The sequence below is a fragment of the Pseudomonas sp. JAI120 genome, assembly GCF_014207255.1.
In the GTDB taxonomy this organism is placed as follows: Bacteria; Pseudomonadota; Gammaproteobacteria; order Pseudomonadales; family Pseudomonadaceae; genus Aquipseudomonas.
This window is the reverse complement of record NZ_JACHCZ010000001.1, coordinates 1462893-1574849: the sequence shown is the minus strand read 5'-3', so window position 1 is coordinate 1574849 and position 111957 is coordinate 1462893. Positions and strand designations below refer to the sequence as shown.

Annotated in this window: 110 protein-coding genes, 4 tRNA genes, 6 pseudogenes and 1 riboswitch (2 of these 121 running past the window's edge); of the genes and pseudogenes, 69 read left to right on the top strand and 51 right to left on the bottom strand. The window is 59.7% G+C overall.

Annotated elements, in window-relative coordinates:
• On the top strand, positions 1 to 225 hold the end of the coding sequence (locus HDC32_RS07340; protein WP_184743234.1) for a DUF4435 domain-containing protein. It extends 735 nt beyond the left edge of the window; only the last 225 of its 960 coding nucleotides appear in the window; the start codon falls outside the window, past its left edge; the stop codon is at positions 223 to 225.
• 471 nt (positions 226 to 696) lie between these two features.
• On the opposite strand, the gene HDC32_RS07335 is transcribed toward HDC32_RS07340, so the two are convergent.
• The 4 genes and pseudogenes from HDC32_RS07335 to HDC32_RS07325 form a co-directional block, all read right to left on the bottom strand.
• A complete protein-coding gene (locus HDC32_RS07335; RefSeq protein ID WP_184743231.1) occupies positions 697 to 1710 on the bottom strand; it encodes a hypothetical protein in 1014 nt (337 codons plus the stop codon).
• Between the two features lie 15 nt (positions 1711 to 1725).
• On the bottom strand, positions 1726 to 3309 hold the full coding sequence (locus tag HDC32_RS07330; RefSeq protein ID WP_184743227.1) for an SIR2 family protein: 1584 nt from the start codon (positions 3307 to 3309) through the stop codon (positions 1726 to 1728).
• 48 nt (positions 3310 to 3357) lie between these two features.
• Positions 3358 to 3707: pseudogene (locus tag HDC32_RS32030) on the bottom strand (hypothetical protein).
• Positions 3708 to 3713: 6 nt separating this feature from the next.
• Complete coding sequence (locus HDC32_RS07325) at positions 3714 to 3902, bottom strand: hypothetical protein (protein WP_184743224.1); 189 nt, start codon at positions 3900 to 3902, stop codon at positions 3714 to 3716.
• A 236-nt stretch (positions 3903 to 4138) separates the two neighbouring features.
• On the opposite strand from HDC32_RS07325, the pseudogene HDC32_RS32025 reads away from it, so the two are divergent.
• The 4 genes and pseudogenes from HDC32_RS32025 to HDC32_RS07310 all read left to right on the top strand — a co-directional run.
• Positions 4139 to 4383: pseudogene (locus HDC32_RS32025) on the top strand (GNAT family N-acetyltransferase); the annotation flags it as partial.
• A gap of 55 nt (positions 4384 to 4438) precedes the next feature.
• Positions 4439 to 4918, top strand: coding sequence for a hypothetical protein (locus HDC32_RS07320; protein ID WP_131699819.1), 480 nt, complete (start codon positions 4439 to 4441; stop codon positions 4916 to 4918).
• 12 nt (positions 4919 to 4930) lie between these two features.
• Positions 4931 to 5173 carry a hypothetical protein gene (locus HDC32_RS07315; RefSeq protein ID WP_184743221.1) on the top strand — a complete coding sequence of 81 codons (243 nt, stop codon included), beginning with the start codon at positions 4931 to 4933 and terminating at the stop codon, positions 5171 to 5173.
• Positions 5174 to 5210: 37 nt separating this feature from the next.
• Positions 5211 to 5723, top strand: a complete 513-nt coding sequence (locus HDC32_RS07310; RefSeq protein ID WP_260403580.1) for a hypothetical protein — start codon at positions 5211 to 5213, stop codon at positions 5721 to 5723.
• A gap of 10 nt (positions 5724 to 5733) precedes the next feature.
• Here HDC32_RS07310 and HDC32_RS07305 read toward each other — a convergent pair whose 3' ends face one another.
• Positions 5734 to 7230: a PLP-dependent aminotransferase family protein gene (locus tag HDC32_RS07305; protein ID WP_131699818.1), complete on the bottom strand. Its 1497-nt coding sequence runs from the start codon at positions 7228 to 7230 to the stop codon at positions 5734 to 5736.
• A gap of 437 nt (positions 7231 to 7667) precedes the next feature.
• Between HDC32_RS07305 and HDC32_RS07300 the strand changes: the two genes are divergently transcribed.
• The 5 genes and pseudogenes from HDC32_RS07300 to HDC32_RS07280 all read left to right on the top strand — a co-directional run bounded on the left by HDC32_RS07300 (position 7668) and on the right by HDC32_RS07280 (position 13069).
• Positions 7668 to 8900: a benzoate/H(+) symporter BenE family transporter gene (locus HDC32_RS07300; RefSeq protein WP_184743218.1), complete on the top strand. Its 1233-nt coding sequence runs from the start codon at positions 7668 to 7670 to the stop codon at positions 8898 to 8900.
• Entirely contained in the window at positions 8900 to 9289 is a 390-nt protein-coding gene (locus HDC32_RS07295) for a hypothetical protein (RefSeq protein ID WP_184743215.1), read from the top strand. Before HDC32_RS07300 ends, HDC32_RS07295 begins: the two co-directional genes overlap by 1 nt.
• Before the next feature lie 29 nt (positions 9290 to 9318).
• Positions 9319 to 9627 carry an aminotransferase class III-fold pyridoxal phosphate-dependent enzyme gene (locus tag HDC32_RS07290; protein WP_237683208.1) on the top strand — a complete coding sequence of 103 codons (309 nt, stop codon included), beginning with the start codon at positions 9319 to 9321 and terminating at the stop codon, positions 9625 to 9627.
• Positions 9628 to 9783: 156 nt separating this feature from the next.
• Positions 9784 to 11050: pseudogene (gene glyA, locus HDC32_RS07285) on the top strand (serine hydroxymethyltransferase).
• Between the two features lie 690 nt (positions 11051 to 11740).
• Positions 11741 to 13069, top strand: coding sequence for an OprD family porin (locus HDC32_RS07280; protein WP_131699814.1), 1329 nt, complete (start codon positions 11741 to 11743; stop codon positions 13067 to 13069).
• Between the two features lie 227 nt (positions 13070 to 13296).
• Here HDC32_RS07280 and HDC32_RS07275 read toward each other — a convergent pair whose 3' ends face one another.
• From HDC32_RS07275 to HDC32_RS07265, 3 genes are read right to left on the bottom strand one after another with little or no spacing between them, the layout of a single operon-like run.
• Positions 13297 to 14298 (bottom strand): NAD(P)H-quinone oxidoreductase, encoded by a 1002-nt coding sequence (locus tag HDC32_RS07275; RefSeq protein WP_184743212.1) that lies wholly within the window; start codon positions 14296 to 14298, stop codon positions 13297 to 13299.
• On the bottom strand, positions 14299 to 14436 hold the full coding sequence (locus HDC32_RS07270; RefSeq protein WP_260403579.1) for a hypothetical protein: 138 nt from the start codon (positions 14434 to 14436) through the stop codon (positions 14299 to 14301).
• A gap of 10 nt (positions 14437 to 14446) precedes the next feature.
• Positions 14447 to 15883 (bottom strand): NAD-dependent succinate-semialdehyde dehydrogenase, encoded by a 1437-nt coding sequence (locus HDC32_RS07265; RefSeq protein WP_131699812.1) that lies wholly within the window; start codon positions 15881 to 15883, stop codon positions 14447 to 14449.
• A 221-nt stretch (positions 15884 to 16104) separates the two neighbouring features.
• Between HDC32_RS07265 and HDC32_RS07260 the strand changes: the two genes are divergently transcribed.
• A complete protein-coding gene (locus HDC32_RS07260; RefSeq protein WP_131699811.1) occupies positions 16105 to 17031 on the top strand; it encodes a LysR family transcriptional regulator in 927 nt (308 codons plus the stop codon).
• 74 nt (positions 17032 to 17105) lie between these two features.
• On the opposite strand, the gene HDC32_RS07255 is transcribed toward HDC32_RS07260, so the two are convergent.
• From HDC32_RS07255 to HDC32_RS07240, 4 genes are all read right to left on the bottom strand, one after another.
• Positions 17106 to 17357 (bottom strand): DUF2790 domain-containing protein, encoded by a 252-nt coding sequence (locus HDC32_RS07255; protein WP_167657003.1) that lies wholly within the window; start codon positions 17355 to 17357, stop codon positions 17106 to 17108.
• Positions 17358 to 17641: 284 nt separating this feature from the next.
• Positions 17642 to 18121: a YbaK/prolyl-tRNA synthetase associated domain-containing protein gene (locus HDC32_RS07250; RefSeq protein ID WP_131699809.1), complete on the bottom strand. Its 480-nt coding sequence runs from the start codon at positions 18119 to 18121 to the stop codon at positions 17642 to 17644.
• A gap of 16 nt (positions 18122 to 18137) precedes the next feature.
• Positions 18138 to 18896 carry a sulfite exporter TauE/SafE family protein gene (locus HDC32_RS07245; RefSeq protein WP_027603982.1) on the bottom strand — a complete coding sequence of 253 codons (759 nt, stop codon included), beginning with the start codon at positions 18894 to 18896 and terminating at the stop codon, positions 18138 to 18140.
• A 4-nt stretch (positions 18897 to 18900) separates the two neighbouring features.
• Positions 18901 to 19986 carry a TauD/TfdA family dioxygenase gene (locus HDC32_RS07240; RefSeq protein ID WP_131699808.1) on the bottom strand — a complete coding sequence of 362 codons (1086 nt, stop codon included), beginning with the start codon at positions 19984 to 19986 and terminating at the stop codon, positions 18901 to 18903.
• Positions 19987 to 20095: 109 nt separating this feature from the next.
• Here HDC32_RS07240 and HDC32_RS07235 point away from each other — a divergent pair, with 109 nt between their 5' ends.
• The gene (locus HDC32_RS07235) at positions 20096 to 21028 is read left to right on the top strand and encodes a LysR family transcriptional regulator (RefSeq protein WP_131699807.1); all 933 of its coding nucleotides are present in this window, start codon (positions 20096 to 20098) and stop codon (positions 21026 to 21028) included.
• Between the two features lie 401 nt (positions 21029 to 21429).
• Here HDC32_RS07235 and HDC32_RS07230 read toward each other — a convergent pair whose 3' ends face one another.
• Complete coding sequence (locus HDC32_RS07230) at positions 21430 to 22143, bottom strand: bifunctional 2-polyprenyl-6-hydroxyphenol methylase/3-demethylubiquinol 3-O-methyltransferase UbiG (protein WP_184743209.1); 714 nt, start codon at positions 22141 to 22143, stop codon at positions 21430 to 21432.
• Positions 22144 to 22428: 285 nt separating this feature from the next.
• On the opposite strand from HDC32_RS07230, the pseudogene HDC32_RS32020 reads away from it, so the two are divergent.
• Positions 22429 to 22599 (top strand): annotated as a pseudogene (locus HDC32_RS32020) (serine hydrolase); the annotation flags it as partial.
• A 172-nt stretch (positions 22600 to 22771) separates the two neighbouring features.
• Positions 22772 to 23383 (top strand): TetR/AcrR family transcriptional regulator, encoded by a 612-nt coding sequence (locus tag HDC32_RS07225; RefSeq protein ID WP_131699802.1) that lies wholly within the window; start codon positions 22772 to 22774, stop codon positions 23381 to 23383.
• A gap of 19 nt (positions 23384 to 23402) precedes the next feature.
• Here HDC32_RS07225 and HDC32_RS07220 read toward each other — a convergent pair whose 3' ends face one another.
• The 4 genes from HDC32_RS07220 to HDC32_RS07205 all read right to left on the bottom strand — a co-directional run bounded on the left by HDC32_RS07220 (position 23403) and on the right by HDC32_RS07205 (position 27786).
• Complete coding sequence (locus HDC32_RS07220) at positions 23403 to 23882, bottom strand: DUF3237 domain-containing protein (protein WP_131699801.1); 480 nt, start codon at positions 23880 to 23882, stop codon at positions 23403 to 23405.
• A gap of 42 nt (positions 23883 to 23924) precedes the next feature.
• Complete coding sequence (locus tag HDC32_RS07215) at positions 23925 to 25028, bottom strand: polyamine ABC transporter substrate-binding protein (protein ID WP_184743206.1); 1104 nt, start codon at positions 25026 to 25028, stop codon at positions 23925 to 23927.
• A 40-nt stretch (positions 25029 to 25068) separates the two neighbouring features.
• Positions 25069 to 26406 (bottom strand): alginate export family protein, encoded by a 1338-nt coding sequence (locus HDC32_RS07210; RefSeq protein WP_184743203.1) that lies wholly within the window; start codon positions 26404 to 26406, stop codon positions 25069 to 25071.
• 117 nt (positions 26407 to 26523) lie between these two features.
• A complete protein-coding gene (locus HDC32_RS07205) occupies positions 26524 to 27786 on the bottom strand; it encodes a serine hydrolase (protein WP_184743200.1) in 1263 nt (420 codons plus the stop codon).
• Positions 27787 to 27924: 138 nt separating this feature from the next.
• Between HDC32_RS07205 and HDC32_RS07200 the strand changes: the two are divergent.
• Positions 27925 to 28173, top strand: a pseudogene (locus tag HDC32_RS07200) (pectate lyase); the annotation flags it as partial.
• 122 nt (positions 28174 to 28295) lie between these two features.
• On the opposite strand, the gene HDC32_RS07195 reads toward HDC32_RS07200, so the two are convergent.
• Both HDC32_RS07195 and HDC32_RS07190 read right to left on the bottom strand, forming a co-directional pair.
• Positions 28296 to 29843 carry a GMC family oxidoreductase gene (locus HDC32_RS07195; protein WP_184743197.1) on the bottom strand — a complete coding sequence of 516 codons (1548 nt, stop codon included), beginning with the start codon at positions 29841 to 29843 and terminating at the stop codon, positions 28296 to 28298.
• A gap of 64 nt (positions 29844 to 29907) precedes the next feature.
• Positions 29908 to 30681 carry an alpha/beta hydrolase gene (locus HDC32_RS07190; protein ID WP_131699796.1) on the bottom strand — a complete coding sequence of 258 codons (774 nt, stop codon included), beginning with the start codon at positions 30679 to 30681 and terminating at the stop codon, positions 29908 to 29910.
• A gap of 88 nt (positions 30682 to 30769) precedes the next feature.
• Between HDC32_RS07190 and HDC32_RS07185 the strand changes: the two genes are divergently transcribed.
• The gene (locus HDC32_RS07185; RefSeq protein ID WP_184743194.1) at positions 30770 to 32209 is read left to right on the top strand and encodes an HD domain-containing phosphohydrolase; all 1440 of its coding nucleotides are present in this window, start codon (positions 30770 to 30772) and stop codon (positions 32207 to 32209) included.
• Between the two features lie 23 nt (positions 32210 to 32232).
• On the opposite strand, the gene HDC32_RS07180 is transcribed toward HDC32_RS07185, so the two are convergent.
• On the bottom strand, positions 32233 to 33150 hold the full coding sequence (locus HDC32_RS07180; RefSeq protein WP_131699795.1) for a LysR substrate-binding domain-containing protein: 918 nt from the start codon (positions 33148 to 33150) through the stop codon (positions 32233 to 32235).
• Positions 33151 to 33257: 107 nt separating this feature from the next.
• Between HDC32_RS07180 and HDC32_RS07175 the strand changes: the two genes are divergently transcribed.
• Both HDC32_RS07175 and HDC32_RS07170 read left to right on the top strand, forming a co-directional pair.
• Positions 33258 to 33590: a nuclear transport factor 2 family protein gene (locus HDC32_RS07175; protein ID WP_131699794.1), complete on the top strand. Its 333-nt coding sequence runs from the start codon at positions 33258 to 33260 to the stop codon at positions 33588 to 33590.
• Positions 33584 to 34360 (top strand): SDR family oxidoreductase, encoded by a 777-nt coding sequence (locus HDC32_RS07170; RefSeq protein WP_184743191.1) that lies wholly within the window; start codon positions 33584 to 33586, stop codon positions 34358 to 34360. Before HDC32_RS07175 ends, HDC32_RS07170 begins: the two co-directional genes overlap by 7 nt.
• A 281-nt stretch (positions 34361 to 34641) precedes the next feature.
• Here the strand turns inward: HDC32_RS07170 and HDC32_RS07165 are convergent, their stop codons facing one another.
• On the bottom strand, positions 34642 to 36297 hold the full coding sequence (locus tag HDC32_RS07165) for a methyl-accepting chemotaxis protein (protein WP_184743188.1): 1656 nt from the start codon (positions 36295 to 36297) through the stop codon (positions 34642 to 34644).
• A 301-nt stretch (positions 36298 to 36598) separates the two neighbouring features.
• Here HDC32_RS07165 and HDC32_RS32015 point away from each other — a divergent pair, with 301 nt between their 5' ends.
• Both HDC32_RS32015 and HDC32_RS07155 read left to right on the top strand, forming a co-directional pair.
• On the top strand, positions 36599 to 37132 hold the full coding sequence (locus HDC32_RS32015) for an AAA family ATPase (protein ID WP_145336375.1): 534 nt from the start codon (positions 36599 to 36601) through the stop codon (positions 37130 to 37132).
• Between the two features lie 211 nt (positions 37133 to 37343).
• Positions 37344 to 37757, top strand: a complete 414-nt coding sequence (locus tag HDC32_RS07155; protein ID WP_145336373.1) for a hypothetical protein — start codon at positions 37344 to 37346, stop codon at positions 37755 to 37757.
• A 119-nt stretch (positions 37758 to 37876) separates the two neighbouring features.
• Here the strand turns inward: HDC32_RS07155 and HDC32_RS07150 are convergent, their stop codons facing one another.
• Positions 37877 to 38923, bottom strand: coding sequence for a hypothetical protein (locus tag HDC32_RS07150; protein ID WP_145336371.1), 1047 nt, complete (start codon positions 38921 to 38923; stop codon positions 37877 to 37879).
• Between the two features lie 383 nt (positions 38924 to 39306).
• Between HDC32_RS07150 and HDC32_RS07145 the strand changes: the two genes are divergently transcribed.
• Positions 39307 to 39867 carry a hypothetical protein gene (locus tag HDC32_RS07145; RefSeq protein WP_145336369.1) on the top strand — a complete coding sequence of 187 codons (561 nt, stop codon included), beginning with the start codon at positions 39307 to 39309 and terminating at the stop codon, positions 39865 to 39867.
• A gap of 92 nt (positions 39868 to 39959) precedes the next feature.
• Here HDC32_RS07145 and HDC32_RS07140 read toward each other — a convergent pair whose 3' ends face one another.
• The 3 genes from HDC32_RS07140 to HDC32_RS07130 form a co-directional block, all read right to left on the bottom strand.
• Complete coding sequence (locus HDC32_RS07140; RefSeq protein WP_145336367.1) at positions 39960 to 40298, bottom strand: hypothetical protein; 339 nt, start codon at positions 40296 to 40298, stop codon at positions 39960 to 39962.
• 129 nt (positions 40299 to 40427) lie between these two features.
• Positions 40428 to 40766, bottom strand: a complete 339-nt coding sequence (locus HDC32_RS07135; protein ID WP_184743185.1) for a DUF6124 family protein — start codon at positions 40764 to 40766, stop codon at positions 40428 to 40430.
• 442 nt (positions 40767 to 41208) lie between these two features.
• Positions 41209 to 42144 carry an alpha/beta fold hydrolase gene (locus HDC32_RS07130; RefSeq protein ID WP_131699789.1) on the bottom strand — a complete coding sequence of 312 codons (936 nt, stop codon included), beginning with the start codon at positions 42142 to 42144 and terminating at the stop codon, positions 41209 to 41211.
• Positions 42145 to 42240: 96 nt separating this feature from the next.
• Here HDC32_RS07130 and HDC32_RS07125 point away from each other — a divergent pair, with 96 nt between their 5' ends.
• On the top strand, positions 42241 to 42822 hold the full coding sequence (locus HDC32_RS07125) for an ABATE domain-containing protein (protein WP_131699788.1): 582 nt from the start codon (positions 42241 to 42243) through the stop codon (positions 42820 to 42822).
• Between the two features lie 94 nt (positions 42823 to 42916).
• Complete coding sequence (gene msrA, locus HDC32_RS07120) at positions 42917 to 43423, top strand: peptide-methionine (S)-S-oxide reductase MsrA (protein WP_131699787.1); 507 nt, start codon at positions 42917 to 42919, stop codon at positions 43421 to 43423.
• 288 nt (positions 43424 to 43711) lie between these two features.
• Here the strand turns inward: msrA and HDC32_RS07115 are convergent, their stop codons facing one another.
• Positions 43712 to 44218: a hypothetical protein gene (locus tag HDC32_RS07115; protein ID WP_184743182.1), complete on the bottom strand. Its 507-nt coding sequence runs from the start codon at positions 44216 to 44218 to the stop codon at positions 43712 to 43714.
• A gap of 289 nt (positions 44219 to 44507) precedes the next feature.
• Here HDC32_RS07115 and HDC32_RS07110 point away from each other — a divergent pair, with 289 nt between their 5' ends.
• Positions 44508 to 44867 (top strand): addiction module antidote protein, encoded by a 360-nt coding sequence (locus HDC32_RS07110; RefSeq protein ID WP_184743179.1) that lies wholly within the window; start codon positions 44508 to 44510, stop codon positions 44865 to 44867.
• A gap of 188 nt (positions 44868 to 45055) precedes the next feature.
• Here HDC32_RS07110 and gudD read toward each other — a convergent pair whose 3' ends face one another.
• Positions 45056 to 46381, bottom strand: coding sequence for a glucarate dehydratase (gene gudD / locus HDC32_RS07105; RefSeq protein WP_131699784.1), 1326 nt, complete (start codon positions 46379 to 46381; stop codon positions 45056 to 45058).
• Positions 46382 to 46400: 19 nt separating this feature from the next.
• Positions 46401 to 47762 carry an MFS transporter gene (locus tag HDC32_RS07100; RefSeq protein WP_184743176.1) on the bottom strand — a complete coding sequence of 454 codons (1362 nt, stop codon included), beginning with the start codon at positions 47760 to 47762 and terminating at the stop codon, positions 46401 to 46403.
• A 427-nt stretch (positions 47763 to 48189) separates the two neighbouring features.
• On the opposite strand from HDC32_RS07100, the gene HDC32_RS07095 reads away from it, so the two are divergent.
• The 3 genes from HDC32_RS07095 to HDC32_RS07085 all read left to right on the top strand — a co-directional run bounded on the left by HDC32_RS07095 (position 48190) and on the right by HDC32_RS07085 (position 51991).
• Positions 48190 to 48900: a FadR/GntR family transcriptional regulator gene (locus HDC32_RS07095; RefSeq protein ID WP_131699781.1), complete on the top strand. Its 711-nt coding sequence runs from the start codon at positions 48190 to 48192 to the stop codon at positions 48898 to 48900.
• Between the two features lie 13 nt (positions 48901 to 48913).
• A complete protein-coding gene (locus HDC32_RS07090; protein WP_184743173.1) occupies positions 48914 to 49612 on the top strand; it encodes a tRNA (adenine(22)-N(1))-methyltransferase TrmK in 699 nt (232 codons plus the stop codon).
• 321 nt (positions 49613 to 49933) lie between these two features.
• The gene (locus HDC32_RS07085) at positions 49934 to 51991 is read left to right on the top strand and encodes a methyl-accepting chemotaxis protein (RefSeq protein ID WP_184743170.1); all 2058 of its coding nucleotides are present in this window, start codon (positions 49934 to 49936) and stop codon (positions 51989 to 51991) included.
• A 51-nt stretch (positions 51992 to 52042) separates the two neighbouring features.
• Here HDC32_RS07085 and HDC32_RS32010 read toward each other — a convergent pair.
• Positions 52043 to 52180, bottom strand: a pseudogene (locus HDC32_RS32010) (beta-propeller fold lactonase family protein); the annotation flags it as partial.
• A 274-nt stretch (positions 52181 to 52454) separates the two neighbouring features.
• Here HDC32_RS32010 and HDC32_RS07075 point away from each other — a divergent pair.
• The gene (locus HDC32_RS07075) at positions 52455 to 54197 is read left to right on the top strand and encodes an OPT family oligopeptide transporter (protein ID WP_131699778.1); all 1743 of its coding nucleotides are present in this window, start codon (positions 52455 to 52457) and stop codon (positions 54195 to 54197) included.
• Between the two features lie 71 nt (positions 54198 to 54268).
• On the opposite strand, the gene HDC32_RS07070 is transcribed toward HDC32_RS07075, so the two are convergent.
• The 3 genes from HDC32_RS07070 to HDC32_RS07060 form a co-directional block, all read right to left on the bottom strand.
• Entirely contained in the window at positions 54269 to 54895 is a 627-nt protein-coding gene (locus tag HDC32_RS07070) for a glutathione S-transferase family protein (RefSeq protein WP_131699777.1), read from the bottom strand.
• Positions 54896 to 54994: 99 nt separating this feature from the next.
• On the bottom strand, positions 54995 to 56251 hold the full coding sequence (locus HDC32_RS07065) for a hypothetical protein (RefSeq protein WP_184743167.1): 1257 nt from the start codon (positions 56249 to 56251) through the stop codon (positions 54995 to 54997).
• Positions 56252 to 56353: 102 nt separating this feature from the next.
• Complete coding sequence (locus HDC32_RS07060) at positions 56354 to 56734, bottom strand: cupin domain-containing protein (protein WP_131699775.1); 381 nt, start codon at positions 56732 to 56734, stop codon at positions 56354 to 56356.
• A 142-nt stretch (positions 56735 to 56876) separates the two neighbouring features.
• Between HDC32_RS07060 and HDC32_RS07055 the strand changes: the two genes are divergently transcribed.
• Complete coding sequence (locus HDC32_RS07055; protein ID WP_184743164.1) at positions 56877 to 57599, top strand: hypothetical protein; 723 nt, start codon at positions 56877 to 56879, stop codon at positions 57597 to 57599.
• A 38-nt stretch (positions 57600 to 57637) separates the two neighbouring features.
• Here the strand turns inward: HDC32_RS07055 and HDC32_RS07050 are convergent, their stop codons facing one another.
• From HDC32_RS07050 to HDC32_RS07035, 4 genes are all read right to left on the bottom strand, one after another.
• A complete protein-coding gene (locus tag HDC32_RS07050) occupies positions 57638 to 58057 on the bottom strand; it encodes a DUF6691 family protein (RefSeq protein ID WP_184743161.1) in 420 nt (139 codons plus the stop codon).
• 2 nt (positions 58058 to 58059) lie between these two features.
• Complete coding sequence (locus HDC32_RS07045; protein WP_131699772.1) at positions 58060 to 58491, bottom strand: YeeE/YedE family protein; 432 nt, start codon at positions 58489 to 58491, stop codon at positions 58060 to 58062.
• Between the two features lie 79 nt (positions 58492 to 58570).
• Complete coding sequence (locus tag HDC32_RS07040; RefSeq protein ID WP_184743158.1) at positions 58571 to 58942, bottom strand: hypothetical protein; 372 nt, start codon at positions 58940 to 58942, stop codon at positions 58571 to 58573.
• Between the two features lie 42 nt (positions 58943 to 58984).
• Positions 58985 to 59848, bottom strand: a complete 864-nt coding sequence (locus HDC32_RS07035) for a LysR family transcriptional regulator (protein ID WP_184743155.1) — start codon at positions 59846 to 59848, stop codon at positions 58985 to 58987.
• 112 nt (positions 59849 to 59960) lie between these two features.
• On the opposite strand from HDC32_RS07035, the gene HDC32_RS07030 reads away from it, so the two are divergent.
• The 3 genes from HDC32_RS07030 to HDC32_RS07020 all read left to right on the top strand — a co-directional run bounded on the left by HDC32_RS07030 (position 59961) and on the right by HDC32_RS07020 (position 61907).
• On the top strand, positions 59961 to 60569 hold the full coding sequence (locus tag HDC32_RS07030; protein WP_131699769.1) for a LysE family translocator: 609 nt from the start codon (positions 59961 to 59963) through the stop codon (positions 60567 to 60569).
• A 280-nt stretch (positions 60570 to 60849) separates the two neighbouring features.
• Positions 60850 to 61332, top strand: a complete 483-nt coding sequence (locus HDC32_RS07025) for a GNAT family N-acetyltransferase (protein WP_145336341.1) — start codon at positions 60850 to 60852, stop codon at positions 61330 to 61332.
• A 92-nt stretch (positions 61333 to 61424) separates the two neighbouring features.
• Positions 61425 to 61907: a GNAT family N-acetyltransferase gene (locus HDC32_RS07020; RefSeq protein ID WP_131699767.1), complete on the top strand. Its 483-nt coding sequence runs from the start codon at positions 61425 to 61427 to the stop codon at positions 61905 to 61907.
• A gap of 43 nt (positions 61908 to 61950) precedes the next feature.
• Here the strand turns inward: HDC32_RS07020 and HDC32_RS07015 are convergent, their stop codons facing one another.
• Entirely contained in the window at positions 61951 to 62574 is a 624-nt protein-coding gene (locus HDC32_RS07015) for an SMI1/KNR4 family protein (RefSeq protein ID WP_184743152.1), read from the bottom strand.
• A 17-nt stretch (positions 62575 to 62591) separates the two neighbouring features.
• A complete protein-coding gene (locus HDC32_RS07010; protein ID WP_184743149.1) occupies positions 62592 to 63287 on the bottom strand; it encodes a DUF1963 domain-containing protein in 696 nt (231 codons plus the stop codon).
• Between the two features lie 182 nt (positions 63288 to 63469).
• On the opposite strand from HDC32_RS07010, the gene HDC32_RS07005 reads away from it, so the two are divergent.
• From HDC32_RS07005 to HDC32_RS06985, 5 genes are all read left to right on the top strand, one after another.
• Positions 63470 to 64135, top strand: coding sequence for a hypothetical protein (locus HDC32_RS07005; protein ID WP_131699764.1), 666 nt, complete (start codon positions 63470 to 63472; stop codon positions 64133 to 64135).
• 14 nt (positions 64136 to 64149) lie between these two features.
• Entirely contained in the window at positions 64150 to 64836 is a 687-nt protein-coding gene (locus tag HDC32_RS07000; protein ID WP_184743146.1) for a tetratricopeptide repeat protein, read from the top strand.
• Positions 64837 to 65968: 1132 nt separating this feature from the next.
• Positions 65969 to 66379, top strand: a complete 411-nt coding sequence (locus HDC32_RS06995; RefSeq protein WP_184743143.1) for an ASCH domain-containing protein — start codon at positions 65969 to 65971, stop codon at positions 66377 to 66379.
• Positions 66380 to 66598: 219 nt separating this feature from the next.
• Positions 66599 to 66991, top strand: coding sequence for a VOC family protein (locus HDC32_RS06990; protein ID WP_184743141.1), 393 nt, complete (start codon positions 66599 to 66601; stop codon positions 66989 to 66991).
• A 187-nt stretch (positions 66992 to 67178) separates the two neighbouring features.
• Positions 67179 to 67412, top strand: coding sequence for a hypothetical protein (locus HDC32_RS06985; RefSeq protein ID WP_131699760.1), 234 nt, complete (start codon positions 67179 to 67181; stop codon positions 67410 to 67412).
• 3 nt (positions 67413 to 67415) lie between these two features.
• On the opposite strand, the gene HDC32_RS06980 is transcribed toward HDC32_RS06985, so the two are convergent.
• On the bottom strand, positions 67416 to 67646 hold the full coding sequence (locus HDC32_RS06980) for a DUF6124 family protein (protein ID WP_131699759.1): 231 nt from the start codon (positions 67644 to 67646) through the stop codon (positions 67416 to 67418).
• A gap of 318 nt (positions 67647 to 67964) precedes the next feature.
• Entirely contained in the window at positions 67965 to 69179 is a 1215-nt protein-coding gene (chrA, locus tag HDC32_RS06975) for a chromate efflux transporter (protein ID WP_184743139.1), read from the bottom strand.
• A gap of 135 nt (positions 69180 to 69314) precedes the next feature.
• On the opposite strand from chrA, the gene HDC32_RS06970 reads away from it, so the two are divergent.
• The 6 genes from HDC32_RS06970 to HDC32_RS06945 all read left to right on the top strand — a co-directional run bounded on the left by HDC32_RS06970 (position 69315) and on the right by HDC32_RS06945 (position 72369).
• Complete coding sequence (locus HDC32_RS06970; RefSeq protein WP_184743136.1) at positions 69315 to 69884, top strand: nucleotidyltransferase family protein; 570 nt, start codon at positions 69315 to 69317, stop codon at positions 69882 to 69884.
• Between the two features lie 134 nt (positions 69885 to 70018).
• Positions 70019 to 70459, top strand: a complete 441-nt coding sequence (gene tspO, locus HDC32_RS06965; protein ID WP_184743133.1) for a tryptophan-rich sensory protein TspO — start codon at positions 70019 to 70021, stop codon at positions 70457 to 70459.
• Entirely contained in the window at positions 70459 to 71382 is a 924-nt protein-coding gene (locus HDC32_RS06960; protein ID WP_184743130.1) for an alpha/beta hydrolase fold domain-containing protein, read from the top strand. The genes tspO and HDC32_RS06960 overlap by 1 nt, the downstream gene beginning before the upstream one ends.
• A 91-nt stretch (positions 71383 to 71473) precedes the next feature.
• Complete coding sequence (locus HDC32_RS06955) at positions 71474 to 71638, top strand: hypothetical protein (RefSeq protein ID WP_167656374.1); 165 nt, start codon at positions 71474 to 71476, stop codon at positions 71636 to 71638.
• On the top strand, positions 71635 to 72087 hold the full coding sequence (locus HDC32_RS06950) for a GNAT family N-acetyltransferase (RefSeq protein WP_131699754.1): 453 nt from the start codon (positions 71635 to 71637) through the stop codon (positions 72085 to 72087). The genes HDC32_RS06955 and HDC32_RS06950 overlap by 4 nt, the downstream gene beginning before the upstream one ends.
• A 75-nt stretch (positions 72088 to 72162) precedes the next feature.
• The gene (locus HDC32_RS06945) at positions 72163 to 72369 is read left to right on the top strand and encodes a hypothetical protein (RefSeq protein ID WP_237683162.1); all 207 of its coding nucleotides are present in this window, start codon (positions 72163 to 72165) and stop codon (positions 72367 to 72369) included.
• 306 nt (positions 72370 to 72675) lie between these two features.
• Here HDC32_RS06945 and HDC32_RS06940 read toward each other — a convergent pair whose 3' ends face one another.
• The 4 genes from HDC32_RS06940 to HDC32_RS06925 form a co-directional block, all read right to left on the bottom strand.
• Complete coding sequence (locus HDC32_RS06940) at positions 72676 to 73440, bottom strand: ABC transporter ATP-binding protein (RefSeq protein WP_184743127.1); 765 nt, start codon at positions 73438 to 73440, stop codon at positions 72676 to 72678.
• Positions 73437 to 74441: an iron ABC transporter permease gene (locus HDC32_RS06935; RefSeq protein ID WP_131699752.1), complete on the bottom strand. Its 1005-nt coding sequence runs from the start codon at positions 74439 to 74441 to the stop codon at positions 73437 to 73439. Before HDC32_RS06935 ends, HDC32_RS06940 begins: the two co-directional genes overlap by 4 nt.
• A complete protein-coding gene (locus tag HDC32_RS06930) occupies positions 74438 to 75448 on the bottom strand; it encodes an ABC transporter substrate-binding protein (protein WP_184743124.1) in 1011 nt (336 codons plus the stop codon). The genes HDC32_RS06935 and HDC32_RS06930 overlap by 4 nt, the downstream gene beginning before the upstream one ends.
• Before the next feature lie 113 nt (positions 75449 to 75561).
• A riboswitch (cobalamin riboswitch) is annotated at positions 75562 to 75756 on the bottom strand.
• A gap of 36 nt (positions 75757 to 75792) precedes the next feature.
• Positions 75793 to 76722 (bottom strand): DNA/RNA non-specific endonuclease, encoded by a 930-nt coding sequence (locus HDC32_RS06925; protein ID WP_184743121.1) that lies wholly within the window; start codon positions 76720 to 76722, stop codon positions 75793 to 75795.
• 129 nt (positions 76723 to 76851) lie between these two features.
• Here HDC32_RS06925 and HDC32_RS06920 point away from each other — a divergent pair, with 129 nt between their 5' ends.
• Positions 76852 to 77913 (top strand): M4 family metallopeptidase, encoded by a 1062-nt coding sequence (locus HDC32_RS06920; RefSeq protein ID WP_131699749.1) that lies wholly within the window; start codon positions 76852 to 76854, stop codon positions 77911 to 77913.
• A gap of 14 nt (positions 77914 to 77927) precedes the next feature.
• Positions 77928 to 78233, top strand: coding sequence for a protealysin inhibitor emfourin (locus tag HDC32_RS06915; RefSeq protein ID WP_131699748.1), 306 nt, complete (start codon positions 77928 to 77930; stop codon positions 78231 to 78233).
• Positions 78234 to 78235: 2 nt separating this feature from the next.
• Here HDC32_RS06915 and HDC32_RS06910 read toward each other — a convergent pair whose 3' ends face one another.
• The 3 genes from HDC32_RS06910 to HDC32_RS06900 all read right to left on the bottom strand — a co-directional run bounded on the left by HDC32_RS06910 (position 78236) and on the right by HDC32_RS06900 (position 81523).
• Positions 78236 to 78592: a response regulator gene (locus HDC32_RS06910; RefSeq protein WP_184743118.1), complete on the bottom strand. Its 357-nt coding sequence runs from the start codon at positions 78590 to 78592 to the stop codon at positions 78236 to 78238.
• Between the two features lie 23 nt (positions 78593 to 78615).
• On the bottom strand, positions 78616 to 80058 hold the full coding sequence (locus tag HDC32_RS06905) for an ATPase domain-containing protein (protein WP_184743115.1): 1443 nt from the start codon (positions 80056 to 80058) through the stop codon (positions 78616 to 78618).
• A gap of 73 nt (positions 80059 to 80131) precedes the next feature.
• Positions 80132 to 81523, bottom strand: a complete 1392-nt coding sequence (locus tag HDC32_RS06900; RefSeq protein WP_184743112.1) for an aldehyde dehydrogenase family protein — start codon at positions 81521 to 81523, stop codon at positions 80132 to 80134.
• Positions 81524 to 81626: 103 nt separating this feature from the next.
• Here HDC32_RS06900 and ptrR point away from each other — a divergent pair, with 103 nt between their 5' ends.
• A complete protein-coding gene (gene ptrR, locus HDC32_RS06895; protein ID WP_184743109.1) occupies positions 81627 to 82514 on the top strand; it encodes a putrescine utilization regulator PtrR in 888 nt (295 codons plus the stop codon).
• Positions 82515 to 82520: 6 nt separating this feature from the next.
• On the opposite strand, the gene HDC32_RS06890 is transcribed toward ptrR, so the two are convergent.
• Together HDC32_RS06890 and HDC32_RS06885 are read right to left on the bottom strand one after the other, a co-directional pair.
• Complete coding sequence (locus tag HDC32_RS06890; protein WP_074847327.1) at positions 82521 to 82730, bottom strand: hypothetical protein; 210 nt, start codon at positions 82728 to 82730, stop codon at positions 82521 to 82523.
• Positions 82731 to 82841: 111 nt separating this feature from the next.
• A complete protein-coding gene (locus HDC32_RS06885; protein WP_167656367.1) occupies positions 82842 to 84038 on the bottom strand; it encodes an amino acid aminotransferase in 1197 nt (398 codons plus the stop codon).
• Between the two features lie 342 nt (positions 84039 to 84380).
• Here HDC32_RS06885 and uvrB point away from each other — a divergent pair, with 342 nt between their 5' ends.
• The 13 genes from uvrB to HDC32_RS06820 all read left to right on the top strand — a co-directional run bounded on the left by uvrB (position 84381) and on the right by HDC32_RS06820 (position 96036).
• Positions 84381 to 86396: an excinuclease ABC subunit UvrB gene (gene uvrB, locus HDC32_RS06880; protein ID WP_131699742.1), complete on the top strand. Its 2016-nt coding sequence runs from the start codon at positions 84381 to 84383 to the stop codon at positions 86394 to 86396.
• 200 nt (positions 86397 to 86596) lie between these two features.
• Complete coding sequence (gene gltX, locus HDC32_RS06875; protein WP_046068947.1) at positions 86597 to 88078, top strand: glutamate--tRNA ligase; 1482 nt, start codon at positions 86597 to 86599, stop codon at positions 88076 to 88078.
• A gap of 147 nt (positions 88079 to 88225) precedes the next feature.
• Positions 88226 to 88301 (top strand) — tRNA-Ala (locus tag HDC32_RS06870).
• A gap of 78 nt (positions 88302 to 88379) precedes the next feature.
• Positions 88380 to 88455, top strand: a tRNA-Glu gene (locus tag HDC32_RS06865).
• A gap of 50 nt (positions 88456 to 88505) precedes the next feature.
• Positions 88506 to 88581 (top strand) — tRNA-Ala (locus tag HDC32_RS06860).
• An 80-nt stretch (positions 88582 to 88661) separates the two neighbouring features.
• Positions 88662 to 88737, top strand: a tRNA-Glu gene (locus HDC32_RS06855).
• A gap of 181 nt (positions 88738 to 88918) precedes the next feature.
• Positions 88919 to 89458, top strand: a complete 540-nt coding sequence (locus HDC32_RS06850) for a TetR/AcrR family transcriptional regulator (RefSeq protein ID WP_184743106.1) — start codon at positions 88919 to 88921, stop codon at positions 89456 to 89458.
• 14 nt (positions 89459 to 89472) lie between these two features.
• Positions 89473 to 90306, top strand: coding sequence for an alpha/beta hydrolase (locus tag HDC32_RS06845; RefSeq protein WP_131699740.1), 834 nt, complete (start codon positions 89473 to 89475; stop codon positions 90304 to 90306).
• A 40-nt stretch (positions 90307 to 90346) separates the two neighbouring features.
• Positions 90347 to 90781, top strand: a complete 435-nt coding sequence (locus HDC32_RS06840; RefSeq protein ID WP_042571801.1) for a thioesterase family protein — start codon at positions 90347 to 90349, stop codon at positions 90779 to 90781.
• A 55-nt stretch (positions 90782 to 90836) separates the two neighbouring features.
• Positions 90837 to 91796 carry a tRNA-dihydrouridine synthase gene (locus HDC32_RS06835; protein WP_131699739.1) on the top strand — a complete coding sequence of 320 codons (960 nt, stop codon included), beginning with the start codon at positions 90837 to 90839 and terminating at the stop codon, positions 91794 to 91796.
• A 481-nt stretch (positions 91797 to 92277) separates the two neighbouring features.
• On the top strand, positions 92278 to 93639 hold the full coding sequence (locus HDC32_RS06830; protein ID WP_184743103.1) for a hypothetical protein: 1362 nt from the start codon (positions 92278 to 92280) through the stop codon (positions 93637 to 93639).
• A gap of 294 nt (positions 93640 to 93933) precedes the next feature.
• Positions 93934 to 94692, top strand: coding sequence for a hypothetical protein (locus HDC32_RS06825; RefSeq protein ID WP_311771952.1), 759 nt, complete (start codon positions 93934 to 93936; stop codon positions 94690 to 94692).
• A gap of 87 nt (positions 94693 to 94779) precedes the next feature.
• Entirely contained in the window at positions 94780 to 96036 is a 1257-nt protein-coding gene (locus HDC32_RS06820) for a hypothetical protein (RefSeq protein WP_184743097.1), read from the top strand.
• Between the two features lie 3 nt (positions 96037 to 96039).
• On the opposite strand, the gene HDC32_RS06815 is transcribed toward HDC32_RS06820, so the two are convergent.
• Entirely contained in the window at positions 96040 to 99318 is a 3279-nt protein-coding gene (locus HDC32_RS06815) for an EAL domain-containing protein (RefSeq protein ID WP_184743095.1), read from the bottom strand.
• Positions 99319 to 99384: 66 nt separating this feature from the next.
• Positions 99385 to 100275 carry a LysR family transcriptional regulator gene (locus HDC32_RS06810; protein ID WP_131700512.1) on the bottom strand — a complete coding sequence of 297 codons (891 nt, stop codon included), beginning with the start codon at positions 100273 to 100275 and terminating at the stop codon, positions 99385 to 99387.
• A gap of 140 nt (positions 100276 to 100415) precedes the next feature.
• On the opposite strand from HDC32_RS06810, the gene leuC reads away from it, so the two are divergent.
• The 10 genes from leuC to accD all read left to right on the top strand — a co-directional run.
• Entirely contained in the window at positions 100416 to 101834 is a 1419-nt protein-coding gene (gene leuC / locus HDC32_RS06805) for a 3-isopropylmalate dehydratase large subunit (RefSeq protein WP_090406677.1), read from the top strand.
• Between the two features lie 10 nt (positions 101835 to 101844).
• On the top strand, positions 101845 to 102489 hold the full coding sequence (leuD, locus tag HDC32_RS06800) for a 3-isopropylmalate dehydratase small subunit (RefSeq protein WP_090406674.1): 645 nt from the start codon (positions 101845 to 101847) through the stop codon (positions 102487 to 102489).
• Positions 102490 to 102617: 128 nt separating this feature from the next.
• Positions 102618 to 103382: a class I SAM-dependent methyltransferase gene (locus tag HDC32_RS06795; protein ID WP_131700513.1), complete on the top strand. Its 765-nt coding sequence runs from the start codon at positions 102618 to 102620 to the stop codon at positions 103380 to 103382.
• A gap of 53 nt (positions 103383 to 103435) precedes the next feature.
• Positions 103436 to 104518, top strand: a complete 1083-nt coding sequence (gene leuB / locus HDC32_RS06790) for a 3-isopropylmalate dehydrogenase (protein ID WP_017530190.1) — start codon at positions 103436 to 103438, stop codon at positions 104516 to 104518.
• Between the two features lie 64 nt (positions 104519 to 104582).
• On the top strand, positions 104583 to 105695 hold the full coding sequence (gene asd, locus HDC32_RS06785; protein ID WP_027604071.1) for an aspartate-semialdehyde dehydrogenase: 1113 nt from the start codon (positions 104583 to 104585) through the stop codon (positions 105693 to 105695).
• 152 nt (positions 105696 to 105847) lie between these two features.
• The gene (locus HDC32_RS06780) at positions 105848 to 106858 is read left to right on the top strand and encodes an aspartate-semialdehyde dehydrogenase (protein WP_184743092.1); all 1011 of its coding nucleotides are present in this window, start codon (positions 105848 to 105850) and stop codon (positions 106856 to 106858) included.
• A gap of 163 nt (positions 106859 to 107021) precedes the next feature.
• Positions 107022 to 109583 carry a FimV/HubP family polar landmark protein gene (locus tag HDC32_RS06775; RefSeq protein WP_184743089.1) on the top strand — a complete coding sequence of 854 codons (2562 nt, stop codon included), beginning with the start codon at positions 107022 to 107024 and terminating at the stop codon, positions 109581 to 109583.
• Between the two features lie 141 nt (positions 109584 to 109724).
• Complete coding sequence (gene truA, locus HDC32_RS06770; RefSeq protein ID WP_131700548.1) at positions 109725 to 110549, top strand: tRNA pseudouridine(38-40) synthase TruA; 825 nt, start codon at positions 109725 to 109727, stop codon at positions 110547 to 110549.
• Positions 110550 to 110613: 64 nt separating this feature from the next.
• Complete coding sequence (locus HDC32_RS06765; protein WP_184743086.1) at positions 110614 to 111246, top strand: phosphoribosylanthranilate isomerase; 633 nt, start codon at positions 110614 to 110616, stop codon at positions 111244 to 111246.
• A gap of 243 nt (positions 111247 to 111489) precedes the next feature.
• A protein-coding gene (gene accD / locus HDC32_RS06760) for an acetyl-CoA carboxylase, carboxyltransferase subunit beta (RefSeq protein WP_027604076.1) crosses the window boundary here: on the top strand, positions 111490 to 111957 show its 5' portion. 453 nt of this gene lie beyond the right edge of the window; the window shows 468 of its 921 coding nt (coding positions 1–468); it begins with the start codon at positions 111490 to 111492; its stop codon lies off the right edge, out of view.

Below are 111957 nucleotides of genomic sequence, written 5' to 3'. Positions count from 1 at the left end.
GGTAAGAACTGCGCAGACTTTATGCGACTATATCTTCTTGCAATAAAATCTGAAATCCAAACTCTTGAATTCAAAGAAAATGAGAAACCAACAATTAGGATTAATTTCTCCAAAGACAACTTCCTTTCAGAGGTTTCTCAATATGCGGATACGCCCGCGTGCCTAATACGGTTTCTATCTCAACATTCTGCAACCACTACAACAACTCAACCTGTCCGCGCTTAACTACTAAAGCTTGGGAAGCTTCAAGCTTCCCAAGCTTCCCTGCGGCCTATAGCGGCTTCGAACCTGGCCTGAATTTGCCATAGACCGTTGTCATCTACCATGCCCAAACCTTGTCCCTGCCAGGTCTGCTATCGGCCCAGAGTGTGTAAAAACGCTTCGCCAAAATTGAAATGTGCGCGTCTACGTTAAATCTGGAATTTATCGGCACGTCTGCAGATGTGGATTTCGCGTAGAACCGCGATTTCCAGTCCGGTTTGGAATACCTGACGCGCTCAAAAACGTTTTTACACAGCCTAGGCCAAGAGCGGTCATTCAGCCCGCCTAACAAACGGGGGGCGATTCATTTCTTCAGTCGGCGCTTCCCTCTGTGACCGTGCTGACAATTTAGTTTGGAATCGAGTGATAGGAAAAGAGGCAGATTTATTATCAGAATAATAAATCTGTCCCCTTTTTCATCAAGCACTGGATAAATCAAAAATCATCATCCTTGATGTATTTGAAATAAGTACAATAGCTTTTTGCGTTTTTCAATTTAGTCAGTTCATCAAGCTTTTTGGGAGAGTATTTCATTCCGGAGTGAGTTCTATAAAAGATAAGTACAATGACAGTGAATGCTGTGCTAATGACGCTCAGTAGTGCCCCTTTGAAAGATAAAATGTGAAATAGCACTGTTTCAAGAGTAAAGCTGATTTCTGGGGCGTGTGTAGCAGGCATGAAGCTCAGTGGATAAATTACTCCAATAAAAAAGATGCATAGCACCAATGCTAAAGCTGTAGAGATTTGACGAGGAGATTCAGGGTTTCCCTCTGTCGATTGGAGCAAGTCAGCAACCAATCTTGCATGGTGCTTTGCTACAAGATAGCTTCTTTCGAGTCCTTCTCGCTCTTTGGTGATTTCATCCCAGTTGGTTTTATAAATAGGGTCGTATGTTGAGTAAAGTGATCTGCTGTTTCCGTTTGCAAAGGCGTTGTAGTTACGCATTGCCGATAGAGTTTCCGACCCCCCGAGAAGTTTGAAGATAGGGGTGTCTTTGAGTATCTCGTCTGCACGGTCAGACGCTTCTTGCTCCTCCCTTGCTGTCACGTTAGCCTCACATACTTTTGAAGCGATATATATCAACTCTTTTTTGATTTCCTCTTTTTCAGAATATCGAGAGAAATCGCTTTTATCAATAAAGTCTTCCAGTATTTGATTGGTGATTTTTTCCATTGATTCGTTTGCAGGAAAGTGTTTATCTAAGAAGTCGTGAAATTTCCGGTATTCGTCATCGTTATAATGTTTGTTGTGCCATTCCATGTTGTAACTTTTGGCGTCGTCAACAATTTTTTTTGCTTCAATCAGATAGTTGTTTAGCTTTGCAGTTTTTTCGGAGAAGGCTGTTTGATTAGAGAATATCTTAGTGATTATAAATGCGCCGAAGATACCCACTATAGCTGCGGCAGATTGAGATAGAGAGCTAAAGAACCAGTTCCAGTCTGCGCTCATTGTGTTATCTCTATTTTAAGATTGTGTAGGTTTGCTAAATCCAAATTCCAACCTATCTACCAGGCAAGCAAGCTTGCGGAAGTATGTGGAGTAGGAGGAGTGCTCGGTTTTGAGATTGTTTTTATTGTTTTCTAATAGCTCTTTTACGGCTGCAATGTCGATATCACCATCATCTTGAAAAGGAATTATTAAAGTCGCCTTTTCTGCAGTGGTCTCTGCAATGATTTCTCGAGTGGATAGATTCTTATAGTTTGACTCATAGTGTTTTCTGTATTGATTTATTCGATAATCTTTTCTGTTGGCTTTGAAGATTATTCCCTCTATCTCCGAGAACTCAGATTTCATAAGTTCGTCATGCGAAGTAATACCAAGTGCATGAAGATACCGAAAGCCCGGAATGTATTTGTTTGGTCTTTTTAATAGAGGTGGATAAACCTCTCTGAGCAGTTCTGCGGAGTCGTATTGGCTTTTTACTGAGATGATATCTGAAAATATATCGTCAATCGTTATGCCTTTGTAGCCTTGTTTTGAAATGCCTTCATAGCTTTTGGCTACGCCAACTCCTACGACAAACTCAACATCATCTTTATTGTCTATTTGATCTATATCGAGAACAGCGAGCTTTGTTTCCGGATCGTTGGATTTTACCAAGTCGTACATTTGTTCTTTGCAGTATCTTAAAATTCGAGCAGGAATTTTTCTCTTGGTGCTTTCAATAGCTTCGTATACATCAAGGTAGTTTGAAGTTCGTATTACTGTTATGTTGAGTCGAGTTTCGCCGATTGACATTAATGCAGATTGAAAGCTTGGCTCCTCATCTTGTTTTGTTCTTTGGAGGAAGATTAGATTTCTGCCGAATAAGTCAAGTTTGTCTTGGCCAAGACAATTTACAATTGACTCAATGATTTTTTGGATGTTTCTATCGCTTATCGAATACCCGATAAATATTACCGGGTGCTCAATAAATATAGTGATGAGCTTTGCTGCTAGGTATGGGTTCTTTTCCTCAAAAATTTCGTAGTCTTCATTCGTTAGCACTAGGCTGTTAGGCTGACTCGCGCAACCATGAATTTTGTAAACTTCACCTATTGATTGCGGGTTGGAGAATAAAAGCTCCTCCTGTCCTATGAAGACTTTATAATCCGGGAATAGCTCTTCTATAAATAGATCCCAATTTGTTGTTATTATCCCATCTACGTTGAGGCGAGAAAGTGCTTCTAGCTCGTCACTAAGTCCGTCTGCTGATATTTTGTTGTGGCTTATGTTGGCGAGGTAACTTGCCATTTCATGCTTTAAGGCTGAAGAAACACTTGTGATGCTGTCAGAGTTGTTTTTTCTGGATTCTGAGTATTTTTCAGACTTCCACCATATTTCATTAAAGTCTTTCGCTATTGCACTTGCAGCTTTTGCGAGATCTTGATTGTTTTGAGAAGAGTAATACCCGAACTCCTGAATTCCATCACAGAATCGTTTAAGAAGTTCATCCCACTGTTCAAGTCCTATATATCGTCGTGAAAAGCCTGATCCCACGAATAAGAACGGAGCACCACCGTTTTGCGCCAATAGACGGGTTAAGCTTAGAGTAATATGTGACGCCATGACCAACTCCCTTGTGGCTGCGGAAAATCTTATTTTTCGAGTCTAGCACTAGAAGCTATTGGCTATCATTGTCCTAACAGGAATCCGATGGTTGTGTAACGTTTCACCTTGGCGACACCACCAAGATTGCGCATATGCACAGCCGTCGATGTATTCGATTCCGCTCAATACAAAGCCGGTGAAGGCCATCCCGGCGAGCGTGGCATCCGGTAGAGGCGGTAGTGAATCGGGTCGAGGGGCATGCCTACCTCAACGCGAGCAATGTTTGCAGCTCGACCCAGCTGCGGACACACGGTTGAGTTGACCATTACATTGCCCCGTATAGCTGGATACCGACGTCGCTCTTTGGGATCGAGCGCGACACCGCGTTTGCGCATTGGTGTGACCAGTACGTGCATGGCGTGTTACTCACCAATTTTAATATCAGGCAACGCTTCGACTGCGAAAGCCAGCGCGGCATCTGCCAATTCCAACAGATCGCTTAGGTCGTCTGCATCAATAATGTGGCTTTCGTATAGCGCATAAGCCTGCTGGAGTAACGCTTTGTGATGCGCACCAGGCATTGCAAGAAGCGCAACGTCATCGCGCAGCATCAATTCCCACAGCGCGATAGCTGACGACTTTGTGGAAACGGCTTCCGTAGTTCGAAAAGGGGACAGATTTATTTAATGCGCTCGCAACGTCCCCTTCTGGCCGATTGCAGCCCTTCATGAAAGGCGGTAATCGGCCAAGAGCCGCCAGTCGACGTCCCTTAAATAAGCGCTAAGCAGGGTTTCGCGATGAAAAGCGGGATAGCTAATACGAAAATTAATGCGCTGTTAGGGGCTAGCACCTATACGTGAGGCCGAGCGCGCAGGGTTTGGGGATCGGCGCGGTTGTACTCGCACAGGTTTTCGAAGCAGCGGATGCAGCTGCACTGCCGATCACAGTAGGTGCCCTCAAAGAAAGTGCCTCGAACCGTTTTACACCCGCCATGGCTTCGTGTTCGTCGAAAGCAGTGAATTCGACAATTATTATGACCGTCAGCACCTTACGCCGCGGTGTGCACCTTGCCAGCCAGGTGAAATGATTTGAATCCAGCGCCCGCCTTCTAGACAATCCCCGCCTTTGGCTCGAAAGGATGCGTGCGATGAAGTTCGAAGGGACTTTCCAATACATGGGCAATCACGGGATCGTGTTCAACGTCTCGCAGATCACCCTCACCGACAGCGAACGCGGGCGGCTGCGCGAGCTGCATTTTGGTGAGGCGAAGAGCGCGCACTACGAGGTCAACCGCAAGGTCGTCGAGGTGTACGACAAGATGCTGGCCAAGAACCTGCCGTGCCTGATGATGATCGGCATCTCCAAGCCGCTGACTCGGCAGCAGGGCGATGTGCTCAACGCCCAGCGCACCAGAATCGCCAACTTGGCGGCCTCGGCCTTCGCGGGCGTCACCTCTTACGTTGCCTCCCCCTACGTGGGGGCCCCCGTCGGCGCCGGTGTGCGCATGTACGTGAATGAAACCCTGCCCACCTATCATGCAGGCGACATACTGGTGAGCATCGAGGCGCAGGTGAACGGCGGTATCGGCCCGCAACGTACCGCCTCGACACTGATCATCAAGACCTGACGGGAGAAACCCATGTCTGACATTACCCAACTGGTCGCTGCTCTGGTGCTGTTCTTTCTGCTCGATCGGTTTCTTAAGTCGTACCCGCTTCGCAAGTGGTTAGGGGTACTGCTGGCGGCGATGGGGGCGGTCGGCTGCGTTGCGGCGAGCCACATCCGCTTGCTTGGATTTGACCTGGGGTTGCTGTCGATCTTTGCCGTTGCACTGGGGGTGGGGTTGTTCCTAAAGCGGCGGCGGTTCGAGCAGATGGGTTGAAGGTGGCAGGGCTCTTCAAGCTGCTTGGCGGTAGCAGATGGCCCGCCAGGAACGTCCGCAATTGATCATCGTCGGCGCTTCGGCCTATTCACGGGCGCTGGACTTCGCGCGCTTTCGCGCAATTGCCGACGAAGTCGGGGCCTTCCTGATGGCCGACATTGCGAACGCCCAGGCCTTGTGCGGGCGTTTGGCCGAAGGCGGGTTGTCGGTGGTCTCGGGCGGCACCGACTGTCACCTTGGCGTGATTGACCTGCGGCCGTGGGGCCTGGTCGGCAATGTCGCCGAACAGGCGCTGGAAGCGATCGGAATTACCGTGAACAAAAATATCGTGCCGGGCGACGAGGTCAAACCCAGTGTCACCTCCGGCATTCGCATCGGCAGCGCGGCCTGCACGTCGCGGGGCATGGGCGTGGATGAATTTCGCGAGATCGGCGACATGATCCTCGCCATGCTCGGCGGCGTGCGCAGCGGCGCCCTCGACAGTCGCACCGAGCGCTCGATTCGCGAAGGCATCGGCGAACTGACCAAGCGTTTCAAGCTGCCTTACTGAGCGGTTGCCTCTAGATTTTCAGCGCATTGGCCAGGCGCAGCATGGCGGCTTCGATTTCATACGCGGTCAACGACGAGTAGCCCAGCAGCCAGCCGTATTGCTGCGGTTCGCCTGCGTACAGCTTGCTGAGTCCGGACAATTGCACGCCGGCGGTGGCCGCCTGGCGGATGGTTTTTTCTTCGCTCCAGCCCGCTTTCAGCAGACAGGGAATCTGCAACCCGCCCGGCGGCAACTGGGCGGTGACGACCTCGCCCAGGTACTTGCCAATGGCGTCATGCATGATCGAGCGGCGCCCGGCATAGAGCTTGCGCATGGCCCGCACGTGGGCGTTGTAATGGCCGTCTTCCATAAACCGCGCCAGGGTCAGTTGCAGCACTTGCGGCGTATGCCCGTCCATCATGCTGCGCGCGTAGGCAAAGGGCTTGACCAGTTCGTGGGGCAGCACCATGTAGCCCATGCGCAAGCCGGGGTAGAGCGTCTTGCTGAACGTGCCGATGTAGAGCGTGCGCTGATACTTGTCCAGACCCTGCACGCAGGCGGTGGGTTGTCCGTCGTAATGGAACTCGCTGTCGTAGTCGTCCTCGATCAGCCACTTGCCTTTTTCCGCCGCCCAGTTGATCAACTCAAGGCGCCGTTCCAGCGGCAGCGTCACGCCGGTGGGGTATTGGTGCGACGGTGTGACGTACACGCAGTTGGCGCCGCTGCGGTCGGCGTACAGCAGGTCGGTGCGGATGCCGCGTTCATCGACATCGATGGGCAGCACCTTGGCTTCAGCGATCTCGAAGGCTTTGCGTGCGCCGTAATAGCCAGGGTTTTCCAGCAGGATCGGCTTGCCGGCATCCACCAGCAACTGCGCGCAGAGGTACAAGGCCTGGCGCGTGCTGCTCAGCACCAGCACCTGATCGGGCGAACACTTGGCCCCGCGCTCTAGGTTCAGGTAGGTGGCAATCGCCTTGCGCAGCGGCTCGGCGCCTTGCGGGTCGCCGTGCAAGAGCACGTTGGCGCGATAGTCCTTCATCACCTGGCGTTGCAGGCGTTCCCAGACATCCGTGGGGAAACTGCGGGTTTCCGGCAAACCGGTGGCGAAGGCCTTGATGACTTGCTGGTCGCTGACGCCGCCCGTTTCGAAGATCATCCGCCCTCGCTGGCTCAGCGCGGCGCCGGGTGCGGCGGCGTTGCTGCGCACTTCCTGGGCCTTGATGCGCCGGCGTGTGGCGCCGCGCAATTCGACGCCGACCGTGTCGCAGACGTAACTGCCGGCACCCTCGCGGCGTACGATAAACCCGTCCCGATGCAACTGCACGTAGGCGTTCTCGACGGTGTCGCGGGCGCACCCCAGTGACTTTGCCAATACCCGTGTGGCAGGCAGTTTCAGGCCGGGGCCGAGGGCGCCGTCGAGGATCAGTGCGCGCAACGCCCGCTGGATGCGCTGGTGCAAGTCCAGCAGCTGAAACTCCACGTCGTTGAGGCGCATTTTCAGGGTTTCGAGCTCGAAGGTTTTTGCCATGCGGTCTGCTCAGTCCTTTGGAATTGGCCTGTAATGGCAGGCCAGTCTATCCGTAGAATCCAGCCCTCGCCAGCCCGGCCCCACGGCGGTTCCGCTGGAAGTGCTCGCCCAGGCACACGAAGAATTTTTTTTGCCGGCACCGGTATGTCGGTGATGGAGATCAGCCATCGCTCCCGCGTGTTCATGGACGTGGCCCGCCCGACAGCGCCGCTGGTGTGTGATGCGCGCCAGCCTCTACAACGCCGTCTCGTTAACCGCAGTCGAGGCGCTGACTGACTTTATGGCTGACTTCGCACGCGCACATGGGTAACCGCCCCTGCGCGAAAAAGTGGTCTGGTCTGCTGCGCACAAGCGTAGGGGCAACCCCCACCATTCAACGGCTATAAATGACCGCCTGGCCACGGCCTGATCCATTGTCCAGCAAGGAGCCAAGACTTATGCCCTCTACTCAATCCCAGTCGTCCCTGCGTCTGCGGGATGTGCTGCACCCGGTGGTTGCCGGGCTGATTTCGGTGATCGTCAATTACGGCGGCACCTTCATTCTAGTGTTCCAGGCCGCCAAGGTTGCCGGCCTCAGCCCTGAGCTGACGGCGTCGTGGGTCTGGTCGGTGTCGATTGGCGTCGGTGTGACCGGGTTGTTCCTCAGTTGGGCGAGCCGCGAGCCGATCATCACCGCCTGGTCGACCCCGGCGGCGGCGTTCTTGATCGTTGCCCTGGCGACCACGCCCTACGCCGAGGCGATTGGTGCGTATTTGATTTCAGCGGCAGCGTTCGTGCTGCTGGGGGTATCCGGCTATTTTGAAAGGGCTGTGCGCCTGATCCCGCCTGGCGTTGCGGCGGGCCTGCTGGGCGGCATTCTCTTGCAGTTCGGCATCGGTGCATTCGCGAGCATGACGGTCGACCCGCTGTTGGTGGGGCTGCTGATCGGCGCCTACATCGTGTTCAAACGCTTGAGCGCACGCTACGCGGTGGTCGGCATTCTGGTGCTGGGGCTGGGCTTTTTGCTGATGCAGGGGCGAGTGGATTTTTCCGGACTGGCGCTGGAGTTCGCCACACCGGTATTCACGCGGCCCGAGTTCTCGCTCAATGCGTTGCTGAGCGTGGCGTTGCCGCTCTTTTTGATTACCCTCACGGGGCAGTACATGCCGGGCATGCTGGTGCTGCGCAATGACGGCTTCAAGACCAGCGCCAACCCGATTCTCAGCGTGACCGGGCTGGGTTCGCTGCTGATGGCGCCGTTCGGCTCCCATGCGTTCAATATCGCGGCAATCACGGCGGCGATCTGCACCGGCAAGGAAGCGTCCGAAGACCCTTCCAAACGCTGGATCGCCGGGGTAGCGGCAGGGGTGTTCTACATCCTGGTGGGGATTTTTGGCGTAACCCTGGCGGCGGTGTTCATGGCCTTTCCGGCGACGTTCATTACCACCCTGGCCGGGCTGGCGCTGCTCGGCACCATCGGCGGCAGCCTGGCCAATGCCATGGCGGACGTCAAATCCCGTGAAGCCTCTCTGATCACCTTTCTGGCGTGCGCCGCCAACATCACCTTGCTTGGCATTGGCGGCGCGTTCTGGGGCTTGCTCATCGGCCTCGCGGCTTATGCGGTACTCAATGGGCAACTGCCACGTCGTGAAAAAACCACTGCGGTGACCACCAACGGAGCGACCCGCTGATGACTGGGCAAGCCCAACACCTCACCACGCTCCATGCCGATCATGGTCGCTATCCGCAGGCGGTAAGCGTCGAGGACTTTCGTCGCAACCTCGCCGCTGTGCAGCAACGCATCATCGATGCTTGCCACCGCGTCGGGCGTGACCCGGCCACCGTGCGGTTGCGTGAATTGCGCGACCGCTTGCTCGCACAGGTGCCCGAGGGCGCGTCGCTGCAGGAGTTGTCGATGGGCATGTCGGGCGACTTTGAAATTGCCATTGAAGAGGGTGCAACCGTGGTACGCGTCGGCCAAGCCATCTTCGGTGCCCGCGCCATGCCCGATGCCTATTACTGGCCCACGGCCGACGCTAGACCGCGAAACGACGACGAGTTGCCGGCGCTCGCCCCTTAACGTTGATTGATCTCTATAGGAGGCCTGCAATGTCCGCTGCACCCGCTTACCTGATGCACACCTCGTCCCGTCAGCCGGTCTCGTTCAGCCGAGGCCTGGGCGCCCGCCTGTGGGACACCGATGGCGTTGAATACCTGGATGCCATCGCCGGCGTGGCCGTGACGAGCCTGGGGCACGCCAACCCGGAAATTGCCGCCGCCAGCGGCCGACGCCTGCTGGCCGCGCTCAAGCTGGCGCTGGGCAACCATCCCGAGGTGGTGGCCATTCGTGGTATCGGCTTGATGGTCGGCGTCGAACTCAACCGTCCGTGCGGCGAGCTGGTCGACGCGCGCGCGTGAAGAACAACGCCTGCTGATCACCGTCACCCGTGGCACCACCGTGCGCCTGTTGCCCGCACTGATCTGCGATGACACACAGATCGACGAGATCGCCGCACGTGTCATTCGCCTGCTGTCGCCCGCTGTTTGAATTTGTTAACCGAGGACGCCCCCACCATGTACGACTCAACGCTCACCCTGGATGCTTTCGACCCTGAACTGCGTGAGGCGATTCATAACGAAGCGCATCGCCAGAAAGACCACATTGAGCTGATCGCGTCGGAGAACTACGCCAGCCCGCTGGTCATGCAGACCCAGAGCACGCTACTCACCAACAAGTACGCCGAGGGCTATCCCGGCAAGCGCTACTACAGTGGTTGTGAATACGTCGATGTGGCCGAGCGGCTGGCGATTGAGCGGGTCAAGACCCTGTTCAACTGCGACTACGCCAACGTGCAGCCTCACGCGGGTGCGCAGGCCAACGCGGCGGTGTTCCTCGCGTTGATCAACCCCGGTGACACGGTGATGGGCATGAACCTGGCCCAGGGCGGCCACCTGACCCACGGTAACCCGGCGAACTTTTTCGGGCCGGCATTACAAGATCGTGCCCTACGGGCTGGACCCGAAAACCGGTTTTCTCGACTACGACGAGATGGAACGAATTGCCCTGCAGACGCGCCCGAAAATGTTGATCGGCGGCTTCTCGGCGTACTCGCGTTACAAGGACTGGGCACGCATGCGCACCATCGCCGACAAGGTCGGCGCCATATTCTGGGTCGACATGGCCCACGTCGCCGGGTTGGTCGCCGCCGGCGAATACCCGGACCCGCTGCCCCATGCGCATGTAGTCACCAGCACCACGCACAAAACCCTGCGCGGCCCACGGGGCGGTTTGATTCTGTCGAAGGGCCAGGACGAAGCCTTCTACAAGAAACTCGATTCGGCAGTGTTTCCCGGCGTGCAGGGCGGCCCGCTTATGCACCAGATTGCAGCCAAGGCCGTGGCGTTCAAGGAGGCGCTGACGCCCGAGTTCCGCGTCTACCAGACCCAAGTGGTGATCAACGCCCGCGCCATGGCGGCGGTGCTGCAAAAGCGCGGCTACAAGATCGTCTCGGGCGGAACCGACAACCACATGATGCTGATCGATCTGTCCGACAAGCCCTACACCGGCAAGGACGCCGATGCGGCATTGAACAGCGCCTACATCACCGCGAATAAAAACTCGGTGCCGAATGACCCACGCTCACCCTTCGTGACCTCCGGCTTGCGCATCGGCAGCCCGGCGGTGACGACGCGGGGCTTCGATGTCGAGGCCTGCGAGCAAGTGGCAGGGTGGTTGTGCGACGTACTCGACGCCCTGGAATATGGCGACAGTGACAAGGTCGGCCACCACGTGCGCGAACAGGTTGTCGCACTGTGCCGGCGTTATCCGGTTTATCGCTGAATGGGTTTGGGGGGGGCGTGTGGACGGCCCCTGATTCACTTCTTTGCCGATAAGGACGCTCATGCAGCCTGCTTCCAGCTTTATCAGGCGTTCGATCTGGGGGAGTGGGTGCGTCGTGATGATCTGCCGGAGACTGATCCCGGTGAGCCCGAAAGTCACAGCCCAGGGTACGTCCCAAAAAAATGATCTCGATTTGCTGGCTCACCGGGTCCTGCCGCTTCAACTGCGTGTTGGAAGTGGAATCAACTTTTCATGTGATCGTAATGGCGGGTGGTCAGGGTTACATCGTGCACGTTCGTAACGGACTGCTCTTAAAGCACTTCGGTGGTGATATTGAGAATTTGATCCGCATCCCAGAGCTGGGTAGCACACTCGTTTCACATGGGCTGTAGCTTAGGCTTTTCAAAGGAGAGGCTGAGGCCTGGTGCACTGAGCGTTTGTCTTTAGATGGGATTAGGAATATCCAAGTCTCGCTCGCGGATGGGTTAATTACGGGGGAGGGATGGTACTCACCCAAAAAAGTAGTCAGGAATGACGGGCAGTAAGCGGCTAAAAGCAGCCGCTTTCGAGTGACACTACGGCCTGTCTGGGAGCCAGGTCTGATATCAAAATATTCATTCAGTTTCATTTGTTGATGGCCTGGGCTGTTGCCCTAATGCTCCAACACGAACTCGTGCATTGGAGCTAATAATGAAAAAACGCCAACCGCTACTTCAACTCAACACCTTGGCCGTGGCACTGGCATTTGCCTTGCCGGCCATCAGCTACGCAAGCGATCAGTCCGACTCCAAGGGTTTTGTCGCGGACAGCAGTTTAAGCATTCTCAACCGCAACGTGTTCTGGAACCAGAACGGCAGCGGCAACCATACCCGTGACTGGAGCCAGGCGCTGATGGCGACCTACAGTTCGGGCTTCACCCAAGGCACTGTTGGCATCGGCATCGACGCGTTCGCCGACCTGGCGTTGCGTATCGACGGGAACACCGACCGTGCCGGTGGCCCAACCATTCCATCCGACGCCAATGGCAATCCGGATCGAGGCTATGCGAAGGCCGGTGGTGACATCAAGTTCCGTGTTTCCAACACCACGCTCAAGATCGGCGACTTGCAGCCCACGGCGCCAGTGCTAGCCACTGCCGATAACTACCTGATGCCGCAGACTGCATCGGGCTTCCAGGTCGACAGCCATGAGATCACCGGCCTGAACCTGGAGGCCGGCCATTTCACCTCAGGTACCGGAAACACCACCACCTCGCGCAGCGGCGACATTCTTGCCAGCTATGCCGGTGTGGCGGCACCGTCGGCCAGCTTCGCGGGGGGCAAGTACCAGTTCAGCAAGGAGTTCACCGCGTCGCTGTACGGAGCGCACCTGGAAGACGTCTGGAATCAGTACTACGTCAACTTGAACCTTGTTCACCCACTGACGACTGACCAATCCGTCGCACTGGACTTCAACCTCTACCGCACACTGGACGACGGCAGCGCCAAGGCCGGGACCATCGACACCACTGCAGCCTCGCTGGCGGCGGCCTACACCGTGGGTGCGCAAACCTTCACCCTGGCCGGACAGAAGGTTAATGGTGACGAACCATTCGACTATGTCGGTTTTGGAGGGACCAACGCCGGCGTCGGTGCCGGCCGCTACGGAAACTCAATCAACCTCGCTGACTCGGTGCAGTACTCCGACTTCAACGGCCCCGGCGAGAGGTCCTGGCAGATGCGCTATGACTTGGACATGAGCACCTTTGGCGTCCCTGGCCTGAGCTTCATGGCCCGTCATATCCGCGGTTCCGGCATCGACGGAACGCACACTCCCGGCAATTCGGCCTACACCGGGTTCTATGGTGCCAACGACCAGGAACACGAAACCGACGCCGAAGTGAAATACGTAGTACAGAGCGGCCCGGCCAAAAAACTGTCCTTCCGGCTGCGCGAGGCTTTGCACGATGGCGATGCATCCACCGGGGGGCACCTGGTGCAGACGCGCCTGATTACCGAATATCCGTTGAATATCCTCTAAACAAACAGGCCAGCCCGGTTGCTGGACCAACCGGGCGGGCTACCTTCTAAAAACGCTGCGGTTTTGGTTGGTAAGCGGTGTCCTGCCAATTGAGCGTAAACCGTAAGCGGGCGACGAACACAACGCGCCGAGGCCGCTCGCCAAATGCTAACCGACAGCTGCTGTTGAATTGCCGTCATACATTCGCTCGCTGAAGCGGCGGCGTTGCCGGTCCTGAGAATTCATACTTAAAGCAAGTCTTCAGGTCGCATCGTCAAAATGATTTTCCCGACGTTCTGGGAAGATTCCATCCGGCGGTGAGCATCGGCAGCCCTTGAGAGCGCAAACGTGCTGTCGACAACCGGCTCAAGGTTTCCGGCACCCTCAAAGCGATCAAGCCAGTGCTCGCGGAAACGCTTGATCATCGCGTGCTTCTCCGGCTGCGTGCGCGACTTCATGACCGTACCGATGATTTGCAAGTGGCGGTAAAGAATGTCCTCCAGCGCCACCGTGACGTTTCCGCCACCGGCGAGAATCCCCACCTGAACCAAGCGACCGCCCCGTGCAAGGGACGCAATATTGCGGGCGAAGTAGGGCTGTCCGATAAAGTCGATGATCACATCGACGCCGCGACCCTGGGTTTTGTCGGCGATCACTTTAGCGAAATCCTGGGTCTTGTAGTCGATCGCCACGTCAGCCCCCAGATGCTCGACACGCGCCAACTTGCTTCCTTCGGTTGTCGCATACACCGTGGCGCCGGTGGCGTAAGCCAACTGCACAGCGGCAGAGCCGACGCCGCCAGCGGCCGCGTGAATCAACACTGAATCGCCAGCCTTGAGCCGAGCCAGATGCATCATTGCTTCATGGGCCGTGACGAAGACCTCGGGAATGGCTGCCGCGTGTACATAGTCAAGCTGCGCGGGGATGTGCATGGCCATGCGGTAGTCGATGCGGGCCAACTCGGCGTAGGCACCGCCGCCGACCACGCCCATGACTCGATCTCCCACCTCGAACCCTGTCACCGCGCTCCCTTTGCCGATCACTTCGCCGGCGATTTCCAGGCCGATGATCAGCGAGTCACCGAAGTTCGGATGGCCGTACCCACCGGTCCGGTGAGTCAGGTCCGCACGGTTCACCCCGGCGGCATAGACACGCACCAGCAGGTCGTCAGGACGGACTTCAGGATTGGCGACCTCTACTAGTTCCAGGACGTCTGGCAGACCAAACTCTTTGATGTTGATGGCTTTCATTCAGTTGTCCTCCGTTTCGCTAAACGTGGCATTGGCCATAGCCGATGCGGTGATGGCGCCAGGGAAGCCCACGTAAAAAGACAGGTGCGTGAACGCGCGCGCGGCTTCCCGAGGACTTTTGAAATTGAGCTTGGACATGGCGAGTTCCTTAAACCTGGCTGATGAATTTGTGGGTGAGATAGTGCTCGATGCCTTCAATGCCGCCTTCGGAGCCGTGACCGCTTTCTTTCATGCCGCCGAACGGGAGCTCGGTTGCGACGATGCGGTATTGGTTGATCCCAATCATCCCGGCCTCTAATCCATCAGCGACATCAATGGCCGTGCGCGCGCTGGAGGTGAACGCGTAGGCCGAGAGTCCGTAGGGCAGGCGGTTGGCTTCTTGCAGTCCATCGGCTAGCTCATCGAACGGCATCAGTACGGCGATGGGACCGAAGGGTTCTTCGTGCATGACGCGGGCGTTCATCGGCACATCCGCGAGAACGGTGGGCTGGAAGAAGTAGCCTTCGCCTGACAAGGCTTCGCCACCGACCAATACCCGTGCACCTTTCTCGACGGCATCGGCGACCAGTTCTTCCATTTTTGCCAGCTGCCTTGGGTTGGCCAACGGTCCGACCTGTGTGTCCGGATGCAGGCCGTCGCCGATTCTCAGCGCTTGGGTCGCAGCGACAAAGTGATCGACAAAGGCTTGATAGGCGCGACGCTGGATCAGAAACCGAGTGGATGAAATGCACACCTGCCCGGTGCCGCGAAACCGGTTCGCGACACCTTCGACGGCGGCTTTTTCAATGTCGGCATCTTCGAATACCAGCACCGGTCCGTGCCCACCCAGTTCAAGGGTGATGGGCTTCACGCCTTCAGCAGCTCGTGCAGACAGCAGACGACCGATGGGCACCGAACCGGTGAAGGTCACTTTGCGAATGATCGGTGAGGCGATCAGATGGCTGGACACTTGGTCCGGTACGCCGAAGACCACTTGCAGCACACCCTTGGGCAATCCTGCATTGTCGAGTGCACGCGCCAGGGCCAGCGCTGTGGAAGGGCTTTCTTCACCGGGTTTGAGAATGACGCTGCAACCCGCGGCAAGTGCTGCCGAGAGCTTGCGTGCCGGGGTGATGGCCGGGAAATTCCATGGTGTGAATGCGGCCACTGGGCCGATGGCCTGGCGTTTGACCAGTTGCAATACGCCTAGCCGGTTGGACGGGACCACACGGCCATCGATACGCCGTGCGCTTTCGGCGAACCATTCGAAATACTCCGCCGCACGGGTCACTTCATCCAGGCTTTCTTTCAGCGGTTTGCCTTCCTCCAGGGTCATCTGCGCGGCAATCTGCGGTGCACGTTCGAGGATCAGGTCGGCGGCACGCTTGAGGATCTTGGCGCGTTGGTCAGGCACGGTCTGGCGCCACTGCTCGAAGCTCAGGCGAGTCACTTCAAGGGCATGATCAAGGTCGCCCGCGGTGGCGAGTGGGACGCGTCCGATTTCCCGGCCGGTTGCCGGGTTAACGACGGCGGCAGTATCGCGCCCTTCGGCACTGATCCATTCACCACCGATGAAAAGATAAAGCGGGTCGTAAGAAGTCTTCATGATGTGCCCTTCAGTTGGTTGTCGGAGATTCAGATGAAACCCGGCGCCTGTTCAGGCGGCCTGTGCAACCCAGTCTATGGAAGGAGGGGCCATTGATTTAGACGGGCCAAAGGGAATCATTGTTGTCGCCAGAGGTAATATCGAGCCGCGGGCCGAACGTGTAGCATCCGGAAAAAATGCGCGTTATCACGGGTGAGCATCAGATCTACAGGAAGGTCGCGATGGATAAGCTTTCGAACATGTCGGTGTACATAAAGGTTGTCGAGATGGGCAGTTTCACGGCCGTGGCCAATCATCTGGACTCAACGGTCGGTAACGTATCGCGTGCTGTCTCCGCGCTTGAAAACGTGCTCGATGCGCGCCTGTTGCAACGCTCGACCCGACGCCTCTCGGTCACCGATGCGGGGCGACGGTTCTATGAGCGCTGCACGAAAATTCTGGCTGATCTGGAGAGTGCCGAAGCCGAAGCCAGCAATGCCGCGCTGGAGCCTCGGGGAACACTGAGGGTGCATTGCGTCCCCGGACTGGCCCGGCATCTGGTCACCGGGGCCGTGCTGGAATACCGCCAGCAATTCCCGGAAGTGACCGTGGATTTATTGCTCTCGCAACGCATGCCTAACCTGTTGGAAGACCAACTGGACGTCTCGATTCTGATCGCCCGAGCGTTACCCGATTCGGCGTATGTCAGCCAAAAGATCGGTGTCAGCCATTGTGTGCTGGTGGCGTCGCCAGACTACCTGGCTCGGAATGCGGCCCCCGAGACGCCTGAAGATCTGCGCGATCACCAGTGTCTGCTATTGGGTACCGTTGACTATGTGCGGGATGAGTGGCAGCTGAAGAGCAAGGCAGGGGACGCGACATTTGTCCCGACAGGGCCAAGTTTCAGCGTCAACGATATGGATGCGATGGCACATGCCATTCGAGAGGGGGCGGGGATTGGCTTGCTGGCCGGGTTCACGGCCGTCGACGATTTGCGTTCCGGCAAGCTCGTGCGGATTTTGCCTGACTACCATACCTATGAGCGCAACGTGTACGCCGTCTATACCTCCCGGCAGTTTGTCGATGCAAAAATCACCCGGTTTATTGAAGCGCTGAAAGATCGGGTTGGCAGTCAACTGGCGGCCACGGCCAAAGAACTTATCGATTGAAATGCCGCAGGGCAAAAAGGTATTTGTGCCTCGATGAACACGCTTCGAGGCGCAATGATTGGCGAACAGGTTGCTTATCCCTGGCTGCAACGGCCCATGACGCTATAGGCCAGTACGTGCTGTTTGCCTTGTGAATCCTGGTAGGTCATGTGCGTCGGCACGACTGCGCAAACATCCGGCACCGGGTCTTCAGAGATGACCTTCGCGACATCAAGGTGGGTGCCGTATCCATATTGCTCAACAGGTTTAGTCTTTGCAGTACCGTCCTGTGCCGCTACCACAGAGCTGAAGCCCAAGAGTGCGACGATGATCATTGCCGTTTTCATAATGAGATTTCCTAAAGTAAGTGTGATGTTGCTGGCAGGACGAACTTTAGGCTTGAGGGTTTTGCGCAAACAGGCGCGGATCAGGGAAAGACTTTTCTTAAGTCCGAACACAATCGTGAGGTGTCTGACGATAGCGCTTTTTTTATTTGTGGCCGTCCACTTTTGGGCGATTGCGGCCCTTCGCGACAGGCAGAAATCGGCCAAAAGCGGACTCTCGAGGTCTATCGCTTTCTACCCGTAGTAACCGGTCAGCCCGGTAGACATTGTCTAGTGAAAACGTCTGCTCAGGCCTGGCTGATATCCAGCAATCGAGGCATGGCAATCGCCAGATAATCCTGCGTATCGAGCACCATCGACGCATCCAGCCGCCCCGCGTTGAAGGCTATTTCGGCGTAGCCTGTGGTCAAGGCTGGATCGACGATCAATTGAATCCGCTCATCGAAAACAAAAGGAGGGATGGCGCCGATCCGGCACCCGGTCAGTTCCATGGCGGTTTCGGCCTTCACCAGCTCGGCCTTTTTCCCGCCCAGGGCCGCTCCGACTTTCTTCATGTCCAGCTTCTGGTCGCCCGGCAGTATCACCAGTGCATAGGGTCCGGCCTGACCCTTGAGGGCGCAAAGCATGGCCTTCGCGCCTTGGCCGGGCTCGGTGCCACGGATTTCGGCAACGCGCGCAGACTGGCCCTCGGCGTCGTGCATCAACACCCGGTAGGAGGCTGAGTGGGCATCGAGTAGGGCCACGAGGCGATCGAACATGGGATGCATGTAGTTTTCCTCTGGTTTACAGGAACAGGTCGTAGGACAGTTTGCTGATCAGAATCACCAGTAACACCAGGAATAGAGCCCGGACAAAGGGCACGCCTTTATGAACCGCCAGCCAGGTGCCCGTGAGCGCGCCCAGGATGTTGAATGCCGCCATGGGGATTGCGATCAGGTAGAGCACGTTACCCGTGGGAATGAAGAATATCAGTGCCGCTACGTTGGTCGCGATGTTCACTAGCTTGGCCGATGCCGAGGCATGAAGAAAGTCGAAGGCGAAGCAGCGGATAAACAGGAAGATCAGGAAGCTGCCAGTGCCGGGACCGAACAAACCATCGTAGAAACCGATGGCGCCGCCGATGACGATCGCCAGCAGTTTTTCCTTGGTGCCGATGCGCATGGGTTTGTGCAGGGCGCCGAAATCTTTTTTCCAGAAGGTGTAGATCGCCATCAGTACAATCAACACCAGCACCGCCGGCCGGATCATCGACTGGGGTACGAACGACACCGTGGCGGCTCCGAAGAAGGCCATGACAAAGGCCGCGCAGGCGGCGGGGATCACAAGACCCCAGTCGATCACCACCTTGCGCACGAAGGACCGGGCCGCGAATGCGGTGCCGCAGGCGGCCGCGACCTTATTGGTACCTAGCAGCGCCGCCGGTTGAGCGGTGGGTAGCACGTTGAACAGCGCGGGAATCTGGATCAGTCCGCCGCCGCCCACCGCCGCATCGATCAGGCCGGCGGCGAAGGCGAACACGCAAAGGATGACAATGTCGACCATGAAATCAGGCTCTGACTATGTAGGGTTGATGAGGGTCCAGCGGTAACACGCGTGCCGGATCATTGACCCCGAAGACACGCAACATCCAGCGATCACGGCCGTCGTAGCGGGGTGTAAAACCATCCCGGGCATGCAGGGTTTGCTGGTTCTTGAAGATCAGCATGTCCCCTGGTTGCAGCATTACGGGGTGCACGACATCGGGATGATTGGCGGCGGCGGCGAACAGTTGGAGGGCAAACTGCGCATTGGCGCAGGTCGCTTCGACACTCGCTTTGTTGTAGCGGCAATAAAGGCCATCGGTTGCGCTTCTGTACAGCAAGGGGACATTTTCCAGCACATTCCCCTGTTTGCCGAAGGAGGCCGGTCGGCGAACGGTGAAGTTCGGTCGTGACAATTCTTCTTCGACGTAGGCCGGCAGGATGGCCAGCACCTCGTCAATGGCGACGATGCGCGTCGGCACGTCGAGCTCGCAGCGCAGGCCGGTCAGGGACAGGTACTCCGGACAGGCCGACAACTGCGAGACCGGTTCGCAGGTCAAAGGCAGGTGAGGGTTGTCGACATGCATGTCCAAATCCGCGCGCGAGCCATAGGAGCTCTTTTCGGTCTCTCGCTTGTGCTTGGGCGATACGTGACGGAACACTGTGTCGTTGCTTTCACCCTCGTACGCCAGCGGACGGGTTTGCAGAGTTTGCAGCACGGACAAAATAGCCCCGGCCAGAATCGACAAGTTCTCGATACCCGGCTCCAGGTCATAGGGCGTGGCGGGCAGTTGCGGGTCCAGCGGCAGCCCCCTGACGATCATCGCCACTTCACGGGCCTGTGGAAAATTGCGTAGCTGCTGGATTTTCTCGGTGCACAGGACACTTTCCAGCAAACGCCCCAGGATCGGCATGTGGCGGATACCCGAGGCGCTATCGGTCACGTCCAGCGATGCCAGACCAGCCTGAAGTGTGCGTTGTTCTTCGAGCGACAGATGAATTTGCGGTATCTCCCGTCGGGTCGAAGTCACTGATTTTTTTTCCAGCCATTCATGCATTACTTCATCAGCACAAGCTGCGGCTTTCCCGATTACTTCATCCAGCTTCGACACGTCCTTGCGCTCCTGTTTGCCCCATCCTTCTGGGTTGAGCGGGAAGGTTAACGGAAGAGCCTTTTTTGTGTTGCAATGCCGCGTTGTGAAAAATGCAATGAGGTGGAGAGTGGCATTGAATATGTTGGGGGAACTTGAAGCCTTCGCGACCGTGGCTCGCAAGCGCAGCTTCGTCGCCGCGGCACGGACGCTGGGACGCTCCCCCAGCGCACTGACCCGCGCCGTTCAAGCCCTGGAGGAAAGTGTGGGGCTTAAGTTGTTCAATCGCTCGTCCAATGCCGTGAGCTTGACCGAAGCGGGTGAATGCTTATTGCCCCACGCGTACAAAATGCTCGACCTGCAACGTGAGGTGGATGAAGACCTGGCCGGTCTCAGCGGCCTGGCCTCCGGCTGGATCCGTTTTTCCGCCCCCGAGCTTCTCGGACACGGGGTATTGCCCCGGTTGATCGCGCAATACTGCGAGCGCTATCCAGACGTTAACATCGACGTGATTTTCACCGATGAGATCATCGACCCGGCCAAGAGCAAGCTGGACTTCTCGATTCGCGGCGCGTTTCCACAATCCAGCGACTTGATCGGCTTTGCGCTCTGGAGTTACTCACGTTACCTGTATGCCAGCCCCGGCTACCTGGAGCGCAACGGCATGCCCGATTCCATCGAGGCACTGGAGTCGCATTCGCTGATCCTGCATACGGCGCCGCGGATTCTCAAGGAATGGAATTTTCGCAGTGAGGAGCAGGCCATCAGCTTTCGGGTTCATCCAAAATTTCGTTTCAGCTCCGGTCTGGCGGTATTCCAGGCAGCCTTGGCGGGCGTCGGGATCGCCCGCTTGGCGGATTGGATGGCGGAGCCCGAAGTGGAAGCGGGGCGCTTGCTCCGGGTTTGTCCTGAGTACAAGCTCACCTCCAGCAGCGGTGAGAGCCCACAGATGCACGCGGTGTACCCGGCCGGAAATTTGCCGCTGCGGGTGAAGGCATTGATGGAGATGATCCGTGGCTTAGGTGAAAACCTCGAATGTACACGCGGCTCAGCACTCATATGAGGTTACGGGGCGTTCAGGCAGTTGATCAGACGCTAACACGCTGAAACCCACCCTCGGCTACCGCAGACGAGCATCGACAAGATGCTACGCCGAGGATTTTGTATTAGAACTTCATTGGCGCGATGGTGATTATCGACGCCGGCAATGGGTGAAAAGCAGGAAAATGCCGCGCCCATATCGGCGCGGTCCCTGACGGGGCGCAATTCCCCAAACACCAATTCCCCTGTGGGAGCGAGCCTGCTCGCGATGGCATAGCGTCAGCCAACATCAATGGAAGCGCTGGCCTCCTCGCGATCACACTGGTTTTTTGATGTTTACCGGACGATATCTTGAGCGCTTGGCTGATTGTTGCCTGTCATGAACGGCAGCAATCGACCCAGAGCTGCCACTCAGCTCGCCGTTCAGACCGTTTTACACGTTAACCAGGCACCCCAGAACAGACTGCTGAAAAAACGGGTAGCGTCCCCAAACCCCGCATCATGCAAAAGCTTCTGAACAGCCGCCTCAGAATGTGGAGGGTCAGCGCCTTGAAGAATTTTCCCAAGTTTGACTTTCACTTCATCCGGACTGGCTCCGTGCTGCCGCCAACGTTGCCCCCAGGCGGCGAGGAGCAACGGCTGGCTGGCATAGGCATATTGGTTGCCGGCGACAATCAGCGGAGCCCCCGGTTTCAGACGAGCCTGAATGGATCGCAGAATCTCTCCCTTGGCATCATCCCCATCGAGATGATGGAGTACACCGATCAAAGTGGCTGCGTCGTAGGACTCATCTGCGGCCAAGTCTTCAACGTGCCCAAGGTGCACGTCCGTTCTTTCAAGCATATTGTTGACGACTAACTGCTGTTTCGCGGTTTCCAGCATCGATTCAGATGGATCAACGGCGGTGAAGCGCCAGCCCGGCTCAAGCCTGGCCATCGCGATGATCTCCTGCGCCGTACCGCCAGCGCCGACTACCAGTATTTTTGCCGTGCGAATATTTCCAAGACTTGCCGCGAGCATGCACGCCACCAAGTCCTGACAAGCGTCATAACCTGCCAGTGCGATACGGCTCTGTCGTCCATATTCACTAGCCCGAGCATTATCAAACTTTTCAGCAGAGTTAATTGGTGAGTTCAAGGTGGTTCTCCATGTCCTTGAATCAACTTAGGCCATAAAGAGCAATAACAAAAATTAATTAATTTTATTAGTTGCATTCCTGCTGGGAATACAAAGGCGCTCAGGTATCGTCCAAGCGACAGTTAGCTTAGGGTCGATTTCAACCGGTCGTGGCAGGCAGCAATCGGCCCAGGCCAATAGCAGTCGTTCAGTGCAGTACAAACAGCTGACTTTTCACTCTGATGAAGAAGAGTGAATGAGAGCTCCTGTCGAGTTGTAGATCCGCTCGACATTCCAAGGGAGCCAATGCTCAGTTCACTCGTACCAAATGGTCAGCCACAAACGCCTGACCGATTAGAACTGATGGCCTCCTGGTGGGGTTTTACGAAAACAGTCTTGGCTGCGACAGCCTTATCGTTGGTACGTGGCAGGCTGATCAGATTGGACGCCCCAATTCTTGATCAGCCTTTCACGTTAACCCCGATACAGGCACTCACCGTTATAGTGTGCCCGCCACGCTTTCATGCAAACGGCAGTGGCACACGGAATGGTTGGCAATTAGTGCTTTAAAAAATTTACTCAATTAAGTATTTTGCAGCGATACCGGGGCGATAAGCGCCCCTCTTTTTACTCGTGACAAGGATCTCCTGTGAGCGGACTGCGTGAACGTCAGAAAGCCGAACGCCGGCAAGCTATCAGCAAGGCCGCGATCGAGCTGTTTGAGCGCCAGGGTTTCCAGAACACCACCATCGAACAGATCGCCAGCCAGGCCGGGGTGTCGCCGCCGACGGTGTTCAAGTACTTCGGCAACAAGCAGGAAATCATCCTGGAAATCCTGCACCACGCCGATCAACGCGCAATCACCGACACCCGCAGCAGGATCCACGAAATAGACGATCCGGTCGAGGCGCTATGCCACCTGGAACGCCTTCTTACCGGCTATGCGTTGGAAGTCATGCACCCCAGCCTGTGGCGTGAACTGCTGCCACTGATCCTGTTCGGTGGCAGCAATGAACTGCCCGCAGGCTATCGGGCCATGAATGATGCGCTCAGGGCCGAGATCAGCGAGCTGCTGCGGGAATTGCAACGGGCCGGCAAGCTGCGCCCGCAACTCGATGTGGAATTGGCCGCGTTCCTGTTGAACGACTATTCGCACCTGCAACTGTTCAGGCTGGTGAACCAGGAACACCCGGATATCGACGCGCACTCTACCCAGGTCAGGCGTATCACCGAGCTGCTGTTCTACGGCATGCAGGCCTGACAGCTTCCAGGGTCGGGCCTCAGTAAAAGCGATAGCAGCGAATCACCACCTGGTCAGCGCCCGGGTAATGCACCAGGCCGATAAAACTTGAACGGGTGAGCCAGTCCAGCCGCCCCTTGGGCACCTGGAACACCGGCGTGCAGGTGCAGCGGTACTCCGTTTCAGGAATCGGCCATTGGCCGTCGCGCTCCAGCTGGCGTCCGTACTCAGTCATGGTCAGCACGCCGCGGTTACGGATGTTGATCACCTCGCCTTCGTCGGTCCTCACGCTGTAGCGGGCATCCAGTTGACCAATGCCATCCGGGCGCAAAAGAAAGCAATCTTCTCCGCCCGCCAGGACCTGGCCGCTGATGCCGACCCCATCGAAATCCCCGCCCACTATCGGGTAATTGCAGCGCAGGCCTTCAACGCTGGCGCCCAGCATCACACCTGGCCCTATCGCGACGCGAAGGGTCAGCACTCGCTGCAAGTTGGGGGCAATGTCCGCCCGTTCAGTCATGGCAAGCTCCAAGCCCGGCGCGCACGCACCGGGCCACACTGATCAGCGGTTGCTCTTGATGGCGGTCCAGGTGCGGGTACGGATGCGCTCCGCGGCAGCCGGGATCGGCTCCAGGGCGAACAGGGTCTTGCGCGCTTCGTCCGGCACATACATGTTCGGGTCGTTGCGGATGCTGGCGTCCACCAGCGCAGTGGCGTCCTTGTTCGGGTTGGGGTAGCCGATCTTGTTGCTGATGCGCGCAATCACGTCCGGGCGCAGGATGTAATTGATGAACGCATGGGCCTCCGCCAGATCGGGGGCCTTGGCCGGGATCGTCATCACGTCCGACCACATCGGCGCGCCTTCCTTGGGCAGTGCCATCTCGACCTTGACGCCCTTGCCGGCGGCATCTGCCAGTCGTGCGGCCAGTGCGACACCGCCGGACCAGCCCACGCCCACACAGATATCACCGTTGGCCAAGTCCATGCCGTAGCGCGACGAGTTGAAGTAACTGACGTAAGGGCGAATCTTCATCATCAGGGCCTGGGCTTGTACATAGTCCTCGCGCTTCTGGCTATTGGGGTCGAGGCCCTTGTAGTGCAAGGCAATCGGCAGGATCTCGTTGGCGGCGTCGAGAAAACCCACGCCACAACTGGCGAGCTTGGCGAGGTTTTCTTCCTTGAAGATGATGTCCCAACTGTTCATCTGCACGTCAGGGCCGAGGGCTTTGCGCACCTTGTCGACGTTGTAGCCGATCAGCGTGGTGCCCCACAGGTAAGGCACGGCGTAGCGATTGCCGGGGTCGCCTGCGGTTTCCAGGGTTTGCATGAATTGCGGGTCCAGGTGCTGCCAGTTTGGCAACTGCTTGCGATCCAGCGGCTGCACGGCCCCGGCCGTGATCAAGCGTCCCAGGTTGGCGGAGCCGGGAAACACCACGTCATACCCGGAGTTGCCCGTCAGCAGCTTGGACTCCATGGTTTCGACGGTGTCGAACACATCGTAAACCGGGCGAATGCCGGTTTCCTCCTGGAAGCTCTTGAGCACCTCGGGTGGCAGGTATTCGATCCAGTTGTAGATCCGTACGGTGCGTTCTTCAGCCAGGCAAAAACCACTGATGAGCAACGAGGCGACAGTGCCCAGCACGGTGTTACGCAAAAATCTGTTCATGATCAAAACACTCCAGCGCGGCCGCGATGGCTCGCAGCACTTAATAGCGGTAGGTGAAATACAGTTCCAGCGCACTGAACATCTGGTCGTTGCCGAACACCTGTTTGGCGGCGGCCAGTGGCTTGACCCAGTTGTAGGACAGCGACGTATAGAACGACGGCGTGGGTGTCCAGTCGAGGAAAACCACACTTTCGTCAGCAAAGCGCCGATCGCTGACCGGTGCGCCCATGTAGTTTTTCTCGTCCAGCCAGAACTGGTAGTGAATCGCGCCGAGGGTCAGGGTGTCGTTGAGGTGGGTCTTGAGGGAGAACTGCTGAACGTTTTCGTTGCTGTTGAACAGCAGGTAGTTGCCGACCACGTCCCCGACCAGCCAGGTGCTCCAGTCGACGAAGCCTTTGCTCAGTGAATCCCAGGCTTTCTGGCGGTTGTCGGTGAGGTTGTCGTCGCCGGAAAAGCTCGCGTAGCGGTAGCCGAGGATCGGCGTCAGCGGCAAGGTGCTGAAGGCATAGTCGGCCTGGGCATACCAGGCGTTGGCATCGTAGTCGACACCCTCGCCGCTGCCACGCTCCAGCGCGTACTCGGCATTCAGCGTCAGCGCCTGTACGCCGGGCACCTTGGCGTTGAGCGCCCGCAGGTTGTACACCTGCATCCCGTCCCGACGGCGCGGGAGCGTGCTGCCTCTGGGGCCAAGGGCGTTGACCTTCATGGCCATGGCGCCGAGCGTCACCTGGTCATCGAGGTTGTAATCGAGGTTGACGCCGGTCATGCGGAAATCGCCCAAGTCGTCATCGGTACGCAAGGTGAAGGCCTGAGACTTCAGCGCGCCATGATCCCAGGCCAGGATCGCCGAATCCTTGAACGCGGTTCGCGGGCCGAGCCAGTAGGCGCCATCCTTGTACTGGTCGAGGTTACCGTCCATGACGATGAACCCCGTACCGATCATGTAGTTCTGGCGGCCGGCGGTGAGCTTCCACTCGCCGGCGCGAAAACCGCCGTAGAGTTCTTCGGCTGCGGCCTTGCCATCGGAGCTGCGGCTGAAGCCACCCGCATCGCCATCGCCGAAGGTGCTCGCCGCCACCAGGGAACCGCCCGCCAGCAGGCTGAAATCCGGTTGCAACGCATACTCAAGCTTGACCCCCGGCTTTACGTAGACCTCTTGCCAGTTGATCCTGGCGCCGCCGTTTTTACCGTTGCGTGCATCGACCTGGCCGCTGCCGAAGTTGACGCCACGGGTAAACAGCGTCGCCCCACCCGCCGTGAGATTGACTTCACCCTTGAGGTTGCCGTCCTCAAAGCTGTAGCCCGCCAACGCGACGTGGGTGGTCAAGGGTAAGCCGAACGCTAACAGCGCTCGGGAAAAACGCTTGGTGAAAACCATAAGAAGCTCCTGTGGAATTATTGTTGTTACAGGGCAGTCAATGGCGACGCAGGGCGCCGCCAACACATGGGCAAGCCAGGTGAATAGAACGCAAGACTCTTATTGTTTGGGCGTGGATCAGTGACTCAGGTGCGCGGTGATCGCGCGCAGCATGCGCACGCTGTCGTTATCGAACGGGCTGACCGCATCGGTGAGCGACGATTGCTTGACGATCACCACGCCGGACGGCTTGTCGATGAACAGGTATTGGCCGTGGATCCCTCCGGCCATCAGGGCCTGGCTGTGGTCGTTGAACACGTACCACTGGCTGCGATAGGACGCACCTGGCGTCCAGCTGGAGAACTCGGCATTTTGCGCGTAGATCGCCGGATCAGAACCGGCGGCGATACGGGCCACGGTCTCGGGCGACAGCAGCTCAACACCGTCCTGGCGACCGTCGTTGGCGAGCAGGCGGCCGAAGCGTGCCATGTCTCTCAAGGTGGCACTGAAGCCCGCCCCGGCAACGTTACGGCCCCAGGGATCAGCCATGAAATAACCGTCGCGCTCGCACCCCAAGCGCCCCCAGATCTGTTCCAGCATCTGACTGCACGCCTGGCCCGAGGCACGTTCCATGACCCATGCCAAGACTTCGGTGGTGGCGGTCACGTAATGGAAAAAGCCGCCGTGTGCGCCACGTTTTTTCAGTGACGGCAGGTATTGGTACAGCGATTCAAACTGGGCGTATTGCGCCGGTGCCGGCTGGAAACCGCAGGCATAACCGTACTGCGAACTCTCGGAGGCGGGATCGTCATACACCTCGCTGTAGTCGATGCCCACCGCCATGTCGAACAACTGACGCACCGTGGCATCACCAAACGCACTGCCCACCAGCTCAGGCACGTAGTACGCGGCGGGCAGCTCGGGCTTGAGCATGCCGTTGGAAACCAGTTGTTCGCCGAGGGTGCCGATCAGCGACTTGGTCACCGAGAACATGATGTGCCGGTCATCCGCGCGCTGGCCGTTGAAGTAGCGCTCGAACAACACCGTATCGCCCTGCATCACCAAAAAGGCGTCGGTCTGGCTGGCCACAAGGTGTTCGATAACGCTGATGCTCAGCCCACACTCGCTGTCGAAATACAGGCGGTCCAGCGCCTTGGGCGTTTCCTTGAGCTGACCGGCAGGCATTGAACCCGCCGCCACATCAATCGTGGGACGCAGCCGCGCCAGATGACGGAACCCCCACTGGCTGAAGGGCGCACGCATCCAGTTGTGCCACGTTACTCGGTGATTCGGCTCGGCCGGGAAGCCCTGCATCAGCGCAGGTGCCACGCGGGTTGCAAAGGACGACTCGTTGGCCTCGACGTAAAGAGTCGCCAGTACAGAGGGGATTTTAAGACTCATCGGGATAACCCTGAAAATGACTCTGCGTGGGAGCAGATGCACAGGAATAATTATCCGATATTTTATTTTAGTCAATAAAACATTTTACTCGATATCTATACGATCAATTGTACGACAGCAAACCAGTGGCAAGGAGGTCCCTCGAGAAACGCCCATCGCGTGGGCAAGAACGCGAAGATCTTTTCCGAGGTCAATGCCTTCGCAATCAGCGGTATCAGCCGTTGCGACACGATCAGCGTCCACCTTGACACCGGCTCAATCCTCAACGGCAGCGCATTAAGCTGCTTGTGGAGTTCAAGCATCGGCTGGAGCCTGCCGTACAGCTGCACCCCGCTGGCCGCCGATAAGGTCGCCGCCGACGTCAAGGCCAAGGCCGGCGCGAACTGAGAACACCAAGCTTGAGCGATGACGAGCAGCCCGACGGCCTCTCGGCAATCAGCGTTCGCAGCTCCGACAAGCATGATTTTCAGCTGAATGTCATTCATAACGCAGCGCTGTGGCCGCGGCTGTCACACCTGCGCAGCGAGGATAAGATCTGCTGCTCGTTCGGCGATGACGACGCACGGCGCCATCGTGTTGCCGACGGTAATTCGCGGCATGATCGAAGCATCAGCGACGCGCAGTTTATCGATGCCATACACGCGCAGTTGATGGTCGACCACCGACATCGTATCTCGGCCCATTTTTGCGGTGCAGGACTGGTGCCAGTAAGTCACGGCAGAGTTGCGGATGAACTGCTCCATAGCGCGATGTTCTTTCGGACCGGGCACGACTTCGCGTTTGACCAGCCCGTTGAAGGCTTCGCTGTTACCGAGCGCCCTGCACAGGTCGATCGACGCATACGCCGCGATCATATCTTCGGGCGCGCTCAACGAGTTCGGCTCAATGAGTGGGACATCCAGTGGCCCGGCACCCGACAGGCGCACGCGCCCTCGACTGGCAGGCCTGGCCAGCCCAGCGAACATTGTCCAGCCCTGGTGTGGCGGCTCAATCGCGACCTCAGGCGGAGAGGGGACTGCAAATGCCAGTTGACACTGCAACAGGTCCGGGACATCCAGGCGACTGTCGCTTTTCCAGTACAAAGTGGTTTCGCACCCGCCGCTACCGACTGCCTGGGGGCGTAGATACTCCCACGTACAGCCAAAGGCGAGATGGTCCTGAAGATTCTGGCCCACGCCGGGAAGGTGATGGGGGGGTGCGATGCCGTGGTTTCGCAGTTCATCTTCCGGGCCGATTCCCGATTGCATGAGCACCTTGGGTGTCTGCACCGCGCCCATGGACAGGATGACCTCGGCTGCGGCATAGAAGCACTGCCGTTCGCCGGCGATCAGCACTTCGACACCGATAGCCCGTGTACCGATAAGCAATAGGCGGGTCACCAATGCCCCTGTCAGCACCGTCAAGTTCGGATAGTGCAACCGTGGCCGGATGTAGGAGTCGTAAACAGATTCGCGCTTGCCCTGGTTAATGCGCAGGTCGGTAATAGCGATCCCGCCCGGGCCTTCCATCATCTCGCCATTGGGACTGTCGAACCGGGGGATACCCAGACGGCTGGCCGCCTCCAACGTTGCCCACGCGAGGGGTTGAGGCGTGGCCGGCTGTTCGACATGCACGGGGCCACCTGAACCACGCCGAGTGGCATCAGGGCTGCCTTGCCAGTTCTCGATCCTGCGGTAGTAATTGAGTACCGAATCGTAGCCCCAGGCCGGGTCGCCGGACTCGGCTGCGAAATAGTCCCAATCGGAGCGGTGCCCGCGCGACCAGACCATCACATTGATGCTGGAGCCACCGCCGAGTCCCTTACCCATGCTCAGGGATAGCCGTCGACCATTGAGGTGCCGATTGGGTTGCCCCTCGAATGCCCAGTCGCGCGTTGAACCCAGGTTCATCGGCCATTGCGCCGGTTCGACAACCTCAGGGCCCGAATACCCCTCGCCAGCTTCAATCAGCAAGACGCGTGCGCTTTGCTGATCGGCGAGACGGGCTGCGACCACGCAGCCCGACGTACCTGCACCGCACACAATGAAGTCATAGTGTTGATCACGCAGATGATTCATGCGCACGCTCCGTATCGATGCAGCGATTGAGTTTGCGGTTATCAGTGGCGTCATTTCCCTGCGATCATTTCTCGCCAACGCTGTGCACTGCCTTAAGAATCACTGCGGCGACCTCGGCCGGCTGTGACTGCTGGGGAACATGGCTGGTGTGCACCTCTGCCAGGGTGGCACCGATACGCTTGGCGGCAGAGCGCTGGACGTCGGGGTGGATCATCCGGTCTTCGGTGGCTAGCAGATACCAGGACGGTTTGGCCTTCCAGGACGCGACGGTCGTTTTATCGTCGAAGGCAGATGCCTTGATGGGACCTTGCGTGGCGGTCATGACGGCGGTCTGGGCTGCCGGGAGATCCTGGGCGAAGTCCTTGGCCATGCCTTCCGGCGTCAAATAGAGAAAACCGTTGGCGTCTGCCTTGATCTGACTGATGCCAGGGGGCGTGGGCGCGCCTTTACCTTGTTCGCCGCTGGTTTGCCCGGCCTCCGGCGCGAAGGCGGCGACATACACCAGCGCGCTGACCTTCGGATCGCCACCGGCCTCGGTAATCACGGTGCCGCCCCAAGAGTGCCCGACTAGAACCACCTTACCCTGCTGGTTACTCAAGACGCGGCGCGTAGCGGCAACATCGTCGGTAAGTGAGGTGAGCGGGTTTTGCACAACCGTAACGGCCACCCCTTGGGCTTGGAGCAGTGGCACCACTTTGGCCCAATCGGAGCCGTCGGCGAACGCGCCGTGTACGATCACCACGGAGGGCGTTGTATCCTGCGCATGACTGGCGCTTGCGATGAAGGTGCCGGCTAGGGCAAAGGCGACGGTAGCGATTTTCGATTTGAATGTTTTCATTGGATGAGCTCCTGTTCGGGAGTTCAAATTCTGCTGACTAGCCTGCAGTGTGGGCATCGGTCAATTATCCGACCCGGGGACATTTTTCATGGATAGTGTGTTGCAACTGGACATCTCCCTGGACGGGGCGCTGGCGACGATCGCCCAGATCGGTGACCTCAGCATGGGACAACCACTCGGTCATTCCCGGCGTGTTGCCGCACTGGCGCGGATGCTGGCGCGGGCTCGGCACGGCGACGGTGAGCACCTGAGGGTAGCGGAACAGGTTGCCTTGCTGCGCTGGTCCGGTTGCACCGCCAATGCCGAAGGCTTTGCGGATTTGCTGGGCGACGACGTCGATGGCCGCCGCGCGATGCTCGATTTGACGCTGGGCAATGAGCAAATGAACGCGGTGCATCAGGCAACCCCGCTTGCCGTCGTGCACTGTGAGGTGTCTGGAGCAATCGCCAAAACCCTCCAGCTCGGTGCCGCCGTCGAGGCAGGCGTGTGTCGCGTGTTCGAAACCTACGACGGCACTGGCCGGCCACTGGGCCTGACCCATGAGCACATTCCAGAGGTCGCCTATCAGGTAGTACTTGCAGGTGATCTGGACATTCTCCGTCGTGCGCACGGCCTGGACGCGGCGCTACGCTGGATCAGAGAGCAGTCGGATCGGCGCTACCCGGCGTCGCTAGTCTCGTTGCTTCTGGGGAACGCAAAGGACTGGCTGGCGGATTTGGAAACGCTTTCGAAAACGGTTGACCACGCGCATGAGCAGCGTTGTGTCTCATTGACGTTGGTGGGCGACATCATCGACTTGAAGCTCCCGTGGTTGGCAGGGCATTCGCGGCAGGTAGCGCATGTCGCCGTGGAAGCTGCACGCCTGTGGGGGCTGCGGGAGTCCACTTTGACAGAAATTGGCAAGTCCGCGCTCATCTACGGTCTCGGCCGGGCGGCCGTTTCGAACCACCTTTGGAATACCGCAGGGACGCTGCCATACGGCGCAGCAGAGCGGGTGCGCCTTGTCCCTTACTGGACGCAACAGGCGCTTAGGCCTATCACTGAACTGGCCGTACCCGCAGAGATTGCATCCCATGCCTATGAACGGCTCAACGGCAGTGGCTATTTTCGAGGCGTGGCGGGTGATGCGCTGTGTGCCGAGCATCGCCTGTTCGCCACATCGGTAGCCTGGGTCGCGCTAACGGAAGCCAGGCCATGGCGATCGGCCCACGGCGAAGCGGATGCAGCCAGGTTACTCAAACAGGATGCTGGCAGTGGCTTGTTCGACAACGATATTTGCGAAGCAGTAATTGCCGCCGCAGGGGGTGAGCGTCGCATGCGTCAACCGAAGGCTTCGGTACTCACGACTCGCGAGTGCCGCATCCTGCTGGAGATCAGCCGTGGCGCCAGCAACAAGCAGGTGGCGCGGCTGCTGGACATCAGTCCGAGTACGGTTCGCACGCACGTGGAAAGCATCTTTCGCAAACTGGAATGCTCGACCCGGGCAGCCGCTACCTTGAAGGGACTGACACTGGGGTTGATTGCCTGAGCCTGGTCCCGGTCATGCCTGGATCATGCGAGCCCGTCCTCGACGGCCTGACTGGCGCGTGCCAGGTCGATGAACGCCTTGGCTGCCGCGCAGGGGTTGCGGCGGTTCGGGTAGTACAGGCACAGCTTGTCTCTGGGCGGTGTCCAGTCTTCCAGAGTCCGCGCGAACAGTCCCGCGCGGATTTCGTCGCGAACGTCCTGCTCCATGAAAAAGCCGAGCCCCATGCCTTCCTGCACCGCAAGCTTGACCACGCTGGATTCATCCAGCGTAAGCGGCCCGCTCACGTCGAGACGAATCACTTCTGCGTCCCGCTCGAAATACCACGGGAAAATCGCCCCATTCGGTAGTCGAACGCGGATGCATTGATGCTGGAGCAGCTCGGATGGCGTTCGCGGTTTGCCGTGTTTTTCGAAGTACGCCGGCGAACCGACCACAGCGTACCGTTGCGGCTGGCCGAGAGGGATCACAATCATGTCATTGGGAACGAGGCTTGTTGAGCGCACGCCGAAATCGAAGCCGTCAGCAACGATATCCACCAGACGGCCTTCGGTCACGAGATCGATGTGTACTTTCGGATGATGCTTCAGGAATTCCATCACCAGTGGCAGGAGCGCCGATCGGGCAGCGCTGGCGAACGCATTGATACGCAGCGTGCCCGAGGGCCCGGCGTTATGTGATCGCACTGCATCGAGTGCAGTGCGCAAATCCTGCAAGGCTGGTCCCACCTGCTCCAGAAATATCCTGCCCGCTTCGGTAATGGCCACGCTACGGGTAGTGCGATTGAACAGCCGCGATTCGAGACGGGCTTCCAGTTGGGCAATGGTGTTGCTCAACGCGGTGGTGGAGACGCCGAGATCGATAGCGGCTTGCCGAAACGACCCCCTGCGTGCGACCGCGATAACAGCGTCCAGCTCACTGAGGCCTATACGATCTTGTGACATTTATTGTCCTGAATTTCGGGATAGGTCATAAAGTTAGTCCCAGTTGAGCAAACTATCCGTCAGGTAGCAAGATCGCTTCATACAACCGCATTCTGGAGAACGAACACATGACACCTCAGCTTCCCGACGTCGTGCAGACGTACTTTGCAGTCAGTAATGGTGGCGATGCAGCACAACTTGCGAGCTGCTTCTGCGCTGACGCCACGGTTTGCGATGAGAGAAAAACATACGAAGGAACAGCTGCCATCGAAGCCTGGCAACGGGAGGCACGCAGTGCGTTCATCTATCAGGTCCAACCACTGCAGGTCCTGCAAGGGCAGGGCAGACTGACGGTCATTGCGCACCTTGTTGGGAATTTCCCCGGTAGCCCGGTACAACTGAGTTACGTCTTCACGCTGGAGGGCGGTCGAATCCGTTCCCTGGAGATCACGCCATGCTGAATCTAGGTTTGACTGGCAAGCGGGTCTTGGTCACCGGTGGCACCAAGGGCATCGGCAAGGCTGTCGTCGAGTTGTTACTGGCCGAGGGCTCGAAGGTCATTACCTCGGCCAGGCAGGTGGACGTTGAAATACCGGGCGCTCTTCTGATTGCGGCTGATCTTTCGACCCGGGAAGGTTGTGACGTGCTGATCGCCGCGATCCAACAGCGGCTGGGGGGCGTGGACATAATGATCCATGTCCTGGGTGGTTCGTCGGCACCCGGCGGCGGTTTTGCTGCGCTGGACGAGGAACAGTGGCAACGAGAGCTCAGCCTGAATCTGTTGCCTGCGGTGCGCCTCGACCGCGCCTTGCTCCCGGGTATGCTGGAGCGCAAGGAGGGGGTCGTTATCCACGTCACCTCCATCCAGAGTCGGCTGCCACTGCCGGAAGCTACAACAGCGTACGCGGCGGCCAAGGCCGCACTTTCGACGTACAGCAAAAGTTTATCGAAAGAGGTTTCGCCCAAAGGCATCCGCGTGGTTCGGGTTTCGCCGGGCTGGGTTGAAACCGAAGCGTCGGTCGCATTAGCCGAGCGACTCGCGCAGGAGGCAGGTACTGACTATCAAGGTGGTAAAGAGATCATCATGAAAGCACTTGGAGGTCTCCCACTCGGCCGCCCGTCCACGCCTTCCGAAGTTGCTGACCTGATCGGTTTCCTGGCTTCGTCGCGAGCAACATCTATCACGGGAAGTGAGTTTGTGATCGACGGCGGAACGGTACCAACGGTTTAGCCGTCTGTTTGCAGGAAGGCGCAAAATACTGCCATAGCGGCCATCGTTTGGCAGCACGCATACCGGCGGCTACTACAAAGCACGCCAGCGCTTGCCGGTTGAAATAGTCTCCAGCTTGGTTCGACGCAGCAGCCATCTGATCAGCGCGCACTGCGCTGATACGCAACTGTGGATGGAAAGACCGGTTCGCCTGGCCGATGACACGACGATACCTGCGTCCTGCGCCTAACCGGGGGCCATTTCTCGCAGCAACGCGGCTCGCGATGAAACGGCAACAGACCCTAGAGCTGAAAGCGCGAGATGTTCTCTCGCAATGTCACGCTGGTGCGTGCCAATCCTTCGCTTTCCTGCTGAGCGCTGCGGAAGGCTGCAGCGGATTGCTCGGCGCTTTCGCTGACGGTCACGATGCCCCGGCTGATCTGCTCGGCAACGGTACTCTGCTGCTCGGCGGCAGCGGCGATTTGGTGGTTCATGCCGTTGATCCGCTCGATCATGGTGACGATCGTGCTCACCGCTTCACCGGCCTCGGAAACACCGGACACCGACTGCGCGCTGGAGCGCTTGCAGCGTTGCATATGCTGCGAGGTCTCGTCGGCAATTTTCTGCAGACTGGCGATCAGCCCCTCAATCTCTGAGGTGGCCTTCTGGGTACGCTGTGCCAGGCTGCGCACCTCGTCGGCTACCACCGCGAAGCCGCGTCCGGCCTCGCCAGCACGGGCAGCTTCGATGGCTGCATTGAGGGCCAGCAGGTTGGTCTGGTCGGCCACCGACTTGATCACTTCAAGCATGCTGCCGATATTGCCGGTTTCATTCTTCAGCCGGCCCATGGCCATGTTGGACTGTTCGATTGTCTCGGCCAGCTCGCCGATCATGTTGACGGCATCTTTGGCCTTCTGCTGGCTGTACAGGGCCGCGCTATCGGCCTCGCTGGCGGCACTGGCGGCGGATTCGGCATTGCGCGCGACATCCTGCACGGTGGCGGCCATTTGGTGAACGGCGGTGACAATCTGCTCGACCTCGCACTGTGCCATGGCCACGCTTTCGGCGTTTCTCAGGCTCGACTGGCTAAGCTCCTGGCTGGATTGGGCCACGGTCTGTGAGGACAGGTTTACGCCCCTGGTCATGTCCCGCAGGCTCTCCTGCATGCTCAGCAGGGCGGCCATGATGCTGGCTTGTGGTGGCTCAAGCGTGCGCCCGCTGGCGCGCAAATCGCCCTGGGCAACCCGTTGGGCGAGCTGGTTGAGTTCACTCGGTTCGGCACCCAGCGCGCGCAGCAGGTTGCGGCTGATGACGTAGCCCAGTACCGCTGCGAGTAAGACGGCCAGCGCAGTAATGGCGAGCAGCAGGTTGCGTTGTGACAGATAGTTTGCGTCATTTTCGCTGACCTGCCGGTCTGCTTTCTGGTTGGTGTAGCGCAGGTATTCGCCAATTGCCTGGGTCAGCTCGGCCAGTAAGGGGGTGCACTGCTCGCTGACCATGCGCAGGGCCTCGTCGTTTTCACCCTTGAACAGGTGTTCGGCAATGGTGTGCGCTACCGGTTTGTAGCGGCTCTCGACCTGCTCGATGGTTGAGAACAGTTCACGTGCCTTGGGCGACACATCACCATGGCTATCAATTGCCTGGCGTAGCGCGGCGAGGCTGCTGGTCACCATTTGTTCGTTGACGGCAATCGCGCCCCGCTGCTGTCCTCTCTCGGTGACATTGCTGTTCAAGGCGATGTTACGCAGGGCAATCGCGCGCTGGGCGGCGGCGTCGTTCAGTGTGTTGGCCAGGCGGGTGCGTGCATCAACGCCATTAACGTAGAGGAAAAATTCCTTATTGCTGTTAGCCAGGGCGTACAGCGAGATAGCGGCAATCAGCAACATAAACGCGAGCAGGCTGGCATAGCCGGCATAGAGACTGGTCCGTGTCGAGAGCCGGGGAGTGTGCGATGGCATATGATGTACCTGCGTAATGGGAGGAGCAATTAGAGGCACCTGCAAGGGTATGTATTCGCCCTTGGTCCGCATCCTGCGCAGGTATTCTTTTGTTCGACGGCCACGGGTAGCCGCGTTATTTCCTGGTCAGTTGAAACTTGTACAGGTTTTTATGTTTGTACAAGTCTTGTACAACTATATTGGGATGATGTCGTCATGACATCATGCAATCCCGATGAACGGTCAGTAACCTCCGGTTTCCGGCATTGACGTAAAATCGCCACCCCAAAAAATTCAGCTTGAATAGCGAGAAGGTGCTTCGATGCAACGGGTGATGATTGTTGGTCAACCTGGGTCTGGCAAAAGCACGTTGGCGCGTAAGCTTGGTCAGCTCACGGGCTTGCCGGTCGTTCATATCGACACTATCCACTGGCAGCCAGGTTGGAGAGAACGAAGCCGGGACGAGAAGACGCAGCTTTGTCTTGAGGTCGAGGCCCGTGATTGCTGGATATTCGAAGGTGGTCATTCAGCCACTTGGGACAACCGGATGGCCCGTGCAGATGTCTTGATATGGATTGATCGTTCGGCGACGCTTCGATTCTTGCGCGTACTGCGCAGAACGCTGCTCCAACGCGGTCAGTCGCGGCCTGACTTGCCGCATAACTGCCCCGAACTGCTGGCGAACCTGCCGGAGTTTTTTAGATTCATGTGGCGGACGAAAAAATCAGCGCGCGCAAAAATGCAGCAACTCGTCGCAACTGCGCCCTCGGCTTGCCGTGTGGTTTATCTGCGGTCTAATCGGGATACTAGGATTTTTCTCGCGAGCATTGGACATTCTACTGGCCAGACTCCCTGAGCAGTGCGTACCGATCCTGGTGACGGATGCCGGATTTCGTCGTCCCTGGTTCCAGGCCGTCGAAGCCAAAGGCTGGTAATACCGCTTCTGGCCGGAAACTGCACCTCGTGAACAACGGCGTCTGCCAGAAAATGGGAATTAGAGTAGGCGACATAAATCCGCACCACTGCCATGTTCCAGATATCTGTTTATAGCCAGCAGCAACGTTCCCATGAGCGGGCTGTATGAGAAAACCGAGTCCGCTTTGCGGGCCAAAGACGGTGCGGCCTTCTGGGCTGCGCTCGTCGGCGTCGACGCACAAATTACCGCGCCACTTTTGGCGAAGCTGCTGCTGGAAGACTGGCATGAAGAGCATGAAGACATCGTTTTCGAGTTGGGGTTAATCGGGGAAAACTGCGCGACGTCTGCGATTACGGAAGCCGCGCAGAAAAATTTCGATCACCTGATCAGTTGGGGCAACCTGGAAGAGTTCCAGCGCAAGTGCGCTTATGCATTAGCGCGTATTGGCCCTAGCGATTCAAAGGTAGCTTTGGAACTCATGACACAGCAGCTCGACCCTGGCCTAAGCAAGTACGCTGAGGAAGGTCTAAAGCATTGGCCGATGCGGGTCAAAAAGCGGGGTTAGCGAGCCGGTTTGTTTTATGCCTCTCGCCAAGGACCGCAATCGGCCAAACATTACTGGTCGTCACGCTGAGGTGTGGCAATGCTCTTCAAAATAGGCGTCGCCTTGAGGGTAAAGGCCGCTCAATACCCTTCCATAAACAGCACAGCCTCCAATTGGCGGGCGTTGTAGGCCACGTCAGATCGTGCGTTAAGCGCCTGCACAATGGACGCGACTAGACGATTTGCCTCGAGCTGCGCTGGCCATGACATATATGCATTGCGCCACACGGTACGAGTCGCTCGTGGCCGACTACCGCCACGTCCAGCAATCAGGCCTAGGTTGGGATACTGCGTCTTGAAGGAATCGAGCTCGACGTCATCGAACACTGCCTCAGCAATAGCCACCAATGCGGTGGCTACACGCGAGTCATAGATCACAAAGTCGTCTGGGTAAAACATGGCGTACAGCTTCGTCCATGCACTGTTCATCGCCGCTGGGTTCTGAGCGTTGTGATTAGCCGCACGTTGCAGGTTGGCGACCACGGAATCGGCATCCTGTGTGGGCAGGCGCACCCCGCCCCACTGGCAGATAGACGCGAATAACGCCAACACCGCGTCGGCATTACCGGCAAGGTCAAGACTTAGCCCCTGAGCCTGCGCAATAAACCCCTGCAGTACTTGCTCAGTAGCTACAAAATTCACTCCCGGGGAGGGCCAGAAGTAGCTGCTCAATCGAGCATCCAGTCCCTGGGCTGCCTGGGCTGGGTATACCTTCCGGCGGCGGCGATCGTAGATTTGAAAGGGTTCATGTTCAAGGTAGAAAGCAAAGCGCGCTTCCCAGGGGCTCAAGTTATCGCAACGCAGGGGCGTCTCGGCAGCCGGCTCGACTTCAGCGGTCAGCTCCTGCGTTTCGTCCAGGCCAAGCAATTCATACAACCCGTCGGCGACACGCCGGTAACGCGCCACTTGGCCGTTGCGCGCCCAGTAACCGGTGTGCTCACACAGGTTTGCCAGCTGCGTATTGATTGTGTTGGCGGCAAAAAAGTCTAATCCCACGCGATAGCGTTCGTTGGCATCGGTGGGGCTTAAATAGACCCTGCGGCCGCTGGTTTTAAGGTCTACCGCGCGGAAGTGTAGCGGTAGCGCGCCGGCGTGGATTTCAAGGGCGATTGCGTCGTGCAGGGCCATTAGGTATTCCAAATGCTGGGGATTAGAGGTTTTCCGTTATAGCGATAGGCTACTCGGCGTAGGGGGCGTAATCCAGTGTGGTAAACGTGCGGCTAAGACTTCAAGCAGGGCTGCGCTTAAGCTCAAGCGCCTTGCGTTCGCCCCCATTTAATAAGTCAGTAATCCGACCAATAAGCCTGGAGGCCTAGTGGCTATTCACTAACATCGTTCAGCCGGTAGGGCGTGGCAACAACAGAGCGTGAAGATAAAGTTCAGCGGCGTCGTGCCGATACATTGACGACTATCGCTACGCACTCAGGGATCTCTAACGAGAACCTTGAGGACGTTGGGAGTCATGGCTGGAAAGTTAATTACACCTAATCATTAGACATATGGACGCCATAATGAAACGGATTGAGCGGGACTTCGTTACGCTGTTTAACTACCTCTGGTACAAGGATTTTCCCGTTACTGAAACAGCCGGCCTGGCGAATCGGGCCAACTGGACGATTCATATGGGCCTCGTAATTCGGCAATGTGCCAACCTGCTGGGCGCACGGGCGCTTTTCGAATCGGGCGGGCGTACCGATGCGGTGGTGCAGTACTCCGAAAAGGATATTTTGACCTTCGTGGAATGGGAGTGGAAGCGTGCCCACACGGACATCAACGAAATCGAAAAACTGTATAGCAAGGCCGGTCAGGCAGCCTTTCAGACGTTCATTGGCTACAGCCGTGTAGAGGACATTCAAAAGGCTTTGGACCAAACGTTGAACAAATGGATCGATGCTAAAAGCCCCTTGATTTATTTTCTTATTACCTACGATGTGGTTAAAGGCAACCGTCACTTCGTTGATCTTGTGACCTACCAATTTACAAAAAACCGCTGCAAGAAAATACGCAGTCAGCCGGCGCTACCCTGGATGGTGAATCGCAAGAAGTTCATCGCCGCTGAGGAAAATACATAAAACCTAAAAAACTTCGGAACTGTTGCCGATCAGCATTTCCCTGCTGGCCTCATCGGCAATTCCGAGCAACGTGGTGGAGGCCGAATGGGGGCTCACCACAGCAGCGCTTCAACTTCGTCGTACTTATCCGCCAACTTGAGGAAGGTGTTCGCCCAGCCACTGCTGAGGCTGAGTTCTTGCAGGGGGCCGGTGACGGCGAACACAACCGCCACATCCAGCCTGTTGGGCGAACCACCTGATTTGAGCACGCTGATCAAGCCCAGCAATTCCCCCTTCGCTTGTGCCTCGTCTTCCCAGCTTGACCAGCAGAAGTCGTTGTCTGGAAGGCCGATCAGTTCTATCGCGGCTTCGAGGACGTGGATGAGGCTTTCAATCGGGGTCTCACGATTGATTCCTTCTTGAAGCAATTGCCGTGCACGGCCCAAATTCATTGGGGCTGCCCTTCATTGTGGAGGAAGTTGAACAGCATAGAGAAGATCGGGCGCCGGCCATAGATGCAAGAGGTCGCCGAGTCTTTGCATGGGCTGAGACGACTCGGCGACCCTTTGTGAGTGACGCGTCTAGTTAACGGCCGCCTCCGGCTCCATCAACTTATCCACCAACAAAACCCCCAACTCACTCAGTTGATGAATCGCCAACGCCACATCCCGCTGCTTCCCCGTCAGCTCATCCGATAGGTCCAGCAACAACGCAGTCACCGAAGAAAAAGTCTCATAGCTATTGGCAATCAGCACTTCACTGCTGACATCGTCCGCAACGCTGAACAACGTCGTCGAAGGTGGAGGAGGCGGCCCTGGCGGTTCGGCGCCCGCGTTGAGGTAGTGATCAATCGCACGATGCGCCGCCTGATTCAGTTTCAGGTCGGGGCCGTTCGGAGGGTTAGGCGTGACTTTGTACATAACGGAATTTCCCTGTCAGAGCCGACACCGTTTCGCTACTAAACGAAAGGGTGGCAGCTGTACGCAGGTTAGTAGACCGGGGAATTCCGCAAAGCCGGCGCACCCGAAGGTGCCCTGCGCACAGCCGCCATCAAGCACAGACGGGAAGTCTGGTGGATGAAGCTTGTGCACTAAGCGAAATTCGACCACGGGCTACTAAACCCGATCACTGAGTTGTCAGCGACCGGGCCACCTTAGAGACGCCCACTCAAGCGCACAAGCCGGCGGATTCTGACGCAACTGTAGGCAACGGAGCAAGGCGCTGCAGCTTGCTGTAGGACATGTCCACAAGGTAGGCGCGAGCTTGTTTGCGAAGAAGCTTGGAGCGCCGCGTGAAACCAGAGTCGGCGTTATCGTTGACGTTTTTCGCGAGCAAGCTCGCTCCTACATAGGGTTGCGCTGATTACTGGAGGTTCTTGTCCAGGAACGCCCGTATAACCGGAATGATCTCCTTGCCATGGGTTTCAAGCGCAAAGTGCCCGGTGTCATAAAAACGAACATCCGCCTTGGGAATATCGCGCTTCCATGCCTCGGCGCCGGCCGGCAGGAAGAACGGGTCGTTCTTGCCCCACACCGCGAGCAGCGGTGGCTGGTACTGGCGGAAGTACGACTGGAAGGCCGGGTACATCGCTACGTTGGAGGCGTAGTCCAGCACCAGGTCGAGCTGGATGTCGGCATTGCCTGGCCGGGATATTTGCAGCCCTTCCAGCGTGTAGCCATCGGGTGAAACCGAGCTTTTGTCGGCCACGCCTTCCAGGTACTGCCACTTGATCGAGGCAGGGGTTGGGAAGTCGTGCAGGGCGTCACGGTTTTGTTGGGTCGGGGCGTGCCAGTAGCGTTGGATGGGGGCCCAGCCGTCGCCCAAGCCTTCTTCGTAGGCGTTGCCGTTTTGGGAAATGATCGCGGTCACTCGCTCCGGATGGGCGACGGCCATGCGCCAGCCTACGGGGGCGCCGTAGTCGTGGACCATCAGCGCGTATTTATCGAGTTTGAGCTGTTCGGTGAACTGGCCGATGGTCTTCGCCAGCTGGCTGAAGGTGTAGGCGTATTCGCCGCGCGGCGGGGCTTCGGTGAAGCCAAATGCCGGCAGGTCCGGCGCGATGACGTGGTAGCGGTCGGCAAGCTCGGGCATGAGTTCGCGGAACATGAAGGATGAGCCGGCGAAGCCGTGCAGCAGCAACACGGTCGGCGCGCTGGGGTCGCCCGCCTCGCGGTAGAACACCTTTACGTCACCGACCTGCTCGTAGCGGTAATGCACTGTGTTGTCTGCATGGGCCGTGCCGCTGATCAGCAAGGAGGCGGTGAGCCCGGCAGCGGCAATGGCGTTGGACGTGGTCATGGTGTGGCTTCCTTTGTAACCGTTAAAGTTGGTGTTTGAAGGTTATGCCTGGATTTGGTAACCTGTCAAACATATTTTATTGGTTACAGGCTGCCCATGAATCCGAACAGCACTGCTTCAGGCGCACTTTTTCTGGCTGACAACCTTGCCCTCGATTTCATCAACTCCGAGTACGGGGTGGGTGATCAGCGCCATGACTGCTTCGTCGATGATCACAGCGTTATGAGCTGGCTGACCCAAGCGGGGCTGTTGCCCGAGCAGGTTGACCCGAAGGCGCCGAATGGGCTGCTGGCCCTCGCTCGCACGCTTCGCGCGAGTTCAAGGGCGGTGGTGAATGCGGCAATGACAGGCGTTCCCGTCGATCTTGCGGTGATCAACCAGGTGCTTGAAGCGGGTCGCCCGGTGAGCAGGCTGGAATGGGCGCAGGAGCAGAAGGCATTTCGGCTTGCCACGCATCCTCGGGACAGCAGCCCGGCCAGCCTGCTTGGGCCGGTGGCCGAGTCGCTGGTGGGCTTGGTCACGAACGATAAGTTTGAATTCGTCCGCCAGTGCGAGGCCCATGATTGCGTGCTGCTGTTCCATGACCTGAGCAAATCACACCGCCGCCGCTGGTGCAGCATGGCGACCTGCGGCAACCGGATGAAGGTGGCGGCGTTTCGTTCCAGGAATAAACCTTGAGTCGCTAGGGGGGCAGTTTTTCTTTGATTGAACTTGGTATTGCTCAGCATTGCCCCATAACTATCCCTGTCTCCATTAACCGCAAGGACAGACCATGACCAACCCAACCGAAACCGCCATCCTCGCCGGCGGCTGCTTCTGGGGCATGCAGGACCTGTTGCGACGCTACCCCGGCGTGCTGCACACGCGCGTCGGCTACACCGGTGGCGATGTGCCGAATGCTACCTACCGCAACCATGGCAACCATGCTGAAGCGATTGAGATCGTGTTTGACCCGGCGGTGATTTCCTACCGGCAGATCCTTGAGTTCTTTTTCCAGATCCATGACCCGAGCACGCCGAATCGTCAGGGCAATGATCTTGGGCCAAGCTATCGTTCGGCGATTTACTACCTGAGCGAGCAGCAAAGGGATATTGCCGAAGATACCGCGGCTGACGTGGATGCCTCCAAGCTGTGGCCTGGGCCTGTGGCCACGGAAATTGAGCCCGCCAGGGAGTTTTGGGAGGCGGAGCCGGAGCATCAGGATTATCTGGAGCGGATACCGAACGGGTATACCTGCCACTTCGTCCGGCCGAATTGGAAGTTGCCCACGCGGGCTTGAACGTGAGTAGCGTCGGGTAGGGAAGGTCAACGGCGGCAATCCAGATCCGCCTATAGCCCCCAGGTTATGGCCATTTAGGCACAGCGCTGGTTGCCGCTGCGTCTTCTGCTTGTGCAGCGATCATGTCATCTGCACTGGAGCGCGCCTGAGTAGATGAAATACACCATATGCGTACGCCATAGAAGGCTGAAGGCCCGGGAACATCGCTGTTTTATCATCACTGCCTACGTCCTTGTCGTTAGGCAAATGCCATGGCCTTTCAGGTATGAATGGCCACGTCCGGTTGACTCAAATCCCTTCCTGCTCCATCAGCCTGGCCGACAGCGCTTTCAGCTTCAAATAGGGACCTGTGAAGCGCGTGCCCCCATCCAGTGGGGTGAGCGTGATCCGCTCTGAATCGCACCGATGAAATGGGGTGAACATGCGTTTGTTCGGGTAGTAAACGCCTTCCGGCGTCTTGGAATACTTCAAGGCGAGCATCGCGTTTTGCAGTGCAGTGGGGCTGATATGCCTGGCAATGCTCGACTCGGAAAGTGCTGCGTCGTGGTACATCCTGTACATCGCCCCTATGCATCCACCCAGGGTGCCGCCATAGAGGACGTTGCTCTTGAATGTGTCGGTTATGCCGACGCTTTGTGCAACAAACAGCATAAGAGCCGTCGTTACAAAACAGAGGAGGGCGCTTTCCAGCAGTGCCAATGCCTTGTAAGGGTCTACGGCCAGTTGGTCTTTGAGCTTAAGTCGTGTGATGGCCGTGTCGGCGTGTTTTGGCGCGTGGGTGTCAAGCGGTTTCAAGCGTTACCCCTCCTGGGTTGAGTCTTCCTGATCGAGAACGGCTCGCATTTTACGCAAAGTGAAGCGGCTGTGCAGGACGTTTTCTTTGGGCTTCATCTCTATCGTTTGCCGCCTCAGCTTGCCCCCGATGGCGGAGTGTCAGCCACCGTGATAGCGGGCGAATGCGCAGGTGCTGAGGAATGGTGAAGGTTAGACACAGGCGCTATTAGACACAGGCGCTAATAGTATCGATCGGCTGCTTATGCGAGCGGTGGACTAGGATTTTTCTTCCGGAGTGTTCCGGACTCACATGCCGATCCTCGATCTTGATACCTCCGGTACCAGCATCTATGAAGCGTCGCGCTTCCTCGATAGCCCGGAAACCATCAGCGCTTATCTGGCGCAGAGCATGAAATCTCAAGACCCGCAGGTGCTCATGAAAGCGCTTGCCGAGGTCGCCAAGGCCCAGGGCGTGAACAAGGTGGCGGAGTCTGCGGGGGGTAATCGCGAGAGCCTATATAAGACGCTGAAAGGCGGTTCTAAAACGCGTTATGAGACGATTCAGAAGTTGATGCTGGCGTTAGGCGTGGAAATGACTGTGCAGCCGATTGCGGCGGTGGCAGTCAAGAAAACGGCAAGTGCAAGGCGGGCTGGGGCCGGGAAGTCCTGACGCGCGGTTTAGCGAGCGACCACAACCCTTGAAAAATACCGAGGCCCCCCTGTGGGAGGGGGCTTGCTCCCGATAGCGGAGTGCCAGTCGATATATGTCTGGCTGACACACCGCAATCGGGAGCAAGTCCCCTCCCACATTGGATTGATTGTGCTCTGGAGACCGAGCCGCCCCCAGAACCCAGCGCTTCAGCGCACCAGGCAAGGCTGTTTGTTGTTATAACGCCAGCCCGGAATCAAGAACTGCATCGCCACGCTGTCATCCCGTGCGCCGAGGCCCATGCCTTTGTACAGTTCGTGGGCCTTGGCCACGGCGTCCATGTCGATGTCCACGCCCAGGCCCGGTTTGGCTGGTACCTTCACATAACCGCCTTCGATTTTCAGCGGTTCGCGGGTCAGGCGCTGGCCGTCCTGCCAGATCCAGTGGGTGTCGATGGCGGTGATGTCGCCTGGGGCGGCGGCGGCCACTTGGGTGAACATGGCCAGAGAAATATCGAAGTGGTTGTTGGAGTGCGAGCCCCAGGTCAGGCCCCACTCATTGCACATCTGCGCCACGCGCACCGAGCCTTGCATCGTCCAGAAGTGCGGGTCGGCCAGGGGGATGTCCACCGATTGCAGTTGGATCGCGTGGCCCATTTCGCGCCAGTCGGTGGCGATCATGTTAGTGGCGGTTTTCAGGCCCGTGGCGCGGCGGAATTCGGCCATGACTTCGCGCCCCGAGTAACCGTTTTCGGCGCCGCACGGGTCTTCGGCGTAGGCGAGCACGTGGTGCTGATCGCGGCACAGGCGGATGGCTTCTTTCAATGACCAGGCGCCGTTGGGGTCGAGGGTGATGCGCGCATCGGGGAAGCGTTCGGCCAGGGCGGTGACGGCTTCGATCTCTGCGTCGCCGCTCAATACGCCGCCCTTGAGCTTGAAGTCGTTGAAGCCGTATTTGGCTTTGGCGGCTTCGGCCAGGCGCACCACGGCCTCGCTGGTCAGGGCTGTTTCATGGCGCAGGCGAAACCACTCGTCCTCGTTGTCGGCTTCGTTGCGGTAGGCCAGGTCGGTGGCGCTGCGGTCGCCGACGTAGAACAGGTAGCCGAGCATTTTCACCGCATCACGCTGCTGGCCTTCGCCGAGCAGGGCGGCCACCGGCACTTCGAGGAACTGGCCCAGCAGGTCGAGCAGGGCGGCTTCCATGGCGGTGACGGCATGGATGGTGATGCGCAGGTCAAAGGTTTGCAGGCCGCGGCCAGCCGAATCCCGTGAGGCGAAGGTGCTGCGCATCTGGTTGAGGATGCGCTGGTACTGGCCGATGGGTTGGCCGATCACCAGGCTGCGGGCGTCTTCCAGGGTTTCGCGGATGCGTTCGCCACCGGGCACTTCACCGACGCCGGTGTTGCCGCTGCTGTCCTTGAGAATCACGATGTTGCGGGTAAAAAATGGCCCGTGGGCGCCGCTCAGGTTGAGCAGCATGCTGTCGTGGCCGGCGACGGGGATGACCTGGAAATGGGTGACGACGGGAGTATTCATGGCAAGTTCCTGGATAGGCTCAAAGAGGTTTGCTGACGGCGGCGCTCGTTGGCGTCACGCTTGGCGAAGTCAAAGCGGCGGAGGGGGCGGTCTTGGCAAAGAACACCAGAATCGCGGCGAGCACCGACGTGCCGGCCAAACCGTAGAGACCACCCTGGATCGAACCGGTGGTCTGCTCCAGAAAGCCAAAGGTGGTCGGCGCGACGAAGCCACCCAGGTTGCCGATGGAGTTGATCAAGGCGATCACGGCAGCGGCGATGCGCACATCCAGGTAACCCTGTGGGATCGGCCAGAACAGCGAGGACGCCGACTTGAACCCAATGGCCGCAAAACAGATTGCCACGAACGCGAAGATCGGCCCGCCGGTGGTGGACATGAACATGCCCGCCGCCGCAATCAACAGCGCCGCCGCGACCCAGGCCTGCTGGAACTTGAATTTGCCCGACAGCGTCGCGAAGGCATACATGGCGATGATCGAGATCAGCCACGGGATCGAGTTGAAGAAGCCGACCTGCACATCGCTCAGGTCGCCCATCTTCTTGATGATGCTCGGCAGCCAGAACGTCGCCGCGTAGATCGTCAGTTGAATGCAGAAGTACAGGGCGCAGAACAGCAGGATCTGGCGGTCCTTGAGCAGCTTGCCGATGGTCGGCTTGATGCTGGTCAGGGCTTCCCGCTCGCGCTGTTCCTGGTCGATGGCGTTGACCAGAGCGTCCTGTTCTTCGCGGGTCATCCACTTGGCGTCGTGGGGCTTGGAATCGAGCCAGAACCACACGAAGAAACCGATCACCACCGAGGCCAGGCCTTCGATGGCGAACATCCATTGCCAGCCGTGGAAGCCAAATCCTTCGATCTGCAGCAGTGCGCCTGACAGCGGGCCGGAGATCAGCGAGGCCACCGCCGAGCCACTGAGGAAAATCGCGATGGCTTTGCCGCGCTCAACCCCCGGTAGCCAGCGCGTGAAGTAGTAGATCACCCCAGGGAAGAAGCCGGCTTCGGCCACGCCCAGTAGAAAGCGCAGGATGTAGAAGTGGGTTTCGTTCTGGATGAACGCCATCAGCGTGGCGACGACGCCCCAGGTGAACATGATGCGGGTCAGCCAGATGCGCGCGCCGACCTTTTGCAGCAGCATGTTCGAGGGCACTTCAAAGAGCGCGTAGCCAATGAAGAACAGCCCGGCGCCAAACCCATAGGCGGCAGCGCCGATGCCCAGGTCAGTTTCCATGTGCGTGCGCACAAAGCCGATATTGACCCGGTCGATGTAGTTGAGGATGAACATGATCACGAACAGTGGGAGCACATGGCTCTTCACTTTTCTCACGGCTTGCGCGAGGACCGAATCACTGTCTGGTGTGGCAGATGCATGGCTTGAATTGTTCACAATTCAAAACTCCCCCTGATTATTTTTATGCGGGTTTGCGTGTCTTGTTGATAGACATCATACAAGTTGATTTCTGGAGTTCGCAATGCGGTGATGATGTTTTTGTGTTTATAAGAGCCAGTATTTAGTGCTTTTTTGGTTATTTTGCAGGTTGGGGTGGGGTTTTAAAGATGGTTGAGAGGGCTTTTGAAAGGGTGGCGCTGGCGGCCATTAATGTTGGTTGTCATACAAGTAGGGCGCTTTTTTTCACTCGCACCCCAACCTGTAGGAGCGAGCTTGCTCGCGAAAAACGTCAACGATAATGCGGGCAGCCTGGATAAACGCGGCGCCCTCAGGTTCTTCGCGAGCAAGCTCGCTCCTACAGTGGGGTTACGCCGTGGGGCGGGATGTTAAGCTCCCTCCTGCCCAACCCCGTGGATTCGTAACTATGCCCATTGAAAACGGCCCCCCCGTTCGTAGACGCTCCAACAACCTGGCCCAAGGCGTGCTTGACGCCCTGACCCAGCGCATCCTGCTTGGGCAGTTGAAGCCGGGTGAAAAGCTGCCGTCCGAATCCACCATCGTGCTTGAGCATGGGGTGAGCCGTACCGTGGTGCGCGAGGCGCTGTCCAAGCTGCAAGCCTCGGGGCTGGTGGAGACGCGCCATGGCATCGGCACCTTCGTGCTGGCGCAACAGGCCCAGCAAGGTTTGCGCCTGCATGTGGACACCGTCGCCAGCGTGCGCAACATGCTCGAGCTGCGCCTGGGCCTGGAGGTGCAGGCAGTGGCACTGGCCGCCGTGCGCAGGACCGACGAGCAGCTTGCCCACATGCGCGCCGCGCTGGACGACTACCAGGCCTCGCTGGCCAACAACGACAGCTGTGTGGAAGAGGACAAGCGTTTCCACCAGTTGATCGCCGAAGCCACCGGCAATACCTTCTTCACCGAGATCATGCTGCACCTGGGCAATGCGATGATTCCGCGTACCCAAGTGAAAGGCGCCGAACGTGGCGGGGCGGACTTCGCCAAGCTCGGGCAATTGGCGAACCTGGAACATGAGGCGATCTTCAACGCAATCAGGCGCCAGGACCCGGACGCGGCGCGGGCGGCGATGGTGTTGCATCTGACCAACAGCCGGGATCGATTTTCCGGCGAATAAAAAGGAACACAGGTTGAACGAACACACCTTGTCCATGCGCCTGGAGCGCGTGGCGGCGCATGTGCCGATGGGCGCGCGGCTGGCCGATATCGGCTCGGACCACGCCTACCTGCCGGTGGCCTTGATGCGCCGTGGCGTGATCGAGGCCGCGGTGGCGGGCGAGGTGGCGATCACGCCGTTCCAGGCGGCCGAGCGCACCGTGCGGGAGAACGGCCTGGAGCAGCACGTTACGGTGCGCCTGGCCGATGGTCTGGCGGCGATAAAGCCGGCAGACGCGATCACCGCGATCAGCGTCTGCGGCATGGGCGGCGAAACGATCCGCGACATCCTCGAAGGCGGCAAGGCCCACCTCCGCGGTCACGAACGCCTGATCCTGCAACCCAATGGCGGCGAACAACCGTTGCGTCACTGGTTGATGGAAAACGGTTACACCCTCCTCGATGAAGAGCTGCTGCGGGAAAACCGTTTCTACTACGAAATCATCGTCGCCGAACGCACCACGCCGGTGATCTACAGCGCCGAACAACTGTACTTCGGCCCCCTGCAGATGCAGGCGCGCAGCCCGGTGTTCCTGGCCAAGTGGCAGCGCATGCTGCGTCAGAAGCAGAAGACCCTGGCCAGTTTCGAGCATGCGCGGCAGGCCGTGCCGGAAGATAAGGTCGCGGAAATTGCACGGCAGGCAAGATGGATTACTGCGTTACTGGCTGGATAACACTTCTTCCCGATGACGGCCCTTCAAGTTCTCCCCGTACGCGGCCGATAGGATGCTTGTGATTGAGGGCGTTTTGGAACGTACCTCGGTCAGTCGTCTCCGGCGGTGACAGCGGCCTTGTCGCTACTGAGTGCTTTTGCCCCATTTTCGCGCACGCGAGGTGGGGCGTTCGTGCAGCGAACGCCCTGTTTCGGGGCTGGGTGTGAGCGGCCCGTATCTTGCTAGAGCCTTACCAATCAATGACATGGCATTTTGCTTTCATTTATTTCAAGGCTTCGCCCAGCGGTGCGCCGGGTGGGTTGTTTTCGGGAGTGGTCGGACATGCACAGCTTTTTATCACCTGGTATCCGCCTGCTCGGACGTTTCGGCTTCGCGCGCAAGTTCCAGGTTCTGTTTTTCCTGTTCATGCTCCCCTTGGCCGGAAGCCTGTGGATGATCGGCCAGGACTATCGCGACAAATTAAGCGTGATTTCCGCTGAGCAGTCCGGTCTTCGTCAACTATTGGCCCTGGATGCGCTGGACGGCCAACTGAGCGCCCAACGTAACCTGGCTGCGCGCTGGAAGGCGGCGGACATCCTGCATGCCCCGACGCCAGCGGCGAAGGCGGCGATGGATAAGGTCGATGCCAATTTCCCGGTGATCCTGCAAAGCCTGCAAGCTCTCGGTGATGCTTTGAAAACCCAGAGCGCCGGCGCTGATGTCCTGGCCCGCTTCGAGGCGTTGCAGGCCACGGTCAAGGGCATGGACTCGGCGTCCCTGCGCACCGTTGGCTGGTGGCCGGATGGCTACGACCGCTTCACCGCTGCGCTGACGGCGATGCAGGCCCTGCGCGAACAGATCACCCTCGACGCCGGCCTGATCCTCGACCCCTGGTTGGAAACCTACATGCTCATGCAGATCGGCACCCAGCAAACGCCCGACCTGATCGAGCGCATCGGGCGGATGGCCAGTGTCGGGCAGTCCTCGATTTCTTCGGGGCAGTTCACCTTGCAGAGCCGTTTGCAGATGCGCGACCTGCGCAGCCGCATCGGCGATGCGCGGGATCAACTGGTCAAGGCTGCGGCTTCGCTCAAGGCCAAGCAGTACGCCGGCATGGAGCCGTGGACAGCGCAATACGACACCAGCCTGCAGTTGTTGGATAACGAACTCAAAGTGCTCGACGACGGCGTGTTCGGCGGCAGCATCAAGCTGGATACAGCCGGTTTCGAGCGCAGTATCGACGCCACGCTCGAGTCGCTCGGCGCGCTGCGCATTCGGTCGCTGACGTCGATGGATGCGCGCCTGGACTACTACCACGAGCACGCGAACACGCAATTCATACCGATGGTGGCGACGTTCAGCCTGTTGGCCCTGGCGGCGCTGTACCTGTTCATGTGCCTGCAAGCGTCCATCCGTCGCAGCGCCAGTGGCATCACCACGTTGGCCGAGTCCCTGCGCGACGGCAACCTGTGCGTGGCCGTGACGGTGGAAGGGCGCGACGAACTCGCGGCCATCAGTACCGCGCTGAACGTCGCGGTGGTGCAATTGCGCACCAGCCTGCTCGGCGTCAATCACGAAACCCAGCAGCTTGGCTCGGCGGTGCTCACCCTTAATTCGCAATCGGGCAGCACCCTCAGCGAAGTCGAGGACCAGCAGCACCAGATCAGCCAGATCGCCGCCGCCGCCACGCAGTTGGCCGCCACGTCCATGGGCGTCGCGCGCAGCTGCGAACAGGCCTCGGGCAGTGCCCAGCACACCCGGCGCATCGCCGAAGACAGCAGCCGCGACAGCCAGCGCACCACCGCCAGCATCCAGCAGCTCAACCAGCGCCTGACCGATACCTCGGACGCCTTGCAGCAGGTCAGCCAGCAAGGCCAGCAGATTCAATCGGTGGTGGACACCATTCGCGGCATCGCCGAGCAGACCAACCTGCTGGCGCTCAACGCAGCCATCGAAGCCGCCCGCGCAGGCGAGCAGGGCCGTGGCTTTGCGGTGGTTGCCGATGAAGTGCGCAGCCTGTCGCAACGCACCCAGGCGTCGACGGCGCAGATCGCCGGCACCGTCGACAGCCTGCGCGCCACGGTGAGCCAGGCGGTGACGCTGATGGGCGCCGCGTGCGAGCAGGCGTTGACCGATGCCGAGTCCGTCACCGGCCTGGGCACGCGCCTGGGCGAGATTGCCGGCGCGGTGCAGAACGTCACCGACACCCTGGCGCAAATCGCCACGGCGGTGGAGGAGCAGGCGGCGACGGCGGATGAAGTGAGCGGCAATATCCAGCAAGTCGACCAGGCCGCCGGGCGCCTGCTCGACGGCGCGCGCGCGGTAAACCGTGCGGCAGACACCTTGAGCAAAGGCAGCCAGGCGTTGAGTGATAACACCGCACGGTTTCGCCTGAGCTGAGGTCTGTAAACCCTCAAGATTCAACCCGGTGTGCGGGGGCGAGCCCGCTCCCACACGCTTCAACGCACCGGTGGCACTGACCGCATAGGTGCCGACCTTGTCGCTTTTCTCACCGGCCACCAGCAGCCAATGCCCGTTGGGGGGAAATGCGATGTTGCGCGACTGCTTCTCTTCGACCCGGTATTGGTCGGCACGCTCACGAAGCCTCTGCTGATCGGGGTGAGTGCGCCGGTGGCGGCGTCGAAGCGGTAGTGCAGCACATGGTCCGTGCCCAGGTTGCCGGCGTAGGCAAGGCGAAATTGCTTGGGTCGGGGCATCGCTTCGACGGCGAGCCGCTGCTGGACAAGGCGCAAGCCGGTTAAGGGAAAACGCTGCACCTGTGGCAAGCATTAAACCCGGAACCTTCAGCCCCGACAGGGCTCACTTGTTAAGTCGCCCTGTTCCCTTGCCGAAAGGAATCCGCATGCATGCCCCCCCATCAACCGTGCCCCTTCACACCCCCGTCGAACGCGAACTGAGCCTGCGCGCGGTCATCACCGGCACCGTGCTCGGTATCCTGCTGACCCCTTCGAATGTGTACGCCGGGTTGAAGATCGGTTGGTCGTTCAACATGTCGATCATTGCCCTGCTGGTGGGGTATGCGATCTGGCAGGGCCTGGCGAGGCGGTCGTCCGAGCAACTGCCGTGGACGTTGCACGAGAGCAATATCAACCAGACCGTCGCCTCGGCCGCCGCTTCGATTATTTCCGGTGGGCTGGTGGCGCCGATCCCGGCCTATACCCTGCTGACCGGCAACCAGTTGGATGCGCTGCCGATGATCGCCTGGGTGTTCTCGGTGAGTTTCCTGGGCATCTGGATCGCCTGGTACCTGCGGCCTTCGTTGCTTAATGACAAGGCGCTGAAGTTTCCCGAAGGCATGGCCACCCTGGAAACCCTGCTGCATATCTACAACCATGGGCGCGAAGCCGCGACGCGCTTGAAGGTGCTGCTCAGTGCGGCGTTGCTGTCCGGGCTGGTGAAGTGGGTGGACACCTTTGTGTGGGCCTTCCCGCGTTGGTCGCCGAGTGCCCAACTGGAACGCCTGACCTTCACCGCCGACCCTTCGCTGTTGCTGCTGGGTTTTGGCGGCATTATCGGCATTCGCGTCGGCCTGACCCTGTTGCTGGGCGCCTTGCTCGCCTGGGGTGGCCTGGGCCCGTGGCTGCTGGCGCAAGGCCTGGTGACCTTGCCGGCCGGCAGCAGCGGCCCGCAATTCGCGGCGTTGGTGGAGTGGTTGCTGTGGCCGGGGGTGAGCCTGATGGTGTGCTCGACCTTGGCGTCGTTAACCATTCGGTTGTGGGCGTTGTACACCTCTACAAAGTCCGCCGGCGGGCAAGCCTGGAGCGTCCCCAAGCCTGGGCCGGCCGCCGGTTTCGCCCTGTCGATCGTATTGGTGGTGAGCCTGCAGGCACTGTTGTTCGGCATCAACCTGTGGATGGCCTTGTTGACCATTCCCCTGGCGATCTGCCTGGCGGCCGTCGCCGCCCGCGTGGTGGGCGCCACCGGTATCCCGCCGATTGGCGCTATCGGGCAGTTGTCCCAGCTGAGCTTCGGCATCGTCGCGCCGGGGCAAGTGCCGATCAACCTGATGAGTGCCAACACCGCCGGCGGCTCGGCCGGGCAGTGCACCGACTTGATGAACGACTTCAAGGTCGGCAAGGCGATTGGCGCCACGCCGCACAAGCAAGTGATCGCGCAGATCCTGGGGATTTTCATTGGCAGCATCGTCGGGGTGTTCGCGTACCTGGCGCTGATTCCTGATCCCCAATCGATGCTGCTCACCGAAGAATGGCCGGCGCCGGCGGTCGCGACCTGGAAAGCCGTGGCACAAACCCTTACCCATGGGCTGGATTCATTGTCGGCGAGCATTCGCTGGGCGATTGCTATTGCCGGTGTGGCGGGGGTGTTGCTGGGGGTACTCGACAGCCTGTTGCCCGCCCATCGCGCCCGCTACTTGCCCAGTGCCGCTGCGTTGGGGTTGGCGTTTGTGCTGCCAGCTTCGGTGTCGCTGATGATGGCGCTGGGTGCGGTGCTCACCTGGCTGGTGAGCTGCCGCTGGCCGAGCATTACCGAGCGTTTTGCGATTACCGCAGCGGCGGGGTTGATTGCCGGGGAGAGCATCACCGGCGTGGGGGCGTCGCTGTGGCAGATGATGGGGAATGGGTAAGCTGTCCCCCAAGGCTGGCATCTCCCCCACAACAGTCCGGTTCTTGATGGGTTAAGCGTTCGCCGCACGACTCACTTGGCAAACGCATACTCTCCACCCTGTTCCAGCGCCTGGCGATAAGCCGGGCGTGCCTGGAAACGCTGCACCCACGCTGCCAGGTGCGGGTACGCCGGCAGCTTGCCCTGGGCCTTGGCGATTTCGCCGATAAAGCTCATCTGGATGTCCGCGCCGCTCAATTCATCGCCCAGCAGATACGGCGTGTGTGCCAGCGCCTCGTTGAGGTAACCGAGGTAATTGGCTACTTCCGATTCGATACGCGGATGCAACGGCGCACCGGCATCACCCAGGCGTCCCACATAGAGATTGAGCATCAGCGGCAGCATGGCCGAGCCTTCGGCGAAGTGCAGCCATTGCACATACTGGTCGTAGGCGGCCGTGGCCGGGTCCGGTTGCAGGCGACCGTCGCCATGGCGGCGGATCAGGTAATCGACGATGGCGCCGGACTCGATCACCACGTTGGCGCCGTCTTCGATCACCGGGGACTTGCCCAGCGCATTGATCGCCTTGAGCTCCGGTGGCGCGAGGTTGGTCTTCGGGTCGCGCTGGTAGCGCTTGATCTCGTACGGCAGGCCAAGCTCTTCCAGCAGCCACAGAATGCGCTGCGAACGTGAGTTGTTGAGGTGATGGACAATGATCATGGGAACTCCGCGTGGCATGGGGTGTGTAGGAACAGACTGCTGCGACAACGTAGAGTGCCCTGAATCAGCGGGATGTTTGCTTGGCAAACGCCCCTTCGATCAACGCACCACCTCGAACGCCGTGTATTCATACGCCGAGCGCATTTTGCTCGACGTCGTCTCCAACGTCAGGGCAATGCCCAGGTCTTCGATAAACGCGCGCGAGGTCTTGTAGTCGCCTTGCTCGCACTCAAGCTTGATGGCGTCGCCGGTCAACGAGGCAAACACCTGTCGGGCCGGGAAGCGCTGGCCAACCTTGCAGCTCACGGAGGTCTCGAGCGGGGTATCGGTCGGTTTGCCGGGCACGTTCGCCATGTGCAGGTTGGCGCTCAGCGTCTGGCCAGGCGTCCAACTGCTCGGAATACTCAGTTCGGCTTCGCGGGTCAGCAACACCTGGCCGTCGCCCACGCCATTCATCTTCGACTTCAACTGAATCAGGTCCGCCTGCACCAGGCGCTCGACATGGAAGGTGTCGCTGTAGATCTCGTTCTTATTCAGTAAGCCACCCACCGCCGTGAAGGTCACCGAGGTGGGGGTGTCGTTGCTGCCATCGCTTTTTTTCGACAGGTACGTGTAGCTCAACGTCTTGAACTTCGGCTGCAGCAGGGCCGAGTCGAAGTGCTGGAGCACGCTGGCGGGTACGGCGACGTCGTTGATGCTCGGTTCTACGACGGTGCGTGGGTAGTCAGCCGGTTCGATGTCCGGACGTGACCAGGCCAGCAGCGCCGCATCGACACCGCCCTGCAACGAACAACTGATGTGCGATTGCGTGCCGTCGGTGCCTTCCGGCTCTACCAGCAGCACGCGCTCGACTTCGCGGGTGCCCGGCGCGACGCCGGGCCGTGGCTTGATGGCCTGCCAACGGTCGCCGACCTTGAGCTCGCTGCGAATGTAGGCGTCATCGCCTTTTTGCAGGCGAGCAGGCTGGTCGAGCAGCGGGGCAAGGCGTTGGGCAACCTCGTCGATATTGCCTTGCACAACAAAGCCCCAGTAATAGTAACGCCCCAGGTTGCCGAGGTCGCTGGCCTCGTCGGCGTACGACAACAGCTTCAAACCGGCGATGGGCGGCGTGCTGATCGGCACCGCGTTGGCCTTGCGGTCCGCGCGGTTGACTACCGCGATCCACGCGAAGTCTTTGTCCTGCTTGAGCGGCGCGTAGGCCTGCCAGGCGTCGCGGTGGCTGTTCAGGCTGCTGAAGAACGTCGCGTCGCAGCGGGTGAAGGCCTTGAGCGTGTCGGTCAGCGCGGCATCGTCGGCGTGGGCGATGGAAGGCAGCAGCGCAGAGGCGAGGAGGAGGGCGGCGGTGGGCAACTTCATCGAGCGGGATGTCCGTATCGGGGGCGGGAACTGGGCATTATCCAGAAATTACCCGCCAAAGGCTCGGCTCAATGACCGAGCCCCATGAGGCGCGCGATTTTTTCAGATCCAAAGATCGTTTGTTGCAGTACGCTCACCGCCTTCATGGCCGGTATTCAAGATGCCCCGAGGCTCAATCATCATCAGCTTCGCCTCACCCTCGGCGGCGGTCCGATGTTCAACGCCACGCGGGACCACATACAACTCGCCCGCCGCCACATACACCGGACCTTCCGGCAGATCGATACGCAGCGTCCCTTCCAACACCAGGAACGCTTCGTCGGTTTCCGGGTGTGAGTGCCAGATGAACTCCCCTTCGATGCGCACCACCTTGAACTGGTAGTCGTTCATTTCGGCGACGACCCTGGGGCTCCACTGCTCGTTGATGAGCGACGCCTTTTGCGCAAGGTTTACCGGTTGTGCCGGGTGCTGTGACGTAGCCATGATCCATCCTCTGGTAGGTAAGAGGGCCAGACTATCGAGGCAACGAGGCGCCTGGCTTGTACGATCCTGCACGTTGGCCGTCTAAAGCTCGGCCGATTTCCGGCGATAACCTGTATGAACCCGCCAATCAAGGATCGATAAAATGGCTCTTTCCGTCAGCGCTGCCTATCTCCCGCCGGTCAACACCAGCCTTACACCTTCCGACCAGCAGCTCGTGGCCCAGCCACTGACAGAGGCCGCGAAGGAAGCGTTGGCAAACGCCGCCCCGGCGGCCGTCTACCATCCCAGTGGATCAGCAAGCACCACGGTGGAACCGCCGGAGGTGGTCGACGTCTGGGTCGGTCGGACCCAGTCGCCAGACCACCCTCGGCTCGTCGAAATTTCCACCGGCGCGCTCAATACGCTGAAGGCATCCTTCAAGGCATTCGAGTCAGCGCTGTCGGCCACCGCTCCCGACTTGGCCGGCAAAAAATACGGCTTCACCGTCGAGGCCGATGGCCGCCTGAAAGTGCTGGATTCGGCCAGCCAGCTCAGCAGCTCGGATACCAAACGGCTGACGGATTTGCTCAATCAATCCCTTGGCCTGAAAACCGCAGCTGTTGCCTACCGCAATGCCTCCATCGACACGGTGGACGCCGATTCCGTCTGGTCGGGCCTGGGCTATTACAGCCTGACCAACGAAAACTTCGCCAAGACCATTGATCTGGCGCCGCTCTTAAGAGACTTCGACCCGTCGGACTTCAAAGGGGCCAGGGACCGGATTTTTATTAATCAACTGGCCTCCAAAGGCGAACTGGCGACGCAACAGACGGAAGCGGCGATGTATGAGCGGCGTGGAATACAGCGGTTCAGTGCGCAGGCGTGATCTACTGTGTGGGGTAAAAATGAAGCCGTGCAGGCGGTTCAACCCCGCCTGCGCGATTCAATCCCTGCAAAAATCAGCATGCCCGTCACCATCGCCAACGTGAACACCAGCACCTGCCATTGGCCCGTCAACAGCAATGCCACTGCCGGCCCGGGACATAGCCCCGCAATCGCCCACCCCATGCCGAACACCAGGCTGCCCAGCACGAGGCGGCGGTCGATGGTGCGTTGCGTCGGCATCTGGATCGGTGCGCCCAGCAGCGAGACCTGGCGATGCCTTACGACGTAAAAGGGCACGCTGCTCACCATCAGGGCGCCGAGCATGACCAAGGCCAATGAAGGGTCCCACTCGCCGGCGAGGTCGAGGAAGGCGAGCACCTTCGCCGGGTTGGTCATGCCGCTGAGGTGCAGCCCCAGGCCGAAGATCAGACCGGCGATCAATGCAGTGAATTTACGCATGCTCAGGCTCCCAGCAGGTGGCGGATGAAATAGACACCGGCGAACCCGCTGCCCATGAAACAACCGACCGCGACCAACGAACGCAGCGACCACCGCGAAAGCCCGCAGATGCCATGCCCACTGGTACAACCGGCGCCATACCGCGTGCCAATCCCTACCAGCAGCCCTGCCAGCACCAGCGCGTAGCCACCGGCCTGGAACGATGACTCAGGCAGCTCGGCAAACAACGACCAGATCCAGGGCGAGACCAGCAGCCCGATCACAAACAGCAGTTTCTCCCCACGCCCCTCGCCGCGCCTGGAGAGCAGGCTGCCAAGCAGGCCGCTGATACCGGCGATGCGGCCGTTGAGCAGGATGAACAGGCCTGCGGACAAGCCGATCAGGGCGCCGCCGAGCAGGGCGGTCCAAGGGGTGAAGTGGGTGGAAAGAGTCATGGCAGTGCCTGGGTGTGTGAGGACTACGTGCATCGATACCACAGTTTTATCCCCAACCCCAACGAGTGAAGACGCGCACTCACACCTTGGCCGTATGCACCTTGGCCAGGCGCAGGCGCCAATCGCCGTCATGGCGCAGGTGGCATTCTTCTTCGGAGTCGAAGTGGACGCAGCGTTCCATGGGCGCGCCGTGCACGTCGGCGTCGTTGAGTGCGGCAGCAGTCAGCTCACGCATGCGTGTGTCTGCCCCTGTCGAGAGGGCGTGGTCCTTGTTGGCGCGGCTGTCGAACACCCAGATCACCCGCAAGCTCTGGGGGAAGGCGCTGTAGTCGACGGTGTGGGTCAGCCAGTCGAAGCCGGGGATTTCAGTTTTGGCGATTTCGCAGGCGTCGGTGAGGGTGGCGATGAGGCGACGTTCAATCCGGGCGTTGTCGCGTGGTGTGGTTGGCATAAAGGGCTCCAAGTGGGGTGTTCAGCCTGTGTATTAAACCAGCTACACCTGAACTCTTAGCGCGTTGATGATAAACGCATGCAGGCTATTAACCGCCTTGGCCCCCCGAGAAGCTCGGCTACGCAGAATCGAAACCTCCATGGGCGCAATGTTTCCCAAGCCATGCTCGCTGCTCAACACCTGCAGTGATAGCTGCACGGTGCACTGCGTGATGGCGGCAATCGCCAGCCCACCTTCCACCGCTGCCACTTGGCCGGCGAGGCTGGAGCTGTTGTAGACCACCTTGAATTGGCGCCCTTGCTGGGCCAGTGAATGCACCGCATAACGCCGCGCCAGGCTTTCACTTTCGTAGACGGCGATAGGCAGTGGGTCGCGCCGCCATAGTTCGAACTGGGGCGAGCCCACCCAGACCATGGGTTCTTTGAACAGAAAGGTGCCGCTGTGGGGCGAGTCCCTGGACACCAGCGCAAGATCAAGATCGCCGCTGCGCACACGCGGGATCAGCGTGGTCGACTGTTCGCAGGTCAGTTCTATTTCCACACCGGCGTAGCGCGGTGAAAAACGCTTCAGCAGCGGCGTGAGGTATTTCGCCGCATAGTCCTCTGCGACGCCCAGGCGGACTCGCCCGGTGATCGCTTCCCCGTTAAAGGCCGCCTGGGTTTCTGCGTGCAGTGCGAGCATGCGACGGGCATAGCCGAGCAGCGTCTGGCCGTCATCGGTGAGTTGCAGATACCTTGGGCCACGGCTCAACAGCGGGCGTCCAAGGGCGGCTTCGAGCTTCTTCATCTGCATGCTGACGGCGGACTGCGAGCGGTTGATCTCATGGGCCGCACCCGACAGCGAACCGGCATCTACTACCGCCACGAAGCACTTGAGCCAATCGATCTGCAAATCGCTGGAGGGCATGGCAGTTTCCTTTATTCGTTAATCGAATGGCTGCAACGTGAATAATGCGCTTTTCAGGACTTTTCTTCACTCGCAAGATACTGGCCTGAATACCCACCTGCTGGATTGGATCATGCCCTTTGATACCTGGCTGCTTTACCTGATGACTTGCTTCGGCATCGCCGTGGTACCAGGGCCCAATGCATTACTGGTGCTGACCCATGGGGCCCTGCACGGCAGTCGCCGGACGCTGTTCACCATCAGCGGCGGCGTGCTCGGCTTTGCCCTGGTGCTGACGCTGTGCGCGCTGGGCCTGGGGGCACTGATCCAGGCATCGGCCAGTTGGTTCACCGCCTTGAAGGTGGCCGGCGGGCTCTACCTGATCTGGCTCGGTTTCGGCCTGTGGCGCGCGGCCCCCGTCAGCCTTGAGGCCACCGGCACAGTCAGTTTGCGGCGCTGGTCGCTGTTCCGCCAAGGGCTGGTCTCGGCGATTTCAAACCCCAAGGCACTGCTGCTGTTCACCGCGTTTATCCCACCGTTCCTGGACCCGCACAGAAGCATCATCGCGCAGACGGCTGCCATCGCGCTGACCTACGCCGTGGTGGAGTTCGTCGTGGAATACCTGGTGGCCAGCGCAGCGAACCGCGTCCGACCTTGGCTGGCCCGCACCGGGCGCCGGTTCAATAAAGTCTGCGGTGGGTTTTTTGTACTGTTTGGGTTGGCCTTGCCGGTTCACAGTTGAAGGCAAGGCTGCCTTGGCGCTTGTCGCCCCCTTTTTTACACAATCCGTAATCCGCACCCGCCTTGGGCACACACCTGAACGTGGTGTAGCAACGATTGCTGGCGCAATGAAAGCTGACGGGCTGCCCGGCCGGGACTACACGCTCGTCGAAGTATCTGCGCGTTTCATCGATCGTCGCACTGACCGTAGACGCTGACGTGGTCATTGGAATATCTCCTTCGCCGTGAGACAAAGGCTGTCGCCATTCTCAGCTTCCCTCCAGCAAGGAGCGTTACGCGTCATGGACGAAGTCATAACTTACCGGGTTGCAACCGTAGACGATGCACTTACCCTGTGCGAGTTGGGGCAACTGCTCAACGAGGTGCACCACGCCGCTCGCCCCGATATTTACGCGGCTGCCACGGAGCAAGTTGCGCGCGACCTGCCTCATTGGGCGGGCCTGTTCGAGAAACCGGGGCAGGTGGTATACATCGCGAATGCCGATGGTCACGCCGTGGGGTTCGTCACCGCCAGCCTTTCTACAAGCACCGGGCCGCTGATGCAGCCGTTGAATGTTGTTCGAATCGGCTCGGTGTGCGTCGCTGAAGCGTTTTGGGGAAAAGGCATTGGGCGCGGTCTTCTGCAACGGGTTAAGCGCTGTGCAATCGAACATGGTGCCCAGGATTTGAGGTTGTCTGTCTGGGCGTTCAATGAACGTGCTGCGCGCATGTACAGAGAGTTCGGCTTCGAGACGCGTGCCTGTGAGATGGGCATGCGCCTGTAGAAACTGTAAAAAGGTTCGAACTGCGGATGTGATTATTTAATCTGTTTGTGGCTCGGCGTCACGTTTGATCGGAAGGTTCAGAGCGCAAAAATATGCCTTTCTCACTCAATCAAAATGCCCAGATTGTGTTAGTCCCCGCGCAACAAAGCGACTTGGAGGACCTTATTGCCATTCGACTTGAAGCCATGCGTGAAAGTCTGGAGCGTGTCGGGCGCTTTGATCCGGTACGCGCGCGCGAGCGGTTTGTCAGCGGCTTTGAAGCTCGTGACACACGTTATATCGAGGTCGCTGGAGAGAGGGTTGGCTTTGTAGTGGTCCAGCGGCATCCCAATGAATTCTTGCTCGACCATTTATATGTGAGACCGAGCGCGCAAGGATCGGGGATCGGCTCTGCTGTGCTCTCTCGGATTTTCAAAGAGGCGGAAAACGCTGCACTCCCTATTAAAGTGGGGGCTCTTAAAGAAAGCGCATCGAATCGCTTTTATACCCGCCATGGCTTCCAATTTGTCCAAAGCAGTGAGTTCGACAATTACTATGTTCGCCGGCACATTGCGGTGGCGGGGCCTGCGGGCTAGTTGGCCGGGCGGGCGCTTGGAGAAGCCGGGCTGACGCCAGCCTTCAAATCGGCCTATCCACAACCCGCGCATTCCACACCTCCCGATAGCGCTCCCGCCAGCCCGGACTGCCTTGGTCCAGCCACTCCAGTGTCGCCTCGATCGTGTCAGCGCTGATGACGAAGTGATTGATATGCTCCACGATCCGTTCCTGAGACAGGTGCAGCAAGTCCAGGTAGGCATTGAACGAGTCCGCCAATACCACGTATTCATCGCCTTGCTGGCGGCGTCCCGTCCATGCGGGTAAGCCCGCCACCATGGCGCCTATATCCTGGCGACCTTCGCGCAGGTCCAGCAGCAAGACACTCGCGCCACCATCACGGCCGATCGGCAACAACCCGGTAGCGGGGAAGCCAGGTTGCCTGCGCAGTTGCTCCAGTTCATAGGGGTTGGACTCATACGTTTCGTCCGGGTCCAGGCCATACAACAAAAAACTCAGCAGTTCTTTATCGCCATTGCTCATGGTGGCCAGCACGTCGTATTCCACGGTGGCGCCGTTGCAGGTCTGGAGAAACTGCCGGTAGTCCTCCGGCAGGCGTGCGCCGAGGCTGGTTTCCAGTTGCGAGATGGCAGATTCAGGGGCGCCTTCCCGGGTGTCGTCGAGGATTAATCCACGGTAGTCAGTCATCGAAGCCTCGCGCAACCTTAGTAAAAATCATAATAGAGCGCCCATTCCCCGGTTTCGCAGTGCTTCCAGAACATCAGGCTCCCGCTGTCGACCACGTTCAGATGGATCTTCGCGTCAGACGAAATCTGGAATACAAACTCAAAGCCATCACCCGGATCCACGCCTGATTGGCAGAACGAGGGGTAACCGCCGATCTTGTGTTCGTAGGTGTGAGTGATCAGGTCGTAATAGCTTTGTATCTCGCCCGCGCGTTGCAACTTCAGTATTGCTTGCTCAAGGTCCGCCGGGACACCACCGCCATCCCACAGTGGATAGTCCGCCGGCACTGCGTGCGCTTGGAGGGGGAAGGGTTTGAGAAATGAATCTGCCACGGGCAGCGCCTTGCGAACCAATACATCATCCGGCCCATATTCACGGATGACCCAGTTATTCCCCATCGGCTCAAAGTGCTCGGGAAACGGGTTTGCAATAAACACCGTCAGCACACGAACCCCCGCCAGCTGAGGTCTATTGAAGGGCAGGGCGGGCAGGTAGAACTGCGCATAGGGGAGCAACGGTTGCCCCGCCTGATTGGTCGGCACGCCTTCATCTGGCCGGAACAGGAAGACCTTGCCCAGCCAGCTTTCTTCATCGGTGTCGGCGGGACGAAAGCCGCCAGCCACGAACTTCACGGCAGGGCGGGCCAGGTGGTGCTTGATTTCCTGAATCTCCATGGCGATGTAAACCTTCCTTTTGCAGACATAAAGGCCGCAGATTAGCAGTGTGCGCAAGCGGTTGGCAGTAGTCCGGGGGGGCGGGACCCGCGGCACACGGATATTTTCAACGCAGGCCCGTATTGCTAAAGTTTCCCACTCACCCGCCGACAGCTTTTGTTCCCACTTCACGGATGATTTTAATGTTCCGCTCTCTTTTTTCCGGCGTTGCATTGCTCGCCGTTGCCTGCACTGCCCAAGCCCGGACCGTCACCACGCCCGAACAGCTGCTGACAGAGTTCTCTCGATGCGATGCGCATTTCTTCGAGAGCCTGCGCGATGCGCGTTTGCCAGCAGGTACCTTACGCCTGAGTGACTACGGCTCGGTCAAGGCACCGACCATCATGAGTCCGCTGCAGGAAGGTGGCACTTACCAACACTTCGAAACGCCCCTGATCGTTAACGGCGTGCGTATGGTCGGCTATTACAACCAGGCCCAAACCATCAAGGACGTCGGCAATTTTCTGTTCTGGGGCTTTGTAGTCGATGGCTCGCCGCAAGAGGTGGCCGCAAAGCTCAAGCCGCTGATCGTTGATAACGCACGTTTTGTCAGTCAGGGCAAAGCCATTACCCGCGCCGAAATTCGCCGGGTCGGTGACCCGATCGGCCAATGGCGCACCGAAGGGCTGACCGGTCCTGGCGTCGCTACGCCGTTTGGTTTCGTAGACCGCGTGCTCATGGTCGACGCGGGCGACACGTCACCGTCGCTCGTGGGACACACCACCGTGTTCTGCTCGCTACAAGGCACCGTGACCGCGCCGCTGTTGCAGGTCTATCGCCCTGACCTCAACGCTCATCTACTTGACTGACAAGGATGCTTATCATGAAGACTCGCTGGTTCGCACTGATTGCCTGCTCCGTCATCCTCACAGGTTGTGCAGGGATGCAGAACCCGCAAAAAGCCAACCTTGCCCACTGCGCTAATCAGTTAAAGGCGTCCAAAGCCGAAAACTACCCTCTGGTGCTGCAGGAAGGTGATCTATGCCTGCAGAAAGCTACGCTGCCTGCCTCGCTGCATAGTTTGATTTATGCGGTGCAGGCCGACGCCTACCTCAACCTCAAGCGCTTCCCCGAAGCCTTGGCCGCCAAGGAGAAATCCATGCAACTGTTGGTCAAGCCTGAGCCGCGCGCCTACCTGGACTTGAGCGCTATGTATCGGGCCGCTGGTAACCCGAAAAAAGCCCTTGAACTCGTGCAGTACAACCTTGACAACGGAATGGGAGAAGCAGGCAAGGGGGCCGGCTTCAATATGCCGACCTACTATCATCTGGGCCTCGCGCTGACAGACCTGGGTCAGTACCGGGAGGCCGCTGAAGCATTCAGTACTGGCCTTCAGCGCCAGCCGGACTATGCCTGGGCCTATTACGCGCGCGGGATCGCGTACGACCATTTGGGCAACAGGGAAGACGCCAAGGCCGACTTCATGAAGTTCTCGCAGATCGTCGACAAGAAGTATCTGGAGCAGGAGAACAAGGCCAAGCTCGCCGAGTACAGGATTTCCATGCCGTAATTGGAGCACCCGCTTAGGGGCGAATGTGCACGTTGCCTGGATAAACCGACGGATTTTGAGAAAGCACAGGCAGTGGAACAGGGGGCCAGGCTTTGTTGTTCATCTGTGCTGCGGATGGTTGGGGGCTGCTCCGCAGCCCAACGTGGGCAAGCTCCCTCGCCACAGGGGGGAGCGTTTGCCTTGGTCAGTTCGCTGCTGCTGCCGCATGCTTCTTGGCCCAAACAAAAGATAGGTCAGATAGCCCAGGAGCAACGCAACCAAAGGAACGACAAACCGGCGCAATTTCGAATCCATTCGTGAGGTGTGGACGGGCAGTGTAGCGATGCTCACGCGCCGTACATAGATGCCTTTCTACAACAGGTTTAACCGCGTTCGGCGCTGCGAACCAGCGGCGCATGTGCAGGCCCATGTAGGCGTTGATGGCGTTGGTACATCGCGCCCAGCAGGGAAAATTACGCCGTGATGGGTTGGTCGGGGACCATAGTTACGGAAGGCATGCAGTGAAGGTCAGGATCGCTTTCGGGTTACTTGAACCTGTTTTGATTACTCGCTTACCGGAGGGCAGCTTTCGAGCGAGCTAGCCGGTAGCTGTGGGTAGCAATCGGCCAGAAGCGGTCAGTTTTCAACACCGAGAACTGCCTCAGCTAGCTGGTCATCGAAGTACTCCGTGTCATCGCGGGGCTCTGAATCCAATCGCCGCCTGGTCTCGGACAACATTTGAGGAACTGCGATTCGCTGGTTCAGAAAAGTAGCGACCATGAGATCTGACAGCTCTTTAAAAGGCGTGTCCCAGGAATCTCGACAGTGCTGTAGTAACGTTGTCGGAGCCTCTCCTTTCCATGGGCCAATGATGTTGGCTACTGTCGTCGGTTGGACCATTGGCATCAATTCGTGCGGGTTGAAAAAAGGGATACTACCGACAGATCGCACGCAGTGCGAAGAGCCACTTTGGGTCTATTGCTGCCTTCTGTAAATTGGCACACCGAAGAGGTTACTTGTAATACCTGGTCCGAAGATACGACGTTGAACCAGAATAAAGAATTCCAGCCATTGAGTTTCGCGTAGACCTTGACCGTGATGATTCATGAGTGCTAATGCTATAGCAAATAACAGGATTTAACGGAATTTGGTTATGACTATCATTGATGATTTAAAAGTTAAGTACCCCGGGGCCATTTCATGGTCATTTGGGGATGCTCCAGAAATGGCGGATGAGCTGGCTGAACTTGTTACTCAAGGAATAAAAACGGCTACGTGTAGTTCACTTTCGTCATTCAAACATGAAGATGAGCCATCCACTATTGGCGGTTACGGCATCATCCTCAACAGTAAGGGCGAACCTGTATGTGTAATTAGAGTTGTGTCGATGCGTATTATTCGTTATTGCGACGTAGATCAAGACTTTGCAAGGAAGGAAGGTGAAGGGGATCTCAGCCTCAGTTACTGGATGCAGGGTCATAAAGATTTTTTCCAGAGAGAGGGCACGTTCGACGAGGCTATGGAACTTGTGGCAGAAGAATTTGAGTTGGTGGAAGTCTTGTAAAAGACAAAGCGTTCTGAATCGTCTCGGGTTTTCTAGGCAGTCTCCAAGCACGATGTGTAACGCTTTTACCGATGACCGCAGCTCAAGCAATAAGTGAGAAGAATAGGCGTGTAAAACACAGCTTCCACAACCGACGGGGTCTGTTTCAGGCTCGGAGTTGAAAACAACCTGAAAATTCTTGGTATGGTGCGAGAAGGCTGTCTCTACTTAGGACAAAAAATGATTTCGCATGTATTCATCGGAGTGAATGACTTCAGTCGAGCGCTTGTGTTTTACCAAGGGCTCATGCAGATCCTCGGACTTGATCTCAAGTTCACTGAACTTGAACGCCCATGGGCTGGTTGGAAACACCCCGATACTGAACGCCCTCTTTTCGTGGTGGGCAAACCGTTCGGCGGCGAATCTGCGACGCCAGGACATGGGCAAATGATTGCTCTGCTGGCACCTAATCGGCAGACCGTAGACAACGCCCATGCCTTGGCGTTGGCATTGGGTGGAACATGCGAAGGCGCTCCCGGCCTGCGACCCGAATACCACCCGAATTTTTATGGCGCGTACTTTCGAGACCCTGAAGGAAATAAGCTTTGCGTCTGTTGCCACGATCCGGAGTAGGTCACGTGTAGGATCTGCAAAAAGGGATGGATTTATTTGCAACTTTGTGGCGACGCAGGGTTACCCACTAATGCAGACGGAAAGTGAATTAGGGATGAAATCGGCCCTTTTGCGTCCGTACCGGTCTACCATACCTCCCCGGGAGCGGTTCTATGCGCTGCCGTTCCTCTGTTTTTAAGGCATCCCAATGACCATCGACCAAATCTCCCTCCCCAAAGGCGTGGGCCCTCACGCCGCCAAGCTCCTCGACGCCATCACCGGCGCCGCCACCCATGAAGAACTCAACCGTGCTGGCGGCAAGGCTGAAGGTTTTGTGCTCGGTCTGGAATCCACCAAAGCCATCAAGAGCCAAATCGCCGAGTCGTTGTATGTGGCCTATGACGACGCGGCGAGTAATCGTTCCAGTGAATTGAAGGGCTAGGCATTAACCGGAGCAGGGCGCTTCGCGGTCGAGCAATTTGGCAGTGAGGAGTACGCCCAGCTCGCTCAGTTGGTGGATAGCGAGGGCGATGTCGCGGTGTTTGCCGGACAGGTCTTCGGACAAGTCGAGCAGCAGCGTGCTGACTGAGGCGAAGGTTTCGTAGCTGTTGGTGATGAGGGTTTCGTTGCTGGCGTCGGGAGCGACGCTGAAGAGAGCGCTTGAATCTGTAGGCATTGTTAAGTTCCTTGCTTGGGGCCACTACCTGATCGCTACTAAACGATAAGGCGGTAGCTGTACGCAGGTTAGTAGACCGGTGGAACCTAACAAAACCGGCGCGCCCGAGGGCGCCCTACGCACAGCCACCATCGAGCACAGACAGGCACGTCTGACAGATGAAGCTTGTGCACTTGTTAGGTTAAACCGTGGGCTACTAAACCCGATCACCGAGAGATTCGGCGACCGAGCCACCTTAGAGACGGCCACCTCAGCGCACAAGCCGGCGGATTCTGACGCAAGCGTAGGCAAGGGAGCAAGGCACGGTGGCTGCGCGGCTCACACCGTAAGACTTAATAACCATCCCGCCGCGCCGCTTCCTACAACCACCAGCCACGGTGGCAGTTTCCACACCATCAGCGCCACCAGGCCAGTCAGCGCCAGGGCGAAGTCCTGGGCGGTGAAGATGGCGCTGGTCCACACCGGTTGGTACAGCGCCGCCAGCAACAGGCCGACGACCGCTGCATTCACGCCCGCCAGGGCGGCTTGGGTGCGCGGGCTGCGGCGCAGGCCTTCCCAGAAAGGCAGTGCGCCCATCACCAATAAAAACGATGGCACGAAGATCGCCAGCAGGCAGAGTAGGCCGCCCAGCCAGCCGCTTGGGGCTTGGGCCATCGAGGCACCGAGGAAGGCGGCGAAGGTGAACAACGGGCCGGGCATGGCTTGGGCGGCGCCGTAACCGGCGAGGAACACGTCATTGCTCACCCATTGGCGGGGCACGACTTCGGCTTGCAGCAAGGGCAGCACCACGTGGCCGCCGCCGAATACCAGCGAGCCGGTGCGGTAGAAGGCGTCGGTCACGGTCACGGTCAGGACTGGGTTGGGCATCAACTGGGCGAGGATCGGCAGGCCCGCGAGCAACAGCACAAACAGCGACAGCCATATCGTCCCGGCGCGACGGCTGATGGTCACGGGCAGGGCGTCGTGCGCTGCAGGCGATGTGGGTTTGAATAGCAGCAGACCGGCTACGCCCGCGACCAGGATCACGCCGACTTGGCCCCACGCCGACGTTTGCAGCAGGGCCATGCAGGCGGCGAGGAGCATCACGGCCACGCGCGGGGCGTCGGTGCACAGGTTGCGCGCCATGCCCCACACGGCCTGGGCGACCACGGCGACGGCCACGACTTTAAGGCCATGCAGCGCGCCGGACGGGATGGCGGTGCTGTGCCGGGCGATGCCCAGCGCCAACAAAATCAGCACCACGGCGGACGGCAAGGTAAACCCGAGCCACGCCGCCAACGCGCCGCCATAGCCGGCGCGTGACAGGCCGAGCGCGATGCCCACCTGGCTACTGGCCGGGCCGGGCAGAAATTGGCACAGCGCGACCAGATCCGCGTAACTGCGTTCGCTCAGCCAGCGCCGCCGTGTCACGAATTCCTCGCGGAAATAACCCAGGTGCGCAATCGGACCGCCAAAGGAGGTAAGGCCCAGGCGCAGGAAAATCAGGAACACCGACCAGGGATTTTCGCGGCGATCAGCGGGGGAGTGGGCCAAGGTGGTCGGTCTCGATGAGGGCAGGGCATCGAGGCACCTTAGCGAATTTTGATGACGTGAAGAAGAGGCGCCAGCGACAGCGCTCAATGTTGTACCGTTGCTCCCCAGGACCGTACCGATGACGAAGGAGCCAGCATGACATTGACTGTCGAAACCCTGCTCGAACTGGCCATGGCCAACCCCATTAACGCCGAAATCACTGCGCGCCTGCCTGACCTCGGGGTGGACCAGTGCATGCTCACGGCGGGTTGCCTGTTCCAGGCGGTATGGAACCATCAGGCGAGTCTGCCTGCCGATCAGGGCGTGAAGGACTACGACGTTTTTTACTTCGATACCGACGTGTCCTACGAGGCGGAAGACGCGGTGATTCGTGCGGCGGACGAACTGTTCAAAGACCTGGGTGTCAATGTCGAGGTCAAGAACCAGGCGCGGGTGCACCTTTGGTACGGTCAGCGCTTTGGGCGGCCTTATCCGCAGTTGCGTTCGGCCCGCGACGGGGTCGATCGTTATCTGGTGGCCGGTACGTGCATCGGCTTGGAGATTGCCACGGGCGAGGTGTATACGCCGTATGGGTTGGACGATGTGGAGCAGGGGATTTTGCGGATTAACCCGTTGCATCCGGAGCAGGCGTTGTTTGAGCAGAAGGCGCGCAGTTATCAGGCTCGGTGGCCTTGGCTGAGGATTGTTGGGGGTGGGGACGCCTGAATGCTTTGGCTGGGGGCGCTGCGTTATCGTTGGTGATTTTCGCGAGCAAGCTCGCCCCTACCGTTGATTTACGCTGAACTTTTACGTGGGTGCTGCACGTCCAAGATTCAAACCACTTCCGCCAAGGACAGACGATGACTTTCTTTATCTTCCTGCTAGCCTGCGCCGCCGCTGCCAGTACCGGCATTATTTTCAAGCCCGGCGCCTGGTACGAATCCCTGGTTAAACCCAGATTCACTCCGCCTAATTGGCTGTTTCCGGTCGCGTGGACGATCATTTACCTGCTGCTGGCCTGGGCCGGTTATCGCTTGAGCCTGATCCCCGGCAGCCAAATGGTGCTGGCGCTGTGGGCCGCGCAAATTGCACTGAATACCTTGTGGACACCGGTGTTTTTCGGCGCGCATCGCGTGCTCGCCGGGATGGTGATCATCGTGCTGCTGTGGATCACCGTCGCCGCCATGGTGGTATTGGCCGTGCGCCTGGACCTGATCACCGGCTTGATCCTGTTCCCGTACCTGGCGTGGCTGTGTGTGGCGGCGGCGTTGAATTTCTCGATCCTGCGCAATAACCGCTGATGGCCCACCAACCTTGGCCCGCCAGCGAGGCGGAACTGGCCCAGATGCGCCGCTTCAATCAGAAGCTCGCCTGGCTGCCGCGCTTCAAGATCCGCAACCGGATCACGCCGCGGTTGATCCAGGCGCTGCTACGCGTCAGTCAAACGCTCAAGCGCGCCACACCGGCTGAAAGCAGGGTTGTCGACAACGTCCCCGTGCGCATCCTGCGGCCAAGCGGCAAGCCCAAGGGCGTGGTGCTGGATATCCACGGCGGCGGCTGGGTGATCGGCAATGCGCAGATGGACGACGACCTCAACCTGGGCATGGTGCGCGCATGCGACGTGGTGGTGGTGTCGGTGGATTATCGGTTGGCGGTCGACACGCCGGTCGAGGGGCTGATGGCGGATTGTTTGGCCGCTGCGCGTTGGTTGCTCAGTGCCGATGAGTTTGCCGGCCTGCCGGTCATTGTCGTCGGTGAGTCGGCCGGTGGGCATCTGGCGGCGGCGACGTTGCTGGCCCTCAAGCAATGGCCTGAACTGCTCAAACGTATAAGCGGCGCGGTGTTGTACTACGGCGTTTATGATCTGGCCGGTACACCGAGCGTACGCGCTGCCGGGCCGGAGACGTTGCTTTTGGATGGGCCGGGGATGGTGGAGGCGTTGCGCATGCTCACGCCGGGGCTGAGTGATGATGAGCGCCGGCAGCCGCCGTTGTCGCCGTTGTATGGTGACTTTGAAGGGCTGCCCCCGGCGTTGATGTTTGTGGGGGAGTTGGACCCGCTCAAGGATGACACGCTGTTGATTGCAGAGCGGTGGCCCAGGGCGGAAGTACACCTGTTACCGGAGTCGGCCCATGGGTTTATTCATTTTCCGGTGGCGATGGCCGATGGCGTGCTTGCTTGCAGCCGCAAGTGGATAACGAAGCACGTCGAGGGAGAAAAGTGAGTTCTCCCCAGGCAGGCGGCGCTTATTTTCCAAATCGAGTGCCATCCCCACGATCTTCCATCGGACACCCGACCAACGCGGCGTATACACCTTGCGCCTGACCTGGCAAGCGGACGGCGCCATTGGTTATCAGGTTGCCAGCGGTGGGGCGTGGGAAGAGAGGAAACTCGTCGAAAAGCCCGGTTTTTCAGTGCGCCATGTGAGCGTGCATGCCTCCGGTATGAAGGGCAGTGCTGTGTGTGAGTTGCGGGAATGAACGCGCTGACGTTGAGGCCGGCGACGGTGACCGATCTGCCGTCGATCTATCGGGGAGAGCAGGATTACATCCGGCGCTGGGAGCCTGACCACGAAGCAGCCTGGCGGCTCCAGTTGGAGCGCCACCTCACGCGCTGGGTCGATAACTTCGAACGGTTGACGATTGCGATGCTGGACGGGCAGTTCGCCGGTTATTCGCTGTGGACGGCAGAGGAGGGGTTTGCCGAGCTTTGTACGATCAACGTCAGTGAAGCTTACCGACGCCAGGGGATCGGTCGAACGTTGCTGAACGCTTACGCGGCGGCGGCTGGGCAGAATGACTTCCTGAAGTTGCGGTTGAGTGTACGTTCCGATAACCCTGCCCGGCTGATGTATGAGCGCGCCGGGTTTGTCTGTGTGGGCACAGGTTCCAACGACTACCTTTGCTACGAGCGAGCCAGCCGCCCGTGAATATCCCCGCAAGAATCGGATAGCCACCGCTGTCCAGGTGCTCGTCTCATAGGGCTCTCCTAAGAGGCGCCCTCCATGAACTTTCGCATTACGGGCCTTGCTCCCGATCCATTTCTCAGTGTGTTTGGTTTGCCCGACGATGAGCTTGCCGCGCGTGGGATCAAGCGTTACCGAGTCGACCGTCACCCAGGTTTTCCTGACCGCATAGAGATGAAAGATGCGCAGGTTGGGCAGAGCGTGCTGTTGCTCAATTTAGATCCAATGTGGGAGGGGGGCCGATAGCCCTAGGTATCTCCACAACTTTCAGACACTGACAAATCTCCCTGTGGCGAGCGGGCTTGTCCCGCGTTGGGCTGCGTAGCAGCCCCAGTCAAGAAGAACGCGGTGTATCAGACACTCTGTATAGACTGGTTTTGGGGCTGCTACGCAGCCCAACGCGGGACAAGCCCGCTCGCCACAACAGCCCTATCTGCCGGGCGTTCGGCGTTGAGCCAACGGTGTCTATATACCTATGCCCGATAGCAGTCTGTCAGTTGAAGCAAATGTCGACTGGCACACCGCCCCTCCCACATTAGGAGCTCGGCGTGTTCAGTTAGACCGCAACCGCAGTATCTGCGCCCCATCAAACGGGTCCGTCAGGTAATGCGCCTGCACCCCGAATGTCTCCTGCAAGCGCTCCGGCGTCAGCACGTCCAGTGGCGTGCCCAGCGCTACCAGGCGCCCACGATCCAGCACGGCCAGGCGATCACAGGTCAGCGCTTGATTCAGATCATGCAGGGCGATGAGGGTGGTCACCGGCAATCCTTGCACGCCTTTCAAAATCGCCAGTTGATGCTGGATGTCCAGGTGATTGGTCGGCTCATCCAGTAACAGGATCTGCGGCCGTTGCGCCAGGGCGCGGGCGATGTGTACGCGCTGGCGCTCGCCGCCGGAGAGGCTGCGCCAGGCGCGGTGGCTCAGGTGGGTGGCGTCCACATCATGCAGGGCCTGGCGCACGATGGCGTCGTCTTCGCCGGACCACGGGCTCAGCGCCGACAGCCAGGGTGTACGGCCCAGCGCGACGGCGTCGAACACGCGGATGGCGTCGTCGGTGTCGGCCTGTTGTTCCACCACCGCCACCTGTTGTGCGATGGCACGGCGGGACAGGTCACCCAGGCGGTGGCCGCCCAGGCGCACGTCGCCGCTGGCCGGTGTGCGCAAGCCGGCGAGCAGTTTGAGCAGGGTGGATTTGCCGGAGCCGTTCGGCCCGACGATCCCCAGGGTTTCACCCAACTGAACCTCCAGGTGGATATCGCGCAGCAATTCCGCCTCACGCACCTTGAAGCCCAGGCCGGTGCAACTCAGTACGCTCATCGCGCATTCCTCCGGCCAATCAGGATCAGTGCAAACACCGGCGCGCCGACCAGTGCCGTCACCACGCCGACCGGAATCACCTGGCCCTTAATCAAGGTGCGCGACAACACATCGGCCGCAATCAAAAATAACGCCCCGCCCAGCGCACTGGCGGGCAGCAGGCGCGAATGCCCGGTGCCGAGCAGCAGGCGCACCGCGTGGGGGATCACCAGGCCGACAAAGCCAATGGAGCCCACAATCGACACCATCACCGCCGTCACCAGCGCCGCGCACCCCACCAGCACAAACTGCACACGGCGCACGGGGATGCCCAGGGACGCCGCCGAGTCGCTGCCGAAGGTAAATGCATCCAACGCACGACGATGCCACAGGCACACCACCAGGCCGGTGACCGCCACCGGCACCGCCAGCCACACCGACGGCCAGCGCACGCCGCTGAGGTTGCCCAGCAGCCAGAACATGATGCCGCGGGCCTGTTCGGAGCTGGCCGACTTGGTGATCAGGAATGCGGTGAGCGCATTGAACAGCTGCGACCCGGCGATGCCCGCGAGGATGATCTGCCCGGTGCCGCTGGATGAACCACTGGCCCGTGCGAGCAGGATCACCAGCGCAAACGCCGCCATCGCGCCGACAAAGGCGCCGGCCGACAGTGAAACCAGCCCGCCGCCCACGCCCATCAACGCCACCAACACCGCGCCGGTCGAAGCCCCGGCGCTGATGCCCAGCAGGTACGGATCAGCCAATGGGTTGCGCAGCAACGACTGCAAAATCACCCCACAGGTCGCCAGCCCGGCCCCGCAGGCGGCGGCAACCAGGGCGCGGGTGAGGCGGTAGTTCCACACCACGCCTTCATCGATCGGGTCCAGCACGTAACCGGCCGCCCACAGTTTGTTGGCGAGCACCTGCAGCACCACCTGGGGCGAGATGGCGGTTTCGCCGATGGCCACGCCGGCGAGCACGGCGATCAGCAATAGCGCCAGGGCGAGTAAGGTCCGGATCATTTCGGCAGGTCGTAGCCGTCGATGGCCGTGGCCAGTTGTTCCAGGCCATCGAACGTGCGGATGCTGGCCTGCAGCGCCAGGGCGTCGAGGATGATGATGCGGTTGTTTTTTACCGCGTCCATGTTGCGCGTGACCGGGTCGCTGCGCAGGAAGGCGAGTTTCTTTTCATGGTCGTCGGCGGGGTAGCGGCGTCGGTCCATGCGGGCGATCACCAGGAAGGTCGGGTTGGCCTTGGCGAGGGTTTCCCAGCCGACGGCGGGCCACTCTTCATCGGACTGCACCACATTGTGCAGGCCGAGGGTTTCGAGCATGAATTCGGGAATGCCCTTGTGGCCGGCCACGTACGGGTCGCTGGCCATTTCGGCGCTGGAAAACCACACCAGCGCGCTCGCCTGCTTGAGGCCTTTGCTCTGCACGGTGGCCACGGATTTGGCCAGGCGCGCCTTGAGCGCGTCGTTCAGGTGTTGGCCGCGATCCTGTACGTCGAAAATCTGCGCCAGTTGGCTGATGCTCTTGTAGATCGTCTCGATACGGAACGGCTCCAATCGCGTGCCGTCGGCGCCCACCAGGTTGTCCTTGCCTTCGCAGTCGGAGGGCAGCAGGTAGGTGGGGATCTTCAGTTCGTGAAACTGCTCGCGGGTACCGACCACGCCTTGCGGGCCCACCACCCATTCCAGCTCGGCGGCCACCAGTTGCGGGCGCTTGGCGATCACCGCTTCAAAGCTGGGCTCGTTGTTGGCCAGGCGCTCGATGCTGTCGTTCTGTGCCTTGAACTGCGGCAACACGCTGTTGAACCACAGCGAGGTGCCGACCACGCGGTCAGCCACACCGAGGGCATAGAGCATTTCGGTGGCGGCCTGGCCGATGGTCACGCTGCGCGCGGGCGCCTGCTGGAAGGTGAGGGTGCTGCCGCAGTTTTCCAGGGTCAGCGGGTAATGCGTGGGGGCGGCGTGGGCCAGGGCGCAGAAACCCAGGCCGCTGATCAGGGCGGTAACGCGTGGCAGCATGAGGCAATCTCCGTGAGAACCGTACGTGGAAACAGGGGAGGTACGGTTCGGAAATACGCCCTCGAACGCTGCCGAACGGGCAGGCAAGGATGTCCTTCCCGGACACCCCGCCGGTTAGTGATTACTGGGCCGGCAGGTCTCCTGACTGATGCGTCGTCGCCACGCTCCGGCCTTCCCGGACGCGGTCCAGTGGCAGTGGGGAGCAGGCTCGGCATCTACAGTTGCGGGGGCAGTTCCGATTGACGCGGCATACCGCGCTTCGGATTCCCTATTAGTCCCGTTCGGGAACCGGCGCGGTATGGTAGTTGATTAGGGCGAGACGATACAGCCCGAGGGGCGCCCAGTCAGAGACGAATATCCTCGGGGCCCCGGATCAGCGCTTCAATTCGCGTGCCTGTGGCGCGCTCTTCGTTGCTGAAGCCGTCGTAGTCCGCCAGGTTGGCGAAGCGGATGCCGGTCAATTGTTCGATCTGGATCACGCTCCGCTGGTAGGTCCTGACCTGGCCGAACATCAGGTCGAGCTGACCCAGTTCGCGGCTTTGGTCGATCATATAGGCACTGGCAGAGGGTTTGCCGTCATCGCTGAGGTAGGCCACCACTTTCCAGAACGCCTTGGGGATTTTGATACCTCGGTAGACGCGGTCATCGTCGGCGAACACCGGGCCGCTGAACACCGTTGCCCGGGCTTTCCAACGTTGCGTGTTATTGAGGATGTAGTCTTCCAGTTCCAGCCAGGTCTTCTGGTTGAACCCGCTCATCTGCGGCGAGCAGTTGGTGAAATGAAAGGTGTCGAGGTTGGCTGTTTTTGCCTCGTCGCCCCAGTTGGGGTCCTGGCGCCGTACCAGGTGGCCGCGATCCAGGCCATTGTTGGTGTAAAGCGCTTCACCCACCTGCGCGCTGATCGGCAGGCGACCATCGTAGGCCCAGGTGTCGTTGCTGCGGATTATCTCCACATGCTGCCCGCCGTCGATATTGACCCCCACGTAGAGCGCCAGTCGTCGGGAACGGGACATCGTCACCGAGAAATGCGTGTAGTCCAGCCGCAGCGGTTCTACGTCATCTGCCAATGCCTCATCGGCGGTGGGCCAGGGCACCACGAAGCTGCTGAGAAAGTCTGCTGCATAGCCGCGCCGGTCCTTTAGATCCTTGGCGGCGGTGACACGGGGCGTCGCCGCCCGGGCCTCCATCAGCGTGGGGGTGGTCGCGATCAACGGGCGCAGATCGGCGAGTCGTGGGCGGTGCGAAAGGTCGATTTTGGCTTTGCGGGCTGGCATGGGTAAGTCCTCCTTGGATAAACACGACTGCAACATGGATTGATGACAATTGATGACACGGGGTAACGCTGGGGGGCTATCCTCAAACGGTTACCGGAGCTACACCATATGCCAACAGGGAGCCAGCCAATGTGTGATCGCCACCACCGCAACCCGATTTTCTGCCTGATTCCGCCGTATATGCTCGACCAGATCGCGCGTCACGGTGATAAGGCCCAGCGCGACATCGCGCTGCGCACCCGCGCCAAGGACAGCACGTTCCGTTCGCTGCGCATGGTCGCAGTGCCCGCCAAGGGGCCGGCCCACATGGCCCTGGTGATGGGCGCCGGCAAACGGCGCTCGATCTACAGCGCCGAAGGCACCGACAGCCTGCCGGGCAAGCTGATCCGCGGTGAAGGCCAGCCCGCCAGTGGCGACGCCGCCGTGGACGAAGCCTATGACGGCTTGGGCGCCACGTTCGATTTTTTCGAAGAGGTGTTCGACCGCAACTCCATCGACGACGCCGGCATGGCGCTGGATGCCACCGTGCACTTTGGCCAGAACTATAACAATGCGTTCTGGAACTCGACCCAGATGGTGTTTGGTGATGGCGATGACCAGTTATTCAATCGCTTCACGGTGGCCCTCGATGTGATTGGCCATGAATTGGCCCATGGCGTCACCGAGGACGAAGCCAAGCTGATGTATTTCAATCAGTCCGGTGCCTTGAACGAGTCGCTGTCGGACGTGTTCGGCTCACTGATCAAACAGTATGCGTTGAAGCAAACGGCCCAGGACGCCGACTGGTTGATCGGCAAAGGGCTGTTCACCAAGAAGATCAAAGGCACCGCTCTGCGTTCGATGAAGGCCCCGGGTACGGCGTTCGATGACAAGCTGCTGGGCAAGGACCCCCAGCCAGGGCATATGGATGATTTTGTCCAGACCTACGAGGACAATGGCGGGGTGCATATCAATTCCGGCATTCCCAACCATGCGTTCTATCAAGTGGCGACGAAGATAGGCGGTTTTGCCTGGGAGCGCGCTGGGCGCATCTGGTATGACGCGCTGCGCGATGCGCGGTTGCGGCCGAACTCGGGTTTTTTGCGTTTCGCGCGTATAACCTACGATATCGCCGGCCGTCTCTACGGCGCGAACAAGGAGGAGCACAAGGCGGTCAAGGAGGGCTGGAAAGCGGTTGGCATTAACGTTTGACGTGAGGAACAACCATGCAAATTTCGATCAAGGAAAACGGCGGGCCGGCGTTTTTTCCGGGTTTGGCCAAGCCTCGTACGGTGGAGTTGAACACGTTGCCCGAGCCGGACCAGCAAGAGTTGCGGCAGCTGATCGAGGCTTCAAACTTCTTTCAGTTGCCGCAGAGCACCACGCCAGAGCCCGGAGATCCAGGCCAGGTGCACTACACCCTGACCGTGAAGGAAGGCCAGCAGGAACATACGGTGTGCGTGCTCGCGCCGGTGAAGTCGCAGGCGCTGGATGGGCTGGTGCAGTGTGTGCGCCGGCATATCCGCAGTTGAGGTCACCCCAGCAGTTCCTTCACCTTGGTAATGATCTTGTCGATGTTGAACGGCTTGTCCAGCACCGCATCGAACAGGTCCGAGCGCTGCATGCCGATATGGGCCTGCGCGCCGCTGATCAGGATAATCGGCAGGTGCTTGACTGTCGGCAGCGCGCGCACCGCTTCGGCAAACTCCTCACCGTCCATCACCGGCATCATGAAATCGGTGATGATCAGCGACGGCCGTTCTCGCTCCAGCACCTCCAGCGCCTTTTTCCCATTGCCAGCTGTGACGACCATGAACCCCTCATCTTCCAGTGCGTAGGCAAGGATATCGGCGATCAAGTACTCGTCATCGACGACCAGGATGGTGGCCATGTCAATTCAACCTACCCAAAGACTTAAAAAGCTGAACCAGGCAGCGCTGAATTGGATGCAACTGAGGGGGCATTTGTTGAGACCTTTCTTAAGTCAACGGCTTGGTCACGGATCACCACCTCCAATAATGAGGGGTCATAAAAGCTGTCTCTGACCTTAAGAATGGAAAGCGTCCTTCTAAGTTCAGACTGAATCTCGAAGAAACGCATAAGCATGAGGTTGTCGGCAATGCTCGACAGTTCAGATGCGGGTGAAGTGACCTCCGCGCCGAACAGATCATGCATCTCCCACGTGGCAAACACCGTGACGCCCCTGGCGCGCAGTTCGTTCATCAGTGCGCTGTAGAAATCGGTGATCCGCGCCGGGTTGTTGGAGACGCGGGTCATGCCGCTCAAGCTGTCGATGAACAGGCGCTTGATGCCCTTTTCCTCGACCAGGCGCAGCAATCGCGCACCCAGCCCGTCCAGCAGGCCTTCGGTGGTGGGCTGCCAGGCGATGGTCAGTGCGCCACTGTCTTCCATCTCCTGGATATCGATGCCCAGGGATTGGCCTTTGAGCCGCAGGCGCTGAGGGCTTTCGTAGAAGCCGAAGTGCAGGCCGGGAGCGTCTACCGTCGATTCCGAGAGGAACTTGAGGCCCAGGGTGGTCTTGCCAATGCCCGACGGCCCCATGACCAGGGTCACGCTGGAACTGTGCAGCCCACCGCCGAGGATGCCGTCCAACGAGCCGATACCGCTGGCGATGCGCGTCAGGTCGGCGCTGTCGGGCGCGGACGGCCGGCCATAGAGGCTTTCCAGGCGTGGGTACACCACCAGGCCGTCGTCGTTGATTTCACACTCGTGCAGGCCGGTGAGCGCGCCGCTGCCGCGGGTCTTGCGCAACTGGATACGGCGCACAGAACGGGTGCCGAACAGTTCCTCGCCCATTTCGATCACGCCATCGACCATGGTGTGCTCGGGGCTGCCGTCATCCAGGCGTGAGCTGGTGAGGAACAGCACCGTGCAACCGGCGAAGGCGGCATGCCCTTGCAGTTCGGAAATGAATTTTTTCGTGTCGATCGGCGAGTCGGCCTTGGAACGCGCGTTCAACAAGCCGTCCACCACCATGACGGTGGCCCTCTGCCTGCTGATCTCACGCCTGAGCAGCTTGACCACTTCGTCGAGGCCTTCGTTTTCCAAGGTGTCGAAGGCGCTGACAAACTGGATTTCTGCGCCCACACGGGAGGCGTCAAAAAAGCTCAGGGTAGAGAGGAACTGGAAAAGGCGGTCGTGGGATTCCGCCAACAGCGTGGCAACCAGGACTCGGCCGCCATTACGCGCGTGATGAAACCCCAGCTGGTTGGCAAGGATGGTTTTACCTGAGCCGGGGCGGCCCTGAATGATATAGGACGCCCCAGACACCAGCCCGCCCTTGAGCAGAGCGTCCAGCCCTTCGATTCCGCTTTGAAGGCGATTTAGCTTTTCCACAGTGCGATCCTGACCCTAAAAACATGCTGTTAAGCCGAGTGGACAGAATGCTAACGTCATTTGTTCACTGCTGCTACTTGCGATCCAGCCACACGGTCTGTGCATTGCAGAATTCGCGTACGCCAAAATGCGACAACTCGCGCCCAAACCCGCTCTTCTTCACGCCGCCAAACGCCACCCGAGGGTCGGATACGCTGAACGCGTTGACGAAGATCCCGCCGGTTTCCAACTGGTTGGCGATGTCGTGGGCCTTGGCCGGGTCGGTGGTGAAGATGCTGGCGGTGAGGCCGAACTCGCTGTCATTGGCCAGGGCCACGGCGTGGTCGGCGTCGCGGGCGGTGATGATCGAGGCCACGGGGCCAAACAGTTCCTGTTTGAATGAGGTCATCTGGTCGGTGACGTCGGCCAGTACGGTCGGCTCATAGTAGTTGGCGGCGCCGGCGACTTTGTGGCCACCCAGCAGCAGGGTGGCGCCTTCTTCCAGGGTGGCCTGAACCTGGCCGTGCAGCTCGTCGCGCAGGTCGAAGCGCGCCATCGGACCGACGTAGGTGCTGGCCGAGGTCGGGTCGCCCATCACCAGCGCGCGGCTGGCTTCGACGAACTTGACGGTGAAGGCGTCCACCACACCGGCTTCGATGATCAGGCGCTTGGCGGCGGCGCAGACCTGGCCACTGTTCTGGAAACGACCGATCACGGCGGCCTGCACGGCGGCGTCGAGGTCGGCGTCGTTGAGCACGATAAACGGGTCGGAGCCACCCAGTTCCAGCACGCATTTTTTCAGCGCGGCGCCGGCCTGGGAACCGATGGCCATGCCGGCGCGTACGCTGCCGGTGAGGGTGACGGCGGCGATGCGCGGGTCGGTGATGGCCTTGGATACGCCGTCCTGGGTCACGTTGATGACTTCGAACAGGCCTTCAGCGAAACCGGCTTTCTGCAACGCCGCTTTCATCAGGTAGGCGCTGCCCATCACGTTCGGGGCGTGTTTGAGCACGTAGGTGTTGCCGGCGAGCAGGGTCGGCACGGCGCCGCGCAGCACTTGCCACACCGGGAAGTTCCACGGCATCACGGCGAGGATCGGGCCCAGCGGGCGGTATTCGATCTGGGCGCTGCCGTTGTCCACCAGAGTGGGTTCCGGGGCCAGCATGGCCGGGCCCTGGGCGGCGTACCACTCGCTGAGCTGGGCGCATTTTTCGATTTCGGCACGGGCCTGGGTGATGGGCTTGCCCATTTCCAGGGTGATCATCTGCGCCATCTCTTCGGCTTGATCGCGCAGGGCGCCGGCCAGGGCCAGCAGCAATTCGGCACGCTGGCTGACCGGCTGGCGGCGCCAGGTGCGGAAGGCTGCGGTAGCACGGTCGAGGGCGGCATCCAGCTGCGCGGCGGTTTCGTAGGGGTAGCTGCCGACGGTTTCGCCGGTGGCGGGGTTGATCGACAGGGCGTGGGTCTGGGGAGAAATAGCGTTCATGGCACCGTCCGGCTGAAGGAGTGGAATGGGGTCAGCCTACGGGGATGCATGTTTTCTGGAAACTGAATAATATTAAGCAATACATTCACGATTGGAGAATGATTTGGATCTGGTGCAGCTGGAAATCTTCAAGGCCGTTGCCGAGCAAGGCAGCATCAGCGCCGCCGCGCAGTTGATTCATCGGGTGCCGTCGAACCTGACCACGCGCATCAAGCAACTGGAGCAGGATTTGGGCGTGGAGTTGTTTATCCGCGAGAAGAGTCGCCTGCGGCTGTCGCCCGCCGGGTGGAATTTTCTCGGCTATGCGCGGCGTATCCTCGACCTGGTCCAAGAGGCCCGCGCGACGGTGGCGGGGGAGGAGCCCCAGGGCGCGTTTGCCCTCGGTTCCCTGGAAAGCACGGCGGCGGTGCGTATCCCGGCGTTGCTCGCGGCATACAACCAGAAGCACACCAAGGTCGAACTGGACCTGAGCACCGGGCCATCGGGCACGATGATCGAGGGCGTGCTGTCGGGGCGGCTGGCGGCGGCGTTTGTCGATGGACCGGTATTGCATGCCACCCTGGAAGGCGTGGCGGTGTTCGAGGAGGAGATGGTGGTGATTGCGCCGTTGCACCACGGGCCGATCACGCGAGGGCAGGATGTGAACGGGGAGAGCATTTACACCTTTCGCTCCAACTGTTCCTACCGGCACCATTTCGAGCGCTGGTTCGCACAGGACGGCGCGGTGCCGGGGAGGATCTTCGAGATGGAGTCCTACCACGGCATGCTCGCCTGCGTCAGCGCCGGGGCCGGCCTGGCGCTGATGCCACGCAGCATGCTCGAAAGCATGCCGGGGTTTACCACGGTGAGCGTGTGGCCGCTGACGGACAGTTTTCGCACCTTGCATACCTGGCTGATCTGGCGCCGTGGCACGGTGTCGCAGAGTTTGAACAGCTTCGTCAAGCTACTGGAGGAGCGCGCTCTTCAAAACTCCGCGCCTCCCACATTTTGATCTCTATCAGCCGCCGAACTGGAAGGTGCCCATGGCCAATTTGGCCATGATCGCGGTCGCGCCCAACTGCACCAGCCACAACGCCAGGCCGCCCAGGAACACACCCAACGCCACTTGCAGCACCAGGCTTTTCTGGCGCTTGGCTTGTGGTGCGCGCGGGGTGAAATGCTCCTGGTCGTCGGGGTCGGCGTGCAGGTTCAGGTCGTCGTTTTTCATAGGGCTCTCATAACAAAAGGGCAATCGCTGCTCAGTCTAGGGGAGCAGGGGCTTTTCCGACAGGCATTAAAAAGGGAAGCCACGGCTTCCCTTCGTATAACGCCGTCAGGCTTATAGAACCTGAACAATCGCCTTTGTTACCGCAGCAATGTTCGACTGATTCAAGGCCGCCACACAGATACGCCCGGTATCCAGCGCGTAGATACCAAACTCGCTGCGCAGGCGGGTGACTTGCTCAACGGTCAGGCCGGAGTAGGAGAACATCCCACGCTGGCGACCGACGAAGCTGAAGTCGTGGCCAGGAGCAGCCTTGGCCAGCTCGGCAACCATCTGTTCACGCATGCCACGGATGCGCAGGCGCATCTCGGCCAGCTCGGCTTCCCACTGGGCGCGCAGCTCAGGGCTGTTCAGCACTGCGGCAACAATCGCTGCGCCATGGGTTGGCGGGTTGGAGTAGTTGGTGCGGATCACGCGCTTGACCTGGGACAGGATGCGCGCACTTTCTTCCTTGGAGTCGCCGACGATGGACAGTGCGCCCACACGCTCGCCGTACAGGGAGAACGACTTGGAGAACGAGCTGGAGACAAAGAAGGTCAGGCCCGATTCGGCGAACAGGCGCACGGCTGCGGCGTCTTCGTGGATACCGTCGCCAAAGCCCTGGTAGGCCATGTCGAGGAACGGCACCAGGTTCCTGGCCTTGACCACGTCCAGTACTTGTTGCCAGTCGGCCGGGCTCAGGTCGACGCCGGTCGGGTTATGGCAGCAGGCGTGCAGCACCACGATGGACTGGGGCGGCAGGGCGTTGAGGTCTTCGAGCAGGCCGGCGCGGTTCACGTCGTGGGTGGCGGCGTCGTAGTAGCGGTAGTTCTGCACCGGGAAGCCCGCGGTTTCGAACAGGGCGCGGTGGTTTTCCCAGCTTGGGTCGCTGATGGCGACGACGGCGTCGGGCAGCAGCTGCTTGAGGAAGTCAGCACCGATCTTCAGGGCGCCGGTGCCGCCAACGGCCTGCACGGTCACGACGCGGCCAGCTTCGAGCAGGGGCGATTCGGTGCCGAACAGCAGGGTTTGCACGGCCTTGTCGTAGGCCGCGATGCCGTCGATCGGCAAGTAGCCACGGGCGGCGTGTTGCGCCACGCGAATGGCTTCCGCTTCGGCAACGGCACGCAAGAGTGGAATCTTCCCCTCCTCGTTGCAATAAACGCCCACGCCAAGGTTGACCTTGGTGGTTCGTGTGTCGGCGTTGAATGCTTCGTTGAGGCCCAGGATTGGATCGCGTGGTGCCATTTCGACAGCGGAGAACAGGCTCATTTTGCGGCGGCTCTATGGGGGAAGGGAGGGACGTGTCGCGCTCCAGCCGAATGCACTAGAGCGGTGCACAAACGGGGAGCTAGTATAGAGGCCATCACGGCTGAGGGCGACAACCGAAACGGCTTTTCGGCCAAGTTTTTCGGTTTATTTGCCGACCGTTAGTCTTATTGCAACATTGGTCAATGACGGCAGGCGGGACGATTGCCTTGAAACCCGTCACATTCGCCACCACTTCTACAGCTATCATGGTTTTTTCCTACGACCCGCTCTGAAACTTCGCGGGTTGTGGTCTTTTTCGTCCCCGACGGGTTTACAGTCTGGGGTGACTTCAAGAGGTACGTTATGTCGGATTTCCAACTAGTCACCCGCTTTGAACCTGCCGGCGACCAGCCCGAGGCCATTCGCCAGATGGTCGAAGGCATCGAGGCCGGCCTGGCGCACCAGACGCTGCTCGGGGTGACCGGTTCGGGCAAGACGTTCAGCATCGCCAACGTGATTGCGCAGATCAACCGCCCCACGCTGGTGTTGGCCCCGAACAAGACCCTGGCCGCGCAGTTGTATGGCGAGTTCAAGGCGTTCTTCCCGAACAACGCGGTGGAATACTTCGTTTCTTACTACGACTACTACCAGCCCGAAGCGTATGTGCCGTCCTCCGATACCTTTATCGAGAAGGATGCGTCGATCAACGACCATATCGAGCAGATGCGGCTGTCGGCGACCAAGGCATTGCTGGAGCGCAAGGACGCGATCATCGTCACCACGGTGTCGTGCATCTATGGCCTGGGCAGCCCGGAAACCTATTTGAAGATGGTGCTGCACGTCGACCGCGGCGACAAACTCGACCAGCGCGAGCTGCTGCGCCGCCTGACCAGCCTGCAGTACACGCGCAACGACATGGATTTTGCCCGCGCCACCTTCCGCGTGCGTGGCGATGTGATCGACATCTACCCGGCCGAATCCGACCTGGAGGCGATCCGCATCGAGCTGTTTGACGATGAAGTCGAGAGCCTGTCGGCCTTCGACCCGTTGACCGGCGAGGTGATCCGCAAGCTGCCGCGTTTCACCTTCTATCCGAAAAGCCACTATGTGACCCCGCGCGAAACCCTGATGGGCGCCATCGAGGGCATCAAGGTCGAGCTGGCCGAGCGCCTGGAGTACCTGCGCGCCAACAACAAGCTGGTGGAAGCCCAGCGCCTGGAGCAGCGCACGCGCTTTGACCTGGAGATGATTCTCGAGCTGGGCTACTGCAACGGCATCGAAAACTACTCGCGCTACCTCTCGGGCCGTGACTCCGGCGCGCCGCCGCCGACCCTCTACGACTACCTGCCCGACGACGCACTGCTGGTGATCGACGAATCCCACGTCAGCGTGCCGCAAGTGGGCGCCATGTATAAGGGCGACCGCTCGCGTAAGGAAACCCTGGTGGAGTACGGCTTCCGTCTGCCGTCGGCACTGGATAACCGGCCGATGCGCTTCGACGAGTGGGAAGCCATCAGCCCGCAGACCATCTTTGTGTCGGCCACGCCGGGCAACTACGAGGCCGAGCATGCCGGCCGTGTGATCGAGCAACTGGTGCGGCCGACCGGTCTGGTCGACCCGGAAATCGAAATTCGCCCGGCGCTGACCCAGGTTGATGACCTGTTGTCGGAGATCCATAAACGTGTGGCCCTGGAAGAACGGGTGCTGGTCACCACGCTGACCAAGCGCATGTCCGAAGACTTGACCGACTACCTCGCCGACCACGGCGTGCGTGTGCGCTACCTGCACTCGGACATCGATACCGTGGAGCGCGTGGAAATCATCCGCGACCTGCGCCTGGGCACCTTTGATGTGCTGGTGGGCATCAACCTGCTGCGCGAAGGCCTGGACATGCCGGAAGTGTCGCTGGTAGCGATCCTCGATGCGGACAAGGAGGGGTTCCTGCGCTCCGAACGCTCGCTGATCCAGACCATCGGCCGCGCAGCCCGAAACCTCAATGGCCGGGCGATTCTCTACGCGGATCGCATCACCGGCTCCATGGAGCGGGCGATTGGCGAGACGCAACGCCGTCGCGACAAGCAAATTGCCTTCAACCTGGAAAACGGCATTACGCCTAAAGGCGTGTTCAAGGACGTTGCCGACATCATGGAAGGCGCCACCGTGCCGGGCTCGCGCAGCAAGAAGCGCAAGGGCATGGCCAAGGCTGCCGAGGAAAGCGCCAAGTACGAGAACGAACTGCGCTCGCCGAGTGAGATCACCAAGCGGATTCGCCAGTTGGAAGAGAAGATGTATCAGCTGGCGCGGGATCTGGAGTTTGAGGCGGCGGCGCAGACCCGCGATGAAATTGGCAAGTTGCGTGAGCGCCTGCTGGCGGTTTGATTGGCGGTGACTTGACCGGCCTCATCGGGGGCAAGCCCCCTCCCACACTTTGATTGGCGAACACCGTCAAATGTGGGAGGGGCGGTGCGACGATTCGACTTGCCCCCGATGGCTGCGCCTCGGTTTTCCAGAAATCACCCAGGCTGTTACCATTCGCCCCTTGTTTCAATTTCAGTTACATCGCCCATTCGAGACCTGCCATGACCACCGTCCGCACGCGCATCGCGCCATCGCCTACTGGGGATCCCCACGTCGGCACTGCCTACATCGCCTTGTTCAACTACTGCTTTGCCAAGCAGCACGGCGGTGAATTCATCCTGCGGATCGAAGACACCGATCAACTGCGCTCCACCCGCGAGTCGGAACAGCAGATTTTCGATGCTTTGCGCTGGTTGGGCATCACCTGGGCCGAAGGCCCGGACGTCGGCGGCCCGCACGGCCCGTATCGCCAGAGCGAGCGCAGCGACATCTACAAGCAGTACACCCAGCAACTGGTCGACATGGGCCATGCGTTCCCATGCTTCTGCACCGCTGAAGAACTCGACCAGATGCGCGCCGAGCAACAGGCCCGTGGCGAAACCCCGCGCTACGATGGCCGCGCGTTGCTGCTGTCGAAAGAGGAAGTGGCTGCCCGCCTGGCCGCCGGTGAACCTCACGTTATCCGCATGAAAGTGCCGAGCGAAGGCGTGTGCGTGGTGCCGGACATGCTGCGCGGTGATGTCGAGATCCCGTGGGACCGCATGGACATGCAGGTGTTGATGAAGACCGATGGCCTGCCGACGTACTTCCTGGCCAACGTGGTCGACGACCACCTGATGGGCATCACCCACGTGCTGCGCGGCGAAGAGTGGCTGCCGTCGGCGCCGAAGCTGATCCTGCTTTACGAGTACTTCGGTTGGGAACAGCCGCAGCTGTGCTACATGCCGCTGCTGCGCAACCCGGATAAGAGCAAGCTGTCCAAGCGCAAGAACCCCACATCGGTGACGTTCTACGAGCGCATGGGCTTCATGCCGGAAGCGATGCTCAACTACCTGGGCCGCATGGGCTGGTCGATGCCGGACGAGCGCGAGAAGTTCTCGCTGCAGGAAATGGTCGACAACTTCGACCTGTCCCGCGTATCGCTGGGCGGGCCTATCTTCGATATCGAGAAACTGTCGTGGCTCAATGGCCAGTGGCTGCGTGATCTGCCGGTGGAAGAATTCGCCAGCCGCGTGCAGCAATGGGCGCTGAACCCTGAATACATGATGAAGATCGCGCCGTTGGTGCAGGGCAGGGTGGAGACGTTCAGCCAGGTCGCACCGTTGGCCAGCTTCTTCTTTGCCGGTGGCGTGAACCCGGATGCCAAGTTGTTCGAATCCAAGAAGCTCTCGGCTGACCAGGTTCGCCAACTGATGCAGTTGATCCTGTGGAAGCTGGAAAGCCTGCGCCAGTGGGAGAAGGATGCGATCACCGCGACGATCCAGGCGGTAGTTGAATCCCTGGAGCTGAAATTGCGCGATGCCATGCCGCTGATGTTTGCTGCGATCACCGGGCAGGCCAGTTCGGTCTCTGTGCTGGATGCGATGGAAATTCTTGGCCCGGACCTGACGCGTTTCCGCCTGCGCCAAGCCCTTGATTTGCTTGGTGGTGTATCGAAGAAAGAAAACAAAGAGTGGGAAAAGCTGTTGGGCGCTATCGCTTAAACAGTCCGCTGCAGCGACGAAACCCAGGTTTTCCGGGGTTTCGTCGGTAAGTGATTGTTATCCCGGCAAAAAACTTTGGAAAATGTTGAAAATAAATTTGACACGTTTCCAAACCGCCATTAAGATTCGCCCCGTCCTCACCGATGAGGGGCTATAGCTCAGCTGGGAGAGCGCTTGCATGGCATGCAAGAGGTCAACGGTTCGATCCCGTTTAGCTCCACCAATTTACAGGTTCAAGGTCTGGCCACACCGTCCTTGAATCGATCAGCTCTCAGCGCTGATCAGGTGTACAGAAGGTTTTGTCCCCTTCGTCTAGTGGCCTAGGACACCGCCCTTTCACGGCGGTAACAGGGGTTCGAGTCCCCTAGGGGACGCCAGTTTCAACAAGCAGTTCGAAAGGTCTGCTGCGCCGCGAGGCGAAAAATCCGGGGCTATAGCTCAGCTGGGAGAGCGCTTGCATGGCATGCAAGAGGTCAACGGTTCGATCCCGTTTAGCTCCACCAATTTACAGGTTCAAGGTCCGGCCACACCGTCCTTGAATCAGATCAGTTCTCAGCACTGATCAGGTGTATAGAAGGTTTGTGTCCCCTTCGTCTAGTGGCCTAGGACACCGCCCTTTCACGGCGGTAACAGGGGTTCGAGTCCCCTAGGGGACGCCACGATTACCCGCTTTGCGGGATTTTTAAGGGTCATTCAATTATTGAATGGCCCTTTTGTTTGTCTGGCGTTTGGCCAATTCTCTCTTCCATTCCCTTTTTTGTGCTGACCAGTGGTCATGTCTGTCGCTTGCTAAATATTATTATGGTAATAATATTTAACTCAGGAAAGTCGGAGGCAACGATGAGCGATAAAAAAGCGCAAACCCGCGAACGTATTCTGCAAGCCGCCAGCGCCGCGTTGATCCAGCGTGGTCCAGCCGAGCCTAGCGTGGGTGAAGTCATGGGCGCGGCGGGGCTGACCGTCGGTGGTTTTTACGCGCACTTTGAAAGCAAGGACGCCTTGATGCTGGAGGCCTTCACCCAGCTGTTGGCGCGCCGTCGTGCCGCTATCGACGATATCGACGCACAACTGACGGGAGAAGAGCGCAGAGGCCTGGTGGCGGCATTTTATCTGTCGCGCAAGCATCGCGATTCAACGGTTCAAGCATGCCCGATCCCAGCTACCGTGGGCGAGATGGCGCGGCTGCCGGACGCCTTTCGCGAAGTGCTGAACGAGCATGTGGAACTGATGGTTGCCCAGCTCGCCGCCAGTCCTGAAGACACCGACAAAGCCTTGGCTGATATGGCGTTGATGATCGGTGGACTGGCCTTGGCGCGTGCCCTGGGTCCGGGCGAGCTGTCGGACCGAGTGTTACGTGCGGCCAAGTCGGCTGTGCGCTAAAAGAGGGTGCGAGGATGGGCGCGTTAACCTGGCTTCGTCGCTTCAACGGCACCGTGGGACACCTGGCACCGCAAACCGTGGCCAATAAGATGCGGCGTGTCTTCATGACGCCACGCGACCTGCCGCCGCGTGACTGGGAACTGCCGCTGCTGGCGCAATCGGAACGCATTACCTTGCGTTTCGGCCTGTCCGCCCTGCGCTGGGGTCAAGGCCCTGCGGTGTTGTTGATGCACGGCTGGGAAGGTCGTCCAACCCAGTTCGCCAGCTTGATCACCGCGTTGATAGACAACGGATACTCCGTGATTGCCCTGGATGGCCCCGCCCATGGTCGTTCGCCGGGACGGGAGGCTCACGTGCTGCTGTTCGCCCGGGCCATGCTGGAGGCGGCTGCCGAACTGCCGCCGCTGCACGCTGTGATCGGCCATTCCATGGGCGGTGCCAGTGCGATGCTGGCAGTGCAGTTGGGGCTGCGTACCGAGGCGTTGGTGAGCATCGCCGCCCCGTCACGCTTCCTGGATGTGCTGCGCGGCTTTACCCATATGGTCGGTTTACCGGCGCGTGCACGCTCGGCATTTATCCAGGGGGTGGAGTTGACCTTCGGAATGCCGCTCAAACACCTGGATGTGGCCCATTACCAGATGAATATCCCTGGCCTGATCGTGCACGCCGAAGACGATACCTTCGTTCCGGTCAAGGCGTCTCAAGCCATCCACGAAGCCTGGTTCGACAGCCGCCTGCTGCGCCTGGAGCAGGGCGGGCACCAGAAAGTGCTGGCCGATCCCCGGGTGATCGAGGGCGTGCTGGCGTTGTTGGCGGGGCGCCGTCTACAGGACCGGCAAACCGCCTGATACACTGCCCCCCGCCGACATTAATCGACTGGAGCAAGGCATGGGCTGGGATTTGGCAACGCCGTTTATCATCGATCTGCAGGTCGCGCCTGAAGACATCGACGGCCTGGGGCACGCCAATAACGCGGTGTACGTGTCCTGGCTGGAGCGCTGCGCCTGGCGCCACTCCCAGCGCCTGGGGCTGGACCTCACCGAATACCGCCGCCTGGACCGTGCCATGGCGGTGGTGCGTCATGAAATCGATTACCTGGCGGCAGGCTACGAAGGCGACGAGCTGCAGTTGGCCACGTGGATCGTCGATTGGGATCAGCGCCTGAAGATGACCCGCCGTTTCCAGTTGGTACGCCCGCGTGATGGTGCGACCTTGCTGCGGGCGCACACCACCTTTGTCTGCATCGAATTGTCCACCGGCAAGCCCAAGCGCATGCCGGCCGAGTTTCTCGACGGTTATGGCCCCGCCCTGACAGGGGGTTAACGGTTGCCGCGGGAAACCCAGTAAACTGCGCCACGATTTTTGTTGAGTGTTTTCCATGCAAATTGCTTTGGCGCCCATGGAGGGGTTGGTCGACAACATCCTGCGGGACGTGTTGACCCGCGTGGGCGGTATCGACTGGTGCGTGACCGAGTTCATCCGCGTCAACGACCGCCTGCTCACCCCGGCGTATTTCCACAAGCTCGCCCCGGAACTGCTGCACGGCGCCCATACCGCAGCCGGTGTGCCGTTGCGCGTGCAATTGCTCGGTTCCGACCCGGTGTGCCTGGCGGAAAACGCCGCGTTGGCCTGCGAGCTGGGCTCCGAAGTCATCGACCTGAACTTCGGCTGCCCGGCCAAGACCGTCAATAAATCCCGTGGCGGTGCGGTGCTGCTCAAGGAGCCGGAGCTGCTCAATCGGATCGTCGAACACGTGCGTCGTGCCGTGCCTGCCCATATCCCGGTCACCGCCAAGATGCGCCTGGGCTTCGACAGCCCGGATGGCGCGCTGGTGTGTGCCACGGCACTGGCCGAAGGTGGTGCGGCGCATATCGTGGTGCATGCGCGTACCAAGACCGATGGCTACAAACCGCCAGCCCACTGGGAGTGGATTCCGCGTGTACAGGATGTGGTCAAGGTGCCGGTGTTCGCCAACGGCGATATCTGGAGCGTAGAAGACTGGCGGCGCTGTCGGGAGATCAGTGGTGTCGAAGACATCATGCTCGGTCGTGGCTTGGTGGCGCGCCCAGACCTGGCCCGGCAAATCGCCGCCGCACGTGCAGGTGGAGAGGTGGTGGAAATGACCTGGGCTCAACTGCAGCCTATGCTTCAGGGCTTCTGGACCCAGTGCGTGGCGCAGTTGACTGATCGTCAGGCGCCTGGTCGCTTGAAGCAGTGGCTGGCGATGCTAACGCGCAATTACCCGGAAGCGGTGGAACTGTTTACCGCTCTGCGCCGGGAAACCGAATTGGACCACGTCAGTCGTTTATTAGGGATGAGTCCTTTGGGCGCGGCCTGACACTGGAAACTGTCTGCCTGTATTTCAAGCGAATGCTCCTTATCGAAAGATACGGAGCATTTTGCATTTTAAGGTATTTAAACGTTACTGCTGAATCACTCTGTAAGTTCCTGTCATTTTTTTAGCGGGGCGGGCTAGTCGTGCTGATGGTATTCCTGTGCGCGTGAACTAGCACAAACATTGATTTAATGGGGCGGCTAATGATTTCGCTTAATGACATGCGCGGCGGTTTATTAGTGCTTGTGTCTACCGGCAATGCGCACATGCGGGTTGAATCGCGGCTTTCTGGGGATAGCGATGAGGCAAAGTCCGAAAGTTTGGTTTCCTTTCCTTATGTGAACCGCGATTTCTGGAACTTGATGGCGTCAGATTCCACGAATGAAGGGACTGAGATGCAACACTGTTGTTTTCGGCCTCCATAAATCCTGTCGCTGTCCTATGTGCTCATGCTCATGGCGGCGCTGACTAAGGAATATTGATAATGTCTTTCTCGATTGATAGTTCGCCTTTTGTGAAGTTTGATGCAACACCCAATGATTCGCAGGTACCAGTACTTTCTAAAACGGGGGGCTCACCCGGTACCGCCACTAATGATTCAAAAGTTATTCCGCCCACTATTCAGCAAGACCTCTCCCGAGGTTCGCAGGGCGAGATGATGATTAGCGCAGGGGCGCTGTCTAAGTTGTTTGACATGCTTGAACAAGTTTTCAGGGCCATGCGGGAAATGGTAACGGGGAAAAATATAACTCCTGACCTGAAGACCAACTCTGATACGTCGGCCAAGGTTAACTCGGGTACAGACCCTCAGAAAAAAAACAGCACGGACTCAAGCCCGTTGCCGAAGGTGGCGCCGAACGCCGCGGATCAGGCGAAAGTGCAGCCAGACGCCAGCCCGTTGCCGAAAGTGGCGCCGAACGCCGCGAATCAGCCGAAAGTGCAGCCAGACGTCAGCCTGTTGCCGAAAGTGGTGCCGAACGCCGCGGATCAGCCGAAAGTCCAGCCAGACGCCAACCCGTTGCCGAAGGTGGCGCCGAACGCCGCGGATCAGCCGAAAGTTCAGCCAGGCGTAAACCCGTTACCCAAGACCGCGCCAAATGGGGACGATCAGATGAAGGTCAAGATCAAAACGGATGATGGCGTGTTTCAGGTGATACCGCCTAAACCGACCCCTCGTTATCTGCCTCCAGTTCCCCAACCTGGCATCCACGTCACCAACGATGCGAATGCGCAGGTGAAGGTGGAAGTCAATGTCGGCCATTGCCACTGTCCAGATACCAGGGCCGAGCACGACAAAGGCAGGCAAACCACGGTGACACCGCAGCCCAAGCCTGACGCTACGCCGCAAACCACGGTAACGCCGCAGCCCAAGCCCGACGCTACGCCGCAAACCACGGTGACGCCGCAGCCCAAGCCCGACGCTACGCCGCAAACCACGGTGACACCGCAGCCCAAGCCCGACGCTACGCCGCAAACCACGGTGAAACCGCAGCCCAAGCCCGACGCTACGCCGCAAACCACGGTGAAACCGCAGCCCAAGCCCGACGCTACGCCGCAAACCACGGTAACGCCGCAACCCAAGCCCGACGCTACACCGCAAACCACGGTGAAACCGCAGCCCAAGCCCGACGCTACGCCGCCAACCACGGTAACGCCGCAGCCCAAGCCCGAGGCTACGCCGCAAACCACGGTGAAACCGCAGCCCAAGCTCGAGGACACACCGCAGCCGCCGGTTAACCCAGTCGTGCCAAAGCCTGCACCTGATGTGACTAGCCCGGGCCCAGCCGAATCTCACGCAGATATCAAAGGTTGGAGCTTTATCAATCGTCGCCGCGCAAGGACCTGATGCCTGGCGTCGTATTTCGACCTCTTCGATAAAAACAGCGTTCTCCGGACGTAATCTTCGGAGAATCGCTAAGAATGTAGAGAGACAATCATGTCATGCTACCCAATTAATAATATTGCTCGCACAGTGGATGTGCGTCAGGTGTTGCATAGGGAGTTACCGACCGCTATCAATGAAACTGTGCTGCCTTCCAAGCCGGAAAGTGCTGGCTTTAGAGCAGGCTCCGTATCTACGCCTGTAAGTGTTCGGCCAAATAGCGTTGCGATAGGAGATCACTTAGCTCCGATTGCAAACTTGATCACGTTGTTCAACTCATTAGTCACTCAATTGATTAACCTGGTCTCGGTTAAACCGGATAAGAGTGATCGCGATGTTGCGCCGAAACCGGAAGTCACCCCTCCATTTGTACCTGCACCGATACCTGCACCGGAACCGAGACGAAATGTCCCGGCCCATATTCCGAACTTGTCCGATAAGCGTAATGGCGCCAAGCCCGACAATATCTGGAGTGGCTTCCGCCAAGGGCCGGATGGTAACTGTGTCACGGTATCGGCCATCAAGGCGGCGATGTACAAGTTCGGCCAAAGCCCCACGGATATTTATAAGGAGGTACTTAGAGTCGGCGATGGCTATCAGATAACGATGCGCGATGACTATGTCCTTACCCTGAGCGACCAGGAGTTGCGAATAGGCGCGGCCGGTTCGAAATTCATCGGCCCTGATAAAGGTATGCTCAAGGATGCGCAATTCCTGTTCGCCGTGAGTGCCAAGCGCGCACAACTGGAAAATAACGACGGCCGGGCTCGCCGCAGTTTTCAGGCTGGCGTGAGCAGCTTGAACGATGGTGAGGATGAGCGTGGCCCCGGTGAAGGCTTCGAGCGCTTGGGTTTGCGAAAATACATGAGGACGGTCAGCGTGCGAGACCTCGCCAACGGTCAGTTGGGCATGTGTAACCGATCCCTTCATTCAGTGGCTGTGATCAATGGTCGCGAGGAGTTATACGGGCGACCAGGTGGCGCGCCGACACACGGGCAGGCCATCGCACTGGTTTGAGCGGCGCGTACTTGTTTCCTGGTCAAGGGATGCAGCCAGGGTTTCTGGCTGCATATTTTCCAGCAGTCCTGCTTTAGGAGCAGATCCATGAACGCTTCTGTTGATGGCCGTGGCACCGGCATGGCGATTCGCTTGCCTGAGCACCTTTCAAGTATGTCCAGCATGAAGCCCGGCGCGAAAGGGGATGACCCTGTGAGTGCACTTCATGGCGCCGAGCGTCGATTCGGCGAAAACGTTGACTGCAGTACTCACGTGGCCGTTATCAAAATGATGATGATGACCCTCGGCTCGCGTCCCACCGATGTTTTCAACGAAGTAACCCCTGTGGGTGAAGGATATGCCGTCACCATGAAGGATCAACACAGGGTGTATGTGTCCCAGGCAGAGCTTGAGCGGGTCACACAGGCTTCAGGGGTCACGGGGCCGGACCCTGACGTGGTCAGGCATGCCAACTTCATGTTGGCGGCCTTTATAAAGCGCAAGCAAAAGTCGGGTGGTTACTCGACGTTTGAGGCGGCCCTTGCAAAGAGCCTTGAGGGCGAGACAAGCAAGCGTTGTCTGGAGGGAATGGGCGTGTACGGGCTGTCGCGGTGGGTGGCCGCCCGCGACTTGGCTGACAGGAATTCGGCCTGGGTGCGTCAAACCCATGACTTTGGCGCTGAGCTCGTGGTGGGCGGAGCCAATCACAACCACGGCGAAGGCTACGGGTATGTGCTGTTTGATGATCGTCAGACGCCACCGCAGCGTGACGGGGTGCTGGCTCAAGTGTCGGAAAGCATCCGGCATGCCGATATCTGGGGCGGTTTTTATCAAGGAGTGGAGGGCAATTGTGTGACGGTGTCGGCGATCAAGGCGGCCATCACCCGTTTCCCCGAAGGCATCTACACAGCCATCCACAGAACGCCGACCGGCTGCGAAGTGAGCATGCGCGATGGCTTCCGGCTGCGCTTGACCCATGAGGAGCTGAGGCAGGCAACCGCTGCGTCGAACTTCTATGGCAGCGACCCGGTACTGCTGGACTATGCCAATTTCCTCTACGCCTGCAGCGCCAAGCGGGCGCAGTTGGAGAACAACGATTTCCGGGCGGGGAGAAGCTTTGCGGTGGCCCTGGAAACCCTCAACGATGGCGAATACCCAGGCGAGGCGCTCCAGCGCCTGGGCCTATTCGGTTACATCCGTAACAGCACTATCGAGGAGTTGGTCAACGGTGCAATCGGTACGATTGCAGACGGTTGGCATTCTGTGGCGGTTATCGGTGGGACGCTGGACCTGTATGGGCAAAAGTACAACTTGAACGCGTCGTCCTGGAAGAGCAGAGCGCTCACCGCGTTAAAGCTGGTGTAAGGACTAGCCCAACAACCGCCGAAACCCCTCGATCGGCAGCGGTCGACTGTGCAAATACCCCTGGAACAAATGGCACCCCAGTTTTTGCAGGAACGCGAGTTGTTCCGGGGTTTCCACGCCTTCGGCGATCACCGCCAGGTTCAGGCTGCGGGCCATGGCCACGATGGCGCGGATGATTTCGGCGTCGTTGGGGTCATGGGTCGCGTCGCGTACAAAGGACTGGTCGATCTTCAGCGCATCCACCGGCAGGCGCTTGAGGTATGTCAGCGATGAGTAACCGGTACCGAAGTCATCCATGGCAAAACTGACGCCGAGCTTTTTCAGGCGGCGCATCTTGGCCACGGTGTCGTCCAGGTTTTGAATCACGATGCCTTCGGTGATTTCCAGTTTCAGCAGGTTGCAGGGCAGTTGATGCCGCTTGAGGCTGCGCTCCACCCGTTCCACAAAGTCGTTCTGGCGAAACTGCCGGGGGCTGATGTTCACGCACAAGCTGAAATTCAGCGGGTCCACCAAACCGTCAGCAATAAGTTGTGCAAAGGCGGCGCAGGCCTCGTCGAGGATCCAGGTACCCACTTCGAGGATCAGGCCGCTGTCTTCCAGGACCTTGATAAATTCGGACGGCGACTGCGCGCCCAGCTGCGGATGTTGCCAACGCACCAGGGCCTCGGCGCCGACGATCTTGTTGCCTCGCGCATCCACCTGGGGTTGGTAATGCACGCTGAACTCGCCGCGTGACAGGGCCAGTCGCAGGTCGGTTTCCATGCGCAGGCGCTCGCTGGCAGCTTTTTGCATGCTGTTGTGGAACATCTGCGTGGTATTGCGCCCCGAATCCTTGGCTCGGTACAGGGCGATGTCCGCGCGCTTGAGCAGGTCCGCCGGGGTCGTGCCATGGTCAGGAATCAACGCCACGCCGATGCTCGGGGTGACCTGCAGGCGATGGCCGTCGAGGAACATCGGCTCCGAAAGCAGTTCGCGCAGGGTATCGGCCAGTTCCTGCACCTGGGCGCTGACTTGCGTGCGCGTGCCGTCCAGGCCGCTGAGCAGTACCACGAACTCATCGCCGCCCAGGCGTGCCACCGTGTCCTCCAGGCGCACACTGGCCTCCAGGCGCGCGGTGACGATTTTCAAAACAGTGTCGCCCACCGGGTGGCCGAGGGAGTCGTTGATGTGCTTGAAATGGTCGAGGTCAAGAAACAGCAACGCGCCGCGCAGGTTATGGCGCTTGAGCAAGGCAATCTGCTGGCTCAGTCGATCCATCAGCAGTGCACGGTTAGGCAGGTTGGTCAGCGGGTCGTGATACGCCAGGTGACGGATCTGCGCCTGGGCGTTTTTCAGCAGGCTCACGTCCCGTGCGGTCAGCAGCAGGCACGGGGTTTCATTGAGGGTGATCGGCTCGACCGACACTTCAACCGCCAATACGTCGCCGCGCTTGTTGTGCCAGAGCATTTCCAGGTGAGGGATACGCCCCTTGATCTGCAATTCGGCCAATAAGGCCGCACGCTGGTTTTCATCGGCCCAGATGCCGATCTGGTACAGCGTCAGGCCGATGGCTTCTTCGGCGCGATAGCCGGTGAGGCGGCAGAAGCCGTCGTTGACCTCGACATAACGGCCGGTATCGCGTTCGGTGATGGAGATGGCGTCGGGGCTGGAATGGAAGGCCTTGGCGAACTTCTCTTCGCTGGCCTTCAGCGCGGCCTCAGAGCGTTGTTGCTGGGTGATGTCGCGCAACGTGGTGACGATGCACGGCTGGTCGCCCACCTTGATCAAGCGGCTGGAAATCATGCAGGTCAGGGGGTGGCCGTTCTTGTGATGCACCACGACGGCTACATTGCTCAGTGTCTGATCGCGAATGACCTGTTCGATACGTTGCAGGCGTTTGCTTGATTCGTCCCACAGGCCAATCTGCTCGGCGCTCTTGTCGATCACCTCGGCCGCTGTCCAGCCAAAGGTCTGGGTAAAGGCGGGGTTGATCTCGATGAACGCGCCGCTGTCCAGGCCGGTGACGCAGATGGGATCAGGGCTGGCCTGGAACAGGCTGGCGAATTTTTCTTCCGAGGCGGTCAGGCGTTGTTCGCGCTCCACTTGGTCGGTGATGTCCAGCAGGGTGCCGGCCATGCGCAACGGCGCCCCTTGTTCGCCGCGGTAGAGGCGGGCGCGGCTTTCCAGGTAGCGCGAGCTGCCGTCTTCCAGTTGTACGCGGTAAGTCAGTTGATAATTGCCGGCCGGGCCTTCGCGCAGGGTGCGATAAGCGTTGCGCATGTTCTCGCGCTCTTGCTTGGGCATGCCCTCGAAAAAAGCTTCGAACGATTCATGGAAGGATTCGGGCGGCAGGCCGTGCAGTTGCGCGGCGCGGGCCGAACCGTAGAGCATACCGGTGGGAATATGCCAGTCCCAGGTGCCCAGTTGCGCCGAGTCCAGGGCTAGGTCCAGGCGCTCCTGGCTGTCCTTCAGGGCGCTTTCGGCGTTTTTGCGCTCGGTGGTGTCGAGAAAGGTGCTGATCAAGTAGGCCTCTCCCTCCAGCTCGACCTTTTGTGCACTGAGGGTGCCATCGTGGATCTGGCCGTTGCTGGCGCAGAACTGCACTTCCATGGTGATGGGTTCGCCTTTGCGCTGGGTGGCCTGGACCAGCTGCGCGCGTTGTTCGGGGTGGCACCACAGGCCTAGGTCCAGGGTGGTGCGGCCAATGGCATCAGCCACCGGCCAGCCGAAGAGCATCTCGAAATACTGGTTGGCTTCGCTGATCAGGCCGTCGCGCTGACGGGTCAACAACACCATATTCGGGCACAGGTGAAACAGCGTGGCGAAGCGTTTTTCGGAATGGCTGAGGGCGTGCTCCCGCTCGCGCTGGCGAGTGGTCTCGCGGATCACGCCGATCATGCGGCGCCGGCCGGCCTTGTCCGGTGCCAGGCTGCCATTGATTTCCAGCCAGTGATGCGTACCGTCCGGCCATTGAATTCGATGGTGCATGGCCTGCTCGAACGGCTCGCCGGCCAGCACTGCATGAAAGGCGCGTACCACCCGGGATCGATCCGACGGCGCTAGCAGGTCGAGGTAATCCAGGTCCTTGGGCAGCGGTTGGCGTGGGTCGAAGCCGAACAGCGCCTGGGTGCCCCGTGACCAGCTGATACGGCCCGTGTCGATTTCCCAGCACCACGCGCCCAGCCGGGCAGCATTCAGGGCTGCCAGCAGTTGCGGGGCACTGTCCCAGCTTTGTTCCGCCTGTTGAGGGTCCAGGGCGTAAATGCGGGGCAGGGGAGGTAGAGGGTCGACAGGGTTGCGCATTATCAAAGGGCCTTGGCTCAATGGGCAAACAGCGCGGTTTTATTCACAACCTGGGGCCGCACAGCGTCATACCGGTATCACTGGCAGATCCACCTGTGCATCCAACAGGCTCATGAACGCCCGCGCAGCGTTCGACAGCGTCCTTTCGGTGTGCACGATATAGCCTAGCTGGCGACTGAGTTGTATGCCCGGCAAAGCGATACTCGCCACCTGATCGTCCAGCATGGTGCGCGGCAAGACGCTCCAGGCCAGGCCGATCGAGACCATCATCTTGATGGTTTCCAGATAGTTAGTGCTCATCGCGATGTTCGGCGTAAGGCCCTGGGCCTCGAACAGTCGGCTGACAATATGATGGGTAAAGGTATTACCGCCAGGGAAAACCGCCGGGTGGCCGGCAATATCGGCCAGGCTGACGTCGCGGTTGCCGGTGAGGCTGTGCTCCGGCGCCACCACGAAATCCAGTGGGTCGTCCCACACCGGGGTGGCGCGTACCAGGTGATGGGGGGCGGGCGCCAGGGTGATCACCGCCACTTCGGCGCGGCCGTGGAGGATTTCTTCGTAGGCCACTTCCGAATCGAGAAACTGAATATCCAGGGCCACGTTCGGGTATTCCCGGGTGAAGGTACGCAGGATCGGTGGCAAACGATGCAGGCCGATATGGTGGCTGGTGGCTAAAGTGAGGCGGCCGCTGACTTCTCCGGTGAGATTGGTGAGGGCGCGGCGGGTGTCGTCCAGCACGTTAAGGATCTGATAAGCGCGCGGCAGCAGGGCCCGACCGGCTTCGGTCAAGCCGACTTCACGGCCCAGGCGATCAAACAGTCGCACCTTCAATTGCTGTTCCAGGCCGGCGATGCGCTTGCTGATGGCCGGTTGGGTCAGGTACAGGCGTTCACCGGCGCCGGAGAAACTGCCGGTCTCGGCGATGGCAATAAAGGCATTGAGGTTGGCCAGGTCCATGGTGGTATTCCAGTTGGTAATCCAAAGCATAAAAAATATGAATTTGAGTTATTTAATGTAGCGCCATACCATCAGCCTCACAAGCCAAAGGGTTATTGAAAAGCCCGGCGCATAGAAATACCGCTGATGAGGACCGACTGATGGCCGGCAAAACGCTTTACGACAAGCTTTGGGATTCCCATGAAGTGAAACGGCGCGACGATGGCTCGTCGCTGATCTATATCGACCGTCACATCATCCATGAAGTGACCTCGCCACAAGCGTTCGAAGGCCTGCGGCTGGCCGGGCGCAAGCCTTGGCGCGTCGACTCGATCATCGCCACCCCGGACCACAACGTGCCGACCACTCCGGAGCGCAAGGGCGGGATCGATGCCATTGTCGACACCGTGTCGCGTTTGCAGGTCCAGACTCTCGACGACTATTGCGACGAATATGGCATCACTGAGTTCAAGATGAATGACGTGCGTCAAGGCATCGTGCATGTCATCGGCCCGGAGCAGGGCGCCACCTTGCCGGGCATGACCGTGGTCTGCGGTGACTCCCACACCTCCACCCACGGCGCGTTCGGCGCCCTGGCCCACGGCATCGGCACCTCGGAGGTGGAGCATGTGTTCGCCACCCAGTGCCTGGTCGCCAAGAAAATGAAGAACATGCTGGTGCGCGTCGAAGGCCAATTGCCGTTTGGCGTGACCGCCAAGGACATCGTGCTCGCCGTGATCGGCAAGATCGGCACCGCCGGCGGTAACGGCCATGCCATCGAGTTTGCCGGCAGTGCCATTCGCGACCTGTCCATCGAAGGCCGCATGACCATCTGCAACATGTCCATCGAGGCCGGTGCCCGCGTGGGCATGGTGGCGGCGGACGAGAAAACCGTTGAATACGTCAAAGGCCGTCCTTTCGCCCCGGCGGGCGCCGATTGGGACGCCGCGGTTGAAGCCTGGAAAGACCTGGTGTCCGACGCCGATGCGGTGTTTGACACCGTGGTTGAACTCGACGCTGCCCAGATCAAGCCGCAAGTCAGCTGGGGCACTTCGCCGGAAATGGTTCTGGCCGTCGACCAGAACGTGCCGGACCCGGCGCAGGAAGCCGACCTGGTCAAGCGCGGTTCCATCGAGCGCGCCTTGAAGTACATGGGCTTGAAAGCCAACCAGGCGATCACCGACATCCAGTTGGATCGCGTGTTTATCGGTTCCTGCACCAACTCGCGGATCGAAGACCTGCGCGCTGCGGCGGTGATCGCCAAAGGCCGCAAAGTTGCCTCGACCATCAAGCAGGCCATCGTGGTCCCGGGCTCAGGCCTGGTTAAAGCCCAGGCTGAAGCCGAAGGCCTGGACAAGATCTTCCTCGAAGCCGGTTTTGAATGGCGTGAGCCGGGCTGCTCAATGTGCCTGGCGATGAACCCGGACCGCCTGGAGTCGGGCGAGCATTGCGCGTCGACCTCCAACCGTAACTTCGAAGGGCGTCAGGGCGCCGGTGGCCGTACCCACCTGGTGAGCCCGGCCATGGCCGCCGCCGCTGCCGTCAACGGTCGTTTCATCGACGTTCGCGAATTGATCTGAGGAAAACCCGATGAGAGCTTTTACCCAACACACCGGTTTGGTCGCGCCGTTGGACCGTGCCAACGTCGACACCGACCAGATCATCCCCAAGCAGTTCCTGAAGTCGATCAAGCGCACCGGTTTCGGCCCCAACCTGTTCGACGAGTGGCGCTACCTGGACGTGGGCTACGCCTACCAGGACAACTCCAAGCGCCCGCTGAACAAGGACTTTGTGCTCAACGCCGAGCGCTACCAAGGCGCCAGCGTGTTGCTGGCCCGGGAAAACTTCGGTTGCGGTTCCAGCCGCGAGCACGCGCCGTGGGCCCTGGAAGAATATGGCTTTCGCAGCATCATCGCGCCGAGCTATGCCGACATCTTCTTTAACAACAGCTTCAAGAACGGCCTGTTGCCGATCATCTTGAGCGATGCGGAAGTGGATGAGCTGTTCAAGGCGGTGGAAGCCGATGTGGGTTACCAACTGACCATCGACCTGGCCGCGCAAACCGTGACCCGTCCGGACGGCAAGGTGTACCACTTTGAAGTGGACGCCTTCCGCAAGCACTGCCTGATCAACGGCCTGGACGATATCGGCCTGACCTTGCAGGACGGCGATGCGATTGCCGCGTTTGAAGCCAGGCACCGGGCGAGCCAGCCCTGGTTGTTTCGTGACGCCTAAATCGATGTAGGCAGGACCGCCGCTATCGGGGGCAAGCCCCCTCTCACAGGGGGAACGCATTCCAAATGTGGGAGGGGGCTTGCCCCCGATGAGGCCAGTGTTAACAACACACACCCAGGGGAAACACCATGACCAGCACCGCCCACACCCAAGTCGTGCAAAAACAATTCGGCGAACAGGCGTCTGCCTACCTGAGCAGTGCCGTGCACGCCCAAGGCACCGAATTCGCGCTGCTTCAGGCTGAACTGGCCGGGCAGGGCTCTGCGCGACTGCTGGACCTGGGCTGCGGTGCCGGCCATGTGAGTTTCCATGTGGCGCCGCTGGTCAAGGAAGTGGTGGCCTACGACCTGTCCGAGCAGATGCTCGACGTGGTTGCTGCCGCCGCCAAGGATCGTGGCTTGGGCAACATCACCACCGTGCACGGCGCCGCCGAGCGCCTGCCGTTCGCCGATGGCGAATTCGACTTCGTGTTCAGCCGTTATTCGGCGCACCATTGGAGCGACCTCGGCCTGGCCCTGCGCGAAGTGCGCCGGGTGCTCAAGCCGGGCGGCGTGGCGGCGTTTGTGGATGTCTTGTCACCGGGCAGCCCGCTGTTGGACACTTACCTGCAAACCGTCGAAGTGCTGCGCGATACCAGCCACGTGCGCGATTATTCCGCCGGGGAGTGGATGCAACAGCTCAGCGAGTCCGGTCTGCACGTGCGCACTAGCAGCCGCCAACGCTTGCGCCTGGAATACACCTCCTGGGTCGAGCGCATGCGCACGCCAGAGGTATTGCGCGCTGCAATCCTTGAGCTGCAGAAGGCCATGGGCCAGGAAGTGCGCGATTATTACGAAATTCAGGCCGACGGCACTTTCAGCACCGACGTACTGGTGGTCTTCGCCGAACGCTGATCGATTTTTCCCGACCTGCCCACGGGCGGGTCGCTTGATGAAATGAGGAACGCATGAGCAAGCAGATTCTGATTCTCCCTGGCGACGGTATTGGTCCGGAAATCATGGCCGAAGCGGTCAAGGTGCTGGAACTGGCCAACTCCAAGTACAGCCTGGGCTTCGAGCTGAGCCACGACGTGATCGGCGGCGCGGCCATCGACAAGCACGGCGTGCCCCTGGCCGATGAAACCCTGGACCGCGCCCGTGCGGCCGATGCCGTGCTGCTCGGCGCCGTGGGTGGCCCGAAATGGGACAAGATCGAACGTGACATCCGCCCTGAGCGCGGCCTGCTGAAAATCCGCGCGCAACTGGGCCTGTTCGGCAACCTGCGCCCGGCGATCCTCTACCCGCAACTGGCCGACGCGTCGAGCCTCAAGCCGGAAGTGGTGGCGGGCCTGGACATCCTGATCGTGCGTGAACTGACCGGCGGTATCTACTTCGGCTCGCCACGCGGCGTGCGTGAGCTGGAGAATGGTGAGCGCCAGGCCTACGACACCCTGCCGTACAGCGAGAGTGAAATCCGCCGTATCGCCCGCGTCGGTTTCGACATGGCCCGTGTGCGTGGCAAGAAGGTCTGCTCGGTGGACAAGGCCAACGTCCTGGCCTCCAGCCAACTGTGGCGCGAAATCGTCGAAGAGGTGGCCAAGGACTACCCGGACGTCGAACTGAGCCACATGTACGTCGACAACGCCGCCATGCAACTGGTACGTGCGCCGAAGCAGTTCGACGTGATCGTCACCGACAACCTGTTCGGCGACATCCTGTCCGACCAGGCCTCGATGCTCACCGGTTCCATCGGCATGCTGCCGTCGGCGTCCCTGGATACCAATAACAAGGGCATGTACGAGCCTTGCCACGGCTCGGCGCCGGACATCGCGGGCCAGGGCATTGCCAACCCGCTGGCGACCATCCTGTCGGTCTCGATGATGCTGCGTTACAGCTTTAACCTGAGCGACGCTGCGGACGCGATCGAGAAAGCCGTGAGCCTGGTGCTGGACCAGGGCTTGCGCACCGGCGACATCTGGTCGCAGGGTTGCACCAAGGTGGGTACGCAAGAAATGGGCGACGCAGTAGTCGCCGCGCTGCGGAATCTGTAATCTCTCGGGCCCGCTTGCAGTTGTTGCTGCAAGGCGGCCCACTTTTTAACAAGGTGTAGTTGCGATGAAACGTGTAGGTCTGATCGGTTGGCGCGGTATGGTCGGTTCCGTGCTCATGCAGCGGATGCTGGAAGAGCAGGATTTCGATCTTATTGAGCCGGTGTTTTTCACCACTTCGAATGTAGGTGGCCAAGGGCCGTCCGTGGGCAAGGATATTGCCCCGCTCAAGGACGCCTACAGCATTGAAGAGCTGAAAACCCTCGACGTGATCCTGACCTGCCAGGGTGGCGACTACACCAGCGAAGTCTTCCCCAAGCTGCGTGAAGCCGGCTGGCAGGGTTACTGGATCGACGCCGCCTCGAGCCTGCGCATGCAGGACGACGCCGTCATCATCCTCGACCCGGTCAACCGCAAGGTCATCGACCAGCAACTGGATGCCGGCACCAAGAATTATGTGGGCGGCAACTGCACCGTCAGCCTGATGCTGATGGGCCTGGGTGGCCTGTTCGAAGCCGGCCTGGTCGAGTGGATGAGCGCCATGACCTACCAGGCGGCGTCCGGTGCCGGCGCGCAGAACATGCGTGAGCTGATCAAGCAGATGGGCGCGACCCACGCCGCTGTCGCCGATCAACTGGCCGATCCGGCCAGCGCGATCCTCGACATCGACCGCCGTGTGGCCGAAGCCATGCGCAGCGATGCCTACCCGACCGAGAACTTCGGTGTGCCATTGGCCGGCAGCCTGATTCCGTGGATCGACAAAGAGCTGCCGAACGGCCAGAGCCGCGAAGAGTGGAAGGCCCAGGCCGAGACCAACAAAATCCTCGGCCGGTTCAAGAGCCCGATCCCGGTGGATGGCATCTGCGTGCGCATCGGCGCCATGCGCTGCCACAGCCAGGCGCTGACCATCAAGCTGAACAAAGACGTGCCGATCGCCGATATCGAAGGGCTGATCAGCCAGCACAACCCCTGGGTCAAGCTGGTGCCGAACAACCGCGACATCAGCATGCAGGAGCTGAGCCCGACCAAGGTCACCGGCACCCTGAATGTACCGGTGGGCCGTCTGCGCAAGCTGAACATGGGCACCCAGTACCTGGGCGCGTTCACCGTCGGCGATCAACTGCTGTGGGGCGCGGCCGAGCCGCTGCGTCGCATGCTGCGGATTCTGCTGGAGCGTTGATCGCGTAAGGCGATAAGAGAAACCCGCGTTCTGGTGACAGGCGCGGGTTTTTTATTGTTCTTTCGGGCGCTCGATCAGACCCAGGCTAATTGCCTCCCCCCCAGCCACCCGGTAAAGTGCCGCTCCCCCCGCCATGCCCGAGGTAGCCCCCCATGACCCAGACCTTTGAAATTGCCGTGATCGGTGCCACTGGTACGGTCGGCGAAACCCTGGTGCAGATTCTCGAAGAGCTGGAATTCCCGGTGGGCACCCTGTACCTGCTGGCGGGCAGTAACTCTGCTGGCGCCTCGGTGCCGTTTCGCGGCAAGAACGTACGGGTCAAGGAGGTCGACGAATTCGATTTCAGCAAGGCGCAATTGGCCTTCTTCGCTGCAGGCCCTGCGGTCACCCTGAGCTTCGCGCCGCGTGCCACGGCGGCGGGTTGCGCGGTGATCGACTTGTCGGGAGCCTTGCCCGCCGAGCAGGCGCCTCAGGTGGTGCCGGAAGCCAATGCCCACGTCCTTGAGGGGTTGAAAAAGCCGTTCCAGCTAGGCAGTCCGAGCCCGTCCGCCACTAACCTGGCGGTGGTGCTGGCGCCGTTGCGCGGCTTGCTGGACATCCGGCGTGTCGCCGTCACTGCCAGCCTGGCGGTGTCTGCCCAAGGCCGAGAAGCCGTCAGCGAATTGGCACGTCAGACCGCCGAGCTCCTGAACGTGCGCCCCCTGGAACCGAAGTTCTTTGACCGGCAAATGGCCTTCAACCTGTTGGCACAAGTCGGCACGCCAGACGCCCAAGGTCATACCGCCTTGGAAAAACGCCTGGTTCACGAACTGCGCGCAGTCCTGGAATTACCTTTGCTAAAGATTTCCGCAACGTGCGTTCAAGCCCCGGTGTTTTTTGGCGATAGCCTGACTGTGTCACTGCAGTCGGGCGCGGCGGTCGATCTCGCCGCCGTCAACCGGGCATTGGAGGCCGCGCCGGGTATCGAACTGGTAGAAGAGGGTGATTACCCTACAGCCGTGGGCGACGCAGTGGGCCAGGATGTGGTTTATGTAGGCCGGGTGCGCGCGGGGGTGGATGACCCGGCTGAACTAAATCTGTGGCTGACGTCAGATAACGTACGCAAGGGCGCAGCCCTTAACGCCGTGCAACTGGCGCAGTTGTTGATAAAACGCCTTGCGTAAAAGATACTTGGCGGCAATTTGTAGATTGATTCTAACCAGGCGCTATGCTTGGCCCCAAGCAGGAACAATTGCGCGTCGGTGACCTATCGGCTCGCCATGCCTTATGGCAAGCGGTTACCAACCTTCTCGCAGGCCGGGGAGTGTTCAAACAAAGGATGAGGCTATGGTTCAAGTTCGCAAACTGGTGTTAGCAATAGCGGCCGCCTCGGCGCTGTCCTCCGGTATGGCGCAGGCGCTGCAGCTGGGGGAGATGACCCTAAAGTCGACGTTGAACCAGCCGTTGTCGGTGGAAATCGAATTGCTCGATGTCGGTGGCCTCACGGCGTCCGAGATCACCCCGAGCCTGGCCTCATCCCAAGCGTTCGTGGACGCGGGCGTCGATCGCCGGGCGTTTCTCGATGACCTGACGTTTACCCCGGTCATCAATCCCAGTGGTCGCAGCGTGGTGCGCGTCACCTCCAGCAAGCCGCTGCCGGATTCCTACGTACGTTTCCTGCTGCAGGTGCAATGGCCCAATGGCCGCCTGATGCGCGACTACAGCGTGTTGCTCGACCCGAGCAAGTTTGACCAGCCTGCTTCGAGTGCCGCAGCACCTGCTCCGCGCTTGGGAGCGCCTGCCAATGCTGCGCCCGCTGTGAGCAAGCCGGTTCAGCACACCACCACCTCCCGCGACACCCTGTGGGAAATTGCGCAGAAGCACCGCAATGGCGGCTCGGTGCAGCAGACCATGCTGGCCATTCAGGCACTCAACCCCGGCGCCTTTATCGATGGCAATATCAACCGCCTGAAAACCGGCCAGGTGCTGCGCCTGCCGGACACCGTACAAAGCACTGCGTTACCGCAACCTCAAGCAATCGCCGAAGTGACGGCGCAAAATGCCGCCTGGCGCCAGGGTCGGCGCGCGGCTGCCAATCAGGTAGCCGGCAAGCAGCAACTGGACGCCACCAAGCGCGCCCAGGCCGGCAATGCGCCGTCGACCACCAATGCTAAGGACAACCTGAGCCTGGTCTCGGCTGAAGCGGCCAAGAAGGGCGGCAAAGGCAAGGCCGGTGACAGCCGGGTCCTGAGCGACAAGCTGGCGATGACCCAGGAGCAACTGGACACCACTCGCCGCGATAACGAAGAACTCAAGAGCCGTGCGGCAGATTTGCAAAGTCAGTTGGATAAACTGCAAAAGTTGATTCAACTGAAAAACGATCAACTGGCCCGTTTGCAGGCAGACAAAGGCGACCCGGCGGTACCGGCGACGGCAGCGATGCCCGCACAACTGACAAGCGACCCGGCCGCCGCGCCGACAGCACCCGCTGCACAGGCCGCCGCGCCAACGCCAACCCCGGCTGCGTCGGCACCTGAGGCGGCTAAACCAGCCGCCGCACCTGATACCACCGAAGGCAAGTTCAATGATCTGCTGACCAACCCGGTTGTCCTCAGTGTGATCGGTGGCGCGGCTGGCCTGGTAGTGTTGCTGCTCCTGCTGCTGTGGGCGCGCCATCGCAACGCCCGCCGTGAAGAGGAAAAGCACTTGCGCATGGCGCGGGCGCTGGCTGAAGAGCCGGAATTTACCTCGAACATCGAACAGGACCTGCCGTCGGACAGTTTCGAAGGCCTCGAAGTGCCGCCGCCGAACGTCAAGCTGGCAGCCGCTCCGGCCCCTGCTCAAGTGGTTGCGCCAGCGGTGGCGGTTCCGACGGTTGCCTCCGTGCTCGCACCGCTGGCCGCTGCCGTGGCCCCGCAAAACGCCAACGATGCCCTGGCGCAAGCCCAGTCCCATATCGACCGTGGTCATTTGAACCAGGCCGCCGATGTGCTGGAACAAGCGATCAAGCACGAGCCCAAGCGCAGCGACCTGCGGTTGAAGCTGATGGAAGTCTACGGCCTGCAAAGCGACAAGGACGGTTTCGTCACCCAGGAGCGTCAACTGGTGGCCAATGGTGAGAACCATGCCCAGGTCGAGCAGCTCAAGTCGCGCTTTCCTGCTATGGCCGTATTGGCCGCGGGCGTCAGTGCCGCAGTTGCCGCGGCCGCGCTTGATGCTCAGTACGTCAAGGAGTTGCTGGAAGACAAGCCGGCGGCCCCGGCCACCGAGCCCGGCGCACTCGACACCGATTTCGATTTGAGCCTGGATGACCTGGAAGCGGCTTCCCCGGCCAACCTGGACGACGAGCAGACGTTTGCCGCGCTCCTGGAACAGCAATCGGCGCCCAAGGCCGGTGAGGAAAACCTGTCGGACTTTGACCTCGACCTGCAACTGAATGCCCCGGCGTCCGAGCAATCCGACGACGACTTCCTTTCCGGTCTTGAGGATCAGATGAAGGATGCGCCGGCAGTCGAGCCGCCGACGCTGACCCCGTCGGCGCCGGATGACTTCGATTTGCCGGAGGATTTCGACCTGTCCCTGGCGGACGAACCAGACGCAGTCGCCAAGCCTGATGCCTTCGCTTCGGAACTGGACGATGTCAACGCCGAACTCGATCGCCTGTCCCAGAGCCTGGAAAATCCGCCCATCGAACCTTCTTTTACCGCTGAAGACGCAGCGTTGGGCGATGATGAACCGGAGTTCGACTTCCTGTCCGGCACGAATGAAGTCGCCACCAAGCTCGACCTTGCCCAAGCCTATATCGACATGGGGGATGCCGACGGCGCGCGGGACATTCTCTCCGAAGTGCTCACTGAAGGTGATGAGGCGCAGCGCGGCGAGGCCAAGGAAATGCTCGGCAAAATCTGAGGGGCGATGCAGGTCCAGTGTGGGAGGGATCAATCCCTAACAAAAGCGCACGCCACGCAGCTGCCGCATTTATAATGGCCGCCTTCGCGCAACTCATCAGGCTCTCAGTTCTTGGCAAATATAGATAACCCGGCCGCCGAAATGGCGGCCGCTGGCTTTTACCGCATCGCTCTCGGCGTGGAATACAAAGGCTCGCGCTATCGCGGCTGGCAGCGCCAGGCGTCAGGCGTGCTGACGGTGCAGGAAACCCTGGAGAAGGCCTTGTCCAAGGTCGCCGATTCGCCCGTATCGCTGATGTGCGCCGGACGTACCGATGCCGGCGTGCACGCCTGCGGCCAGGTGGTGCACTTCGACACTCAGGCTGAACGCACGATGAAGGCATGGGTGATGGGCGCCAATATCAATTTGCCCCATGACGTCAGCGTCAGTTGGGCCAAGGTCATGCCTGCGCACTTTCATGCGCGCTTCAAGGCCATTGCCCGGCGTTATCGCTATGTGATCTATAACGACCAGATCCGTCCCGCGCACCTCAACGAAGAAATCACCTGGAACCACCGTCCGCTGGATGCCGAACGCATGGCCGAGGCTGCGCAGCACCTGGTGGGTGTGCATGATTTCAGCGCATTCCGTGCCGGCCAGTGCCAGGCCAAGTCGCCGATCAAGGAAGTCCATCACCTGCGGGTGACCCGCCACGGCAAGATGATCGTGCTGGACATCCGCGCCGGCGCCTTCCTGCACCACATGGTGCGCAACATTGCTGGCGTATTGATGACCATCGGTACCGGAGAACGCCCGGTGGAATGGGCCAGGGAAGTGCTGGAAAGCCGCATCCGCCGCACGGGCGGCGTCACGGCGCATCCGTTTGGCTTGTACCTGGTGGATGTGGAGTACCGCGACGAGTTCGAGCTGCCGCAACGCTTCATCGGGCCACACTTCCTCACAGGGTTCAGCGAACTTGACGGCTGACGCCCGGAAAAGCTTTTGTTACCATCCGGGACTTTCTCGGTCCAACCCCTGAGGTTTCTACGATATGTCTGCCGTTCGCAGCAAGATTTGCGGGATTACCCGCATAGAAGACGCGCTGGCGGCAGTCGAGGCGGGGGCGGATGCCATTGGTCTGGTGTTTTATGCCAGGAGCCCACGGGCGGTGAATGTGTTGCAGGCGCGGGCAATCATCGCTGCGTTGCCGCCGTTCGTGACCACCGTGGGCTTGTTCGTCAACGCCAGCCGCTGCGAGCTCAATGAGACCCTGGATGCCGTACAGTTGGATATGCTGCAATTTCACGGCGACGAAACCCCGGATGAATGTGAAAGCTACCAGCGCCCGTATATCAAGGCGTTGCGAGTCAAGGCGGGTGACGACATCGCGCGTGCCTGCGCTGCCTATTCCGGCGCGCGTGGCATTCTGTTGGACACGTATGTCGAAGGCGTACCGGGTGGGACCGGCGAAGCGTTTGATTGGTCGCTGATCCCCGAGGGGCTGAGCAAGCCGATCATCCTCGCCGGTGGGCTCAATCCCGCGAATGTCGCGGCGGCTATCGAGCAGGTTCGGCCGTATGCCGTGGATGTCAGCGGTGGGGTAGAGCAATGTAAGGGCATCAAGGATCACAGCAGGATTCGCGCATTCATGCAGGCCGTGCGCAACAGCAGTGGCGGGATGTGACGGCTGGCAGTCTGCCGCCGTCCATAACTACCACTGTGTAAAACAGCCCGGTGCCGCCTGAGGGAGGCCCGGAAATGAAGTGGCAACCTGCACTGGCAGGCTGTCTGGAAGGCTGAGGATGCAGGCTGGAAATGGCAGGTCGAACGTCTGACCCCGTCCAGCCTGTGTCATCGCCACATATGAATTTAGCTCAAGGGCATACGCGGGGCTGTGTTCAAGCCACCGGTACTGGAGAAAGAAAGCATGAGCAACTGGTTAGTAGACAAACTGATCCCTTCGATCATGCGTTCCGAGGTGAAAAAAAGCTCGGTTCCTGAAGGTCTGTGGCACAAGTGCCCATCCTGCGACGCGGTGCTGTACCGCCCCGAGCTGGAAAAGACCCTGGATGTTTGCCCCAAGTGCAACCACCACATGCGTATCGGCGCCCGCGCCCGCATCGACATCTTCCTCGACGCCGACGGCCGTAACGAGCTGGGCGCCGACCTGGAGCCGGTTGACCGTCTCAAGTTCCGCGACGGCAAGAAGTACAAGGACCGCCTGACCGCTGCGCAAAAGCAGACCGGTGAGAAGGACGCGCTGATTTCCGTCAGTGGCAAGCTGCTGGGGATGCCGGTGGTGGTGTCGGCGTTCGAGTTCTCCTTCATGGGTGGCTCCATGGGGGCCATCGTCGGCGAACGCTTCGTGCGCGCCGCCAACTACGCCCTGGAAAAC

Bases quoted from the DNA above. Each gene is read 5' to 3' on its own strand.
- HDC32_RS07335 (WP_184743231.1), bottom strand. From the start codon at position 1,710: ATGAGCGCAGACTGGAACTGGTTCTTTAGCTCTCTATCTCAATCTGCC.
- HDC32_RS07330 (WP_184743227.1), bottom strand. From the start codon at position 3,309: ATGGCGTCACATATTACTCTAAGCTTAACCCGTCTATTGGCGCAAAAC.
- HDC32_RS07325 (WP_184743224.1), bottom strand. From the start codon at position 3,902: ATGCTGCGCGATGACGTTGCGCTTCTTGCAATGCCTGGTGCGCATCAC.
- HDC32_RS07320 (WP_131699819.1), top strand. From the start codon at position 4,439: ATGAAGTTCGAAGGGACTTTCCAATACATGGGCAATCACGGGATCGTG.
- HDC32_RS07315 (WP_184743221.1), top strand. From the start codon at position 4,931: ATGTCTGACATTACCCAACTGGTCGCTGCTCTGGTGCTGTTCTTTCTG.
- HDC32_RS07310 (WP_260403580.1), top strand. From the start codon at position 5,211: ATGGCCCGCCAGGAACGTCCGCAATTGATCATCGTCGGCGCTTCGGCC.
- HDC32_RS07305 (WP_131699818.1), bottom strand. From the start codon at position 7,230: ATGGCAAAAACCTTCGAGCTCGAAACCCTGAAAATGCGCCTCAACGAC.
- HDC32_RS07300 (WP_184743218.1), top strand. From the start codon at position 7,668: ATGCCCTCTACTCAATCCCAGTCGTCCCTGCGTCTGCGGGATGTGCTG.
- HDC32_RS07295 (WP_184743215.1), top strand. From the start codon at position 8,900: ATGACTGGGCAAGCCCAACACCTCACCACGCTCCATGCCGATCATGGT.
- HDC32_RS07290 (WP_237683208.1), top strand. From the start codon at position 9,319: ATGTCCGCTGCACCCGCTTACCTGATGCACACCTCGTCCCGTCAGCCG.
- HDC32_RS07280 (WP_131699814.1), top strand. From the start codon at position 11,741: ATGAAAAAACGCCAACCGCTACTTCAACTCAACACCTTGGCCGTGGCA.
- HDC32_RS07275 (WP_184743212.1), bottom strand. From the start codon at position 14,298: ATGAAAGCCATCAACATCAAAGAGTTTGGTCTGCCAGACGTCCTGGAA.
- HDC32_RS07270 (WP_260403579.1), bottom strand. From the start codon at position 14,436: ATGTCCAAGCTCAATTTCAAAAGTCCTCGGGAAGCCGCGCGCGCGTTC.
- HDC32_RS07265 (WP_131699812.1), bottom strand. From the start codon at position 15,883: ATGAAGACTTCTTACGACCCGCTTTATCTTTTCATCGGTGGTGAATGG.
- HDC32_RS07260 (WP_131699811.1), top strand. From the start codon at position 16,105: ATGGATAAGCTTTCGAACATGTCGGTGTACATAAAGGTTGTCGAGATG.
- HDC32_RS07255 (WP_167657003.1), bottom strand. From the start codon at position 17,357: ATGAAAACGGCAATGATCATCGTCGCACTCTTGGGCTTCAGCTCTGTG.
- HDC32_RS07250 (WP_131699809.1), bottom strand. From the start codon at position 18,121: ATGCATCCCATGTTCGATCGCCTCGTGGCCCTACTCGATGCCCACTCA.
- HDC32_RS07245 (WP_027603982.1), bottom strand. From the start codon at position 18,896: ATGGTCGACATTGTCATCCTTTGCGTGTTCGCCTTCGCCGCCGGCCTG.
- HDC32_RS07220 (WP_131699801.1), bottom strand. From the start codon at position 23,882: ATGACTGAACGGGCGGACATTGCCCCCAACTTGCAGCGAGTGCTGACC.
- HDC32_RS07215 (WP_184743206.1), bottom strand. From the start codon at position 25,028: ATGAACAGATTTTTGCGTAACACCGTGCTGGGCACTGTCGCCTCGTTG.
- HDC32_RS07210 (WP_184743203.1), bottom strand. From the start codon at position 26,406: ATGGTTTTCACCAAGCGTTTTTCCCGAGCGCTGTTAGCGTTCGGCTTA.
- HDC32_RS07205 (WP_184743200.1), bottom strand. From the start codon at position 27,786: ATGAGTCTTAAAATCCCCTCTGTACTGGCGACTCTTTACGTCGAGGCC.
- HDC32_RS07195 (WP_184743197.1), bottom strand. From the start codon at position 29,843: ATGAATCATCTGCGTGATCAACACTATGACTTCATTGTGTGCGGTGCA.
- HDC32_RS07190 (WP_131699796.1), bottom strand. From the start codon at position 30,681: ATGAAAACATTCAAATCGAAAATCGCTACCGTCGCCTTTGCCCTAGCC.
- HDC32_RS07185 (WP_184743194.1), top strand. From the start codon at position 30,770: ATGGATAGTGTGTTGCAACTGGACATCTCCCTGGACGGGGCGCTGGCG.
- HDC32_RS07180 (WP_131699795.1), bottom strand. From the start codon at position 33,150: ATGTCACAAGATCGTATAGGCCTCAGTGAGCTGGACGCTGTTATCGCG.
- HDC32_RS07175 (WP_131699794.1), top strand. From the start codon at position 33,258: ATGACACCTCAGCTTCCCGACGTCGTGCAGACGTACTTTGCAGTCAGT.
- HDC32_RS07170 (WP_184743191.1), top strand. From the start codon at position 33,584: ATGCTGAATCTAGGTTTGACTGGCAAGCGGGTCTTGGTCACCGGTGGC.
- HDC32_RS07165 (WP_184743188.1), bottom strand. From the start codon at position 36,297: ATGCCATCGCACACTCCCCGGCTCTCGACACGGACCAGTCTCTATGCC.
- HDC32_RS32015 (WP_145336375.1), top strand. From the start codon at position 36,599: ATGCAACGGGTGATGATTGTTGGTCAACCTGGGTCTGGCAAAAGCACG.
- HDC32_RS07155 (WP_145336373.1), top strand. From the start codon at position 37,344: ATGAGCGGGCTGTATGAGAAAACCGAGTCCGCTTTGCGGGCCAAAGAC.
- HDC32_RS07150 (WP_145336371.1), bottom strand. From the start codon at position 38,923: ATGGCCCTGCACGACGCAATCGCCCTTGAAATCCACGCCGGCGCGCTA.
- HDC32_RS07145 (WP_145336369.1), top strand. From the start codon at position 39,307: ATGAAACGGATTGAGCGGGACTTCGTTACGCTGTTTAACTACCTCTGG.
- HDC32_RS07140 (WP_145336367.1), bottom strand. From the start codon at position 40,298: ATGAATTTGGGCCGTGCACGGCAATTGCTTCAAGAAGGAATCAATCGT.
- HDC32_RS07135 (WP_184743185.1), bottom strand. From the start codon at position 40,766: ATGTACAAAGTCACGCCTAACCCTCCGAACGGCCCCGACCTGAAACTG.
- HDC32_RS07130 (WP_131699789.1), bottom strand. From the start codon at position 42,144: ATGACCACGTCCAACGCCATTGCCGCTGCCGGGCTCACCGCCTCCTTG.
- HDC32_RS07125 (WP_131699788.1), top strand. From the start codon at position 42,241: ATGAATCCGAACAGCACTGCTTCAGGCGCACTTTTTCTGGCTGACAAC.
- msrA (WP_131699787.1), top strand. From the start codon at position 42,917: ATGACCAACCCAACCGAAACCGCCATCCTCGCCGGCGGCTGCTTCTGG.
- HDC32_RS07110 (WP_184743179.1), top strand. From the start codon at position 44,508: ATGCCGATCCTCGATCTTGATACCTCCGGTACCAGCATCTATGAAGCG.
- gudD (WP_131699784.1), bottom strand. From the start codon at position 46,381: ATGAATACTCCCGTCGTCACCCATTTCCAGGTCATCCCCGTCGCCGGC.
- HDC32_RS07095 (WP_131699781.1), top strand. From the start codon at position 48,190: ATGCCCATTGAAAACGGCCCCCCCGTTCGTAGACGCTCCAACAACCTG.
- HDC32_RS07085 (WP_184743170.1), top strand. From the start codon at position 49,934: ATGCACAGCTTTTTATCACCTGGTATCCGCCTGCTCGGACGTTTCGGC.
- HDC32_RS07075 (WP_131699778.1), top strand. From the start codon at position 52,455: ATGCATGCCCCCCCATCAACCGTGCCCCTTCACACCCCCGTCGAACGC.
- HDC32_RS07070 (WP_131699777.1), bottom strand. From the start codon at position 54,895: ATGATCATTGTCCATCACCTCAACAACTCACGTTCGCAGCGCATTCTG.
- HDC32_RS07065 (WP_184743167.1), bottom strand. From the start codon at position 56,251: ATGAAGTTGCCCACCGCCGCCCTCCTCCTCGCCTCTGCGCTGCTGCCT.
- HDC32_RS07060 (WP_131699775.1), bottom strand. From the start codon at position 56,734: ATGGCTACGTCACAGCACCCGGCACAACCGGTAAACCTTGCGCAAAAG.
- HDC32_RS07055 (WP_184743164.1), top strand. From the start codon at position 56,877: ATGGCTCTTTCCGTCAGCGCTGCCTATCTCCCGCCGGTCAACACCAGC.
- HDC32_RS07050 (WP_184743161.1), bottom strand. From the start codon at position 58,057: ATGCGTAAATTCACTGCATTGATCGCCGGTCTGATCTTCGGCCTGGGG.
- HDC32_RS07045 (WP_131699772.1), bottom strand. From the start codon at position 58,491: ATGACTCTTTCCACCCACTTCACCCCTTGGACCGCCCTGCTCGGCGGC.
- HDC32_RS07040 (WP_184743158.1), bottom strand. From the start codon at position 58,942: ATGCCAACCACACCACGCGACAACGCCCGGATTGAACGTCGCCTCATC.
- HDC32_RS07035 (WP_184743155.1), bottom strand. From the start codon at position 59,848: ATGCCCTCCAGCGATTTGCAGATCGATTGGCTCAAGTGCTTCGTGGCG.
- HDC32_RS07030 (WP_131699769.1), top strand. From the start codon at position 59,961: ATGCCCTTTGATACCTGGCTGCTTTACCTGATGACTTGCTTCGGCATC.
- HDC32_RS07025 (WP_145336341.1), top strand. From the start codon at position 60,850: ATGGACGAAGTCATAACTTACCGGGTTGCAACCGTAGACGATGCACTT.
- HDC32_RS07020 (WP_131699767.1), top strand. From the start codon at position 61,425: ATGCCTTTCTCACTCAATCAAAATGCCCAGATTGTGTTAGTCCCCGCG.
- HDC32_RS07015 (WP_184743152.1), bottom strand. From the start codon at position 62,574: ATGACTGACTACCGTGGATTAATCCTCGACGACACCCGGGAAGGCGCC.
- HDC32_RS07010 (WP_184743149.1), bottom strand. From the start codon at position 63,287: ATGGAGATTCAGGAAATCAAGCACCACCTGGCCCGCCCTGCCGTGAAG.
- HDC32_RS07005 (WP_131699764.1), top strand. From the start codon at position 63,470: ATGTTCCGCTCTCTTTTTTCCGGCGTTGCATTGCTCGCCGTTGCCTGC.
- HDC32_RS07000 (WP_184743146.1), top strand. From the start codon at position 64,150: ATGAAGACTCGCTGGTTCGCACTGATTGCCTGCTCCGTCATCCTCACA.
- HDC32_RS06995 (WP_184743143.1), top strand. From the start codon at position 65,969: ATGACTATCATTGATGATTTAAAAGTTAAGTACCCCGGGGCCATTTCA.
- HDC32_RS06990 (WP_184743141.1), top strand. From the start codon at position 66,599: ATGATTTCGCATGTATTCATCGGAGTGAATGACTTCAGTCGAGCGCTT.
- HDC32_RS06985 (WP_131699760.1), top strand. From the start codon at position 67,179: ATGACCATCGACCAAATCTCCCTCCCCAAAGGCGTGGGCCCTCACGCC.
- HDC32_RS06980 (WP_131699759.1), bottom strand. From the start codon at position 67,646: ATGCCTACAGATTCAAGCGCTCTCTTCAGCGTCGCTCCCGACGCCAGC.
- HDC32_RS06970 (WP_184743136.1), top strand. From the start codon at position 69,315: ATGACATTGACTGTCGAAACCCTGCTCGAACTGGCCATGGCCAACCCC.
- tspO (WP_184743133.1), top strand. From the start codon at position 70,019: ATGACTTTCTTTATCTTCCTGCTAGCCTGCGCCGCCGCTGCCAGTACC.
- HDC32_RS06960 (WP_184743130.1), top strand. From the start codon at position 70,459: ATGGCCCACCAACCTTGGCCCGCCAGCGAGGCGGAACTGGCCCAGATG.
- HDC32_RS06950 (WP_131699754.1), top strand. From the start codon at position 71,635: ATGAACGCGCTGACGTTGAGGCCGGCGACGGTGACCGATCTGCCGTCG.
- HDC32_RS06945 (WP_237683162.1), top strand. From the start codon at position 72,163: ATGAACTTTCGCATTACGGGCCTTGCTCCCGATCCATTTCTCAGTGTG.
- HDC32_RS06940 (WP_184743127.1), bottom strand. From the start codon at position 73,440: ATGAGCGTACTGAGTTGCACCGGCCTGGGCTTCAAGGTGCGTGAGGCG.
- HDC32_RS06935 (WP_131699752.1), bottom strand. From the start codon at position 74,441: ATGATCCGGACCTTACTCGCCCTGGCGCTATTGCTGATCGCCGTGCTC.
- HDC32_RS06930 (WP_184743124.1), bottom strand. From the start codon at position 75,448: ATGCTGCCACGCGTTACCGCCCTGATCAGCGGCCTGGGTTTCTGCGCC.
- HDC32_RS06925 (WP_184743121.1), bottom strand. From the start codon at position 76,722: ATGCCAGCCCGCAAAGCCAAAATCGACCTTTCGCACCGCCCACGACTC.
- HDC32_RS06920 (WP_131699749.1), top strand. From the start codon at position 76,852: ATGTGTGATCGCCACCACCGCAACCCGATTTTCTGCCTGATTCCGCCG.
- HDC32_RS06915 (WP_131699748.1), top strand. From the start codon at position 77,928: ATGCAAATTTCGATCAAGGAAAACGGCGGGCCGGCGTTTTTTCCGGGT.
- HDC32_RS06910 (WP_184743118.1), bottom strand. From the start codon at position 78,592: ATGGCCACCATCCTGGTCGTCGATGACGAGTACTTGATCGCCGATATC.
- HDC32_RS06900 (WP_184743112.1), bottom strand. From the start codon at position 81,523: ATGAACGCTATTTCTCCCCAGACCCACGCCCTGTCGATCAACCCCGCC.
- HDC32_RS06890 (WP_074847327.1), bottom strand. From the start codon at position 82,730: ATGAAAAACGACGACCTGAACCTGCACGCCGACCCCGACGACCAGGAG.
- HDC32_RS06885 (WP_167656367.1), bottom strand. From the start codon at position 84,038: ATGAGCCTGTTCTCCGCTGTCGAAATGGCACCACGCGATCCAATCCTG.
- uvrB (WP_131699742.1), top strand. From the start codon at position 84,381: ATGTCGGATTTCCAACTAGTCACCCGCTTTGAACCTGCCGGCGACCAG.
- gltX (WP_046068947.1), top strand. From the start codon at position 86,597: ATGACCACCGTCCGCACGCGCATCGCGCCATCGCCTACTGGGGATCCC.
- HDC32_RS06850 (WP_184743106.1), top strand. From the start codon at position 88,919: ATGAGCGATAAAAAAGCGCAAACCCGCGAACGTATTCTGCAAGCCGCC.
- HDC32_RS06845 (WP_131699740.1), top strand. From the start codon at position 89,473: ATGGGCGCGTTAACCTGGCTTCGTCGCTTCAACGGCACCGTGGGACAC.
- HDC32_RS06840 (WP_042571801.1), top strand. From the start codon at position 90,347: ATGGGCTGGGATTTGGCAACGCCGTTTATCATCGATCTGCAGGTCGCG.
- HDC32_RS06835 (WP_131699739.1), top strand. From the start codon at position 90,837: ATGCAAATTGCTTTGGCGCCCATGGAGGGGTTGGTCGACAACATCCTG.
- HDC32_RS06830 (WP_184743103.1), top strand. From the start codon at position 92,278: ATGTCTTTCTCGATTGATAGTTCGCCTTTTGTGAAGTTTGATGCAACA.
- HDC32_RS06820 (WP_184743097.1), top strand. From the start codon at position 94,780: ATGAACGCTTCTGTTGATGGCCGTGGCACCGGCATGGCGATTCGCTTG.
- HDC32_RS06815 (WP_184743095.1), bottom strand. From the start codon at position 99,318: ATGCGCAACCCTGTCGACCCTCTACCTCCCCTGCCCCGCATTTACGCC.
- HDC32_RS06810 (WP_131700512.1), bottom strand. From the start codon at position 100,275: ATGGACCTGGCCAACCTCAATGCCTTTATTGCCATCGCCGAGACCGGC.
- leuC (WP_090406677.1), top strand. From the start codon at position 100,416: ATGGCCGGCAAAACGCTTTACGACAAGCTTTGGGATTCCCATGAAGTG.
- leuD (WP_090406674.1), top strand. From the start codon at position 101,845: ATGAGAGCTTTTACCCAACACACCGGTTTGGTCGCGCCGTTGGACCGT.
- HDC32_RS06795 (WP_131700513.1), top strand. From the start codon at position 102,618: ATGACCAGCACCGCCCACACCCAAGTCGTGCAAAAACAATTCGGCGAA.
- leuB (WP_017530190.1), top strand. From the start codon at position 103,436: ATGAGCAAGCAGATTCTGATTCTCCCTGGCGACGGTATTGGTCCGGAA.
- asd (WP_027604071.1), top strand. From the start codon at position 104,583: ATGAAACGTGTAGGTCTGATCGGTTGGCGCGGTATGGTCGGTTCCGTG.
- HDC32_RS06780 (WP_184743092.1), top strand. From the start codon at position 105,848: ATGACCCAGACCTTTGAAATTGCCGTGATCGGTGCCACTGGTACGGTC.
- HDC32_RS06775 (WP_184743089.1), top strand. From the start codon at position 107,022: ATGGTTCAAGTTCGCAAACTGGTGTTAGCAATAGCGGCCGCCTCGGCG.
- truA (WP_131700548.1), top strand. From the start codon at position 109,725: ATGGCGGCCGCTGGCTTTTACCGCATCGCTCTCGGCGTGGAATACAAA.
- HDC32_RS06765 (WP_184743086.1), top strand. From the start codon at position 110,614: ATGTCTGCCGTTCGCAGCAAGATTTGCGGGATTACCCGCATAGAAGAC.